Raw genomic sequence first — 115,343 nt, 5'->3', positions numbered from 1 at the left:
TATCAACCTGCTATAAAAGATCTCGTTTTATTCCATGGGATGAAGGATGTTTTAGATGAATTACATAAAAAAGGCTACGGGATTGCGGTTATATCTTCGAACTCAGAAGAGCATATTAGGGCATTTTTACATAATAATGGCATAGAAAATATTCAAGAAGTGTATTGTTCTAAAAATTTGTTTGGTAAAGATAAAATGATAAAAAGATTTTTAAAGTCGAAAAAGCTCACAGAACAAGATATGTTGTATGTCGGTGATGAACAACGTGATATTGCAGCTTGTAAAAAAGCTGGTGTGAATGTGATTTGGGTTTCGTGGGGGTATGACGTAATTGAGACGGTAAAGGGAGACGCGCCAGATTATATGGTTAATACGCCAGGGAAATTGTGCAAGTAGTACAGGCGGCACATTCTTAATATAAATAAACTTCGAGCAGGTATTCTTCATATTGTATTAGAAGACCATAAAAATTTTGAATTATCAAAGCCAACCTGGTTTGATAGTGAAATGATGCATAGAAAATAAGGATAGCAAGCAGGTGGGAAATCTCACACCTGCTATTTGTAAATAACTCATGAGATAATCTCTTTACATACTATATAGGTAGTTTTTTTATCCCTTTCGGCAAGAAGACTCCATCTGATTTGTGTTACGGGTGAAACCCAACAATTCAGGTGGAGATGAATTGCCGTCAGAAGGTAGGCTGAACTCTTTTGTTTCGTTCATAACAATTTTTTTGAGAGCGAATATTTGTTTCTTTTTGTCTTACGATATAATCTGCCCTTAGATAAGGAGGGAATATATCGTAAGACAACGAAATTGGATAATAATCATCATTCGGTTACTTGCGCTAAAAGGAATTACGATGAAGAGCATGTTCACATTTTGTTCCGTTTCGTTCCAAATATTGATTTGTCAAAAGTAATGAACTCTCTAAGAAAGGTGGTGAAAGCAATGGCTAGAAAGAAAGCAGTGAAAGTATTACGTAAACAAAAGAAAAGAGAAACCATACAACGATTCACTCAAAAACAGAATATCGGACGAGCTTGTCTTACTGCAAAAGAATTCCGCTTACTGCAACGCATGTCACATAGTTCAAAAGCGTTGCGAAATGTTGGATTGTACACGATTAAACAAAGTTACTTGAACCATAATAAAATGGCTACTGTAAAAGAAGTGGACACTGCCATGCAAGCTGATATGAACTACTCGGGCGTTCAATCAAACTCTGTTCAAGCCATTCGTAGAGCCTTATTTACAGAAGTAAAAAGCTTTTTTAAAGCATGGGAACAGTGGAAGAAAAAACCTGAAACCTTCACAGGGCGTCCTAAGTTTCCGAATTATTCTAATCCAACTGACAAACGAATTATTGAAATCTATCAAGTTCCAAAAGTGGATGATAACGGGTATTGGATGATTCCAATGAATGTGGCATTCAGAAAAAAATTCGGTTCCATTAAAATACGTATGCCTAAAAATGTAAGAAATAAAAAAATCTCCTACATTGAGATTGTACCGAAGCAAAAAGGTCGGTTCTTTGAGGTGCATTACACATATGAGATGCACGTTTCTCAAATGAAGCAACAATCCACGACTACAAGTAAGGCTTTGAGTTGCGATTTAGGTGTAGATAGATTATTAAGTTGCGTAACAAATACAGGTGATACATTTTTAATTGATGGGAAAAAATTAAAATCCATTAACCAGTACTTCAACAAAATGATACGTAATCTCCAACAGAAAAATATTGAAAATGGACTTTCAAAACGTGTTGTAACGAATCAAATGGCTTCACTTTGGCATAAACGGGAAAGACAAATAAATGGTTACATTTCACAAACTGTAGGCTTGTTGTTCAAAAAAGTGAAAGCATGCAACATAGATACGGTTGTCGTAGGGTATAACACTGGTTGGAAACAAAAATCTGATATGGGGAAAAAGAATAATCAAACATTTGTTCAAATCCCATTTCATAAACTGATTGCATCGATTGAGAATAAATGTGTAAAAGAAGGCATCGGATTTTTAAAACAAGAAGAAAGCTATACTTCAAAAGCTAGTTTTCTTGATAAAGATCCGATTCCAGTTTGGTCTAAGGATGATAGGACGCATTATCGCTTTAGTGGCAAACGAATCACTCGTGGTCTGTACCAAAGTAAAGCAGGAACATGTATCCATGCTGATATTAATGGTGCATTGAATACATTGCAAAAATCAAGAGTTGTACAATTGGATGACAATCTCAAAGTGAAAACGCCGATTCTATTAGAAGTGCAAAAACGTAAGGCTGTTGCTTCGTGCATAGCTTAGTGGGTGCTTCAACCATCCATGTGTACTCGACTTGTCGGGGCTTGTAGCACACGCCGGAGTCATCTGAGTGGTGGCTTCTTCCATAAGGAAGAACTGCTCTTTTTCGAAAGGGTGGTGCAAGTGGGAAAACAATAGTTCGTTGCCAGTACCAACCAAAAACATACTTGGGGTATTACCGTAAGGTGGCATGAATTCTAGAGCGTCAAACTGTCTAGCGATAGACGAAAAGACCTAGCGTTCTAACTCAAGCCCCCACTGAAACGCTGGGGGTAGTTGACAATATAAAAAGGGGGTGGACTATTGAAAATCAGGCAAGGAAAATATGAAGAAATAAAATTACGCGATAGAATTCCAGGAATGGTTGAATATATAGAGGACACAATGTTACCTACTGGTTTTCACTATTATATTCCTCCTCACTGGCATAGAAGTATTGAAATTAGCCTAGTCGTATATGGAGAGGTTTTCTTGTATGTGAATGGGAAAAAAAAGAAAGTATCCGCTGGCGAATTTATTTTTGTGAATAGTGGCGATGTTCATGAATTCGAAAAAGTTAAAAATACAAGTTGTGCAGTAATGATGTTGATTATTTCTTATGAATTTCTTAAAGAGGTAAATGGAGATTTTGATAAATATAGATTTAATATAAAAGAATCAGTTGTTCAGAAAACTAACCTCCAGCAAATATTTTATGAATTAAAGGAGTTAGTCGCAAATTCTGATGATTTAAGTTACATAAAAATTAATAGTCTAATTTATGAAATTGTTTATATTCTATTGCGATATTGCAAAGGTGGAGAGAATATAGACAATAATTATCAACTTGGAAATAAACAGAAAGAAATGATTACGTATATTTATAAACATTATGATGAAGAACTTAAACTGAAAGATGTGGCTAAACATTTTTTTGTAAGTGAAGAACATTTTTCACGTATGTTCAAAAAATCGTTTGGATCAAATTTCACCACTTTTTTAACGAGATACAGGCTCTATAAAGCGTATGAAGATATTATTAGAAGTGAAAATTCTATACAAGATATAGCAGTAAAACACGGATTTCCAAATGTAAAATCATTTATTTCACAGTTTAAAGAGAAATATGGATATACACCATTACAGTATAGAAAAAATATCATATCAAAAAATGCCTATAATTGTATCAAATATAAACAACAATAAAAAAACGTTCCATGTTACATTTTGTACATGGAACGTTTTTTTATTTAGTAATAGTAAATGAAGTGAGATTCAATAGAGATTTATCTAATCCGAAGAAATGAAAGCGTTTAAAAAAGGGAGGATGAATACTAGATGACTAGAAAATATGACTTAAACCTGTTAGAAAAAATGCAAGAAAAACAAGAAACCATCAATGTACAGGGGGCGAAAGTCTTAGTAAAAAACATACCAGATTGTGATGAAAAAGGAGCGATGGATCCACGTCTTTATAAGGACACGAAAGTTCAAATAAATGTAATGAGGTTTATGCCTAAAAATATGATGAAAATGGACGCTTCTGAAAAATCGGTAAGGAATATGCGAAAACAATTTAATGGAATTAAAAGTGTTCCAATTGTCACTAAAGACATTAATATTACGCATAAAACAGTGAAAGCGGAAGATGGATATGATATTCCGATAAGAATTTATAACAGTGTTTCTAAACAGGAGAATGCGCCAGTTTTATATTTTATTCACGGTGGTGGATTCATGGCAGGATCACCAGATGTAGTAGAAGAACTTGTGAAATTGATAGTAGAAAAAACAGATATACTAGCCGTTTCTGTGGATTATCGATTAGCTCCGGAAAATCCTTTTCCAACTGGGCATACAGATTGCTACACTACTTTAAAGTGGATTTATGAAAATGCTGATACATTAGGCGGGGATAAGAATAATATCTTTGTGGCAGGTGATAGTGCAGGAGGGAACTTAACACAGTATTGTACAACTAAAGATATGGAAGATGGTAGGAAGTACGTGAAGGGACAGTTGCTTCTGTATCCTACAATTAATATGTGTGATTATAAAGATGAATTTTATTCTTGGAGTATAGATAAATATGAAATTGCTCCTAAGTATAAAAAAGGATTAGAAAAAATGCTTAATATAATGCATTCAATGGTTGGAGGTATGTCAGAAGTACTTGGTACGAAAGAAATTCATTCGAAGTATTTAAGTCCCTATGTTGATGTATCCTCAGATTATCCAAGTACATTTATTACGGTAGGAGAGCATGATTTTTTAATGATAGAATGTTTAGCGTATGCAGCTAAATTGACTAAAAAAGGAGTTGATACTGAAACAGTCCTTTATCGTGGTTTAGGGCACGCTTATGGAGATAACGTAGGTGTCTATCCTCAAAGTGAAGATTTAGCAATTGAGATGGGGAATTTTATATTAAAACATAGTGGGAAGTAGGGGGAATGATGAAAAATAGAAAAGTGATATTAATTTCAAGTTTCGCTATTTTATTATGTATATTTGCATTTAAAGACTTACAAATATCCCATAGTCTATATGAACCAACTAATAAGATCGCTCTTTTTTTACAAGCTATAGGAGAAATTCCAGCGATGCTTATTGCCTTGTTTTCTAGTATGTATTTATTTAAAACTAGAAAGAATAAAGGTTCAAGAGGGTATTATCTATCTGGAATTGGTTATGGAGTAATCATTCTTTTATTCGCTTTTATAGCTTCATTTATGCTAGTACATTATTTAACTATTTCAAAAATATTGATTCCAATTTTTATGCTTTGCTTTATTGTAGCTTGCTATATGATTTCTAAATCATGGAGTAAATACGATGATGCAAAATTGAGAGACATTGCATTAATTGGATTATTAAGTGTAGTTATTGTGTTAATTACATTTAATCTAATAAAACTAGGATGGGGTAGAGAACGGTATCGTCATATGATTTCTATTGGATCATTTGAAGGATTTTCAAAATGGTTTATACCTCAAGGAATTGCTAAAAGTGATGAGTTTATGTCATTCCCTTCAGGCCACAGTGCTAATGCAGCGTTAGTCATTTGGTTTAGTTTATTACCAGAATATTTTGCTTCACTAAAAAGAAAAAAAATAGGTGTTTGGATTCTCATTCTTTTATGGATGATACTAGTACCAATGAGTCGTATTATGGTAGGAGCTCATTTTGCTTCAGATGTTACAGTTGGAGTCGCTATTTCAGTTACTGTTTTTATGTGTTTGAAAAAATTTATATGGAGAGATAAGAAAAATAAACGCACCAATAATAATGATGTTCTTCCACATTCATTGAATCGGTGATAAGAAAGTCTTGTCCTTTGAGGGAATATATAATAATTAATGTATGGCTTGTTCATTAAGCTGTTTTGATAAATAAAATTAGTATTTGGGTTATCCTTATCTTATTTATTAAATTCAATAATAGGATTATAGGTTGCAGGATGAATTTCTAATTCCGAAATAATAGAGGGAAGAGTAATCTTCCCTCTATTTCATTTGTTATTTAATTTTCGTAAATGTAAGAGGCTGAGTACTTAAAGTTGCAGGTACGTGTAATTGAAGAGCCGGGAATTCGCCATTTACATTCATATCATAAGCGAATAAAAGCCCCATTTTCATTTGGAACAAACTAATTGATGCTGAGAAGATGTCGTAATGATGGTGCTGTAGTTTAATTTCCGTATCCATGAATTGTACATGTAAGGAATCATCTTGTTTGTATATTTTCAGTGTTCCATAAGCAGGGTGCTCAAAAGTTCCAGTGTACTCATCTAATGTATGAGAAGGGATAGTCCCATTTATTGCTTCAGGAAGTGATTCAGTTGTCTCTTTCCTCATTTCTTTCATTTTTTCACTATCTTCTACAGCACGTTCATGCCAGTCGATATATTCTAGTCCGAGAAGTTCGTCGTAAATATGCTGTGTAATATAAGTAGGAAGTAAAGTTTGCCCGGAATTTGTTAGTACGATAATACCAATATTTTCGTTTGGCATAAATGACGCAAGTGCAGAAAACCCATCAATATTACCGCCGTGATGAATCATTTTATAACCGCGGTAAGCGCTAATAAACCAACCGAGTCCGTAGCTATTTAATGGTGATTCACTCGTTGATAACATTGGCTGATCTGGAATTGGAGTGTGTGGTGTATACATTTCTTGGAGTAGTTCAGTAGAAATCAAATCATGATTTTCTGTTTTTCCTTCGTTTAAATGAAGGAGTACCCAATTTGCCATATCTTCAATGGTAGAGTTAATACATCCAGCCGCTCCAACTGTATCGATATTTCGGAATGGAATTTCTTTCATTTCACCATTATCTTCAGTGTAAGGTAATGCGTAATCATCTGTATTTTGTGAGTCTGTAACAGAGAAGTTTGTATGTCTCATATTTAAAGGTTCTAAAATATGTTCTGTAACGTATTGCTCCCATGTTTGATTCGTAATCTTCTCAACCATGTAGCTAATTGTCGCATACATTAAGTTGTTATATAGAAATGCTGTGCGGAACGGTGCATCAAGTGATAAATGTTTTATTTTTTCAACAAGATTTTTTCGAGTTAAGGAAGAACTGTACCAAAGAGCATCGTGACGACTTACCCCAGTACGATGAGAAGCTAAATCTCGTCCTGTAACTTGCGAGTTAGAGAGCATATCGGATAAAGAGAAGTTAGGTACGTAAGTTTGGACAGGAGTATCCCAATTAAACTTTTTTTGCTGTGCTAATAAGCTTAAAGAAAGTGTACCGAATGCTTTCGTTGCGGAACCGATTGCGAATCGTGTCTGCGGAGTAACAGCCTCTTTTTTCTCTATGTTACGATAGCCGAAACCTTCAGAAATAATGACCTCACCATCTTTTATAACGGCTATAGCGGCGCCAGGAACGTGTAAAGCTTTCATCATCTCTTCAACCTTATGTTGTAACGTACTTAAAACAGGAGTTTTGATTTTAGACATGCTTCCAACCTCCAAATATAAATTTTATGTTCCGCACTATACTTTCTGTAATAGAAAAGTGAAAACCTTTTTAAATATTGAAAGTTAATAATTTTGTAAGAAATATTGAAAGAATTTTTATTAATTTGGATTATTAAATTCGCTGTTTTTCATGTTATGATAAATCTTATATAAGATTGAAAGAAGGTTTTCCTACATATGAAACATGCTGAATATGAATACTTAAATTTATGCCGTCATGTAATGGAGCACGGTACGAAGAAAGAAGATCGTACAGGGACAGGTACTGTATCTGTATTTGGATATCAAATGCGTTTCGATCTAAGTAAAGGATTTCCTTTATTAACGACAAAGAGAGTCCCATTTCGCCTTGTAGCAAGTGAACTGCTTTGGTTTATGAAAGGTGATACAAATATTCGTTATTTATTGCAACATAATAATAATATTTGGAATGAATGGGCGTTTAAGAGCTGGGTAGAAGGTGACGAGTATAATGGTCCTGATATGACAGATTTCGGTCTTCGCTCTCAACAAGATGAGGAATTTAAGAAGCAATACGATGAGCAAATGGACCTATTTAAAAAGAATGTTTTAGAAGATGATGATTTTTCGAATAAATATGGTTATTTAGGAGACGTATACGGAAAGCAGTGGCGTGCTTGGAAAACGACAGCTGGTGAAACACTAGATCAACTAAAAGATGTAATTGAAATGATTAAGAAAACACCAGATTCACGCCGCCTAATTGTTTCTGCTTGGAATCCTGAAGATGTACCAAGTATGGCATTACCGCCTTGTCATACGCTATTCCAATTTTATGTAGCAGATGGAAAGCTTTCTTGTCAGTTATATCAAAGAAGCGGTGATATTTTCCTTGGCATTCCATTTAACATTGCAAGCTATTCACTTTTAACACATTTAATTGCACATGAATGTGGTCTTGAAGTAGGAGAATTTGTTCATACAATTGGTGATGCACATATTTATACAAATCATTTTGAACAAGTAGAAAAGCAGTTGGCACGTGAACCACGTCCGTTCCCTAAACTTACATTAAATCCAGATGTGAAATCTGTGTTTGATTTTGAAATGGACGATTTAACTATTGAAGGATATGATCCACATCCAGCAATTAAAGCACCAGTTGCAGTGTAATTGTAGAGGAGATGCAAAGATGATTATTTCATTTATGGTCGCAATGGACGAAAATAGAGTAATTGGTAAAGATAATAAATTACCTTGGCATTTGCCAAGTGAATTACAGTATGTGAAGAAAACGACAATGGGTCACCCGCTTATTATGGGAAGAAAGAACTATGAAGCGATTGGTAGACCACTGCCAGGAAGACGTAATATTATCGTAACTCGCAATGGAGAGTATCATGTTGAAGGTTGTGAAGTTGCTCATTCTGCGGAAGAAGTGTTTGAGCTATGCAAAGATGAAGAAGAAATCTTTATTTTTGGAGGAGCGCAAATTTATGATTTATTCTTACCGTATGTGGAGAAATTGTATATAACAAAGATTCATCATGCGTTTGATGGAGATACATTCTTCCCGGAAATAGATATGACTGATTGGAAAGAAGTTTTTGTGGAGAAAGGCTTAACGGATGAAAAAAATCCGTACACGTACTATTATCATATTTATGAAAAGCAACAATAAAAAAAGATTGATGTGAGCATTCACATCAATCTTTTTATTTATATTATTAAATGTATCTTTATAGAGAGGATTCGATAGTGCTATAATGAGAGTTAGCATGTATAGAATGCTATAAATCTTTAGAAGTACGCTATGTAATAAAAGGAGGAGAATCGGTTGAGAAAAATATGGGGGATTCTTTTTCTTTGCTTTGCATTAATGCTAGTCGGATGCGGCAAAGAAGAAAAACCACAAGAAGCGTTTGATACATATGTAAAAGCATGGAATAAACAAAAATTTGCAGATATGTATGATCAATTATCAGAAAATGCAAAAAAAGATATTTCACAGAAAGAGTTTACTGAGAAATATGAAAAGATTTATTCTGGTATTGAAGTGAAAGACTTAAAGGTAGAAACAGGGGAAGTAAAAGAAGATAAAAAAGATGAAGGCCCTGTTCCTTTTAAAGTAAGCATGGATACAGTTGGTGGTAAAATCACTTTTGGCCATGAAGCAAAAATGGTGAAAGAAAAAGATGGGGATAAAGAGTCTTGGAAAATAGATTGGACTCCTGATTTCATTTTCCCTGGCATGACAAAAGATAGTAAAGTGCGTATGCAGACAACACAACCAAAACGTGGTGAAGTTTACGATCGTAATGGAAAAGGTCTTGCGACGAATGGTAAAGCTTCTGAAATCGGAATGATTCCTGAAAAGTTAGGGGATGCTGCTCCGCAAACGAAAGAAACGGTAGCGAAGTTGTTAAATATGTCTGTAGAAGAAATTGATCAAAAACTAGCTGCTAAATGGGTAAAACCAGGGTATCTCGTACCAATTGGAATTTTGCCTGAGGGAGCAACGCAAAATACCTACATTGATTTACCAGGTGTTGCAACAAAACCTGTAAATGTTCGTACATATCCATTAGGGGAAGCAGCAGCGCATCTTACTGGTTATATCGGAAAAGTAAATGCTGAAGATTTAAAAACGCTTCAAAAGAAAGGTTATCAAGCAGATGATCCAGTTGGTAAGGCTGGATTAGAGCAAGTATTGGAAGAACAGCTACGCGGGAAAAAAGGTGGCCGTGTCTTCATGGAAGATGCGCAAGGAAAAGAAATTAAAAATTTAGTGAAAACAGATGCTGTTGATGGAGAAAATGTAACTTTAACTATCGATAGTGTTGTTCAAGAAAAAACGTATAATGAAATGAAAGGAGAGGCTGGATCAAGTGCTGCAATTAACCCGAAAAGCGGGGAAACGATTGCACTTGTAAGTAGTCCAGCATACGATCCTAATCTTATTGCGAGAGGGACATCAAAAGCTCAACGTGAAGCTTGGAATAATGACCCGAAAAAACCGATGACGAATCGATTTACACAATTATCGGTTCCGGGTTCTGTATTTAAGCCAATTACAGGTGCAATTGGACTTGAAACGAAAACAATCGATCCGAAAGAAGAATTGAAAATTGAAGGACTGAAATGGACGAAAGATTCTTCTTGGGGCAATTATTACGTAACACGTGTAAAAGATGCAAATCCGATTGATTTTGATAAGGCAATGAAATACTCGGATAATATTTACTTTGCACAAGAAGCTTTGAAAATTGGAAAAGATAAATTTATGGCTGAGGCGAAAAAATTCGGATTTGATGAGAAATTACCAATTGAATACGGATTCCCAGTTTCTAAAATCGCAAGTGATGGCATAAAAAATGATATTCAAATGGCAGATACAGGATATGGACAAGGACAAGTCTTAATGACCCCTCTTCATTTAGCTTTAACGTATGCACCGATTGTAAATGATGGAACGATTCCGTCGCCATATCTTATTAAAACAGATAAACAACCAAAGGCCTGGAAAGAAAATGTGATTTCTAAAGGAACTCAAGATATATTGAAAACGGCTTTAACGAAAGTAATTAACGATCCAGATGGTACAGGGAAAATTGCAAAAATTGATGGTATGACTCTTGCTGGTAAAACAGGAACAGCAGAATTAAAAGTATCAAAAGAGGCAGAAGGAAAAGAACTAGGTTGGTTCGCTGCGTTTGATTTAAATTCACCTGATATGGTCATTACAATGATGATTGAAGATGTAAAAGGTAGAGGTGGAAGTAATATTCCGGCTGAAAAAGTGAAACATGTTTTTCAAAAGTAGTAATTGATGAAGACTATCTCCATGAAATATGGAGGTAGTTTTTTTATTTGATTAAAACCTTAATATTTATATACAAAACTAACTGAAATAATATAACTTATTAACTTACGAAAAAAAAGCAGCTATTTTTTATTGACAGCCATTAAAACTTTTTGTATTATACTTACATAAGGTAAGTTATTTACTATAAAAAAATAAATCTCAAAGTAAAGATAAATTTGAAAAAGGGAGATAATATAATGACAAAAGTACTATTTATTACAGCAAATCCAAATTCAGCAGAAGGTTCTTTCGGTATGGCAGTAGGGGAAGCTTTCATCGAAACATATAAAAACGAACATCCACAAGACGAAGTTGTAACAATTGATTTATTCAATACAACTGTACCAGCAATCGATGCAGACGTATTCGCTGCTTGGGGTAAATTTGCAGCAGGCGAAGGATTCGAAAATTTAAGTGAAACTCAGCAACAAAAAGTTGCAGCAATGAACAATAACTTAGAAACATTTATGCATGCAGATCGTTATGTATTCGTGACTCCAATGTGGAACTTCAGCTACCCAGCAGTAGTGAAAGCATACTTAGATAACTTATCAATCGCAGGTAAAACATTCAAATATACTGAAAATGGTCCAGTTGGCTTACTAGAAGGCAAAAAAGCACTTCATATTCAAGCTACAGGCGGCATTTACTCTGAAGGAGCATACGCATCTATGGACTTCGGTCGCAATCACTTAAATGCAGTATTAGGATTCATGGGTGTATCAGACACTGAATATATTGCAGTTGAAGGAATGAATGCAAATCCTGAAAAAGCACAAGACATTAAAGAAGCAGCAATTGTAAATGCACGCGAATTAGCAAAACGTTTCTAATATAGAAAACTTCAAAATGTCCAAACACTTGTTGTTTGGACATTTTTTCTTCTTTTTCCTTCGTTTGTCTAGTATAATGAAGGTCGGAATGATAATAGGTGGGGGTTCTGTATGATTCAAACGTTTTTTAAAATCTTTTATTTAATTTTAATCGTAATTGCGATTACACCAAGGTTGTGGCGTATAAAAAGAAAAGCAAATGCGATGTCACCGCAAGAAAAAGATAGTGTTGTGTATAAAACAACAAACTGGTTTGGTAAGAAAATGGTGCGTGTAACTGGATCGACTGTAGAAGTAAAGGGACTTGAAAATGTTCCGAAAGACAAGCCGGTGCTAGTTGTAAGTAATCATCAAAGTAATATGGATATTCCTGTTTTACTAGGTTACTTAAATAAGCCAATTGGATTCGTTTCAAAAGCGGAAATTAAAAAGTTTCCGGTTGTACCAACATGGATGGAACTAATGAATTGTGTGTTCATGGACCGCAGCGATCGCCGTCAATCTCTTAAGGCAATTAAAGATGGAATTGAACTGTTAAAGAACGGACATTCTATCGTAATTTTTCCAGAGGGAACGAGAAGTAAGGGCGGCGAAATCGGTGAGTTTAAAGCAGGGAGTTTTCACCTTGCAGTAAAATCTGGCGTATCTATATTACCAGTAACTTTAGATGGTACATATAAGATGTTTGAGGCTAATGGAAATCGTATGAAACCAGCTCATGCAACATTAACAATTTCTAAGCCAATTACACCTGAAGAATATGCAAGTATGGATGCTAAAGAGTTAACCCAGCATACAAAAGATATTATTGCATCTCAATTACATAAGTAATAAAAAAAAGTTTCAGCTTATACAAGCTGAAACTTTTTTTATGCTGCGGGTAAGACATAAAACAGTACGCAGAAAAACATCATTGTACTACCACCTAGTACGAATAGATGCCAAATGGCATGATTGAATGGAAGCTTTTCCCAAAGGAAGAATATAGCTCCGACAGAATACAAAATGCCGCCTATTAATAGTAGTGAGAAGCCGTGACCGGTTAAATTTTCATAAAGGGGTTTAATGGCAACGATCATGAGCCAACCCATAATGATATAACACAATGTTGATGTTTTAATAAAGCGACGAACAAAGAAGATTTTGAAAATAATTCCACCAATTGCAAGGGTCCAAATAATTGCGAGTAAAGTCCAACCGATCGGGCCACGCAGTGTAATGAGTAGAAATGGTGTATACGTGCCGGCAATTAATAAATATATGGCGGAGTGATCTAAAATGGTAAATAACTTTTCTACTTTTGGATGATGGATACTATGTAGCAGTGTAGAAAATAAGTATAGAAGGAACATGCTTACGCCATAAACGGTAAAGCCAACAACAGCAGATGCTGTGCCATGTTTGGAAGCATGAATAATTAATATGATTAAGGCAGGGATGCTTAAAATGGCACCGATACCATGGGTAATTGCATTCGCAATTTCTTCTTTTACAAATTGGGTCATTCTTGTAATTTTTTGGGTCATAATGTTAGTCCCTTTCACTGTATTGAGATAAGTTATATTTTCCTTAACCATATCATATACAAAAGGAATAGAAAATGATATTTGTATAATTGATTTTATTTTTGAATTTTTTTGATAAAAGACAACGGATACATTGACGTTTACGAAATTTTTTGACAAAATGAACTTATGGAATAGTAGGACAAGGAATCTACTTATGAAGGGGATGGGGAAATGTTTTCAAATATTGGCTTTCCAGGGTTAATTTTAATTTTAGTAGCAGTGTTAATTTTATTCGGCCCCAAAAAGTTACCGGAAATTGGGAAAGCTTTAGGGGAAACGTTAAAAGAATTTAAAAAATCAACAAAAGAATTGACTGATGAGGCATTTCAAGAGAAAGAAAAAAATAAATAAAAGAATCTGATGAAGTTTTTCTAGGAATGGATAAATAAAGTGTGGTGAACGAGATGGAAGATCGGGAAATGAGCGTAGTAGAACATATTGTTGAGCTTCGCAAACGAGTAATATATACAGTATTATCCTTTGTATTATTTTTAATTATTGGATTTACTTTTACGAAGGATATTTATTTTTGGCTTGTAAAAGATTTACCAATGAAATTAACTGTTCTCGGTCCAAGTGATGTGTTGTGGATTTTTTTCTTGATTGCTACAGTATTTGCTATCGTTTGTACAATTCCTTTTGCTGCGATACAAATTTGGTTATTTGTAAAACCAGGTTTACATCCCAATGAACAAAAAATGACATTAATGTATATACCGGTATTGTCTATATTATTTATAGCAGGCCTATCTTTCGGTTATTTTATCGTCATGCCATTTTTATTTCATTTCCTAACTACAATTGGTAATGAGATGTTTAATACAATGTTTACAACGGAAAAATATTTTCATTTCGTATTAAATTTAACAGTTCCGTTTGCTGTTATATTTGAATTACCTGTAGTTGTTATGTTTTTAACGAGTATAGGTCTTCTAACCGCAGAATTTCTGCAGAAAATAAGAAGATATGCTTATGTCGTGTTGATTATAATTGCATCGTGTATATCGCCGCCAGATTTTTTATCACATAGTTTAGTAGCGGTACCGCTTATTTGTATTTATGAAATTAGTATCGCTTTATCAAAGATAGTTAGTAAACGAAAACAGAAAAGAGAAGAAGAAACACAGTCGAAAAGTGCCTCGTTATAAAGGCACTTTTTAATTTATTTGTTATACTCTAGCTATAATTGTATACAATATATAGAAGAAAAAAATTATAGAATCTCCAAAATTTAGACAAACTTTTCATTTTTATAAGGTTATACTGAAGTTATCAAGCTATATATGGGTAATAAGACTCCCGTCTCAAAGTATATATAGGACAGGGTTCGAATTAGGTGGATATAAATGAAGTATTAACTTCTAAACGGGGGCAGCTTAAGGATATTTTAGTATTCATAGGAAACCTACACTAAAAAACGTGTTAAAGAATAAAGTGGAGGAAGTTCAAAAATCCAACGAAAAAGAGGATTGATATTGTGATTACGAAAAGTTTTTATTTCACTCATGCAACAGGGAATTGTATTAAAATATTTGAAATCCCTGTCCTACAAACACAGCATCCATTAGCGTTTCTAATTCAGTCTCGTCTTCAATTGTTTATTGCAAAAATTCAAAAACATAAAAACCCAAGAGTCTCGTACTCTTTCCGTGAATATTTACAAAGTTGTTTGAAGTGGAATGATTATTCAAATGTATATAAAACAAATACTCTTGAAAAGAATGCATAATATACAGCAGGGACAGAGTTAGGTAGGCTCTGTCTTTTTCATTTTAGGTATAAAAATATAATTAATTTGGTGAAATTTATTCGAAATTGTTGAAAGCATCAGGAATGCTAGTATAATAACAGGGAGAGCGTATTCGAAAGGGAAGAATATAATATGCAAAAAATTAAAATTGTAACAGATTCAACGGCAGATTTAACTCAAGAAGTGATTGAGAAGTATGATATTCATGTTTTACCATTATCTATTTCTGTAAATGGACAAACATACTTAGATCGCGTTGATTTACAGCCAGATGAATTTATTGAAGAAATGATTAAATCAGAAGAATTACCAAAAACATCACAACCAGCTATGGGTACATTTGTAGAAATGTATGACAAGCTAGGCGAAGATGGAAGTGAAGTACTTTCCATTCATATGACAGGTGGAATGAGCGGTACTGTCGCAACAGCGAATAGCGCTGCATCAATGACAGATACAAAAGTAACAGTTGTTGATTCTCAATTTATTACACATGCTTTAGCATATCAAGTAATTGAAGCTGCAAAAATGGCAAAAGAAGAATGCTCACTAGAAGATATTTTAAAACGTATTGATGAAGTAAGAAAGAATACTCGTTTATATGTTGTCGTAGATACATTAGAGAACTTAGTGAAGGGTGGACGTATCGGTAAAGGGAAAGCTTTTATCGGTTCATTACTTAATATTAAACCTATTGCAAGCCTTGAAGGTGGCGTATATAATCCGGTAACGAAAGTACGTAGCCAAGGGCAGATTGTAAAAACATTGGCTAAAATATTCGAGGAAGATACTGCTGGAAAAGTGGTGAAAGCTGTTGCGATTCCACATGCTAAAGCAATTCCTTTAGCAGAAAGTGTAAAAGCTGCTGTTGAAAAAGTGAATGGATTCACTCAATCAGAGATTTTCTATACAACACCAGTTATCAGTACTCATACAGGACCAGGAGCAATTGGTTTTATGTATTTAGCAGAGTAATAAAAAAGCTACTTGAAATGAATTTTCAAGTAGCTTTTTTATGTGTATATGAAGTAAGAAATGAGAAGGGCAATACAGGCGCTTCCGCTAATGATATAGCGAGTCTGTAAATAATCTTTCATGGAAAACACCCTTTTCGATTTTTTAAAGTATATGATAAATTATTCGGAAAAATTAGTTCTATTATACAGGAGAGGTTTCTGTAATTTTTACTGGTTCTTTATCTGAGACAATAGGGCTATAAGTGAAAGTTTGGCCTAAAAAGAGAACATGTAGTTGTTCCCACGGTAGCATTCGTAAATTCCAGTTATTTCGTAGTCGAGTTACTGCTTCCCTTGGTGATTCATCTGCTAAAGCAAAAGTACCGTAGTGCATTGGAATGAAATGTGTAGCTTTTATATCTAGATAGGCTTGCACAGCTTCTTCTGGTGAAACGTGAGACACTTTCATAAACCATTCTGGTTCATAGGCACCAATTGGCATAAGTGCAATATCGATTGAAAAACGTTTGCCGATGTCTTTAAATCCTTGGAAATACCCACTATCACCACAAAAATAAATGGTTTCTGAAGAAGTCATATTATCAATGATCCATCCTCCCCAGTGAGAGGTGTTCATATCAAATAATGTTCTTCTCGTCCAGTGTTGGGCAGGTACGAAGTGAAAAGAGACTTCATCAATTGTTGTACTTTCCCACCAATTGTATTCTTCTACATTGGTGAATTTTTTACGAGTAAATAATTGTTTTAGCCCAATAGGAACAAGGTATAAAACATCATCGTTTAGCTGACGAAGAGATGCAAAGTCTACATGATCGTAATGACCGTGTGAAATAAGGACGATATCGATTTTAGGTAGTTCTTTTATAGTGAGCCCTGGCTCAGTAAGTCGTGGAACTAACTTTAATTTATTAGCCCATACTGGATCTGTTAAAATATTTAAGCCGTTCGTTTGAATGAGAAAAGTTGAATGACCAATCCATGTGACAGTCGTTTTTTCAAAGTTATTTAGCAGAAATTTACTTTGTTTAACAGGTGATTGTTCTACTAGGAAAGAAAAGTCTTTTTTGTTTTGCTTTCTCTCTTTACGCCAGCGTAAGAAGGAGCGAATTGATTTTTTTGTACTTACATTATCCATATTTTCATAGCGCTTTGCCATGAACATCACCTCATTTAAAATCGTTGTAGTTGTATTGTACCGAAATGTTGTTAAGGAATACAGTGTTTAATATGGATTAATGTTTAAGTGATTGTAAAAAAATAGGGAGATTTATTTACAAATTTAACAATTAACTTTGTTTCGCAAATAATAGTTAGAGAAATAATAGTAGTAAAATATATTTTGTCTAGTAATTAGCTTGAAATAAAGAAGTAACATACGTAAATTCGTACGATTTCGTGAACAAATGAAGTAAACAATTTTCTCATAGTATTTACTTTTGTTATGATGTACATAACTTACATAAATTAAGGAAAGAGAAAAGAGGTTTAATAATGAAGCATTATCAAAAGTTAATTGGTCTTATGGTTGTATTTTGTCTCTTTGTACTTGCAGGTTGTAGCAGTTCAGGTTCAAAATTACGTAAACCGTTAAACTGGGATTTAGAAACTTTCCAATTTACAAATCAAGAAGGAAAGCCGTTTGGTACAAAAGATTTAAAAGGGAAAGTTTGGGTAGCTGATTTCATGTTTACAAACTGTCAAACGGTTTGTCCGCCAATGACTGCTAATATGGCTAAATTACAAAAAATGGCTAAGGAAGAGAAATTGGATGTTCAGTTTGTTTCGTTTAGTGTAGATCCTGAACTTGATAAACCAGAAAATTTGAAAGCTTTCATTCAAAAGTTTACAGAAGATACAAGTAACTGGAACTTGTTAACCGGTTATTCACTGGAGGATATTACAAAGTTTTCAAAAGATAACTTCCAATCGCTTGTAGATAAACCAGAGAATGGGCAAGTAATGCACGGTACATCTTTTTATTTAATCGATCAAAATGGAAAAGTAATGAAAAAATATAGCGGTATTAGCAATACACCATATGAAGATATTATACGTGATATGAAGCGATTAGCGGATTAAAAAGAAGGGTGCTTAGCACCCTTCTTTTATTAGTATTTAGTCTATGGATAATATATCATGCTGTTGCGGAAGTTTTAGTGCGCGTATTTCTAATACACCGTTTTGATAAGAAGCTTTTGCTGTTTTTTTGTTAATTAAATACGGCAATTTAATAAGTCTTGATGCTTCTGAAATAGAGCGTTCTCGGCGATAATAATTGTGAGAAGATTCTTCTTCGGTCTCTTCAAGTATATCTTCTTTTACTGAGACTTTTAAATACTCACTTTGTATTTCAATTTGAATTTGTTCTTTTTGTATACCTGGTAGTTCAGCTGCAACGACGAGTTCGTCACCAACTTCGTATAAATCTACTGGGAATGTTAATAAACGGTTTCCTTTTTGGAAAAAATGATTTAAATCAGTGATTACGCCACGAAGAGGTGTTTGTTCGAAAAAATCATCAATCTGTTTTAAATAATTACGAACCGGTGGGCGAGAAGAATCTTTTTTTTCTTCACTCATGGTATTCCCTCCTAGAAATCAATTTGCAATATCATATGACAAAAGCGGAGAAAGGTGAGTGCCTAGTTTTCATGTTTTCATAAAAAAATGTTAAAAATGTGAAATGGAGCGAGTTTTTTTATAGTTTTTGGTCGCCATATTCAGTTGATTATGCTAGTATAAATAGGGTTGATACAGTAGTATTGAGACAGAATGAAAACTGAAAGAGGGTAAGAAGTATGTGTGGTTTTGTAGGATGTTTATGTGAAAACCCTAGAGGGTTTTCAGAAACAGAAAAACATCAATTTGAAAATATGAACACGATGATTTTCCACCGCGGTCCAGATGACGAAGGATATTTTCGTGATGAACATGTACAATTTGGCTTCCGCCGTTTAAGTATCATTGACTTAGAGGCAGGACATCAGCCGCTAACTTATGAAAATGATCGATATGTAATTATTTTTAATGGTGAAATTTACAATTATGTAGAACTACGTGAAATGTTACTTGAAAAAGGTGCAACTTTTGCTACACAATCTGATACAGAAGTTATTATTGCATTGTATGCACATATGAAAGAAAAATGTGTAGACTACCTTCGTGGTATGTTCGCATTTATGATTTGGGATCGTGAAGAAAAGAAACTTTTCGGTGCACGTGACCACTTCGGTATTAAGCCTTTATACATCGCACAACAAGGTGATACTACATTCTTCGCATCTGAGAAGAAAAGTATTATGCATGTAATGGAAGACAAAGGGGTAAACCCAAAGTCACTACAACACTACTTTACGTACCAATATGGTCCAGAGCCAGAAACATTAACAATTGATGTTAATAAAATTGAGCCTGGTCATTACTTCGTAAAAGAAATCGGTAAAGAGATGGAAATCCATCGCTACTGGAATCCTTATTTCAACGCTTCAAGCGCAACGAAAGAGGAGCATATCCAAGCAATTCGTGATGTATTATACGATTCTGTAAAAGTACATATGCGTAGTGATGTACCAGTAGGTTCTTTCTTATCTGGTGGTATCGATTCATCTATTATTGCTTCTATCGCAAGAGAAATGAATCCAAATCTATTAACATTCTCTATTGGTTTCGAACAACGCGGTTTCAGTGAAGTTGATGTTGCGAAAGAAACTGCTGAGAAATTAGGAGTTAAAAACCATAACGTATTCATTACAGCGCAAGAATTTATGGATGAGTTCCCAAAAATCATTTGGCATATGGATGATCCTTTAGCGGATCCAGCAGCTGTACCATTGTATTTCGTTGCGAAAGAAGCGCGTAAACATGTAACGGTTGTTCTTTCTGGTGAAGGTGCAGACGAGCTATTTGGTGGATATAACATTTATCGTGAGCCAAACTCTTTAAAAATGTTCTCTTACATTCCTAGCCCAGGAAAGAGTGTTCTAAAGGCATTAAGTGGTGCTCTTAAAGAAGGGTTTAAAGGAAAAAGTTTCTTAGAGCGTGGATGTACGCCAATCGAAGAGCGTTACTATGGAAATGCGAAAATCTTCCGTGAAGAAGAGAAAGCTGAATTAATGAAGTATTACGATGAAAGTGTTAACTATATGGATATCACGAAACCATTGTATAACGAAATTAAAGATTATGATGATGTAAGTAAAATGCAGTACATTGATATGTTCACATGGTTACGCGGCGATATTTTATTAAAAGCTGATAAAATGACGATGGCAAATTCATTAGAACTTCGTGTACCGTTCTTAGATAAAGAAGTATTTGACGTTGCATCTAAAATTCCGACAGAATTTAAAATTGCAAACGGAACAACGAAAGCTATATTACGTGAAGCTGCTCGTGGAATTGTTCCAGATCACGTGTTAGATCGTAAAAAGCTTGGATTCCCAGTACCAATTCGTCACTGGTTAAAAGATGAAATGCACGATTGGGCTGTAAATATTATTAAAGAAAGCAAAACTGAGCATTTAATCGAAAAACAGTATGTATTAAACTTACTGGAAGCACATTGTGCAGATAAAGGCGATTATAGCCGTAAAATTTGGACTGTACTTGCGTTTATGGTATGGCATCAAATTTATGTTGAGCATAAATACGATACGAATAAGTTCCACGAAGAAACAAAGCGTGCGTATAGCTTAGTTTAATAAAAAACCTTAAGGTCGCATTCGATCTTAAGGTTTTTTTCATAAATTGCATTTATTATTGATACAATAATAGTAAAAGGATGGACAACATATGATTACGTTTGAGAAAGTAAATATAGAAAATGAAAGCGCTGTAAAAGAAATGTTTCATTCACACAGCTTAGATGAGAAAAAGGTTCAGTATTGTGTGAAAGTTGATGATACATATATTGGTGTAATAGATTATAGCGTTCAAGAAGAGAGTGCTATTTTGTCACAGTTAATTATTCATTTTGATTATCAAGGTTATGGATACGGGACAAATACGTATTTTACATTTGAAGAAATGATGAAACAGAGAAATGTGAAAGAAATAAAAGTATTGCAAGAGATGTTTACGGAACAAGCGAAATCTTTCATAGAGGGATCTGGTTTTATTGAGGGAAATGGAATATATGTAAAGAAAATATAATGAATATTGATTAGGCGATGATATGAATATAAGGTAGGTGGACGTATGACGATAACTTCTGGTCTTGTATTAGTTGGAGGTTGTTTTATAGTAGCAGAACTATGCCAGACTTTTATTCGGAAAAGAATGTATAAGAAGAGAAGACCATATGAATTACAATATATTCCTGTATTTTTAATTTTGTTTTGTATGCTATTTGTATTGCAAAACATAACGTATTTCCCACCTCTTTTGAACATCTTTTTGAAGTTTGGGTTGCTATATAGCGGCGGTGGGATATTTCTTTTATTTCTTTTATTTTGCATACGTTACATCCATTATCAATCGTATATATTCATTTTAAATTGGCTAAAGCAAAGCGATAGAAACCGCCTTACATAAGGGGGTTTTTTTATTTGTACTTGTAACGGAACTTGTACAATTAACATAAAATAGGACGAGTAGAAATGAAGCTTATTACAATAAAGAAAGGAACGAAAAAGATATATGAAACTTGTTATAGACGCAGGGCATGGTGGATATGATTCTGGTGCTGTTGGTAATGGGTTAGTGGAAAAAGAGTTAACACTTCAAATTGCTAGACGTGTTCGGGATATTTTATCTGCAAATTATCCAATCAATATTAAAATGACACGTGATAGTGATGTATTTATCTCTTTATCAGAACGTGCTAATATTGCTAATTCATTTGGTGCAGATTATTTTATCTCATTTCACATTAATAGTGGCGGTGGCACTGGATTTGAAAGTTATATTTACAACGCGCTATCTAATAGTAGTTCCGCATATGAAAAGCAACAAAAAATGCATGCAGCAGTCAATCCTGTATTAACAAAATACGGCCTTCGTGATCGAGGGGGAAAAAAAGCAAATTATGCGGTACTAAGAGAGACTGCAATGGATGCAATATTAACAGAGACTGCCTTTATTGATACTACGTTTGATGCTAATTTATTGAAAAACCCACAATTTATTGAAGATCTAAGTCAAGCGTATGCAAACGGAATAGCAGCTATTTTTGGATTAGCCCCAAATCCGAATCCTCCAAATCCACAACCTCCAAACCCGCAGCCAACACCACAAACGAAGGGGATTGCTTATATCCTTGGAAAAAATGTAAATTTACGAAGTGGTCCATCAACGTCTTCTTCAGTTATTCGTCAACTCAACTCTCCAGAATCGTATGTCGTATATCAGGAAAGTAACGGGTGGTTAGATTTAGGAAATGGACAATGGGTGTATAATGACCCTTCGTATATTAATTTTGTAAAGACGAGTAATAGTGATGGAAGTCCAATTGGTGTCGCTTATATACAAGGAACGAATGTGAACTTAAGAAGTGGTCCATCAACATCTTCTTCAGTTATTCGTAAATTAAATAATCCGGAATCGTATTTAGTATATATTAATCAAAACGGTTGGTTGAACCTTGGTGGAAATCAGTGGGTGTATAATGATCCGTCATATATTAAATATAATCAATATTGAAAAGTATAATTGAACATGTCTCCATCTTATTGCTGAGATGGAGACATGTTTTTGTATTACATATGTTATTTGTTGACTGGAATAATAATTACTTTCTTATGGTCATTGATTTTTCAAATGTTTCGAATGAAAAAATGAGGGTTAAAGGCGGATATATATGTATTTCGAATGGGGAAGAGTGTTTAAATTATATGTATTTCAAAAGTTTTCTGATATATGTATTGACAATATGTAAGATATGCATTATTCTTTTGAATGTTATTGATAATCAATTTCAACTAGGGGGATATATGACACGAACTAAAAATATGCTTATACTTTGCATTATGTTACTAATGGTTATAATTGCAGGGTGTGGTAAAGAAGAGCAGAAAGCAAAAGATACATCAGTAAAGGCAAAAGATTCATATAGTATAAAGCATGCAATGGGTGAAACGACAGTAAATGGGACACCGAAAAAAGTTGTTGTTTTAACAAATGAGGGTGCGGAGGCTCTTTTAGCTGTCGGAGTAACGCCAGTTGGAACTACAAAACCACGTGCTGGTGATGAATGGTATCCTCATTTAGCGAAAGAGTTAAAAGATACGAAAGTTGTAGGAACTGAGCGTGATATTAATTTAGAGGCAGTTATGAAGCTTAAACCAGATTTAATAATCGGGAATAAAATGCGCCATGAAAAAATATATGAGCAATTGAACGAAATAGCGCCAACTGTATATGCTGAAACATTGCGCGGGGATTGGAAGGAAAACTTTACACTCTATACAAAAGCTGTAAATAAAGAAAAAGAAGGGCAAAAGGCTCTTGAAGATTATAAAAAACGTATTGAAGGAATGAAAGAGAAGTTAGGAGATAAATTGAATTCTAAAGTTTCTATTATTCGCTTTGTACCAGGTGACGTTCGTATTTATCAGAAAAACTCATTTTCAGGTGTTGTTTTAAATGATATTGGATTTAAGCGACCACCACTACAAGATAAAGATGAGTTTGTGATAAAAGGAATTACAAAAGAGCAAATTCCGAATATGGATGGGGACTACATATTCTACTTCACATCTGATAAAGATGCAGATAAGAATAACGAAGGAACCACGTTAGCAAAAGAATGGACAGAAGACCCACTCTTTAAGCAGCTACAGGCTTCTAAAGACAATAAAGTATTCCAAGTGGATGAAGTAATTTGGAATACAGCAGGCGGTATTAAAGCTGCAAACTTAATGCTAGATGATATTGAAAAATATTTTTTGAAATAAATGAATGGTTGAGTGCATCACTTTAAATAGGTGATGTACTTTTTTTGCGTATTTAAATACAGAAAATTCCTTCTTTTAAGTGTGGATAAGTTGTACAATAAAACCAATCATGGAATAAAGGAGTGGGAAGGAATGAAAGCTACTCATAAAGATTGGATTTTGTTTAACGGAAGAATTGTAAACACGAAAGAAGAACAGCCGATGGTTGCGTTAGAAGAGAGAGGACTCCAATTTGGTGATGGCATATATGAGGTATTTAGGCTATACGATGGAAAGCCTCATTTATTAGACTTACATTTGGAACGCTTTTTTAAATCTATGAAGGAAATAAATATTGTTCCGCCGTTTACAAAGGAAGATCTAGTCGAGGAACTTCATCAAATGATTGAAAAAAATTACTTTCAAGAGGATGGGAATGTGTATCTTCAAATATCACGTGGAGCTCAAGCTCGAAATCATGTGTATGAAAAAGATTTACAGCCAACATATTTTGCGAATATTGTTTCGTTTCCAAGACCTACCGCTACTATGGAACAAGGAATAAAGGTTACTATAGAAGAGGATATACGCTGGAAGTTCTGTCATATAAAATCTTTAAACCTTCTACCTAATATCATGATTAAAAATAAAATAAACGAGCAAGGGTATCAAGAAGCGATATTAGTACGAGATGGAATTGTAACAGAAGGGTGTCATTCGAATTTCTTTATGGTGAAAAATAATCAATTAATTACACATCCGGCCGATAATTTCATTCTACACGGCATTACTCGCCACTACGTTATTACATTAGCGAAAGCTTTACATATTGAAGTAGAAGAGCGTGAATTCTCATTGCAAGAAGTATACGAGGCTGACGAATGTTTCTTTACAGCGACACCACTTGAAATATTCCCTGTTGTTCAAATTGGTGATGAGAAGTTTGGAAGCGGCGAAAGAGGACCAATTACGAAAAAACTACAAGCTGCATATGAAGAAAGTATTAGTTTGTTTAAAGTGACAAATTAATAATGAGGGAAAAAGCTGGTATTCCCCCAGCTTTTTTTCATGATATAATTCAACCATAGGACAAATTTTGAAAACGCTGTAAAAAAGGGGATTTAATGTATGAATTATGAAGATTTTAAAGAAGTAATTCACGGTAGACGAAGTGTTAGAAAGTTTACAGAACAAGAAGTATCCACTAGTGATATAAAAGAAATTATTGATTGTGCTCGTTATGCACCGAGTGATACGAACTCACAAACGTGGGAGTTCTTGGTCATTATGAATCGAGAGAAAATTAAAGAAATTGAACAAATGACATGGGATGCATTACATAAACTTGCGGCAAAGGCAGCAGAAAATGGAGAAGAGAAAGCAGGGAAATTACTTACACGTTCTTTCGGTCCGTATGCGACAGCTTTCTCTGAGGCGCCAGTATTAATCGTATGTTTGGCAACACCATATGAATCAAAGTTTCGTGAAAAGATATTTGATCCAATTGCCTTTGTTCCTGATTCAGTGTGGGAAGAGGAAGGAATTAAGAGTAGCTGTCTAGCAGCACAAAACTTAATGTTGGCTGCACATGCGAAAGGACTTGGCACTTGTCCAATGACAGGACCTGTATTGTTAGCTCAAGATGAACTGCGACAATATTTACAAATTGAGCCTCAAAAACAAATTAATATGGTAATTTCACTCGGGTTTCCGAAAGATAAGCCGAAGAAACTTTCGCGAAAAGAAGTTGATGAGATTACAACATTTATTTTCTAAATGTTATGTAGAAAAGACATTGAAATGACAATGTCTTTTTATTTTGAATGGATATTTCTTTAGTGAATTGGGCTAAAATGATGAATAGAGTGGAATTACTATTTATTTCTTTAAAAAAATTAATGTTCTTAAAATGAAAGTATGGTACAGTAATCGTGAGTAAGCTAATATTTGTTCATGAAAGTGTTAAAGACTAGTTTTAAAATTAAGAAGTTATTTTTGTATAATAAATTATAATGAAATAACAGGGGGGATGAATTTTGAAGAAATTCATAATCACTGGATTGTCTGTATTGTTATTAGTAGGCTGTGGTGCTCCAAAGGAAAAAGAAGATGCACAGTCAAACCAGGAAGAACAAGTTGTAAATGCAAGTGATGAGAATATGGTCGTATTTCCTGAAGGAGCAGTGCCAATCGGAGAAGGGAAAGTAAAAGTAACTACTCCAGATGGTACTTCTGAAAATGGCAATATACCAACTGTATTCATAAAAAAGGATACTTTAATTCAGCAAGTTGAATTAGAACTTTCCAATTTTCAAAATGATAAAGAAACATTTGTATTTGTAGATCAAATATTTGCAGATAAACATCAAGTAACTAGTACAACACAGACAACAGTACAATTAAAAGAAAAGACGCTTGAGACAGGTAGTCATACGATTACCGCAGCTCAGTTTGAAAACAATGACCCAAAAGGAAAAGTCATTAGATTTAATCAAGCGACGTTTGAAACGAAGCCTGCGTCTTAATTATGGATAAAAAGTACATTACTCAAAAGTAGTGTGCTTTTTAGTTTGGATTGAATTATGTCATTGAGAATAATTTGTTTCACTTTTTAGTACGAATGAATAGGAAGAACTTATTCTTTACTATCATGTAAGAGAAAGGGATTGAAAGTTTGAAACGAGTTATTCGTATTTTCGTATTTATTATAATGTTTTCGGTCATTTGGTTTACTTTACAAGAGGTGGTTGAAGTTACGCTCAATTATCAAATTCATGACTTGTTAATTGGAGCTGTATGTTTTGTCATTGTGTACCGGTTTTATCCCGCTTTAACGGGCAGTAAGAACCCCACCTCATAATTCGGCACATGCGAGAAAGTTAGGTGGGAGATCAACTTCCAGTAAAAGCTCGATTGGTGAAGGCTAATAATCGGAGGGGATGGACAAAACCCCCTCTGATTAAAGTTTCACTTTATGATAAACTCGGATTAAGGTAAGTATTGAGAGGGAAATGTAGGTATTTTATTTGTAATGTCGAATAGTACATACGATGTCGTAATAACAAATTTTCTATTGTTTACTGTGAAACAGAAGAAGGAGAGATTGTAGTTATGAAAAGAGCGATTATAAATATTGATTATACATATGATTTTGTAGCTGAAAAAGGTGCTTTAACATGCGGGAAACCAGGTCAAGAAATTGAGAAGGAACTTGTAAATGTAACGAAACAATTTATTGAAAAAGGTGATTACGTAGTATTTGCGATCGATAAACATGAAGACAATGATGTATATCATCCTGAAGCTAAGTTATTCCCACCTCATAATATAGCGGGTACAAATGGAAGAGACTTATTCGGTGAATTACAAGATGTATGCGTGAAATATAAAAATGCTGAGAATGTATATTATATGGACAAAACGCGATACAGTGCATTTGCTGGAACAGATTTAGAGATGAAGCTAAGAGAACGAGGCATAGAAGAAGTTCATCTTGTAGGTGTATGTACCGACATCTGCGTTCTTCATACGGCAGTAGATGCTTATAATAAAGGGTTTAAAATTGTCGTTTATGAAAAGGCGGTTGCATCTTTTAATGCGCAAGGACATGAATATGCACTTGGACATTTTAAATCTTGTTTAAATGCAGAAGTGAAGTGAAAAAAGAGGCCTTCAAAAAGGTCTCTTTTTCACATTTAAATAGAGACGACTTGTTGCTGAATTAGTTTTTTTATGAATGGACCAATGTTTTCTGGTAGTTCATTTAAATCAAAAAATTGTACATGTAATGATTCAACTCCATCAGCTTTTAGCAAGCCACCTTTAATGTCTTTGCAAAGGTAAGCGATTGTTATAGGATAAAATTCATCTCCGTTCGCTAATTTCACAAAAAACTCTTTACCTGAAAATACACTTACTAACTGAAGTGTACCAATTTCAATACCTGTTTCTTCAAGCACTTCTCGTCTTCCGGCTTCTTCTGTGGATTCACCAAGTTCCACAAAACCTCCAGGAACACCCCACATGCCATTTCGTCTTTGTTGTAGTAATATTTGTTCTTGATCATTTAAAACAGCTACAGCAACTCCTGCTAAATTGAGTGGCCTTGATCCAACAATCTCTCTTAGTTCTTCGATATATCCCATTAATTGTAACCTCCGTGAAAAAAGTATCAAATGAACTATTCGGTGTTATGTGAATGTATTCCTTTGAACGAGGTGAGTATTACAAAGTTGTTTATAAAAATTTCTATTGTAATCTCCCTTTAGATTATTAAAAAGGGTATATTTATAGTAAATAGAAAAGAACATCTGAAGTGGAAAGATTGATGAAAGGGTTATATTGCTGAAGATGAACAATGAATACAAATACATAGTTAAGAAAGTACAATTTAAGATCAGGATAAAAGATGTTTCGAAAACAAGTGTTGAGATGATAAATACGTATTTACAATAAAGTAGCTCTGTATGAAATTTTCATTAGTAAGGAAGTGGATGGATGAGTTTATTAACGTATACTGAAGAGTTTTTTAATTATGTAAGGGAGTTTTTACTTTTAAGGTTTTTACTATTTGCTTTAGTTCTTATCATTATTTCTTTTGTTATAAATCGCATTATTGATTGGTTTTTTAGAAAATCAAGCTTTTTTGATGAAGAGGTAGAGCAGACGATTCAAAGTGTAATTCGATCTATTTTTAGATATATCATTATCATCAGTCTGATCATATATTTAATTAGTCAATTTGTAGATATAAAAAGTATTATTGCAGGTGCAGGGATAGCGGGAGTTGTCATCGGTTTTGCTGCACAACAGATGCTAAAAGATGTCATATTAGGCTTTGCAAGATTAGCGGACAAAGAGTTTCGTGTTGGCGATTTTGTTACTTTTAACGGAACAAATTCAGGAACTATTGAGGAAATTAGTATTCGTTTTATGCAAATTCGTGAATGGTCAGGAAAACTCCTTACCATACCACACGGAGAGATTAGAACGATACAAAATTTTAATAAAGGATGGATGCGAGTTATTGAACGCATCACGGTAAGTTATCAGGAAGATCCTACAAGAGTTAAGGAATTGTTAGAAGAAGTGTGTGTTATGTGTAATGAAAAATTGGATCAAAGTCTTTATAGAGTAGAGGATGAAGCTGTTGAACCATTTAAATATGTTGGTGTTACAGACTTAAACCCTAACCTTAAATATGTTGGATATGAATTTTGTATTACAGGTTTGATTAGGCCAGAAGATTATTTTGAAACTTCAAGGCAAGTAAGATTTGAATTAATGTCTATGTTCCATAAAAATCAAGTGCAAATGCCAGCAGCGAATATGTTCGTTAACACTGAAAGTTTACAAAATATCCATGTGGGACAATCTTTATCAGACAGTTAATAAAAATTAGCTAATGTCTGTTTTGGTTTAGAATTTAGATTTGAATGCACTGTATGGGGTATCTCCTAAAAAAGAGCTGAAGGAATTCAGTTCTTTTTGTTTGTAGTATTTAGAAATTTCTTAATGTTATAATGATAGTTGGTGATGAGAATGAACATAGATGAAAAAGAGATGCATCGTTTAGAAGCATTAAAAGAAATTGCTGAGTTACTAAATGAAGCAACAAACTTACAGGAAATGTTAGGAAAAGTGTTACATACATTATTACAAGTTATGAATTTACAAACAGGATGGATATTCTTTATTGATGAAAGTGGAAAGCATCGTATGCTTGTAGACCAAAACTTACCCCCAGCTCTTACGTGGCAGGAAAAGAAGCCGATGTGTGAAGGAGATTGTTGGTGCGTAGAACGTTTTGTGAATGGAAGATTGGAAAAAGCGACAAATATTATTGAATGTAAACGAATAGAAGATGCGATTGAATGTAATTGGGGCGAGACAGAAGATGTTACACATCATGCTACAATCCCGCTAAGATCTGGATCAGAGAAATTCGGTTTATTAAATGTGGCCTCGCCTCATAAAACACACTTTTCTGAGGAGGAGTTAGCGTTATTAGAAGCGATTGCATTTCAAATTGGAACGACAGTACAACGTATTCAATTAGTTGAGAAAGAACGGAAATATGTAGTTGTAGCTGAAAGAAATCGATTGGCTCGTGATTTACATGATTCCGTTAAACAATTGTTATTTTCAATTATGCTAACAGCGAAAGGGACTCTAAATATGACGAAGGATAGAGACTTGCAAGAGATGTTAAGTTATATTGGAGAATTATCACAGGAAGCATTACAAGAGATGACACTTTTGATTTGGCAATTAAGGCCTGAAGGATTAGAGAAAGGTTTAGCAGAAGCGATTCAAAATTACGGAAAACTGTTAGGGATTCAAGTGGAAGTTCGAATTGATGGAATGGTTTTAATTGAAGATGAAATAGAAGAAGTTTTATGGCGTATAAGCCAAGAGGCATTACATAATTGTAAAAAGCATGCTTCGTGTGAAAAAGTATGTGTTTATTTAAGGATTGAAGATAATAAGCTGCACTTTTACATAGAGGATAACGGAATAGGATTTATACAGGATCAAGTAAGAGAGTCAGCACTTGGTTTGAAAAGTATGAAAGAACGAATTGAATTAATGAGGGGAATTTTCCGAATAAAAACAGAACCGGAAAAGGGGACAAAGATAGAAATTCAATTACCGGTTTGAGAGGGAGAACGTCAGTGAAAATTAAATTATTACTTGTAGAAGATCATCATATTGTTCGAAGGGGGCTCGTATTCTTTTTGAAGACGAGAGAAGAATTTGAAATTATTGGGGAAGCAGAAAATGGTGAAGAAGCATTAACATTCGTCCAAACAGAAAGGCCGGATGTAGTATTAATGGATTTAACAATGCCGAAAATGGATGGTATTGAAGCGACAAAATGTATAAAACAATACGATGAGACAATAAAAATTCTTATGCTCAGTAGTTTTTCAGAACAAGATTACGTTTTACCGGCATTAAAAGCTGGGGCAGATGGTTATCAATTAAAAGAGGTGCAGCCAGATCAACTCGTTGCGTCAATTGTTGCGGTATATCAAGGAAACGCGAATTTTCATCCAAAGGTAACACCTGCGCTATTAGGACGGTCAGCAGTCAAGAAAGAAAAAAAGAATCCTTTTTCTATGTTAACGAAAAGGGAGCAAGAAGTACTTCGTGAAATTGCGAAAGGAAGAAGTAATAAGGAAATTGCAGCGGAGCTTCATATTACAGAACAAACGGTTAAAACACATGTTTCTAACGTATTGGCTAAATTGGAAGTAGATGACCGCACACAAGCTGCCTTATACGCAGTAAAGCATGGGGAAAACTAAAAATAAGTAGGAATAATTGTGTCATATGTTACGGTAGAATACATAGGAGCAAATAAAATGTATAGTGATGCGCCAAATAGAGGTTTTTCTTCTTTCAATAATTAGGTACAATAAAGCTACTATGGAAGGGGAAGATACGCTATGCCTGGTACAAAAAGTGGGATTGGAAAGATTCAGGCTTCGTTAAATGGTTTATCACCGAAATTACGAAGTATTGCCGAACATATTTTGAAACATCCACAAGATGTTGTACATAAATCGATTACGGAATTAGCGGAAGTTACGAATAGTTCCGAAGCAACGATATTCCGCTTATGCAAACACTTAGGTTTTCAAGGGTTCCAAGACTTGAAAATTACATTAGCTCGTGAGATTGTACATACCCCGATGCAAAATATTCATGAGGAAGTATCAGTAGAAGATAATATGGTCACTGTTGCTAAAAAAGTTTTTCATTCACATATTACAGGACTGCAAGATACATTACATTTGTTAAACGATAACGCGTTGGAACAGGCAGTAAGTGCGCTGAATGAATCGAAACGAATTGAGTTTTATGGAAATGGTGGGTCGGGTATTATTGCGATGGATGCTTATCATAAGTTTATGAGAACGGGTATTTCTTGTATTGCTCATACGGATTCTCATTTTCAAATTATGGGGGCTGGCTTGTTGACAAAAGAAGCAGTGGTCATTGCAATTTCTCATTCGGGCAGTAATAAAGGATTACTTGAAGCGTTAGAAGTAGCAAAAGCAAGAGGAGCTCGCATTATTGCGATTACGAGCTATCAAAAATCGGCATTAAGCCAACTTGCTCATATAACGCTATATACTTCGACGCGTGAGACTGAATTTCGTACAGAAGCAAGTTCATCACGATTAGCGCAGCTTAGTTTATTAGATACTTTGTATGTGGGTTTGTCGTTGCAACGACAGGAGGAAACACTGCAAAATTTACAAAGCATACGTGAAACAATTTCAATGAAGCGAATATAAAAAGCTCTTCAAATGAAGAGCTTTTTAGTTTGTTGATATATCCTCAAGATCTACTTGCCCGTAGAAATAAGCAACATGTTCATCTTTAGCGTTTCAATTAGTTTTATCCCGCTATTTGCGGGCAGTAAGACTCCCGCCTCAAAATTAGGAACAAGGCGAGGAAGTTAGGTAGGAGATTAACTGCTCGTAAAAGCCCGATTGGTGATATCCCATCACAATCAAGCTAAGAAAAGTAAATACCCCAAGATGAACTACAAAAAGATTGTTTGAAACGTTTTACTTATAGTAATAATCTCCCATCTTCACAACCATTCATTTTTTCTAACCTCTATATACTTCACATTTAAAATCAAAAGAATAGCTTAATAAATTCAAATGTAGATATAATGAAATTTAAAATATTTCCTTTTAATACATAAAAAACCTTTATGTAATAATTCAAATATTGTTCAATATTTCAAAAAATGTTTGTGAAATTCCATGTTATGATGAACATGTAATGATGATTGAACACTTAAATTTGGTACAATAATTAGCCAAAATAGTGAGGACAGTAGTTGTGAGATAAACTCATTAAAACTCTAAAACACTAAAGGGGAGATCACATATGAAAGCAGTAGTAGTTAATAAAAACAGCAAAGCAAACATTGAAGTTATTGAAAAAGAATTACGTCCGTTACGCTCAGGCGAAGCGTTAGTAGATGTAGAGTATTGTGGAGTTTGCCACACTGACTTACACGTTGCGAATCATGATTTTGGTAATACAGATGGCCGCATCCTTGGTCATGAGGGTGTAGGTATTGTTACTAAAATTGCTGATGATGTTACTTCACTTAAGCTTGGTGACCGTGTAAGTATTGCATGGATGTTCCAATCTTGTGGACGTTGTGAATATTGCGTAACTGGTAGAGAAACATTCTGTCGTGAAGTTAAAAATGCTGGTTATACAGTAGATGGTGGTATGGCTGAACAATGTATCGTTACAGCTGATTATGCTGTGACAGTACCAGAAGGATTAGATCCTGCTCAAGCATCATCAATCACATGTGCAGGCGTAACTACATATAAAGCTATTAAAGTATCAGACATTAAACCTGGTCAACCTATCGTAATCTATGGTTGTGGTGGATTGGGTAACCTAGCAATCCAATATGCTAAAAATATATTTGGTGCAAAGGTAATTGCAGTAGATATCAATGACGACAAATTAGCCTTAGCAAAAGAAGTTGGTGCCGATATGACTATCAATCCAATTACTCAAGGTTCTGCTGATAAAATTGTTCAAGAGGAGTTTGGTGGGGCTTATGCTGCTGTAGTAACAGCAGTTTCTAAAGTAGCCTTCAACTCAGCAGTTGATGCAGTACGTGCTTGCGGTAAAGTAGTTGCGGTAGGTTTACCAGTAGAAACTATGGATTTAAACATTCCACGACTTGTATTAGACGGAATTGAAGTAGTTGGTTCTTTAGTTGGTACTCGTAAGGATCTGGAGGAGGCATTTATGTTCGGCGCAGAAGGAAAAGTAGTGCCAGTTGTTCAAACTTGTTCTCTAGATAAAGTACAAAATGTATTCGAAGAAATGGAACAAGGTAGAATTCAAGGGCGTATGGTAATCGATTTTAAACAGAATAATTGTGATTGTAAATAATTCATTTTAAATATAAAAAGCATGAGTCTAGCAAAGGACATTTAAAAAAGTTAGACGGCATAAAAAAGATGATCCCTGTATTAAATAGGGATCATTTTCTTTATATTCTACTAATATCAATGCCAATTAATACTTGATTGATGAGACATGATTAAAAGTTCACTTTATTTGCAAAAGAAAAAGAATCTTTATGTTTAACAAATTTTTTATGATCTGGAACGGTTTGAATTGCTACAGTTTGCGAATCTCGTGTATTCAGTGCATCTTGAATCCCGATTGTCATAAGCTTAATAAATAGAATCGTAATAAAGAATGAAACGAGAGTATAAAAAATAATCCACCATGAAAGATTCATTTCATAACGATTTAATCCGATAAGGCCTGCCCAATCATTAGATAGAGAAACAGGTTTGAGCGCTCCGTCATAGAGTTCCCGCATTTGTATCCCGCCAATTACGATGTTAAGCAACGCTAAATGGATAACGAGTATGAGTGTTTGGACGATATGTTCCATAAATAACACAAATAAGCGGTCAAGTAATAAGACTCGTAAGTGTTTTTTGATAATATGAAAACGGCTAGCACCCAGTAATTGTGAACTTAAAATGTAATCTTGTTTCATAAATTCATCAACCTCTGAGGATATATATAAAGATAGTGTAGGCAGAGCGACGAAAATAAGTACGAGTACTTGATAAAACGTAAATGAAATGTTTGGATCTAATCTATCAGCATTTGATATGATTACAATATTAACGGGCGTGATGAGTATAAATGCGATAAATAGAGTTGGGATATAATAAAAAACTTCTGAGCATGCCTGGAAAAATCTCTTGAATTTTGGAGCATATAAACTTAAGAGGATTCCTATACATGTTCCGCATAAAATTCGAAAGAAGCTAATTACCACGGCTAATAAAATGGTGAATTTTGCTCCTTCTACAATTTGTAAGAAAACAGAATCTCCAAAACGATCAGATCCAAAAGGCGGTATTAACGATGGCGGAAAGGGGGCCTTTCCAAGTAATTCGTTATTGTCATTGTAAAGTAACTGAGGAGGTTTTGGGATGTTATCTTTAAAGAACCAACTATAAATAAAACTAGCTGAAACAAGTATGAATAAATAAGTAAAGCCGATTAAGAATCGTTTTGATTTCCAAATAGATTTCATAATGCTGCTCCTTTCAATTGCTTTTGCCATCTATTCATCATGAATGAGATTATTTGAAAAATGGCATAAAACGGTAAAATAATCATAACAAGTATGATAAATGCAGCTGGAGGTGAAATAAACGCCTTCTTAAATAAAAATTGAATAATGCCTTCCATATTAAAAACAAATTCTAAAATGAATAAGTTAGAAAGTAAGAAAACAAAAATCGTTTTTAAATGGTGAAAGAAGTGGATAGATATATTTTTGAATAAATGAATGCATAGTATATAACTTGATGAAAGTCCTTTTCCATATGCAACTTCTACGTAATGTTTTCCATGTTCTTCTTTTATGTATAACACCATCATCCGAAACATTTGTAATGTAGGTAAGACTGCTAAAGATAAAATAGGGAGTAAATAAGCTCGATTTTCATTAAAAGAAATAATGGTGACAGGAGATTCTCCGAATTTCTGAAGTACCCATATGAAAAATATTTGCAAACAAATCATCATCATCATATCAGGGATAGCTTCTAATATGAATACAATTCGGTTTATCCATTTTTTTATATAATCTTTTGCTAAAAAATAAAAAAATGCCATACTAGATGATAGAAAGAGTGCAAGAAAAAAGGCTATAAATAATACAGTAAATGAATATAGGTAAGGTTCTAAAACAGTTGGAAATAATGGTGTCTTTTTGAAATGACCAAATTTCGGGTCTGATCCTATAACCACTAATGATTCAGGTGAGAAAACCTGTTTTAACATAGTAACGATCTGATTAAAAAAATGAATTGGTTGAAAAGTGAATCCCTGCTGAGTGATAAATAAATAAGGTAAATTTAGTAATAGTAAGAGTGATAAAAGAATTGATGAAAGTTTTATTGTGAATTGAGATATTTTATATAACATTAAACCCCTCCGACATCTTTTTACAACATTATACAATAAAGTTCATATTTTGTTTTGATTTTTCAGAAAAATATAAATACTATTAGATTTTATAGTATGGGACATATATTTACAAGGTAAAAAAGTGATAGTAGGGAGCCACGCCCTATGTCCATCAAGCTAAGAAAACGAGAACTTATATATTATTATCTTTAGGTGGAGGGGAAAGAATGTTTGATAAATTAAAAAGGTTATTTAAAAAAGATAAAGAGAATGATTAAGAAGATGAGAGGTACATTTTGGTTTGAAAAAAATTTTCTTTTCATAACTTGATTTATGAAAAAATATTTTATATACTAATTCATGTAAACGGTTTACTAGATCGTATTTTGCTAGAAACGAAGGGAAGGTTCGCATGGAAACAAGGGGGAGAGTAATCGGGGTTGACATCGGTACCACAAGTACGAAAACGGTTGTATTCACTGAAAAAGGAAAAGTCGTTGCTTCACATGCAATTGATTATCCAATTATTCAACCGAAGGTCGGATGGGCTGAGCAAGATCCTGATGTAATATGTGCTGCTGTATATAAAACTGTAAGCGTTGCCATTGGAAAGGGTAATGTGTCACCGGAAGATATTTCTTCTATCGGGATTAGTACAGCAATGCACGCCTTAATTGCAGTAGATGAAAACGGTGCGCCGTTAACGCGCTCTATTATTTGGGCAGATAATAGAAGCACAAAGCAATCAGAAAAACTATTACAACAAATGAATGGTCATGACATTTATAGAAGAACTGGTACACCGATTCATCCGATGTCACCACTTTCTAAATTATTGTGGATGAAAGAAGAAGAAACGGAGTTATTCAGAACTGCGTATAAATTTATTTCCATTAAAGAGTATGTCATTTATCAATTATTTTCACGCTATGTAGTTGATTATTCTATCGCATCTGCTACAGGGTTATTTAATTTAAAAACATTAAACTGGGATGAAGATGTTTTAACTATGTTAAATATGTCACCAGAACAATTATCAACACCTGTACCAACTACATATATTTTATCGGGAATGAAGCCGGAATTAGCACAAAAGATGGGTATTAGTGAGGATACTCCAGTTGTTATTGGTGCAAGTGATGGTGTTCTTGCAAATGTAGGTGTCGGTGCAATATCACCTGGCTCAGCTGCAATTACGATTGGAACAAGTGGTGCAGTTCGAACAATTTCATCAAATGTCAATACAGATGAAAAGGGAAGAACGTTTTGTTACGCATTAACAGATGAGCACTGGGTTATCGGTGGGCCAACGAATAACGGCGGAATATTACTGAGATGGTTACGTGATGAATTTGGTAGCCCAGAGCAAGAAGTTGCAAAGAAGCTTGGGATTGATCCTTATGATTTATTAATTAAGTATGCAGAAAGTGTACCAGCTGGAGCAGATGGATTGCTATTTTTACCGTTTCTATCTGGAGAACGTGCACCCTACTGGAATGCAAATGCTCGAGGTACATTCTTCGGGATAAACCTTCAGCATAAACGTGAACATTTCATACGAGCAGTTATGGAAGGTGTTTGTATGAGTGTGTATTCAGTAGCACTTGCCATTCGAGATTGTACAGGGCCACTTACTGAAATACGTGTTTCAGGAGGCTTTGCGAAATCTGCATTTTGGAGACAAATGTTATCTGACATGATGGGGAAAGAATTGCTTGTTCCAGAAAGTCATGAAGCATCTGCGCTTGGGGCAGCAGCACTTGCTTTGTATGCAATTGGGAAAATTGATTCTCTTGAAGAGGTGAAGGATTGGATTGATATTGTCCATCACCATGTACCGAATAAAGAAAATACGGCTTTATATTTAGAGATGTTTTATATGTATGAACGACTTTACAATCGTTTGAAAGAAGAATTTGATTGTATAGCTGCTTTCCAACGTAAACAATAGGGGGATTGGGAGAGATGGTAGTTGGGATCGTACTAGCGGCTGTTGTTATATTACTTTTACTAATTACGGTAGTAAAATGGCATCCATTTGTCGCGTTAATTTTAACAGCAATCGGAGTTGGGCTAGCAATGGGGATGCCCTTAATTGGAACTTCACCACAACATCCGGGGATTATCGATTCTATTAAATTAGGTCTTGGTAATACGTTAGGGTTTTTGGCGATTGTTTTAGCTTTAGGAACAATGCTTGGAAAAATGATGGCTGAGTCTGGCGGTGCTGAACGAATTGCAAACACATTAATTGGACGTTTTGGGAAAAAGCGTGTTCACTGGGCAATGATGTTCGTTGCATTTTTAGTAGGGATTCCGGTGTTTTTCCAAGTTGGATTTGTACTATTAATTCCGTTAGTATTTACAATTGCGTTAGAAACAGGGGTATCACTTATTACAATCGGAATTCCGCTAGTAGCAGGTCTTTCGGTTGTACACGGACTTGTTCCACCGCATCCAGCAGCAATGGCAGCGGTAGGTATATTTAAAGCAGATGTAGGGAAGACAATTTTATATGCATTAATTGTCGGACTTCCAACTGCAATAATTTCAGGTCCGCTTTATGGGAAATGGATCGGTGCTCGTATACATAAAGAAGTACCGTTAGATATAGCGGAGCAATTTATTGAAAGAGATAAGAAGAAGGAACTTCCTAGCTTCGGAAATACATTGTTTACTATTTTACTTCCAGTATTTCTTATGCTAGGTGCATCGATAGCGGAAGTAGCGTTAAGCAAAACGAGTCAACTTGCACAAGTATTGCACTTTATTGGAGATCCAATAGTCGCATTATTAATTGCAACGATATATTCTTTCTTTAGTCTTGGCTATGCAAAAGGATTTTCTAAAGACAAAGTCTTACAATTTACAAACGATTGCTTAGGGCCGATTGCAAACATACTGTTAGTTATTGGTGCAGGGGGCGCATTTAATAAAGTGTTATTAGATTCTGGGATCGGAACTACAATTGCGGAGATGGCGAAAGAATCGCATATTTCACCGATATTATTAGGTTGGGGAATTGCTGCACTTATCCGAGTTGCAACGGGATCGGCTACTGTTTCTATGATGACAGCAGCTGGAATTGTAGCACCGATTGCAGCAAGTACACCAGGAGTAAATGTAGAGTTACTGGCACTTGCAACAGGAGCAGGGTCATTAATTTTATCGCATGTAAATGATTCAGGATTTTGGATGATTAAAGAGTATTTCGGAATGACTGTGAAAGAAACATTATTAACATGGACTGCAATGGAGACAATATTATCTGTTGTAGCACTTGGGCTAATTTCGTTATTAAATATATTTGTATAGAATGGGAGATTGATTAATATGAAACTAGGTTTAATTGGATTAGGAAAAATGGGATTCCCATTAGCTGAACACTTACATGAAGACAAGCATGAAGTAGTTGTATACGATGTAAATAATGAGCTTGTTGAAAAGGCAGGAAAATTAGGGATTACTGCCCGTCATACGTTAAAAGAAATGATTGCTGAACTAGAAGCACCTCGTACAATTTGGGTAATGGTACCTGCAGGAGAAGTTGTCGAGTCAGTACTAAAAGATGTATATCCATTATTAGAGGAAGGCGATATCGTTATTGAAGGCGGAAATTCATTCTATAAAGATACGTTACGCCGTGCTGAAGAAGCGAAAAGCTTTGGTTTACATTATGTAGATATCGGTACATCAGGCGGTGTGGAAGGAGCTAGATACGGTGCTTGCTTAATGGTTGGTGGAGAAAAAGAAATTTATGATCAACTAGAACCTTTATTTAAAGATTTAGCAGTAGAAAATGGTTATTCATATGCAGGCCGCGTCGGTAGTGGGCATTTCTTAAAAATGGTTCATAACGGTATTGAATACGGAATGATGCAAGCAATCGCTGAAGGATTTGAAGTACTAGATAAAAGTGATTTTGATTTCAATTATGAAGATGTTGCAAAAGTATGGGCGAACGGATCAGTTATCCGTGGTTGGTTAATGGACTTAACTGAAAAAGCATTTGCAGATGATCCAAAACTTGATGGCATTAAAGGTGTAATGAACTCTTCAGGAGAAGGGAAATGGACTGTTGAAACTGCGCTTGAATTACAAGCAGCGGCACCAGTTATCGCTATGTCATTATTTATGCGCTACCGTTCACAAGAAGATGATACATTCCACGGAAAAGTGGTTTCTGCACTTCGTAATCAATTCGGTGGACATGAGGTTGTGAAAAAATAGGAAATATTAGTTTTGTGAAACTCATACGAAAGTATGAGTTTTTTTTATTTCTCATACTATTTAATGAAAGTTTTTCCCTCTTTTTACTGTGTTTTGTATAGAAATTTCTGATAATATATAAATATAACTTGAAAACAAAGGGGAGAAATAATTATGAAACTAGTCGTTATTAACGGTACACCAAGAAAATTCGGTAGAACTCGCGTTGTGGCAAAATATATTGCAGAGCAATTTGAAGGGGAGTTATACGATTTAGCAGTAGCGGAATTGCCTTTATATAATGGAGAAGAATCACAACGTGAATTAGAGGCAGTAAAAAAATTAAAAGCTTTAGTGAAAGCTGCGGATGGAGTAGTACTATGTACACCAGAATATCATAACGCGATGAGCGGAGCGCTGAAAAATTCGTTAGATTACTTAAGTAGCAGTGAATTCATCCATAAGCCTGTCGCATTACTAGCAGTTGCTGGAGGAGGTAAAGGGGGAATAAACGCATTAAATAGTATGCGTACTGTCGCTAGAGGCGTTTACGCAAATGCAATCCCAAAACAAGTAGTACTTGATGGATTACATGTACAAGATGGTGAACTTGGAGAAGATGCAAAACCATTAATTCATGATTTAGTTAAAGAATTAAAAGCATATATGAGCGTATATAAAGAGGTGAAAAAACAATTAGGAGTTGAGTGATATGTCCTCTCTTTATCATGATTCTCGCTTGTATTACATTCTAGGAGCCAATAGTTTATCTGCTATTGGTTCCGGGATTGTTATGATAACGATTCCGTGGCTATTGATTAAGGAAAGTGGAGGAGAGACGACATTTGGTTATGTTTCTATCGTTGCAACTCTCATAATGTTTTTATTAACGCCATTTATTGGGCAAAGTATAGATCGTTTTTCAAGAAAATATTTGTTGTTATGTAACGAAGGTATCGGGATAGCCATTATAGGAATGATGGCTATTTGGGGATTTGCTGGGCAATCATACAATTCTATTCATTATATCATTATTTATATAGCAGGTTCTTTCTATTACCTATTATTCTATCCTACAATTTTTGCATTCAACCAAGAAATGTTTCAATCTGAACATTATAAAAGTTTAAGCGGCACGATGGAAATACAAGGACAATTAACGCAAGTTATTTCAGGAGCGGCTGCTAGCTTTCTAATTGAGATCGTTTCTTTGAAATGGATTTTGTTAGTAGATATGTTAACTTTTGCAGGAGCATTTTTTCTTTTCTTATGTATACCGTATGTAAAGAAAAAAGAAGTGAAACGGAAAGCAACATTTAAGAAGCAATTGTTCGAAGGAATTCACTTTATGAAAAAGCGTCCTAGGCTCTTTTGGTTTTTATTTTCCACTTATATGCCGTTTATCGGTGTTATGATGGCAAATTATTTAATCCCAGTTTATATTTCAGATATACTCAAAGCTAGTGCCTCTGTATACGCGATAGAAGGTATGATGTATGGTGTTGGGGCTGTTATTGCGGGAATAAGTATTCCAATCATGATGAAATATGTCAAAATAGAAGTTTCAATCGTTATGACGATGGTTATTTATGTAATTTCAATTACCGCAATGATTATTGAGCCTTCCATTATGTTATTATATGGACTTGCGATTTTTCATGCGATTGGAAATGCTGGAACACGAGTGGCGAGAAATGTATTGATGATGGAAGAAATCCCAAACGAAGTAATGGGACGTGTGGACAGCTTATTTCGATTAATTGGCACAGGAATTCGAATTGTATTATTAATGTTGTTTACGGCAGGCGTATCTAAAGCAGGGGTAATGATTCCGTTTTATGTACTGAGCTTTATATTGATCCTATCATTAGGGATTGCTTTTTATTATGTAATTTCAAAACGTAAAATGAAAGCGAATGTGTCTAATAAATCAATTGTTTAAAAAATACTTCTGCCTCCTTTTCTTTTTCTATATAATAAAAAGAAAGGGAGTGTTAACTTATTTATGAACAAATGGATATTGCTTATAATCTTATTACTACCTCCGCTATACATCATTTATATGACGTTTCGAATGAATAAAGTTGCTCGTGAAAAATTGAGTAATCACTCTCCATACGTTCTTATATTAGGTGCAAAGTTATTTGGAGATAGACCGTCTTTATCTCTTCAAAATCGTTTGGATGTGGCGTTGGAATATTTATATTCTCACCCTGAGGTGAAAGTAATCGTTTCAGGTGGTCAAGGGGAAGATGAAGATATACCGGAAGCTCACAGTATGAGAAACTATTTAATGGTACACGGTATAGATGAGAATCGTATTTTAATTGAAGACCAATCTACAAATACGTATGAAAATTTAAAGTTTAGTATGGATTTATATGATGTAAAGCATGCGGTAGTTGTAAGTAATACGTATCATTTATATCGAACGAAAATAATTGCAAAGCGGTTAGGAATAAAGATGGAGGCATTAGCTGCTGAAACACCGAGTCGTTCTAAGAAAAAAGCGTATGTGCGTGAATATGCTGCAATTATGAAAACAATATTGTTCGACCGTTAGAGCTCAAATGTGAGCTCTTTTTTTATAGAATAATGCGTATCATTTGAAATGAACTCCACATTCCATCAAAATAAAGGAAACAATAATAAAGGAGTTGTGTTTGTGATTCAGTTTAATCATGTGTCAAAATCTTATGAAGATGGCACAAAAGCAGTGGATTCATTGCATTTAGAGATTAAAAAAGGAGAATTTTTTGTTCTCATTGGTCCGAGTGGTTGCGGGAAAACAACGACAATGAAGATGATTAATCGTTTAATTGAAACGACGGAAGGATCAATTTTAATCGATGGAAAAGACATTCAACAATATAATATAAACGAACTGCGTTGGAATATAGGGTACGTGTTGCAGCAGATTGCGCTGTTTCCACATATGACAATTGCTGAAAATATTGCAGTTGTCCCTGAAATGAGAAAGTGGAGTAAGGAGAAAATAAAAACGCGTGTTGATGAACTGTTACATATGGTTGGATTAGAACCAGATGTATATCGTGATCGTATGCCAGATGAATTGTCGGGAGGACAGAAGCAGCGCGTTGGTGTCGTTAGGGCATTAGCTGCAAACCCGAAAATCGTTCTTATGGATGAACCATTTAGTGCGTTAGATCCATTAAGCAGGGAACAACTTCAGCAGGATATAGTGCAATTGCAAAAAAAGATTCAAAAAACGATAGTATTTGTAACGCATGATATGCAAGAGGCTTTATCACTTGGTGATCGCATTTGTGTAATGAAAGAAGGGAAAGTTGTTCAATTAGATACACCAGAAGGTATTATACATAATCCGAAAAATGAGTTTGTAGAGGAGTTCATTGGAAATCGTGGACGACCTTGGTATGAGGGGAAGAGTATAGAAGAGGTATTGCCGCTAGACAATCGTATACGAGTAGAAGGGAATGCTTTATCTTTACATTCGTCATTACAAGAAGCACTAGTCCGCTTACAAACTGAAGAGTCAGTGCCGGTTGAAGAGCATGGTCAATATGTTGGAGCGTTAACAAGTCGTCATATTGTCAATTACATTGTTGAACAAATGAAGGAAAGAGGCTAAACAGTGACTGATTTTATTCAAACGTTCCAAGAACGAAAAGTAGAATTGCTAAGTGCATTAAGTGAGCATTTACAAATATCGCTTATTTCACTATTTTTTGCAGTAATTATTGCAGTGCCGCTCGGCATTATATTAACGAGAAAAGAACGAATGGCTGAATTTATTATAGGGACTTCTGCTGTTATGCAGACTGTGCCATCACTTGCATTACTTGGACTTTTAATTCCATTAGTAGGAATCGGAAAACTTCCAGCCATTATCGCATTAGTTGTGTATGCACTATTACCTATTTTGCGAAATACGTATACAGGAATACGGGAATTAGATGAATCACTTATAGAAGCGGCGAGAGCTATGGGAATGAATAGCTGGAGAAGATTATGGAAGGTAGAGCTTCCTCTCGCATTGCCAATTATTATGGCTGGTATTCGTACAGCGATGGTATTAATTGTTGGAACGGCTACATTAGCTGCTTTAATAGGCGCTGGTGGACTCGGTAAGCTCATACTACTCGGTATCGATCGGAATGATCATGCGCTTATCATTTTAGGGGCCGTACCAGCTGCGTTACTCGCTTTATTCTTTGATATAGTACTTCGCATGCTTGAGAGGCCAAAACGCTCATACAAGCGCGTTATATTAACGATATGTATAGTTGTCGTAATGATCGCTTCGCCATTTCTTTGGAATACACAAAAGAAAGACATAGTTATTGCTGGCAAACTTGGATCTGAACCAGAAATTTTAATTCAAATGTACAAGCAACTTATTGAACAGGATACAGATTTACAAGTAGAATTAAAGCCGGGCCTTGGGAAAACAGCATTTGTATTTGAAGCGTTAAAATCAGGTGAAGTAGATATATACCCAGAATTTTCAGGAACAGCTTTATCTACTTTCGTGAAAGAAGAACCGAAAAGTACAAATCGTGATGAAGTATATGAGCAAGCTCGTATGGGAATGGAAAAGAAATATAATATGGTTATGTTAAAGCCAATGGAGTATAACAATACATACGCACTAGCTATGCCAAAAAAAATAGCAGATCAAAATAATATAAATACAATTTCTGATTTAGGAAATATTGCACAGGAAGCTAAGGTAGGATTTACATTAGAATTTGCTGATCGTGAAGATGGTTATAAAGGTATGCAAAAATTATATAACTATAAGTTTTTAAATGTTAAAACGATGGAACCGAAACTACGCTATAGCGCAATTCAATCGGGGGATGTTAACGTAATCGATGCATATTCAACAGATAGTGAACTTGAGCAATATGGACTTAAAGTGCTAAAAGATGATAAAGGACTATTCCCTCCTTATCAAGGAGCGCCATTATTAAGAAAAGAGACGTTACAGAAATATCCTGAGCTTGAAAAAACATTGAATAAATTATCTGGAAAGATTACAGATGAAGAAATGCGGAAAATGAATTACGAAGTAAATGTGAATGGGAAAAGTAGTGAAGAAGTAGCAAAACAATTTTTACAAAAAGAGAAGTTACTTCGTTAATTTTACAAGAAATATACAACTTTATATGTTTGAAATAACCGTTCATTACAAAATGAACGGTTATTTTGTGCATACTTATACATTTTTTCAAAAAAGTATTCCATTTTTCTTCATTTTATTTTAGAATAAGTAATGTTTTCCTGAAAAAATATAAGAGAAACGTCTATTAGAGAAAAGGTGACTTTAATAGTTGAACGAACATAACACCTAGAATGACAGATGGGGTGGTACAAATAGAAAAGAAGTTAGGGTTTTTTCCGTTAATCGCATTAGTAGTTGGAACAATGGTTGGTGGCGGTGTTTTTAGTTTACCGCATGATTTAGCAGTAGGAGCAAATAGTGGTGCAACAATAATTGGTTGGTGTATTACAGCGATGGGAATGATTCCGCTTGCGCTCGTATATCAAACGTTAGCAAGACAAAAACCGGAGCTTGAGGGCGGAATTTATAGTTATGCACGAGCTGGTTTCGGTGAATATATTGGTTTTAACAGTGCGTGGGGGTACTGGCTGGCAGGAATTTTAGGAAATGTCGCAACAATTATGTTGTTGTTTAGCACATTAGGTTATTTCTTCCCGATTTTTAAAGGAGGAAATAATATTGCGTCTATCGTTGGTGCCTCTCTTTTATTATGGACACTTCATTTTCTTATTTTATTTGGAATTCGTGAAGCTTCCATTATGAATGTTATCGCAACAATTGGGAAATTAGTTCCGATCTTATTATTTATTGTCGTGATGGTAACGGCGTTTCGCTGGGATACATTTACACATGACTTTTGGGGCGAAGGAACAATCTCAGTTTCCTCTGTACTAGGTCAAGTGAAAAATACAATGCTTGTAACTCTCTGGGTGTTCATTGGGGTTGAAGGAGCAGTTGTATTATCAGGAAGAGCTAAAAATAGCAGAGACGTTGGAAAAGCGACAGTACTTGGGTTAATTTTAGTTATGTCTATTTATATTTTAATTTCAGTTCTGTCAATGGGAGCTATGACGAGAAATGAACTTTCGGTTTTAGAAACTCCTTCAATGGGACATGTATTAGAACATGTTGTTGGACCATGGGGGGCAGTTGCGATTAACATCGGTTTAGTTGCTTCACTAATAGGTACGTTAATTGGCTGGTTTTTACTTGTTTCTGAAATCTCTCATGTAGCAGGAAAAGATGGAGTATTTCCGAAAGTCTTTACGAAAACAAATAAGAAGCAAACGCCGCATATGGCATTATGGATTTCAAATATCGTTGCCCAAATTATATTTATAATCGTTCTGTTTTCAGAATCGACATATCAAATTATGTATTTTATTGCGTCAACATCAATTTTATTACCGTATTTATTATCAGCGCTATTTCAATTGAAATTAGTCATCACGAAAGAGCTAAAAGTTGCGAGAGTAAAAAATGGATTGTTAGCATTAATTGCTTCCCTATACTCTGTATGGTTAATTTATGCAGCTGGTTTAAAGAATTTATTACTTGTTTCAATTGTATATGGAATCGGGATTATCGTGTACGTGTTTGCAAGAAAAGAAAAAGGGAATCGTTGTTTTGTAGGTATAGAAAGATATGTGATGTGTGCAATTGTTATTGCAGCTATCACATCACTTTATATGTTATTGACAGGAACTATAAAAATGTAAAAGTCCTTTTAATTTAAAGGGCTTTTTTCCTTGCCTAGAGAATATTTAATACATAAGATATTCAGGAGGGATGAAAATGGAAGAAAAAGAACAGTTGTCTAGAATTATGGATTTAGCTAGTGATTTAAGGAAAGTATTAGTACAAGAATCTTTTTTTAATCATCATCCTGAACTTCGAGGCGTGATTGAAAATTTAGCGAGTTCTGTAGAGAATTTGGCGAGTTTGCAGCAAAATAAAGATGAAAATGCCGAAGATCGATTGCGGTACGTACTTGCTAAAATGAAAATCGCTCATAATGCCATTTTACAAGAAAAAAAAGCATTTCCTTCTCATTAATATACGTTTTAATTTTGAACCTGACGGATGACGTCAGGTTTTTTATTTCTAGTTTTAGATTGTAGTTCATACACTAAGAATAGTATGAAAAAAAAGAAGGTGACGACGTTGAAATTACATAAAGCTCTTCATCCAAGTTTTATAAAGCGAATGTATTATATGAGGTTTATTGGGAGGTTTGCAAAAGCTGAAGGAGAGAAGAATGGAGAAAATTTCTTTGTACAATGTCTTTCTCCAATACCTTTAACTTTACAAGAGTTATTTCCGACTGGAAAATATTTGTTTGAAGGATTATGCAGTAATAAAAAGAATGAAAAAATCTTTACTGATTTAAAGAAGCGTAAATTAGAAAAGCAACTGGTTATGTTTCGTCTTTATTATGATCGTGGAAATTTATTACTGGAATTAATATGCACAGAAGAGCCTCGGGAAATAGCATCTTCATATAAAGTGATTCCTTCACCAAAGGTCTCAAATCATAAAAAGAGAGCGTCTTTGGAACGGAAGTTAAGCAACGGTTACTTATCATTTCTTATGCCTAAATTACCAAAAGACTTTGAGCCTCCAGAATTATTGTGGCATGAAGGAAGACTATATGGAAATTTATCGTTAAAACCATCAATAAGTTCAATTTCATATTTTGAGCAAAGAAAAGAATGCAAATATATTGAAATAAACGATTGGATGAAACATGTAGAAATAGCAGTAGATGATCATTTATATTTTGTAAGTGAAAATGTGTATGACCAACTAAATAAACGAATTGCTGAAGAAGGTAAGTTAGTTGAAGTAGAAGATATTAAAATGCAAAAGGAGGACTGGGAATGGGATGAGCGTGAATCCTCTTTTTTGCAGTATGTACAAAGTATGGTTCGTAATAAAGGGCTATATTTGGATGATACAGATATATATAATTTTCACATTAGTATTAAAACCAATATGTTAACAATTGTTGGTGGTATACCAGGTGTTGGGAAATCACGCTTTGTGCAAGCTTATGCAGAAGCACTTGGGTTACGTTATGGTGAAGAATTAATTTGGATTCCGATTTCACCATCGTATCAAGAACCACATGATATTCTCGGTTACCTTCATCCGAATGGTAATTTTATTGAAAGTGAAACGAAGTTAGTTCGGACATTGTTAAAGGCTAAAGAAAACCCAAATCAATTGTATATAATTGTATTCGATGAAATGAACATGTCACATATTGAGCATTGGTTTACTCCGTTTCTATCTGTTCTTCAACTTGAAAAGAAAAATCGTATTTTGAGTTTGTATGAGAAAGTACAAGAAATAGAAAATCAAATTCCACCTTCAGTGGAAATTGGTGAGAATATTATTTTCGTAGGCACTGTAAATTTTGATGAAACGACGAAAGAGCTTTCCGATCGATTATTAGATCGAACAAATTTGATTACATTACAAAAAATTCCGTTTTGCGAGATGAGTATAGAACATGAGAAAGTTGTTCAGCAACCCCCGCTGAAAGTAACAACGGGAGAATTTCGACTCAATTGGTTTAGGAATAAAGAGATGATCGAAGTGTTTACTGAAGAGGAATTAGAGTTATTGGATAAGTTACATGATGTATTATCATCACACGATATATCAAAAGGAATTTCTTTCCGATGTGCAAGCGCAATCGCTACGTATTTGCAAAATATACCGTTCCAAAATAATCAATCCTATATGATTAGCAGGGAAGAAGGTTTTGATTTGCAAATAAAGCAACGTGTATTAACGAAATTAAGGGGGACAGAAATGACAGTGGGCTTTCTACTTTCTGAAGAAGCAAAAAGGGGAGCGATATTGATACCACTTTTACAGTCTCCGCTTGCAAATCGTGTATCTACATTTGAACATTCTTTAGCTTATATAAGACAAAAGCGTAGAGAACTGGAGCTGTATGGCTATGCAAAATGAGGAGCGTTATGAAACAGCAATCGTCGATACGAAAGAAACGCTCCCGTTTGTATTGAAGCTAATTATTGGTACTGAGGGGAAAGGCGATTTTATCCTTTTAAACCGGCTTTGTACGTCTACTACAGCACTAGTTCAATGTATTTATAAAGTACAGGAATTAAAACCACTGAAATTGCATTTCCATTATCAAAATCCAATGGATATTACATTCATATGGAATAAAGTATATGAGGGACAAAAGAATATAAAAGAGTCACAATATGAATTAAATGAAAAAAAACAAAGAGTATTAGTGTATGAACATGGAAAAACTGAATTTTTTTATCCGTGGCGCTGTGGCTTATACCATTTTGAAGTGCGTATAGAAGATAAAACTTATTATGGTGCGTTTCAAGTTGTTCCTAAAAACTTTTTTGATGACCAATTTGAAATGATTCAAGATTATGTGAAGTCAATTTTAAACGAGTTAATTTTAGATAGAGGTTATTACAAGAAAACTTTCTCAGCACTTAGCGATATTGAAGATTCTTCTTATTTGGTATTGTTAAGAAAGTTGCCACAAAAAATGAAAAGAATAAAACGAATTTTTAAGAAAGTAGAATCGAATGCGGAATTTGTACACGAATATGAATGGGAAACGAAAGAGCGGAAGACAACGAGAAAAACGGCCATTATGACAGAAAGAAAGCTTTATGCGAAATATTACAACCGTAAATTTAAGGAGAAAAAAAATAGTATTGAAAATGCATTTCTTAAATTTAAAACGATGCAATTCTATTATTATTTACTTGAAGCAGAAAGTTTTGTACGCAAAACTATTGAAATACTAGAAGGAGAAAAGAAGAAAAAGTCAGATGAATTTCAGGCTGTTAAAACAATTATGAAAACGATTGAACGAAATGGATCCGTGACGGATAGGGAAAAACAAAAATATAGAAATTTACATTTACTGAAAGAAGCAGATTTACGGAAAAGTTCTGTGAAAATACAAGAATATAAAATATTAGCTCATATCGTATATGAAAGCGTGCAATACTTTCGAAATTTATTGTATTCTCCATTTTGGAGGGAAGTTTCTGAAACAGCTACCATTAATTCGAACACTTTATCTATACCGCATCAACAATTAATCCACCATTTAGAATTGTTACCGCAACATACAGAGCAACCGCCATCTTTATTATTCGTATATAAACCAACGTTTTTAGTGTATGAGTATTACGCTTTTTTTATCGTTATTTCTATATTAGAACAAATCGGATTTGAAGATAAGAATCCTATCCGTGAACAAATACAAGAACATTTTTATTTAGACGGATTACAAGATGGAACGACAGTGATATTACATCGAGATGATATAAAAGTGCATGTCGCGTTTAATGATTTAATTGAAACACACCCTCTTATCGCACTAAGCAAAGGAAGTAATTTTTATAACGGAGAGGACACAAAGAAGCCGGATATTCGTTTAGATTGTTATGTAAAGGAAGAAGAAAAGTATGTATATAAATCTTCTATTATTATCGAAGTGAAATACAGCCCTATGTACAATATTTTTCAGCCTGTCGGTAATACGAAAGCAACTGAGCAAATGTATAAATACTGGTCCATTAAGTATGTAGAAGAGCAGAATGGTAAACGAATTTTTAAGCGAAGAGCGATTTATGAAGTGATTTGTGTATATCCAGGTAGCCATATGCATAGTAAAAAAATTGAATCTGGTTGTGGAGTGTTTTTACAACTATATCCATATAAAACGAAACAAGGAGAAGAGAAGTTGGCTGGGAAGCATGGGATGATTCAAATTTTTGAGAAATGGTTAAAAAATAATAAAATGTAAAAGAAATCCTTTTTAATGAAGGATTTCTTTAGGTTAAGAAGAATTATATGCCATAAGGAAAGAAGCATAACGTGGGTCGAACTTGAAAGGATAAACATTTTTCATTAGAGCAATTAACTTTCTTTGTATGTATGATTGTATAAGAACGTAAGAAATGGTACATGCGGGGGAAAAGAGTGTGAAATAGGAATTTAATTCGATTTACAGAATATAATAAGACATAAATATTTTTAGTTGCATGCGAAGATTTGTTCTTATATGATAGTAAGTGAAAGCGTTATCAAAAGCAGAACGGCGATGGGAAAGGCGGGTAAATATGTTCCAGCGTGTTCAAACAAAGGAAGAACATTTTTGGTTCGAGCAACTGTGGGGAGATTTTTGTGAAGAAAGAAATTTAATGTTTGTAGAACGTAGTTTAAATCCATCACGATTTTTATTAATAGAAGATGAACATCATATTGGTACAGTAGAATGTATTAAGTTTACAGTACCTGAACAATCAAATTCTGAGTTTTTCTATCCGTTTTCTAAAAATGATTTAGTGAAAGATTTGAAAAATGTGTATGAAATAGGAAAGTTAAGTATTGCGAAAACGTCTCGGGGGAGAGGACATTTCAAAAGGCTGGCAGCTATTTTATTTATGCATGCGTTAGAGACGAAAGCGGAATGGTATATTGCAGCAATTACAAAAAGAATGTATATGTATTTACTTACACTTGGTTTTCCAATTGAACCGATAGATAGTCCATTCCAGTTTCATGATACTTTACAAGGTGTACCAGTGCGGATTCATGCTCGAAAAGGGGCTACACATCTGTATTCTTTGAAAGAATTCCGTGATATTATTCAAGGGAATGCTCATGCGCAGGTACTTATTGCAGAATACAGTAAAAATATTATGTTAACAAAATGAAAATATATGAATATGTATAGTATGAAGAAGGGTGTCATATTACAGTCATCTTTCTTCATACGAAAAAGTAGACCCTTATTTTTGTAATAAGGGTCTAAAAGGTTATAGTCCAAATATACTAAAAATCATTTTACGACGCTTCGGTTTCTTTTCTCTTTCATATGTTGGTTTTGCATCAGGAGTAATGTATATGGGTTCTTCTTTTTTTAGGGCAGCTTCTAGTTTTTGAATTCGTTCTAACATTTCCTCCATTTCGCGGCGATGTTGTAAAAGTTGGTATGTAACGACATCATTTGCTTTATCTTGTATTTGTTCTTCCATTCGATCTAGTCTTCTTGTAATTGTGGTTAATTGAGCTGTTAATTGTTTAAAATCATTCGATGATGTATTTTGAACAATTGTGTTTACTTGAGTTTTTAATTTTTCTACATCATTTGAAGATGTTTTTTGAGTAGTTTGAGAGTTTTGAGGCTGGTCCATTTGAGAACGATGGTATTCTAACATTAGATCTAAATCACCTTGTGTAAAAATAAAATGACCATATTTATTTTTTTTTATCGTAAGATTTAATTGTTGTGCAATCCGGACAACAGCCTTTGGGCTAACACCTAATTTTTTTGCGATAAATGGTGTTTTATATTCCAAAATAATCCCTCCTATATATATCCTGTTGAATGATTTCTAGTTATGTAGCAAGTTCCCTTCAGGTGTGACAAAAGAAGTGTGGAATCGGCAAAGAAAGTGTTTTTTCACGAAGTTCAGCTGTTTAGCGCATACGATTTATATAAATCATTTTCAGTTATCGGAAAATTGGGATTATTATAGTTTGACGATAATAAACTAATTAGATTATCATAATTATAAATATCTTTTTTATGTATGCATATAATATATAAAAAGGTGGTTACTAATGTAGAATTTTATTAGAGTATAAGAATGCTTACTTCACTTGAATAAATTTAAGTAGGAGGTGGCTTCCTTGCTTACACTGTAAGTAAGGAAAAGTATTTGGACATATATAGTATAAGTATAGTGATTGTTTTAATTGCCTTAACGGCATTTTTCGTGGCAGCAGAATTTGCAATTGTTAAAGTGAGGAGTTCACGAATTGACTATTTAATTGCAGAAGGAAATAATCGTGCACTATCTGTCAAAACAATCATTACAAACTTAGACGAATATTTATCGGCTTGTCAATTAGGAATAACTGTTACAGCTCTTGGGATTGGGTGGTCTGGTAAACCTGCGCTAAAGCACATGTTTGATGTGTTGTTTGCAAATTGGAACGTCCCTACTCAACTCGCAGACATTTTCGCTATAATTTTGGTATTTTTGTTTATCACATTTTTCCATGTGGTAGTAGGAGAGTTAGCTCCAAAAACATTTGCGATTCAAAAAGCAGAACAAGTGAGTTTCTTTGTTGCTAAGCCACTCATTTTGTTTTATCGTATTGCATTCCCATTCATTTGGATTTTAAATGGATCAGCTCGGTTAATTACAAAGTTTTTTGGGTTGAAACCACCAAAAGGGCATGATGAAGTGCATTCAGAAGAAGAATTGCGGTTGTTAGTTTCAGAAAGTTATAAAAATGGTGAGATTAATCAATCTGAATATAAGTATGTGAATAAAATATTTGAATTTGATGATCGTATTGCGAAAGAAATAATGGTACCACGAACAGAGATGAATATTTTAAATAAAGAAATGCCTGCTGAAGAGGCTTTACAAAAAATGTCTCATGAAAAATATACGAGGTATCCGGTTGTTGATGGTGATAAGGACCATGTAATAGGCTTTGTGAATTTTAAAGATATATTTACAGATTTTGTGAAGCATCGAGTTGTTAGTGAAAAGACAGTGGAGCAATATATTAGGCCAATTATTTTAGTTATTGAATCTATCCCAATTCATGATCTATTTTTAAAAATGCAAAGAGAAAGGACACATATCGCTATATTAATTGATGAATATGGTGGTACATCAGGTCTTGTAACCGTTGAAGATATTTTAGAAGAAATTGTAGGGGATATTCAAGATGAGTTCGATACTGATGAACAACCGGAGATCCAACAAGTTAGTGAGACGAAAACGATTTTAGAGGGAAAAGTACTTGTTAGTGAAGTGAACGCATTATTAGGTTTGACTATTGATGACGATGATGTCGATACGATTGGCGGTTGGATTCTAACAAAAAATATTGAGATTTCCGAAGGCGATACCATTGAAATTGAAAATTATAAATTTTGCGTGAAAAAATTAGATGGACACTATATTAAGAGGTTAGAAGTAACGAAACCTTCAGAATCGATTGTTATTGTAGGAGATGAAAAAAAGATTTCGCTCCAAGAACAAATTAGTTCGTAAACTCTGCTTTGTAGCAGAGTTTTTTTGAGCAAAATGTTTTTTGATGTATTAGGGCTATGATACAATTACATAAGTCAGACCTTTCACCAGGTGAAATAAATACAACGTATTATTGTATACATATATTCGGAAGGAGAACCACTATGAAAAAGCATTTATATATAAATGGGGTATGGAAATCAGTAGGGACGTATAAACCATTGTATGCACCATATTCTGAAGAAACATTAGCGGAGATTGCGCAAGGTACAGAAGATGACGTTAAGGAAGCAGTAGTTGCGGCTAAAAATGCAATGAAAGAAATGAAAAAATTATCTGCATACGACCGTGCAACTATTTTAGAAAAGGTTGCACGAAAAATGGATGAGAGAAGAGAAGAGTTTGCAGAGATTATCGCAAAAGAAGCTGCAAAACCAATTCGTGCTGCACGGGGAGAAGTAGATCGCACTGTTCAAACATATAAGTTTGCAGCTGAAGAAGCGAAGCGAATATATGGTGAGACGTTACCATTAGATGCGGCGCCAGGAGCAGAGGGCCGTATAGCGTATACAATTCGACAACCAATAGGGGTTATTGGTGCTATTACACCGTTTAATTTTCCACTTAATTTAGTAGCACATAAAGTGGGTCCAGCAATTGCGGCTGGAAATACTATTGTGCTAAAGCCAGCAGACCAAACGCCACTTTCGTCGTATGCATTGGTAGAATTATTTGAAGAAGCTGGTTTACCAAAGGGAGCTTTCAATATAATTTCTGGACCTGGATCTGTTGTAGGTGAGGCATTAGTAAAAGATGAGAACGTTGCTAGTATTACTTTTACAGGAAGTCCGAAAATAGGTATTGGAATTAAGGAAAAAGCTGGATTGAAACGAGTGACGTTAGAATTAGGATCGAACGCTGCTGTAATTATTAATGAAGATGTTGAATTGACAGACGAAATAATTGAACGTGTAAAATGGGGCGCGTTTGTGAATAATGGACAAGTTTGTATTTCAATACAACGTGTTTTTGTGCATGAATGCAAAATGGAGGAGTTTATTACAAAATTAACGAAAGCAATGGAAAGCGTTGTAGTAGGAGACCCGCTTCATGAAGAAACAGATGTATCGGCACTTATTTCAAAAAACGATGTAGAACGTATAAATTCATGGGTGGAAGAGGCAGTTAAGGAAGGAGCAAATGTTGTATACGGTGGTAACAAACGTGATGCAAGGATTTTTGAACCCACTGTATTAACAAATGTTCCAGAGGATGTATCTGTTCAGTGCCAAGAAGTATTCGGTCCACTTATGACTGTAAATACATTTAAAGAATTTGATGAGGCTTTAGAACAAGTAAATAATTCACGTTATGGATTACAAGCAGGTGTATTTACAAACAATCTATGTAAAGCAATGCGTGCAATTGATGAATTAGAAGTCGGTGGTGTCATGATTAATGACATTCCAACGTTCAGGGTAGATCATATGCCTTATGGTGGTGTAAAAGAGAGTGGCACAGGCCGTGAAGGGATTAAATATGCAATAGAAGAAATGACAGAAATGAAATTAATATGTATTAAAAAATAAAAAGTACACTTTTTTAATCAAGTGTACTTTTTATTTTACTTCATTTCTTGTTTGAAAATATCATCTTCGGCATAAATGTGTTCTTTATCTACAGCAGTGCTATGAGATAGTACTAAACCGATTGGTGTTTCTGTGCCTTTATTTTGAACAATTGTAAAAGGAACATTTTTTTCATTTGCTAATTTAATGTATTTTGATAAATGTGGGTAAGCAATGCTACCATTTAGGAATAGTTGTAATGATTGAGAAGAACGCATGCTACCTGTTACTTCTGTATACACATTACTTTGCATTACTTGACCGATGGTTAAAGCGATTTCTACACGCTCACGTAATGTAGTTAAGTACATATTACGTTCTTCTGGTTTGTTTTGCTTTTGGCCATATATGCCTTCTTGGAGATAGTCTTCCACATTTTTATTTACCATATTTTTCACACCTTTCACTTCTTATTGTACGCAAGAATTAAAAAGGATGCAAAAAAAGTAGTTTTGAACAGGAAAATAATTTAAAAAATGAGAAGGGAAAAGGGATATATGAATACAACTTATTTAAATAAGAAAGGAAAAATAAATTTTATCAACAGAAATTAACAAAATGTGACAAAAATCTATTAACGAAATGTATTTTTTGTGTTAATATTCAAAATATAAAGGGTATTCGTCGTATGGAAATGGAGGGAATGGAGGTTTTTCCAATCGATAAGGATATTAAAGAAGTATTTTGTTCGCACTTGAAAAACAACAGGCACCAATTCGTAGAGAACTGGAAAAACAAAATGATAATTTCCGAAAAAGATCCATTTAAACAAGAAGTTGTTCAAAATGGAGAAAATTTATTAGAGTTAATTATCGAACTTATTATGGAAGATAAAGACATTAATTATCTTCAGCCATTATGTGAGAAAATGGCTATTGAACGTGCAGGTGCAGATGCGAATATTGGAGATTTTGTTTACAATGCAAATGTGGGAAGAAATGAACTTTTTGAAGCAATGTGCGAATTGGATGTAAGCGCCCGTGAACTGAAACCGATTATGGCCAAAATACATACTTGTTTTGACAAATTAATTTATTATACCGTTTTAAAATACTCAGAAATTATATCGAGGAATTTAGAAGAAAAACAGCAATATATAAATGAAACACATAAAGAAAGGCTTACGATTCTAGGGCAAATGTCGGCTAGTTTTGTGCATGAATTTCGTAATCCGCTAACTTCGATTATGGGATTTGTCAAGCTATTGAAGACAGACCATCCTAATCTATCGTATTTAGATATTATTTCACATGAATTAGATCAATTGAATTTTAGGATTTCGCAATTTTTACTTGTATCGAAAAAAGAAATGTGGAATGAATCGGAACGTTTTTGGCTAAATGACTTATTTCAAGATACTATACAATTCTTATATCCAAGTTTAGTTAATGCAAATGTTTTGATTGAAAAGAATTTGCCGTATCCTATTCCACTCGTTGGTTACCGGAGTGAAGTGAGGCAAGTAGTTTTAAATATTTTAATGAATTCGATTGATGCTCTTGAATCGGTGAAAGAAGAGCGGAAAATTATCATTGATGTATTTGAAGAGGATCAGGCTGTGCGCATTGTTATAAAAAATAATGGACCTATGATTCCAGCAGAAAATGTAGAGACTATTTTTGAGCCATTTGTAACTACTAAAAAGCTAGGAACTGGTATCGGATTATTTGTATGTAAACAAATTGTAGAAAAACATAATGGATCCATATTGTGTCGTTCGAATAACGATTGGACAGAATTTCAAATTACGTTTCACAAGTAAACAGTCTACACCATACGAATGGTGTAGACTGTTTTAATTTGTAAGTATAACGGTCTCTAATTTTGGATCCTCAGTTGAATAACCTACCATTGAAATTGTGTAAATTGTATTTGGTTTAACGTTGAATTTCGGAATGGTTAATAGTACTTTTTTTGTATCCGCAAGTGAAACTTCAACATCTGCTGTACCAGGGCTAACTTGTAAAAAATCTGTTATTTGTTTAAAGAGTACATTTTCAAATAAATGATCCCCATCTTTTAAATTTACATTTACTACTGGAGTGTCTGGTGAAAAATGTGCAAACCGTATTTTTGCTTGACCAGATGGTAAATGAGTATTATCAAGAATAGGTTGTAATTGGAGATGATTATCGCTATTGACCGCTGCAAGGGTATAAGCGTGATTCCCCATTATTGGTACTAATGCTGAGAATATTGGAGTTTCGCTTCCGACAGGGACAATATCAATACGGTATTTACCTTGTACTAATGATAAATAAGGACTGAATTGTTTAAAGGAAATATTTTTAATAACCTTTTGCCCGTTTATTATAATATCAACTGCTGGTGTATGGGGAGCTGTGTGAAAAATTCTCATATGTGACGGTAAAGTTGCTTCTTGTGAATCTCTCTTTTCATATGCTTGTACAAGTTTTGTAATTGCATCATGGTATTTCATATAGAGTTCTACATATCTTTTAGGATTGCTATATTGATAGTAACGAGCGAGCTGTTCGTAACGTGCAGCTTCTTGTCCATATTTTTCAATTTCGGATTGAGTCATGAATATTCCTCCTTTATCATCATTACAAATATATGCGAAGCTAGAAAGAGGTTATGCAAAAAACTTGCCTTTCTAGAAGGAAAAGTTAAAATGGGGATTTTTTTATTTATAGGCAAACACACATACAAATCGATAATTGTCCTACATAAATTATAAAGGAAAGGTAGTTTGACTTTGATGGAAGGAGTGGAACCATTGGGATGGGGATATCCCAATAGTTATTGGGAATGAAGTTATGGAGGATTTGGTGCAATAGGCTGTGGGACGAATTATGGATTTGCATTATGAGTATTTCTATTAATTTTAGTGATGCGTTGGATAAGGTAATACCGATAAAAGAGCGTCGTGCCGAACTGATTAATATGGTTAATCGGTTCTTTTTTTATTGTTCTAAACAGGTGATACTATTTGTTAAGTAATAATTACGATAAATATGGCGAAGTAAAATGTCGAATTTTGTTTGAAAATATGCAATGTAAAGTAGGATAATAGGAAGGAGAATAACGGGAGTTCCGTCGAAGTTTACACAATGTCAGCAATTTAGGGAAGCTGATATTATGTTAAAAAAACATTCGATTTATTGTTATCTTAAATTAGGAAGGGGTATTTAAGCGTAGAGATAAGGGTTGGTCTTCGTGTTTGATTCTGAATTTTCTGTTTTATAATTAATATTTAGCACTCATTTGTATATTTTATAATAGTTTTTTGATAAATTCACTGCTTTCGCAGAGGATTCTTTTTTATGAAAGAAACGTCAATTTTCTTCATATACATATACAAATTGGAGAAATGGGGGAGCGCTATGCGCGATTACTTAATTAAACCACTTGTTGGTCAGCCGTATCCGATGATTTCACATGGAAAAGGTGTTTATTTATATGATCAAAACGGAAATAAATATTTTGATGGTTCGTCTGGAGCGATTACGGCAGGTATTGGACATGGCGTAGCAGAGATTGCGGAAGTTATTAAAAAACAGGCAGAGGAGATTGCTTTCGTTTATAGATCACAGTTTACGAGTGAACCAGCTGAAAAATTAGCGAAGAAGTTAAGTGATTTATGTGTAGGAGATTTGAACTGGAGCTTTTTTGTGAATAGTGGTACAGAAGCAAATGAAACAGCTATGAAAATCGCAATTCAGCATTTTCAGGAGCGTGGCATTCAAGGGAAACATAAAATTTTGTCACGGTGGATGAGCTATCACGGGATTACAATGGGAGCTTTATCTATGTCTGGGCATCCACTGCGCAGACAACGTTTCGTTTCTATTTTGGAAGATTATCCGACTATTCCAGCGCCATATTGTTTCAGATGTCCTGTACAAAAGGTATATCCAACATGTCAACTTTCTTGTGCGACTGAACTAGAAAGAGCGATTGATCGAATTGGTGCAGAGCATATTGCAGCTTTTATTGCTGAACCGATTATCGGAGCTGCTGGAGGCGCGGTTGTCCCCCCGAAAGAATACTATAAAGTAATTAAAGATATTTGTAGTCATTACGATATATTATTTATTGCGGATGAAGTAATGACTGGACTTGGTCGTACTGGTGCATGGTTTGCTATGGAGCACTGGGGTGTAGAACCGGATATTATGACGCTTGGTAAGGGGCTAGGAGCGGGTTATACACCAATGGCAGCGACAATTGTAAGTGACCGTGTTATGGAGCCGATTTTACATGGATCACGTTCTGTAATGAGCGGGCATACGCTTAGTGCAAATCCATTGTCTGCAGCAACGGCTTTAGCTGTTATTGAATATATGGAGAAACATAATTTACCTGAAAAAACAGCAGAAAAGGGAGAGTATTTATTAAAAGGTTTGCAGAAAATTCAACAACAATCGACAATCATTGCCGATGTGCGTGGAAAAGGGTTGCTAATTGGAATAGAATTGCAACCGTTTACAAAGGCATCAGAGCTTATTTCAGTTGCTGCTAAAAATGGACTGCTCTTATACCAAGCTGTTTCAGGGCAAGCAGGAAAAGAGGATAGTGCACTGCTTGTTGCACCACCAATGACAACTACATATTCCGAGTTAGATGAATTACTTTCAATTTTTGTACAGAGCGTGGAAGAGATGATGCAAAAAGGAGGGCATAGTATCGCATGACAACCATTACAAATACATTCGGTAAATTAAAAGAAATAGAGGAAGTAATTTCTTTGTTCCATGATGATATGACATTAATGTTTGGGGGATTTGGAGGAATCGGATCCCCTCCATCTTTAATTCAAGCTGTTTTAGATAAAGGCATTACAAATTTAAATTTAATAGGAAATGATACTGGATTTCCTGATGTAGGAATCGGTCGTCTTGTTACGAATGAAAGGGTTAAATCTTTAGTTACTTCTCATATTGGGTCAAATCCAAATGCGGGAAGACAATTAAATGAAGGAAGATTGCAAATTGAATTCTCTCCGCAAGGAACACTCGCAGAGCGTATTCGCGCTGGCGGTGTAGGGCTTGGTGGTATTTTAGTTGATGTTGGTGTTGATACGATTGTAGAAGAAGGAAAACGAACAGTTGAAATGAATGGAAAGACATATTTAGTTGAAACAGCTTTAACGGCTGAAGTCGCAATTGTATATGCGAAAAAAGCGGATCCGTTTGGCAATCTTGTATTTGATAAAAGCGCTCGTAATATGAATCCACACGTAGCTATGGCTGGTGACATAACGATTGTAGAAGCAGAAGAAATTGTTCCACTTGGAAGTTTAGATCCAGAAGAAATTGTCGTCCCAGGTGTATTTGTAAATTATATCGTGCCATCGGAAGGAGTGAATTGGAAATGGGTATGGGCGTAGAAGTAAGAGATAAGATTGCAAGACGTGCAGCGAAAGAAATTCAAAATGGTATGCTTGTAAATTTAGGTATTGGGATTCCATCGCTTGTACCGAATCATTTGCCAGAAGATATGAATGTTATGTTTCATGCGGAAAACGGTATTGTGGGTATGGGACCAACGCCAAGTAAAGGGCATGAAGATGAGAATTTATGTAACGCAGCTGGTTTACCAACATCTCTTATTACAGGAGCAAGTTATTTCGATAGCTGCATGGCGTTTGGCATGATTCGAAAAGGATTACTTGATGTTACGATACTTGGTTCGTTACAAGTAAGTGAAAATGGTGATTTAGCGAACTGGATTGTACCAGGAAAACGCGTTCCAGGTATTGGAGGAGCGATGGATTTAGCACAAAAAGCGAAGCGGGTCGTTGTTGTGATGAATCATGTTGATAAATACGGAAATGCAAAGATTGTTTCGGAATGTACATTGCCATTAACTTCGAAAAAATGTGTAGATTTAATTATTACAGACATGGCTGTCATGGAAGTGACTCCAAGAGGACTTGTCTTACAAGAATTAATGAGTCCGTACACTGTAGAAGATGTAAAACAACATACGACAGCTGATTTTTATATAAGCTCAAATTTACTAGTAATTGAATGAGGGGAGTTGTAATATATGGAGCAATTAAAAAAACAAGTTTGTGATTATATTGAGAGTCATGAAGAAGAGAGCGTAAAATTTTTAACACGATTAATTCAAGAAAAGAGCGTATCTGGTGATGAAAGTGGTGCGCAGGCAATTGTTATTGAAAAGTTGCGTGAGTTAGGTCTAGACCTTGATATTTGGGAGCCTGCTTTTAATGAAATGAAAGATCACCCTTATTTCGTATCACCTCGTACAAGTTTTACAGATAGCCCGAACATTGTAGCGACTTTAAAAGGAAGTGGCGAAGGGAAATCTATGATTTTAAATGGGCATATTGACGTCGTGCCAGAAGGGGATGTAAATCAGTGGGACCATCATCCGTATAGTGGAGAGAAAATAGGAAACCGCATATATGGGCGTGGAACAACAGATATGAAAGGCGGCAATGTCTCACTTATGCTTGCGATGGAAGCAATTATTGAATCTGGTATTGAACTAAAAGGTGATATACATTTTCAAAGTGTAATAGAAGAAGAGAGCGGTGGGGCAGGAACATTAGCTGCTATTTTACGAGGATATAAGGCAGATGGCGTTATTATTCCTGAGCCGACGAATATGAAGTTTTTTCCGAAACAACAAGGGTCAATGTGGTTTCGTCTACATATAAAAGGAAAAGCAGCACACGGTGGTACACGGTATGAAGGAGTAAGTGCAATTGAAAAAAGTATGTTTGTTGTAGATCATTTGAGAAAATTAGAAGAGAAGAGAAACGGTCGAATTACAGATCCGTTATTTAAGGGAATTCCGATTCCGATTCCAATTAACGTTGGGAAAATTGAAGGAGGAAGCTGGCCAAGTTCTGTTCCCGATTCATTAATTTTAGAAGGAAGATGTGGTATTGCGCCGAATGAGACTATAGAGGCAGCAAAAGAAGAGTTTGAAGGCTGGATTGGTGAATTAAAAGAAGTGGATAGTTGGTTTGTAAAAAATCCTGTAGAAGTAGAATGGTTTGGAGCGAGATGGGTTCCTGGTGAACTAGAAGAAAATCATCCACTTATTACAACGCTTCAACATAATTTTGTTGAAATCGAAGGGAACGAACCGATTATAGAAGCTTCGCCATGGGGAACAGATGGAGGTTTGTTCACACAAATCGCTAACGTACCAACGATAGTATTTGGTCCAGGAGAGACGAAAGTAGCACACTATCCAAACGAATATATAGAAGTTGATAAAATGATTGCTGCCGCAAAAATAATTGCATGTACATTACTAGATTGGTGTGAGGTGAAGAAATGAAATACTATGAATCTTTTAGTGAACAGACAAAGCATTACACAGTAGAAGGGGTTTTAGATTATTTTAATAAACGTGTTAGAGTTGATCACTATACAGGAAATGTTGAAAGTATTATACAAACAATCGATGAATTAGCAGAGAAACATTCTTTCACTAAATGTATTATTAAAGGAAAGGGAGAGCATGTTTCAACATGGCTCTCTTTCGGTTTCTTACTGGAAGCAACGATACCTCATTATTTTCAAGGACACGATGCGCACTTCTTCGTGAAATATCATAATGATGAAAGACGAAATAGTATTCATTGGACTGAGGAAGATACCATTTTAAGTGGTGTAAAAGCAAAAGAAGTGAAAGAAAAAATAGTCCCAGAGGAATTTGTGCTAAGAAAAGCGACAGAAGAGGATGCGGAAGAATTAGCAATTGTCTTTGGAAAAGTATTTGAAGTTTATCCGACACCTTTAAATGATGCGAGTTATGTAAAGCAGACGATGAAGGAAGACGATACAATTTACTATGTTTATGAATTCGAGGGGAAAATTATTAGTACAGCATCTGCTGAAATGAACGTGAAAGAAGGTAATGCAGAATTAACGAATTGTGCTACATTACCTGAATATCGAAAACATGGTTTCATGAAAAGTCTGTTAATTAAATTGGAGGAAGAGCTCCAAGAAAAATCTATTTTTTGTTCTTATACAATTGCTCGCTCGCTATCTTTCGGTATGAATGCAGCCTTTCATCAATTAGGCTATACATATACGGGAAGGCTTGCGAATAATTGCTACATTTTTGATAAGTTGGAAGATATGAATATATGGGTGAAAGATTTATCCAGCTATTCGAAAGCAGTAAGACTCCCGCCTCAAAATTCGGCTGTAAAGCAAAGAAGTTAGGTGGAAGTCGGGTTAATAATCAGTGGGGATGAATAAAGCCCTACTGATTAAAGTTTCACTTAACCATAAATAAGCAATAGAAATATATATAAATTTCATCAAAATCATAGAACGGAATCGTCATGCTTATAATCGCACAGAGGGATGCCGAAAATCCGGCATGCATTTGCCAGATTTTCGGCAAGAGGGGGGATGACATTGCTAGCAGTTTCGACACAAGAAGTCATTGAAGCGATTTTGGGCAGTATTGATGAGGCTATACATGCAGTGGATGAAAATGGTATTACAATTTTTTATAATACAGTTGCTGCAAAACATGATGGATCGAAAATTGAGAATGTGCTAGGAAAACATTTATTAGAAGCATTCCCTTCATTATCTAGGGAAACGAGTACACTAATGAAAGTGTTACATACGAAAAAACCGATTGTACATCAAGTTCAGCACTATCAAAATTTAAATGGGGAAGACGTTTGTACGGTAAATACGACGCTACCTATTTTTATAGATGGAAACATTGCCGGTGCTGTTGAAATTGCGAAAGATTATTCTACAATTCAAACGCTTACTGAGACAATCGTAGATTTACAATCGAAAATAAAACGGTCGAATAGCAAAAAAATGGTAAAAAAGCATGTTGCATTCGACACAATTGTAACAAATGATTCCCGTTTTAAACAGACGAAAGAGTTAGCTCAAAAAGTAGCCCCAACTGATGCAAATGTTTTAATATATGGTGAAACAGGAACAGGGAAAGAGCTATTTGTGCAAGCAATTCATGAAGCTTCTAAACGGAAAAACAAGCCATTTATTGCACAAAACTGCGCAGCTTTGCCAGAGTCGCTATTAGAAGGTTTATTGTTTGGAACTACAAAAGGAAGCTATACAGGGGCAATTGAACGAGCAGGATTATTTGAACTTGTAGATGGAGGAACATTGTTTTTAGATGAACTTAATTCAATGCCACTCGATTTACAAGCGAAGATGCTACGTGTATTAGAAGATGGAGTTATTCGTCGCATTGGTGATAATAAGACGAGAAAAGTAGATGTTCGCGTTATTACTGCAATGAATCAGCCTCCAGAAGTATGTTTAAGAGAAAATAAAATTCGCACTGATTTATACTATCGATTAAATGTGTTTTCATTATATATTCCGCCGCTTCGCGAAAGAACTGAGGATGTACTGTTATTAGCGTCTTACTTTTTGAAAGAATATAATAAAAGTTATAAAAAAGGTGTACTTCAAATTGATAAGGAAGCGACAGAAAGATTACAAGCTTATCAATGGCCTGGAAATGTTCGTGAGTTAAAACATACGATTGAACATGCTGTCATTATTGCGGAAGGTAATTCATTAACAGCTAATTGTTTACCGCGTACATTTCGGAAAGAGAAAATTCCGGAGAAGAAAAGTATACTACCACTTAGGGAAGCTCTACATCAAACGGAAAAAGAATTAATAGATCAAGCGTTAATTGAAACGGAAGGTAATATTTTGCAAGCAGCAAAAATGTTAGGTATTCCGCGTCAAACGCTTCAATATAAACTGAGCAAGTACGACAAAACCGCCGAATAATCGGCGGTTTTTGTGTGTTTGCACCAATAAAAGAGCGTTTACATATATAACAAGTAATGAATATGATAGTAAATATCGTTTTAGTACAGCACTTAAAAATATTTATTCTCTTATATAATAGGGTATTTCTCGCATTTACTTATCAAATATATGAAGTTGGCATAATTATTGCTTATATAAAGGATGAGCGTATAAAAAGGGGGAATAGCAATGTTACATGATGTATACAAACCAAATCGTCACTGGAAGGATATTGAATTATGGAAAGATGTTACAGAAGAACAATGGAATGATTGGGTTTGGCAATTAACGAATACGATCAAAACTTTAGATGATTTAAAGAAAATAATTAACTTAACACCTGAAGAAGAAGAAGGTGTTAAAATTTCAACGAAAACGATCCCGTTAAACATTACACCGTACTATGCTTGGCTAATGAATCCTGATGACCCACGCTGTCCGATTCGGATGCAATCAGTACCGATTTCGGAAGAGTTATATAAAACAAAATATGATTTAGAAGATCCTCTTCATGAAGATGAAGATTCACCAGTTCCAGGATTAACGCATCGCTATCCAGACCGCGTACTATTTTTAGTAACGAATCAATGTTCTATGTATTGTCGTTACTGTACACGTCGTCGTTTTAGTGGACAAATTGGAATGGGCGTACCGAAAAAGCAATTAGATGATGCGATTGCTTATATTAGTGAAACACCACAAGTACGTGACGTTTTAATTTCTGGCGGTGATGGACTTCTAATTAATGATAAAATTTTAGAATATGTATTAAAGAATTTACGAGCAATCCCGCATGTCGAGATTATTCGTATCGGAACGAGAGCACCAGTAGTATTCCCGCAGCGTATTACAGAAAACCTGTGTAACATTATTAAAAAATACCATCCAGTATGGTTAAATACGCATTTTAACACTTCTATTGAGATTACAGAAGAATCGAAACTAGCATGTGAAATGCTTGCAAATGCAGGTGTTCCAATTGGAAACCAAGCTGTAATTTTAGCTGGAATTAATGACAGCGTTCCAATTATGAAAAAACTTATGCATGATTTAGTGAAAATTCGTGTTCGTCCATATTACATTTATCAATGTGATTTATCAGAAGGTATCGGTCATTTCCGTGCACCAGTTTCGAAAGGTCTTGAAATTATTGAAGGCTTACGTGGACATACATCTGGTTATGCAGTGCCAACTTTCGTTGTTGATGCACCGGGCGGAGGCGGGAAAATTGCGCTTCAGCCAAACTATTTAATTTCACAAAGTGCGGATAAAGTTGTTCTTCGTAACTTTGAAGGGGTTATTACAACGTATCCAGAACCAGAAAACTATATCCCAGGAAGAGCAGAAGGCTACTTTAAAGAAATTTATCCGACTTATGAAGAGAAACGTTCTGATATCGGTGTTGCAGGATTGATGAGTGATAAGAAATTTAATCTTGTTCCAGATGATTTACAACGTATGAATCGCCGCAAAGATTATGAAGTCAATGAAACGCATGCTTCTTTAAAAGATAAACGTGATAAGCGTGATCAATTAAAAGATAAAAAATATCAAGCACAAATAGCAAAGTTAGATGATGACAAAAAAAATGAGGGTGACGTAGTATGAATTGTATGTGGTGTGACAGTACAGAAGCGAAAGAAAGCTTGAATACTGTATATTGGGAATTACCAGATGGTACGAAAGCCATTGAAATCCAAGAGACACCATGTATTACTTGTTCCTCATGTGGAATGGACTATCAAGCAGACCATACTGTAAAAGAAATTGAAGATCAGTTGTTTTTAATTTATACGAAAGATTTGCCAAAACAACTAACATACGAAGAGTTGATGGGAAGACCACGTTTATTAAAAAGGAATTATTTCGACTTCTAACCAGCTTTTATGCTGGTTTTTTTCTTTTTTGCCTTGTATAATGTACCCAAGTTAGAAAGGTAGGGAATATTTTTGAAAAAGACATTTTACCATTATATGATGAAGCACCGTGCAGCTTTATTTAAAAATGAAATATCAGATTTAGCAGAGGCGATGTATGATGATTTAAGTTTTCCGAAGCAATCTGAAGACTATGATGTAATTAGTTCATACTTAGAGTTAAGTGGAATGCTAGAAAGTATGTCTATATTTGATGATGCATGGGATTTATATATACAAGAGAGATAAAAAGTATAAAAAAACATACAGAATACTTCACTTTAAAAAAGTAATGTATTCTGTATGTTTTTTTATACGAAATTTCTTGATTTGAAGCTAGTCTATTTACTAGCTTTTTTTGCGTTTCACATAAATTTTATGTAGTGATATTTTTTTATTGAAAAAATTTATGAATATAAGCTTCTGTGATAAGCGTTTTTATGTAGGTTGCATATACTGTTATCAAAATCACGACGTCAAAAAGAGGAGAGATAGAGATGGCAAGAAAAAAACAACCTAAATACAACGTAGGGGACATAGTCGTGATTACGCTATATGGAACCGTTGGAAAAATCACAAATATGAAGATTTTAGATGGAGTTTACGTATACGAAGTAAATAATCACGATGGGTTTTACGTTGAGCAAACTTTACAGCATGTTACAGAGCAGGAAATGAAAAAGGGCGACACAGAGTGGATTGAATTAAATTATAACTTTACGTTTGGTGATCTCGTGCAAGTAACTGGATATGATAAAGATGTTTTTCGTATTGTTGGTTTTCGTACAGAAGTATGGAGATATAAAAATGATGCATGGGAAGATACAATATATGAATTGTCACGAATTACTGATGGTGAATGGTTAGAAGCTGATGAATCAGATTTAACATTACTTGCCAATGCACAAACGGCAAATGCAATTTTGAAGAAAATGAAACAAGATAAAGCTGGTATGAATAAATTGGATTTAGGAAAATTGAAGTCGATTAACAATTCGAAAAAAGTAAGTGTAAAGACGAATCGCCAAGAAATTATTGATGGGTTATTAGATATTTATAATGATTATCATTTATTATTCGATACATTTAAAGATGAAGAATATAAAATTGTTATGGATGTTGTTCAAAATTATTTAGTTAAATTGACAGAGAAAAAATAGTTAACTAGAAAGAGAGAATAAATTGAACAACAACATATGCAGTATAAGGTATGCCTACAATTATTAAAAAAATAAAAAGCCATTTAATAAGAGAGTCTGCCCATTGATCTTCATGCATGAACTCTTCTTTTGTTTGCTCTACTTCGTATTGGTATTCCATTATTATTTCCCCCTTTGGATAGCTTGTACTAACATCGTATGCCCTTTGCCTACATGATATGACTTATAAAAAAAGAAAAACTATTTTTCTAATCTCATATACATAATTTTGAGATTTTTTCATAAAACAGAAATAAAGGAGTGATGCTCATGAAGGAAATTGAAGTCGTAATTGACACGGAAGAGATTGCGGAGTTTTTTTATGAGCGACTAATTGAAAGAGGGTACGTTCCAAAAAGAGAAGAAATTGAGGACCTGGCAGATATTACATTTGAGTATTTATTAGAGAAATGCATGATTGATGAAGTTTTTGATGAAGAGGAAGATTGAAAGTAACGGCGGGCTTAACTCGTCGTTTTTTACTCTTTACAAACTTGTCACAAATATAGACAAGAATTGTTGGTATAATTAAGAGAAAATTTTATACAAGAGGTGAAGGGATGTTCAAAAAAATTATTGATTCTTTATTAGGAAAGAAAAAACATCGTTCGTATTCAAGTAGTGATTATCGTCATAGAGGGCGCTCGTATTCAAGTAGCGATAATAAGCGACGTTCATCTGGTTATGGGCATCAGCATTATAAAAGAAAACGTAAAAGCCGTAGCTTATTTTCAAGTAGCTGATGAAATGGCGTCGTATACTAGCTTTATTTGATAGACCACTGCGAAAAAATACAATCGTTGCAGAGCGTTATAAGATTGAATCAGTAATTGGAATGGGCAGTTATGGGGTTACATATGTCGTTAATGATTTACAAATAAATAAATATAAAGTCTTAAAACAATTAAGACAAAGTAAACAAAGATATGAGTCTGGTAGAAAATCATTTGAGCAAGAGAAAGTGATTTTACAAACATTAAATCATGCGTCAATTCCTAAGCTACATGACCATTTCATATGGGAGAAAAAGAACTTTTTTGTGATGGAGTATATGCCCGGGGAAAATTTCGAAGATTATATTTTCTTGGATGGGCAAGTATATGAAGAACGTGAAGTTTTTGAAATTTTATATGAAGTACTAGGAATAGTTTCGTATTTTCATAGTAAAGGCATCATTCACCGAGATTTACGTATTCCAAACATATTAATGAAAGAAAATCAGATTAGTATTATTGATTTTGGATTGGCTAAATTGAAAGGTGAAGGTGATGAGCGAGCTATAACTTATGAAGGTGAACAAGCTTTGATGCGAGAAGTTCACTTTCGTAGCGATTTTTATGCGCTCGGTCATTTCGTATTATTTTTATTGTATGCTAGTTATGAATCGACTGAAAAAAAGGAAAAACCTTGGTATGAAGAGTTAGTGCTGGAAGAATATAATCGCGACATTCTAATGCGAATGTTACAAATGAAAGCGCCATACTATGAAAATGTACAAGATTTGAAAAAAGATGTAGCTTACGCTTTAGAAAGGATGGAGACTCCATGTTTCAAAAGTTTTTAGCAAGCGTCGGTATTGGTAGTGCAAAAGTAGATACTGTTCTTGAAAAAGATGAGTATATAGTTGGAGAAGAGATAGTAGGGAAGGTTCATATAACTGGAGGTTCAGTTAGCCAACAAATTGAAAGCATTTACTTAACGTTGTCGACGTCATATGTAAGAGAAGTGGATGATAAAAAAGTAACGGCAACGTATGATTTAGAGCGAGTTCGTTTAACAGATCCATTTTCTGTAGGGCCAAATGAAAAAGTGGAAATTCCATTTTCGTTTTTAATGCCAATTGAAGCACCATTAACACTTGGAATGAAAACGGTTTGGGTTCATACAGGTCTTGATATTAAACGTAGTATTGATCCAAGTGACCGTGATTATATTCAAGTGCTGCCGAATACGCTATTGAACAGTGTATTAAATAGTGTAAATCAATTAGGTTTTAAAGCGCGTCATATAGAATGCGAAGAATTACCGTATCGATTACGTAAGCAAGTTCCATTCGCGCAAGAATTTGAGTTTATTCCAGTTTCCGGAGAGTATTATGGGAAATTAGATGAATTAGAATTATTAATTTTGCCAAGTGCCCACGACCGATTAGAAATTATTATGGAAGTAGATAGAAAATCACGTGGATTGGCTGGTTTATTCGCAGAAGCGCTTGATCTTGATGAGAAGGTTATTCGCTTTACAGTAACAAGCGAAGATATTCCAACGATGCAGCAAAAAATTAACAATTATATTTTTTAATAAACTATGCATAAAAAAGAAATGGAGAGGAAAACTAAAACAACCGCTCCATTTTTTTGCATAGTGAGGTTATGTATGTGAAACGATATCGACATTTATACTTGTTAAGTTGTACACTACTCATTTGTTTTGTCGCACTATCACTTTCGTATCATACCGCTTGTATTGAAAAATTTGATAATGTAGTCGCACACTTTATTCAAAGTTTCCGAAACGATTATTTGACAACCTATTTTACTTGGGTATCCTTTATCGGTTCAAAAAGAATATATTTCCCGTTACTCATTATACTTGTAATGTATTTTCTTCTTAGAAAAAAAATATTAAGTGCATTACTTCTAACAATTAATTATTACGGATCACGTTATTTGAACAGTATGCTCAAACTATGGTACGAACGAGCACGACCTGATGTGACGCAGCTTGTTACAGCAACTGGATATAGTTTTCCGAGCGGTCATACGATGAATGCTACTGCTTTTTTAGGATTTATTGCATACGTCACAATTACAGAAGATCGTATTTCATTGCATAAAAAGTTGCTGATTATTTTTATAGCAAGCTTCGTTGTATTATCTATTTCAGTTAGCCGAATTTATCTTGGCGTGCACTATCCATCTGACATATTAGCCGGATGGGCAGCGGGCGGTAGCTGGCTCGTTTTATGTGTTATATTTCATAAGGCGTTCATTAAAAAAGAACCTATGTCAAAATAGGTTCTTTTTGCATGGGCTCCACATGAATATGAGCATGGTAAATTCCGAATTTCTTTCGAAGCATATCTTCAATATTGTCAGTAATACAATGGCTTTCGCTAACATCCATTCGAGCATCTACTTCAATTGTAATATCTACATACGTTTGATTCCCATACATACGAGCGCGAATATCTACAATATGTTCCACACCTGAAATATGCTCGATAGCATCAGCATATTCATCCATTTTCTCAGGATCGATTCCATCCGTTAGCATATGAGAAGCTTCTACGAAAATTTCCCATGCAGTCTTACAAATAATAAGACCGACAATTAAAGCAGCAATAGGGTCTAAAATAGGCATTTTGAACTGTGCTCCGACAATACCTATTACTGTACCAATACTTACGAGAGCATCTGATAAATTATCTTTTGCAGCGGCTTCTAACGACTTACTCTTTGTTTGAATCGCAATCTTTTTCGTATATTTATATACGAAATACATTACGACGGCAGAAAATAAAGCAACCCACGCAGCGAGTACATTAGGCGCAGCTTGTTTCGGACTTAAAAACGATTGAATTGCACTAATCACAACTTCTAATCCGACCGTTGCCATAATAAAGGAAGCAACAAGTGATGCGATTTGTTCTGCACGCGAATGCCCATATGGGTGATCTGGGTCACGAGGCTTACGAGAAATTTTTAGGCCAATTAATATTGCTAAAGAAGCACCAATATCCGTTAAGTTATTCAAACCATCAGCACGTAATGCGCTAGAGAGGGTAATATAACTGATGATGATTTTCAAAGAGGATAAAAATATGTAGGCTATAATGCTGACAATAGCACCTTTATCAGCTTCTTTATGAGAAAGAGAATCCATTTTAATCACTCGCCTTTCTACAGGGAATTTCTTTCTATACATAGAGTATCAAACGAAACTCGTGTGGGTCTATACAAACATTGTTGACTTTTTATAGCTTTTTAAGAAGGGGATAACAAAGTTTCGTTAAGGAAAAATATGTTGAAAAGTACAAAATGGAAATTTATTAAACAATTAATGATGATTATGGCAAATGGAAAGAGGGCGAGAATAATGATTCTCAAAATTTTTTTCTTATATATTTTTCACAAAATGACTCTTTGTAATTCCTCGTGTGAGTAATATATAAGAAATGATAACAAAATTCTTCAATAAGAAGAGGAGAAAGCATTATAATGTTCACTTTCCAGAGAGAGACAAAGGCAAAGAACAATTTGAAAACGAAAAAAACCTCTGATGATTTTTCAGAGGTTTTTCGTTTCTTAGTATGCTTCTAAAAACTCAGTAACTTGCTCTTCCGTTTTTGCATTTGCACTATGTAAGTGACCTAACTTTTCGCCATTTTGATATACAAGTAGGCTTGGAATACCCATTACTTGATACTCTTCAGCAATACTTGGTAACTCATCTTTATTAATAGAATACCATTCAAACTTATTGAACTCTTCCATTACATCTCCGATAAAGTTGTCCATACGTACACAATCTGGGCACCATGTAGTAAAGAACTTAACAACTACTGGCTCCTCGCTTGCGATGATGTCTTTGAATTCCTTGTCAGACTTGATTTCTCTCATGTTTTGTTGCTCCTTTTTCACTTATAATATTTGGGGTTATTTAGGCGGTGTTTTTGCCTAGAAACGAAAACTTCTACAAATTTTTTTCTTTCCGAATAATTCGTTTGCAAATTGATCCACCGCAGCTTCCTGAAGTCCCGGTAAGCGATGTGAGTAGGTGTCCAATGTGATGCCTACTCTTCTATGCCCTAATCGTTCACGCACAATCTTCGGATGTATACTTTGTTTTAACATAATTGTTACACGAGTATGCCTCAGATCATGGAACCTCACTTTTCTTTATAAGCTTTTTCCAGAGCTGTGTCAAACTTCTGAAACGGCAGACCAAATCGTAGTCATTATAGCCTTCACCATATCGCTCTTTTTCCTCAGATATTTTTTGTAGATGGTCATTTAGTGCCATTAAAGTAATGTCAGGCAAAATCAGCAATCTCTTTCCTGAAGAGGTTTTTAGTTCATGGAATCCCTTTGTAATGTGAGAGAGGTAACGGTTAACAGATAACGTTCGTCTCTCAAAATCAATGTCTTTCCATTGTAGACCTAAGATTTCACCTTTACGCATTCCACATGTAATAGCAAGAAGATAAGCGATATAATAACGGCTTTCTTTTGCATGTTTTAAAAAACGAAGAACTTCTTCCTCGGTTAAAAAGCCAGGGTGTTAACGCTGATTTAGTGGAAAGAGCTCATTATATCACTCTTTCGGAGGAGGTGAGTTTGGATGCGGAAATGGTTAAAGAAACTATTTTCGAAAAAACGCCCACCCTGCATTGTTCGTGAGGAACAAGAAGGTGAGCTTCAATTAAACGAAACTGATAGGATCTGTGAAAATTGTGCCCAAATTATGCATGGAAAAGGTATTGAAAGAGATGAATAGTACTCTTTACATCTTATTCCATATATAACAAAGCTGGTTAGCTTCTGATTCAAGCGCTATTAAATGATCATTATTAATAGAGTTATTCGTATACATTCTGTTCTTTTGGATGTTAAGAACCGTATAATTCACATCGTTATGTTCATTTGAAAATGTCGATTCGTTTAATAATGTCAGCGTTGAGTTGATGTTGTATTTATCAATTCGCTCTTTTTTTCCTTTGAAAAACAGTTTGATAAGATGCGGCTCATCATTAATGAGCAAACCGAGTTCAGGTGATGAGCGGACGATTAAATCATCTGATATCCAATGTGATTTACCTGGATCGAACCAAGAGACGTCTTTGTTTTTAATAAATTTTTTGTACTGTTTTATGACATCAATGTAGTTTTGCTTTTTCTTCTGATCAACCGTTTGCACTAATGTTTCGAAACATTCAAAAGGTAGTTCGTTTTGATGAAATTTAATAACAGTGTCTCGTAATTGTTTCCAGTAATCAAAAGCTGGTTGGTATTCCGGTTGAGATTTTAGATTTTTTACAAAGTTTGTTTTAGCTGCACTACTTTTCAGTGTGAAGTCTAGAAATTGTGTAAGTCCTACTTTAATTTCTGCCATATTACACCCCCTTTTCAAACATTACTAATTCGATAATGGAAAGGAAAATCCTGCATTTTTTAAGGAGGTGAGCTAGATGCTAGAAAATCTGATGTCCATGCACAATGGCTACGGCAAAGCTGATCCGCAAGAACAAGAGGGAATTATTACAACTTCTATCGATATCGAAAAGTTACAAGATGTTATAAGTCGAGCGGTAGTGATTTTGCAGGATTGTCCAGAAGATGCTGAACTTGATGATTTAAATGGGAGCATTAATGAAGCGTTGGAATTGTTACAAAAGTATTTGGGGCAATAAAAAAGGACGAGCAGTCGTACCTGCTGTCCTTTATAGGAGGAAAATTATTCTGGACTAGAACTACGAATAACCAGAAAACGCGCTTTTAACCAGTGTTGTCAAAGATGTAATAATCTGTGCAACATAAAAGCTTAGTCGGAATTCAAAACACCAAAATGGCTTGCGTTGGTAAACAGGCTCAAAAGTAGTATATGCAAAATGAAAAATTCCATACAAAAAGCAGACAACAATTTTGGTTGTCTGCCTGTGAGTTGAATGAGTTAGCTAATTGTGATAAATTGCTTTCCCATTACAAGAAGAGTGAAGCTGCTAGTTCAAACAGCTTGTAGGTAGTATTTTCGATATCTAAAAAAATATACAGAGAAAGCAGATAGGTGAAGAACCTGCCTGCTTACTACTGTAACAAAAGAAAGAAGTACTAGCCGTGGATACGACGGCTTGAAAATAGTATGTATTTTTATTTAAAAAATATTCAAGGGGTGAAGAAACATGGAGTGTTTGATAAATGGTGTCTATGAAATAGATAATGATTTTTTTGGTCCGATAAACTTTGCTAATGTTGTAGCTGTTTCATCAATACTTCAATTGATTGCAGGGGATTTAGTCGAGATTTTTGCACAAAGTAGCGTAGCTGGAGTTATTAGTAATGTAGAAGATAGTACGCATTTTGAAGCTGCAAGATTCCCGTCTCCAAAAGTATAAGTGGTATGAAACTTTGTAAGTAATGTAATATCAGGACATTCCAAAATTTATACTCGCCCTGTACAAGAACGGATAATTTATTTGTAGTGCATGAAGTATTTTAACGGTGTACAAGCTGTTTTGAAAGCGCTGGATAAATGAACGATGCACTGTTAAATAGTGTCTGATGATTGTAAACGAAACAGTCGAAGAAGAGCAGCGGTGTATGCAAAAAGAAATCATGATGTTTAGGTAAAGAAAGGTTACTGGTAAGGGAATCTACCGATTTAGTTTAGGAAAGAGTAACTCTTACCTTACTCCTTGTCCATAGAATACACAAAAATCTTACGTTTGTACAGGTAAATAATTTACAATAATTCTAGAGGGTAGAAAAATATTTGGAATGAGGGGATTGTTGATTTTAAAGGAGATAAAAGAGATTGTTATCATCTTACCGGTAATAAAGGGATATTGAAATAATAAAATATAAAATATTACATATCTTACTGAACAATATAATCTATTTAATAATAATAAAATCGCACGGAGGAGTTTTTTTCTGAAAATCCGAGTTGATGAAACTAGATAATTTGTATTACTGATATAACCGGAATATTACATGAGTGCTTTGTTTTTAAAAGTTATACTTTCTCTTCGCTCTGCCTTATGGTGGAGCATTTTTATTTTTTGTAATAGCAACAACTTGTCCAAACTTTTCAAGTTTAGCATACATAGTATGCAGTAATAGAGTAGAAAGGAGCACTATATATGTCTTGTTATTACTACTGTAAGAATTGTGAGAGTTACCAAAAGAAAAATCATGATTGCTGTAAAAAAAGAAGTGATTATTATAATAAGTGCGGTAAAAGATGTGATGACTGTTCTTGCGATCATAAGGAGAATAACCTTGTAAGAGCATCTGCTTTTAGAGCTGTAAATACAGTTGGTCAAAACCTTCCGGCAAATACTTTTGTTAAAGTATTATTTCAAAATGAACAATTTGATTTAGCGAACGAATATAACCCAGCAACATCAGATTTTACTCCGAAGACTAGAGGAGTTTATTCCGTAATTGGGACGATTGGTTTCTTTCCGAACGATACAAATTTAAATTATAGAGCACGTGTAGAGATTCGAGTGAATGGAAATGCGGCAATTGCTATAGATAACGACTTTTTTGGTCCGATAAATTTCGGTAATGTTGTAAGTGTTTCAACAATACTTCAATTACATGCGGGTGATATTGTCGAGATTTTTGCGCAAAGTAGTATAGATGGGGTTATTAGTAGTACAGAAGATGGTGCTCATTTTGAGGCTGCAAGATTCCCATCTCCAATAAAATAAAAGAAATGTTTAACTAATTATGGACTCTCTTTTTTTGTAAGGCTCTACCTTCTGGTAGGGCCTTTTAGTTAAAGTTGTTTAGACGATAATATATTAAAATAAGTTCATAAATACTTGATATGCAATACCTAGAGTTAATACGATAGCTAACAGTTTTGCTACCCATCTCGGTGCATTTAAATTTAGTAAAAGGGAATGACATATACTAAATGTAATGCAGAGTGTTAAAAGAATTGCGATAAGATATAAAATTAATAGGAAGAAAGGTTGCTCTATGGAGCCGAAGTCAATTTTGGATGGATTCATGTAATATGTACCTCGTTTTTTATTAATATATTAATATAATAATGAAAAATACAAGGAATTGGAAGAGTAATGTAATAAATACTATAAAAGTAAATTTGAAGTTATGGATGGAGTAGATAAAATAATCTTTGAAAGACTATTCAAAGCCAACATTTGTTTAAGTTTAATATACAAGAACGAATGTTCTTGGTATACTGGAAAATAAAAAAGGTGCGTTTACATGACAAATTTTAGTAATATAATTGAAAAACTAGATGAGATGATTTACAAACCGAATAATCTATTAATTACTAAACGAAAAGAAGAAAAGCAAAATTCAGAATATGCAGGAGGGGTATTCCAGCTAAATAATAGAAGCATCCGATTTAGGGTATCAAAAATTACGCCTAATAAGATTGGACAATTTGTTTCTTTCTGGGAGAAGAATGCCTCCATGAGCAATCAGGCATTTTCTTATGATTCAGCTCCTAACCTTTTAGTTATCACTTGTATAGCGGATAATAAACTAGGACAATTTATTTTTCCAAAAGAGATTCTTCTAAAAGAAAAAATATTAAAAACTCAAAATCAAAAAGGGAAAATGGCTATGAGGGTTTACCCGATTTGGGATAAACCTATTAGTAATCAAGCTAAAAAGAGTCAATTGTGGCAACTTCATTATTTTGTCGATTTAAGTGATACTGAAAATGTAGCTACAGATAAATTATTAAACTTATATTCATAGCGTATAAAATATTTGTTCAGGTGGATATTCGGAAATATTAACAGGATAAGCCGTTAAGTAAAGAATAAAAAAGGAGTATACAAATAAAGTATGCTCAAAAAAAGATAGGTTTTATGAGTGGAGAATCTCCATACGATAATATATGCGCATTTCATTAATATGTGTGAAATATCAACAAAATATCAACAGAATATCAATTAATAAGTTATTTTAGTTTTTAATGAAGTCATGTTTTTGTGAAATGAAAAAGAGCCGTTTCTTTTGAAAGATGCGGCTCTTTTTACTATTTTGTTATCGTACTGTTCGAAATGATAAATCATAAAATTATACGCTTAACAATTTGATAATGATCGGACTTCAGTTATATATTTCTTGAAGTCTGGATATTGAGATATAGTTTGGCAGGTAGGCGTGAGTAGTTGATTAATTAAAGATACATTTGTAATTACTTCGTTACAAGGACCATAGAATGTAACTTTTAGCTTTGAATTCGGGGGAACTTTGAATACGATAGGGATTTTTTTCATTAAATAAACTCCTTACATAACAGAGGTTATATGTTTATTTCCTTTTAATTAGGAAGACATATTAATATAATATGTAATTTTTATTGTAGTTGATTATTACATATACTGTATGAGTTGATGTAATTTCTATTACGTATCCAAATAGTGTTGTGAAAAAATATATATCATGTTTATAAAAAGCTTAAAAACAGACGAATATGAGGGAATAAGCGGTAATTAACTTGTCTCTATATAATAAATTGTAAAAAGGCAGCTTTTTTAGCTGCCTTTTTACAGGGAGATTGAAAAATCTTGGAGGTCATTCATGAGTATAAGCAAAAATTGCTTATATATAGTATGCACATTATTTATAGTTTTATCCCGATATTTATAGTAAGAAAGTTAAAGTTATCTTTTTAATATAAAGAAAAATATTCTAGATTGGCTATATATTTTGAAAAAACGATGAGATTATATTTATTTATCTAATAGAGAGTTTGTATTAGGCGTATGGGTCTAGCAATAAAACAAGCTTTGAATAAGATAATAAAAAGGAGTTGATTAGTAATGGGCTATATTGTAGATATTTCAAAATGGAATGGAAATATTAATTGGGATATTGCAGCGTCTCAGCTAGATTTAGTTATTGCTAGAGTTCAAGATGGTTCGAATACGGTCGATTTTATGTATCAAGGTTATGTGAAAGAAATGAAGAAACGTAGTATCCCATTTGGGAATTATGCATTTTGCCGTTTTATATCTATTTCAGATGCAAAAAAAGAAGCGCAAGATTTTTGGAATCGTGGCGATAAAAACGCTAAATTTTGGGTGGCAGATGTAGAAGTTCAAACAATGGTAGATATGCAAGGCGGGACTCAAGCATTTATTGATGAATTACGCCGATTAGGTGCAAAAAAAATTGGTTTATATGTAGGACATCACACGTATGTATCATTTGGAGCTCGCAATATTGATGCTGATTTTATTTGGATTCCTCGTTACGGAGGGAATAAACCAGCATATCCTTGTGATATTTGGCAATATACTGATTCAGGAAATGTTCCTGGCATTGGAAAATGTGATTTAAATCAATTAATTGGGAATAAAAATCTTTCTTGGTTTATAGGTTCAAATCAAACAAATCAATCTAGTATTGGAGATAGTAAGCAACCAAATGGAATTGGCATTGCAGTTTCAAAATATGATGATGGATACGGTATTAATTTATATGAAAATCCTGCGAATCCACAGTTTACGGGAAGACTTACGAAAAAAATCCCATATTTAATCTATAAAGGTTATTGGGGAGGTGGCGAAAAAGATATGATTTGTTTAGGTGGTGAACAACAGTGGGCCAAGTTAGAACATTTTAATGTACAATGGTTTTATGCATATTCAAAATACACACCTGGATATGAAATTAGAACGTACGATGGACCAAACGGGAATGATACAGGTGCGGTCGATGGGAAGGTCCCTTATCGTATTTGGAATCATCAAGATGGATATATAGATATAGGTGGGAACAAATGGATCAAAGAAGAACATGTGCAGATTAAATGATGTTAAAAAGTCGGCTTTATGCCGACTTTTTTATTTAATAAAGCTTGTCTCTGGCATGAAGAGAAATACTTGCGGAAAACACATTAATTTCACAATAGCGCTGTATAGTTCCTAATATACATTTATCAAAGTGAGGTATTTGAATTGAAAAAGAAAAAGCTATTTATGGGAACTATTATTACATGTGTGGCGCTAACATTGTCTGCGTGTGGTTCCTCAGAAAATGTTGCAACATCAAAAGTAGGAAACGTGACAGAGAAAGAGTTTAGTAAAGAATTAAGGCAAACATATGGAAAAAGTACTTTATCTCAAATGATGTTAAATAAGGCATTGCTAGATAAATATGAAGTTTCAGATGAAGAAGCTAAAAAACAAGTAGAAGCAGCGAAGGAACAAATGGGTGACAAGTTTAAAGTTGCTTTAGAGCAAGTAGGATTAAAAAATGAAGATGAATTAAAAGAGAAAATGAAGCCGGAAATTGCACTTGAGAAAGCGATTAGAGCGACTGTCACAGATAAAGATGTGAAAGATAACCATAAACCAGAAATGAAGGTAAGTCACATTTTAGTGAAAGATGAAAAAACTGCGAAAGAAGTAAAAGAGAAAATAAATAATGGTGAAGATTTTACTGCTTTAGCGAAACAATATTCGGAAGATACTGGTTCAAAGGAACAGGGCGGAGAAATAGCTGGTTTTGCTCCTGGTCAAACCGTGAAAGAATTTGAGGAAGCTGCGTATAAATTAGATGCAGGACAAGTAAGTGAGCCAATAAAAACATCTTATGGTTATCATATAATAAAAGTGACGGATAAAAAAGAATTGAAACCATTTGATGAAGTGAAAGATTCGATTCGAAAAGATTTAGAACAACAAAGACTACAAGATGCGACAGGTAAATGGAAACAACAAGTAATCAATGATCTATTGAAAGAAGCGGATATTAAAGTGACAGATAATGAATTTAAAGATACATTTAAATTTTCAGATGAGAAGTAAAGTTTAGAAGAAAAACAGAGATTTAGCATAGTGCTATATTTCTGTTTTTTAATTTTAAATAGAAAAGGGAACTCATATAGAGTTCCCTTTTCTCGTTAGTGTGTGAGTTATAAATAGATAGTAAGACAATACAATATTACATTTAAATATTAAGAATTACAATAGAAAATTTTGGTGTAAATAAAAAGGAATAAGTAATTACTTCGCAAAATGTTGAAATGATAATGTTTTAGTTAATTAATTTTGTTAAATATAAACTAAATATATTTTCTTAGAAATTGAATAGAGGACATAATTTAAAGATATGAATAAATTTCATAGATTAAAGTTGCATTTTGTTTGAAAAATTTACACGTTGCACTTCCGAAAGAACGTTCGTTCGTGTATAATTAGAACAAACGTTCCTTCAGGGTCGGGATTTCTACAAATTCATAAATAGTTTTGAATTGGAAAGCTACGATACATATAAATAAGAGATGGATAAAGTGTATTTAGAAGTGAAATTTCTGAATGGATAGATATAGAAAATTGAGGAGTAAAGAAAATGAATTATGTAAAGATACAGGAAAAAGGAAGAGAGTGGGTTCCATTTACAGTAATGTCGGAACAATTATTAAGTATGAGAAAAATTATTGGAGAGAAATTAAAAGTCCAAAGGCCGCTAATAACGAATGAAGCGAAAGAAAGCATTTCAGACAAATTATTAACTTCATTATTGTCTGAAAAAGAGATGTTAGTGACCTATTTTGAAGAAGGATATATACTTACGAGTTATATGACAGTGGTTCATATAAATCCAATGCAACAAATTGTAAAATGTACAGATGCATTTTATAAAACATATATATTTGCTGCAAGGGACATAATTGATGTAACTTAAAAGAAGCTGAATTTTGAAGTTTAGCTTCTGTAATTTATCCAGCTATTTGCGGGCAGTTAGATTTACACCTCAAAATTCGGCTGTGAGTCAGGCTGCCTGTAAAAGCCTAGTTTTTTTGAAGAGGGGAAGAACTAAATGAAAAAGCAGCTAGATGCAAGCTAGCTGCTTAGTCCCAGGGAAAGGGAGAAAAAGATTGGCACTCAAAAAATCGACGATAGCTGTGTATCAGCCTGAGTATAGTATAGACAAATTTTAAAATGTTATACAAAGATGATTACAGATCTGGTTAGGCCGTACCAACTTGGTTTTGATCTGCTAGATCAGAATCAAATGTATTAGTCGCGCTAACCCCACTAAAAGTGTTCACTACGAAACCAACGTTAGATGCGCCAGATCCGTTATAAGCTTTCGTATTCTCTTTTGGAGAAACGTTGTAGAAATCACCTAAGTTGAAAGATCCGTTACTATTTTGTACAACTAAATTCCCTACAACTGAGGGCATAATTTTCACCTACTTTATAAGTAATTGTTTGCATTACTATATGAAGGTATAGTCTAATTGGTTCATTTGACAAATATTCCGGAATAGAAAAATGTTTGAAGCTTTGTTTAATCAATCGAGCAAAAAGTATGTTAAAATTAACGAAGAGTTGAATTTTAAAAAGAATAAATTTGTATAATTAATATATACGGAATTAAAGGAGGCGAAATGTAATGGATGATGTTATAAAAACAGTGGATTTAACAGATGCAGAATCAAGTAAACTTGTTGCTTTTATTTATAGTAATGATGTTACATTGATCGAAAAAGCATTTTGTCCTAATGAAATCAAATTAAAGTTTAATGAAATAGCAATTTTATCGGCAATTAAAACCGCATATATTACGAAAGTATCTATAAGGAAAGAACTTGAAGCGATTTTTCACGATACAGGCGTTTTATTAGTGAAGCAAAATGTTGAAAGGAATAGTATTCAATCTATAACAATGCATTTTGAGCAATTTAAAAAGTTGCAAAATGAGATTGAGAATTTAAATAAAAGTATGCTATAAGACTAGGTGGAAATTTATTGATAGAGGTGGGCTCTGTTAAGTTGAAAAGTATTTGGATAAATCAAACCGTAAACATAAATATACTTTCATTAAGATGTAGCCTGTATTTATCGATGTGAGAAATGTAGGAAAAAGAAGATACAATTTAAAAATAATAAAGATACAAACAAAAAGAGTAACTATTATGGTTACTCTTTTTGCTTGTTAATATGTAATATTAAAAATACTTCTAAAGTATGAAATGAATTGATACTTAAGTGAGAAGTTGAATAAGAATAAAAAGAGTAATATTAATTGAAAGGAGGAGATGCAGTTGGAGCGAAACGACATTGGGAAACTTGTAATTATTACTGGAGTAACGCAAGGATTAGGACGTGCAATGGCTGATAGGTTTCATGAATTGGGATGGAAAATAGCAGGGTGTGGACGCTCAAAAAATAAAATTGAAGAGCTTAATAAATATTACGGTGCTTCACATGATTTTCAAATAATTGATGTTTCAAATCATCACCAAGTTAGTAAATGGGCAAGTCGGATTCTTAATAGGTATAGGGCTCCCGATATGTTAATAAATAATGCATCGATTGTTAATCAAAATGCACCGCTATGGAAAGTTACCGCTCAAGAATTTGAAAGTGTAATGAATGTAAATGTGAACGGGGTAGTAAATGTTATTAGGGCGTTCGTCCCGGCGATGATAGCTAGGAAAGAAGGAATTATTATTAATATGAGCTCTAGTTGGGGAAGAGAAGGCGAGGCTGAACTTGCGCCATATTGTGCTTCGAAGTTTGCTATTGAAGGTATCACACAATCTATGGCAATGGAACTGCCAAATGGCATGGCCGTAGTTGCTTTAGATCCAGGTGGAAGTATTAGCACTCCAATGCTTCATTTATGTGCACCTCAATATGTAAAAGAATCTCCTACACCTGAAATTTGGTCACATAAAGCAATTCATTATATATTAAATATATCAATAGATAAAAACGGAGATTCATTGACATGCCCGGTATGCACTTAATGTTCAGATAAGTATTAAATGTTATATTCACAGTTTTGAAGGACAAGTATATATTGAATTATGTAGGAAGCATTTGCAAATTATACATTCATCGAGAAACTCCTTGTCAAAAAGAGCGCCTGAAAGGTGCTCTTTTTTATTATTAGTACATTATGTGATGCACAAAATTACATATGAAAAATAAAATAATGAATTAAAGGTGATATTTGTTTATTTCGAATGTACTAGAAAATTTAAATATAGGTGATGGGAAATGAACCTACGCGATTTAGAATTGACAGGGGCATGGTTTCAAGTAGGAGGAAATCTTATAGCAGCTATTGGAACAACTAGAGGGTTTGCAGGAGAAGAAAAGATTGAGTCGGATCTTGTTATTGTAGGGAGTTCATTACAAGCCCTCGGATATATATTACAAATTATAGCAACTATTGATGTGAAAGATGAAGATAAATGTGAGAAGCAAGATGTGACTATAGATAATAAAAATAAAGCGCTAGCGAAAACGGGGATTGAGTTATTAGCTTTAGGTAATATTTCTAATGTAATAGGAACGTATTTTAATCTAAATGAACAAATAAAAGGAAATGATTTCCTTATAATTACTGGAAATAGTTTGCAATCAATTGGAGCCTTTTTAGGAGTAGAAGTAGCATTGAATGAGATAAGTGGAATACAGTGGATTATTGTATTAGGGAATTCAATGCAAAGTTTAGGTGCAGGATTACAAGCATATGAAGGTATTCACAATATATCAAAAGAAGAAAAGGGAAATGAAGACAGTAATATAGATAAAGAAAATCAACGTATAATAGGGCTAATAGGTATTTGGATACAGGCAATAGGTACTGTAATTTCAGCAATTGGATTAACTGAAATAGTAGAGGAACAACGATTGGAGGAATATAAGAAAAGGCAATGAAATACTCATTTAAATGAAGTTTGGAGTATTTCAATTTTAGAAATAGGACAAGATTGATGTGATAATTCTTTTTGTAGGCTGTTTCATATAGGTGTAGAATATACATATAAACGAACAGGTGAAAATACCTTGTTAACGTTAGTGAGAGGCTCCTCATTTAGTTATACTATTATATGTGATTTTTGTAATGATGAGTTCTTACATACGCTTTTAGAAATAACATGATTTCATAGGTTTGATAGTGTAGGAGATGGATGGGTAAGAATTGAAAAATAAACAGTAAGGAGTTTTTCAGACATGATGTACTTATTAGCAATTCTACTTCCGCCGGTAGCTGTTTTATTTTGCGGAAAGCCGTTTCAAGCGATTATTAATTTCATTTTAACCTTAATCTTTTGGGTTCCAGGAGCGATACACGCAGTTCTTGTCGTACATGATAAAAAAGCCGACAGGCGACTTAAAAGACAAGTTCAGGCGTACGATGAAATTAATAAAAGAAATAGAAGGTAAATTACGATTGGAAACATACAAAAAAGAAAGGGGATTTGATTCGCCTTTCTTTTTTGTATGCCAATCAAGTTTAAATTTTAGTATAGCGGTAAGAATTTTTAATATAAGTATTATGATAATAACTTTTAGAGTGTGCGTTTAATAAACCGGTGTAAATGCTTTCTGGCACGTTAAAGAAATCATACATACCATTCTTTAGTTGAATACGTAAAATCATAGAAAAAGGATTATAGCCAACAGCAACTATATTTTTTGAGATAACGGGAGATAGCTTCATCATTACGCAACTCCTTACTTATTATTTTAGATGTTTTTTTGTTGATAAGGGGATTGTCGTGTTGAAATCCTAATAATTAAAGAGGTATTATATTTATATGCGATATATCAAATGTTCTTTATACGTAATTATAAGGAAGTTCACACGAAGTACATATCGTTGTGCTATTTTTATTTCACCTTTGATTTATAAATAAGAAAATATTGACCATTTGAAAAAAAGGTATATTATTTATACGAGGTATTAAAAATTCACTTCTTACATTCTATGCTTTAAGGGGCAGCATTATTAGAAAAAAATAGAAGTGAAAATAGCTTGTATAAAAAGTATTTTAAAATTTATAATCTGTGAATTGGGAAAATATTGAATGCTCCAGGTCAATACACTTTCTTGACTAAATTCAATTGTGAAAGTGACCTCAATATTTTTAAGTAAATCAACGGGAGAATTGAAAGGCAGGAGAAAGTAACATGTCAGAAAATTATCGTTCTCGAGAGGAGCGAAGACAAGTTCAAAAGAAAAAACAGCCAGCTTCTAAAAAACAAAAACCAAAAGGTAAAACATCATTTTTTCGTAAGTTTTTAATTAGTTGTTTACTACTTGGTATTGTAGGTTTAGTGGCAGGAGTGGCTACCTTTTTCGTTATGATAAAGGACGCGCCGAAACTTGAGAAAACAAAACTTGTTAATCCGTTATCCTCAAAAATTTATGATAAAGACGGGAATTTGGTATATGAATATGGGAAAGAAAAACGGACGAATGTTACGTATGATCAAATCCCTAAATTAGTAGAAAATGCATTTTTAGCGACAGAAGATGCACGTTTTTATGAGCATAGCGGAGTAGACTTTAAAGGTACTGCTCGTGCAGTTTTAGTTAGTCTTAAGGGAGATTATGGCTCTCAAGGTGGTAGTACGATAACGCAGCAAGTTATTAAAAACTACTTCTTATCGATGGAAAAAACGTCAAAACGTAAAGTTCAGGAAATATATTTAGCCTATAAGCTAGAACAACAGTATTCAAAACATGAAATTTTAGAGATGTATTTAAATAAAATTAATTTAGGTAATCGTTCATATGGAATCGCAACAGCAGCACAAAACTACTATGGTAAGGAATTAAAAGATTTAACTTTACCAGAAGTTGCGATGCTTGCCGGTTTACCGAAAGCACCGAATAACTATGACCCAACGAAAAAAGAAAATGTTCAAAGGGCAACAGAAAGAAGAAATACTGTACTAAACTTAATGAATCGACATGGTTATATTACAAAACAAGAAATGGAAGAAGCATCGAAAGTTGACGTAGAAAAGGGACTTAAGACTGCAACTGAACTACAAGCAATGCCATATCCAGCATTTATGGATGCGGTTGTGAAAGAAGTAGAAAAAGAACTACCAGATGCTAATATTGGTTCTGACGGTTTAGAGATTTATACAACATTGGATCCAAAAGCACAGAAATTAGCTGATAATATTTTAAATACAAATATTATTGATTACCCAAATGATAAATTCCAAGGTGCTTTCACATTTATGGATACAAAAACAGGAGAAGTTCGCGCTATAGGTAGTGGGCGCGGTGAAAATAAAGCAGTATTTAAAGGGCATAATATGGCGATTGAATTAGATCGTGCAGCTGGTTCGACAATGAAGCCAATCTTTGATTACGGTCCTGCTATTGAATACTTAAAATGGTCTACTTATCATCAAATTGATGACTCTCCATTTAAGTATTCAACTGGACAAGAAGTGCGAAATGCAGACAGAAGTCATTTAGGCCCAATTACAATGCGTGAAGCATTAAAAATGTCGCGAAATGTTCCGGCAATTAAAACTGCAAAAGAAGTCGGAAGTAGTAAATCAAAAGACTTCTCCGAGAAGTTAGGTATTACATTAAAGCAAACGCCGGATGAATCTACAGCTATTGGTACAAATGAAGTATCACCAACTGAAATAGCTGGTGCTTATGCGGCATTTGGTAATGATGGTAAGTATACGAAACCACATTTTGTTAAGAAAGTAGTTTATCCAGACGGCAAGTCACAAAGTTTTGGACAAAAACCAAAACCAGTTATGGCGGATTCTACAGCATATATGATTACTGATATGCTTCGTTCAGTAGTGACATCAGGTACTGGTACAGCGGCAAATGTGGGCTCTTTAGATGTAGCTGGTAAAACAGGTACAACAAACTATGATTCAAAACAAATAGCGAAATATAAAATTCCAGAAAGTGCAACTCGTGATAGTTGGTTTGCAGGATATACACCGCAATATACGATGGCAGTATGGACTGGATATATGAAAGATGGTAAAGACGAGTATATTAGTAGTAAAAATACGAAAATTGCACAGTTGATTTTTAAAGAAATGATGAGCGAGATGGCTACAGATAAATCACGCTTTAAAATGCCAAGTAGTGTTATTCAAGAAGGTAGTGAGTTACGTATAAAGGGTGAAAAACGTGATTCATCTCCAAATACGAGCGTACCGGATACAACGGAACAACCAAAACAAAACCAACAGCAAAAAACTGAAGAAGAGAAAAAGCAAGAAGAATTAAAGAAACAGGAAGAACTTAAGAAACAAGAAGAGCAAAAGAAACAAGATGAACTTAAGCAACAAGAAGAGCTTAAGAAGCAAGAAGAGCAAAAGAAACAAGATGAATTAAATAAGCAAAATGAACAAAACAATGGAAATGGCCAAGGAAATACAATCCCACCGAACAATGGTGGAGGCCAAGGAAATACAACTCCGCCGAACAACGGTGGAGGTCAAGGAAATACAACCCCACCGAACAACGGTGGAGGTCAGGGGAATACAACCCCACCGAATAACGGTGGAGATGGCCAAGGGAATACAACTCCAACGCCACCAGCAACAACGCCACCAACTACTGGCGGGAACACAGGAGAAGTCCCTGCCAATAATGGACAATAAATAATGTATTTGAAAAGCACGTAAGGAATCGTAAAAAGCGGTTCCTTACGTGCTTTTTGTATTTAAAAAGGTCGTGATTTCTTACAATTTTTTTAAATATTAAAAGTACCATAGAAATTTTGAAAGTAAATTGATGGGAAATGATAAAAAATTTGAGTCGGAGGTATTGGATAGCTAGGGCTATAAAAAGTAGTACTACTAGGATGTGTGCCATGGTGCCAATATGAAGGGGTGACTTGGCCGGGCAATTGATATTGTTGCCATGCAGCAGGAAGTTCGATACCAACATCAGAACTAGCTGTATGGACGGCAGGAACATGTATTGAGGGAACTGACGGGACAACGGCAGTTATTCTTGTTGATACCCACATGAAAACGATCACTCCTAAGTTTCAATGATAAAGTAGTATATTCTTTTAATACTTATAAAGGTACACATAGATAGGACTTTCGGTTAAAACATACGTACAAAGTCGTAAGACCAATATGAATTGATGGTGGACCATTTATTATGAAAAGATACGTCTATTAGCGGAGGGAAAAGGAACATGAAAAATATACAATTGATGTGTTGATTGCAATATTTTACGTGTTTATGGAGGAATTTTAATGGAACGATTATGGACGAAATCATTTATTCAAATGACTATCGCGATGTTATTTTTATTTACAGGGTTTTATTTACTTGTTCCAACGCTACCGCTCTTTATTAAAGAGATTGGTGGAAATGAATCACAAGTTGGACTGATGATGGGAATGTTTACAATAGCGGCAGTTGTAATACGACCGATTATTGGAGGAATGTTAGATCAATATGGTAGAAGATCTTTTATTATTTTCGGACTCATATTTTTTGGGATAACGATGTATTCGTATAATTTAGCATCGACTATTGTCCTTTTAGCTGTTTTACGCGTTATTCACGGAGTGACGTGGGCTGTTTCTACAACAGCAGTTGGAACAGCGATAACTGATATTATTCCAGATTCACGTCGTGGTGAAGGAATGGGCTGGTATGGCATGGCGATGACAATCGCGATGGCAATTGGCCCGATGATTGGATTATGGGTTGTACAAAATTATTCATTTCATGGCCTATTCTTATTAGCAACTCTATTATCCTTTATGGCAGTAGTATTATCGTTAATAACGAAAATGCCATTCACGCCACAAAAAGAAAAAGGGAAAATTCAGCTGTTTGAAAAATCCGTTTTATCAATAACGATTGTTGTTTTCTTTTTATCGTTTGCATACGGAGGAATAACAACGTTTTTACCGTTATTCGCGTCGTCAATTGATGTGAATCCTGGGACATTCTTTCTTGTATATGCAATTGCTTTAACAATTGTAAGACCTATTTCAGGAAAAGTATTAGATAAATATGGAGAAGTTTTTATCATACTTCCGGCACTATGTATTACTATTTTAGCGATAGTTGTACTAACGATTTCAAATGGTTTGACAGGTGTAATGATTGCGGCGGCATTATATGGTGTTGGATTCGGTTCAGCACAGCCCGCTTTGCAAGCAGCGATGCTGACAATTGTTGATCCTAGTAAAAGAGGAGTTGCTAACGCTTCATTCTTTACCGCATTTGATTTAGGGATTGGATTAGGTGCGATTTTACTTGGAGTTGTTTCACAAATGTTTGGTTACCGTATTTTATTTGTTGGTAGTGCAATTTCTGGATTAATAGCTTTAATTCTTTTCGTCGTTTTTGTAAAACAACGATTAGGCAAAAAGGATTTTGCGTAAACAGGAAGAGCGAAGGTGAAAATTTCAATTGAACATGATGCTCTACGATGGTTTAAGGAAGAATTGCGTATAAAGTATGATGAATCGATTTGATTTATCCCGCTATTTGTGGGCAGTAAGACTCCCATCTCAAAATTCGGCGGGAGCCCTGCTGCCCGTAAACGCCGAATTGGTGTGGGCTAATAATCAGTGGGGGATGCCCCCCCACACTGATTAAAGTTTCACTTTATTGTAAGGTACGGAGGAAATAGCGCAATTCATCCAGGATATTCTTTAGGAATTGTTTCTGAGAAACCATTTCGGGAAATAGTGTCAGTTGAGAAAGACGTTATTTTATTTTTATAGATTTTGATAATCTTTGGTACTTTCAAAACTATGATTTAGTTGTCAGCTATCGTAAAGGAACGAAAAAAATTCAATTTAATTATGTAAAATAATAATTTTATTAAAAATAAATAAATTTTATATAAGAATTATATTTATGGGAATATGAAATAAATAATATAAAAAACGAGCTGTGCATGAATGCAGCTCGTTTTTTTATATTTGTTAAAGAAAAAGAGATTAAAGGTGTATTTAGTGGGATTATATGGATAATTGTTATATTTCGTTTTAGAAAATTGGAAAAGGATGTCTGTCCTTTCTTTATAAAAGATGAAAGTTATTTTTGAAAAATTGTATTATTACATCGGTAAAAGTATAGGAGACTTATCATTATAAAATAAATTGAAATCTTCTAAAAACTCTGATACATTGAAATAGAAATGTAGTTTCACAGTATTGTAAAGGCTTACAGTTATGTGCACGAAGATCTATTAGGATTGGAGGAAATAATGATGAAAGCTGAAGAAAAATTTTCCCCGGGATTAGATGGTGTAGTAGCAGCGGAGACGAAAATTTCGTTTCTTGACACAGTAAAAGGTGAAATTGTAATTCAAGGGTATGATTTAATCGAACTCTCAAAAACAAAAGAGTATTTAGACATTGTGCATCTTTTATTAGAAGAACAGCTACCGAATGAGGATGAAAAAGCAACAATTGAAAAGAAATTAAAAGAAGAATATGCAGTGCCAGAAGGTGTATTTAATGTGCTAAAGGCATTGCCTAAAGAAACGCATCCTATGGATGGGTTACGTACAGGTGTGTCAGCATTAGCTGGTTACGATAGTGATATCGAAAACCGCTCGTTAGAAGTGAATAAAAGTCGGGGGTACAAGCTTTTAAGTAAAGTGCCAAATATCGTAGCGAATAGCTATCATATTTTAAATAATGAGGAGCCAATTCAGCCCCTTGAGGAATTGTCATATAGTGCGAATTTCTTCTATATGTTAACTGGTAAAAAACCAACTGAACTTGAGGAAAAGATCTTTGATCGTTCCCTTGTTTTATATAGTGAACATGAAATGCCAAACTCTACATTTACAGCTCGCGTAATTGCATCAACACAATCGGATTTATACGGTGCTCTTACAGGTGCAGTTGCATCTTTAAAAGGAAGCTTACATGGTGGTGCAAATGAAGCGGTTATGTACATGCTTTTAGAAGCTGGCAATGTTGAGAAATTTGAAGAACTATTACAGAAGAAACTTTATAATAAAGAAAAAATTATGGGCTTTGGACATCGCGTATATATGAAGAAGATAGATCCAAGAGCACTTATGATGAAGGAAGCTTTAAAACAGCTTTGTGATGTAAAAGGCGATTATACACTATATGAAATGTGTGAAGCTGGAGAGAAGATTATGGAGAAGGAAAAAGGTATTTATCCGAATCTTGATTACTATGCTGCTCCAGTATATTGGATGCTTGGTATTCCAATCCAACTTTATACACCAATCTTCTTTAGTTCTAGAACAGTAGGGTTATGTGCACACGTAATTGAGCAACATGCGAACAATCGTTTGTTCCGTCCACGTGTAAATTATATTGGCGAGCGACATGCATTTAGTAAATAAAAACAACTGGGGAGTTGTTAGCGCCGCCCGCCAGATGGGTGTTTGACCGACACCCATCATTAATAATAACGAATTTTCGACAGAAAGGGAAGAATAGCATGATTAAAACAAATGAAATTAAACAAAAAGATGCATTATTAGAAGAAATTACGGATTATGTATTAAATAAAGAGGTTACAAGTGCAGAAGCATTCAGCACTGCTCGCTACGTATTACTTGATACACTTGGATGCGGAATTTTAGCGTTACAATATCCAGAGTGTACAAAATTATTAGGACCAGTTGTACCAGGAACAATCGTGCCAAATGGTACACGCGTACCAGGTACGTCATATGTACTTGATCCAGTAAAAGGCGCATTTAATATCGGATGTATGATCCGTTGGTTAGACTATAACGATACTTGGCTTGCAGCAGAATGGGGACATCCATCTGATAACTTAGGCGGAATTTTAGCAGTAGCAGATTATATTAGCCGCGTTCGTATTTCAGAAGGAAAAGAACCATTAAAAGTACGTGAAGTACTAGAAATGATGATTAAAGCACATGAAATTCAAGGTGTACTTGCTTTAGAAAACAGCTTAAACCGTGTTGGTCTTGACCATGTATTATACGTAAAAGTAGCAACAACTGCAGTAGTTGCGAAAATGCTTGGCGGAACGCGTGAAGAAATCTTTAATGCATTATCACATGCGTGGATTGATAATTCTAGTCTTCGTACATATCGTCATGCTCCAAATACTGGTTCACGTAAATCATGGGCAGCAGGAGATGCGACGAGCCGCGGTGTTCATCTTGCAATGACTGCTCTAAAAGGTGAAATGGGTTACCCAACAGCATTATCTGCGCCAGGATGGGGATTCCAAGATGTATTATTTAATAAACAGGAATTAAAATTAGCAAGACCGCTAGAATCTTATGTAATGGAAAATGTATTATTCAAAGTGTCATTCCCAGCAGAATTCCATGCACAAACAGCTGCAGAATGTGCAGTGAAATTACATCCGGAACTTAAAGAAAGATTAGATGAAATTGATCGTATTACAATTACAACTCATGAATCAGCAATTCGTATTATCGATAAAGAAGGTCCATTAAATAACCCAGCTGATCGTGATCATTGTTTACAATACATTACGGCAATTGGTTTATTAAAAGGAGATATCGTAGCGGACGATTATGAGGATGTAGTAGCAAATGATTCACGTGTAGATGAATTACGTAATAAGATGGTTGTTGTTGAAAACAAACAGTACAGTTTAGATTATCTTGACCCGAACAAGCGCTCAATCGCCAACGCTGTTCAAGTTCATTTTAAAGATGGTACTGTAACAGAAAATGTGGAATGTGAATACCCACTTGGTCACCGTTTCCGTAGAGACGAAGCGATTCCAAAAGTTGTTCGAAAATTCACTGCAAATATGGCAGGTCATTATTCTAGTAAGCAACAAGAACAAATTCATGAAGTTTGTTTAAATGAAGAAAAACTAGAAAATATGAATGTAAACGAATTTGTAGATCTATTCTTAATTTAATAATAGGGGGAATTTAGAATGGCTTGGGTTGTGAATAAACAGTCAACGCAAGAGGAGCTTGCAAATGGCTTCCGATCTTTAGTAGAAGCAAATGAAATTTTACAAATTCCAGGTGCTCATGATGCAATGGCGGCTCTTGTTGCGAAAAATACAGGTTTTTCAGCTCTTTATTTATCGGGAGCTGCTTATACTGCAAGTAAAGGGCTACCAGATTTAGGAATCGTGACGTCTACTGAAGTAGCAGAGAGAGCAAGAGATCTAGTAAGAGCTACAGATTTACCAGTCCTTGTTGACATTGATACAGGATTTGGCGGAGTACTAAACGTAGCGAGAACAGCTGTAGAAATGGTAGAAGCGAAAGTAGCGGCTGTTCAAATTGAAGATCAGCAATTACCAAAGAAATGTGGACATTTAAATGGTAAGAAACTTGTTACTACAGAAGAATTAGTTCAAAAAATTAAAGCGATTAAAGAAGTTGCGCCAAGCTTATACATTGTAGCACGCACAGATGCTCGCGGCGTGGAAGGATTAGATGCAGCGATTGAAAGAGCGAACGCATATGTTAAAGCAGGTGCAGACGCAATTTTCCCAGAAGCGCTTCAATCGGAGGAAGAATTCCGTTTATTTACTAGCAAAGTGAATGCACCTTTACTAGCAAATATGACTGAGTTCGGGAAAACACCATATTATAGTGCAGAGGAATTTGCGAATATGGGCTTCCAAATGGTAATTTATCCTGTAACTTCACTTCGTGTTGCTGCAAAAGCATATGAGAATGTGTTTACGCTAATTAAAGAGACAGGTTCTCAAAAAGATGCACTTTCTAATATGCAAACGAGAAGTGAGTTGTATGAAACAATTTCATATCATGACTTTGAAGACTTAGATACTGGAATTGCAAAAACAGTACTATCTGAAGATCAATAGGTTGAAGGACTTAGGCGATGAGAATACATCTTTGGCAAAACGAACTGCTTGATGTGAAAAATCATCGCCTTCTGTTTTCAATAGTAAGATATTCCACTCATCGTAGACGAGCATATACAAAAAGCAATGAAGGCCGAAATGATAGGGGGATTCAGATGGAGAAAACAAAGTTACCATGGGATGAATTTTTTTCACTCAATAAAGATGTGAACAATACTTTCTTTACACCTGAAGATTTTTCAGGGGATGAAGATTTAATTGCAAAAACGACAGAACAATTCGTTAAGCAAGAAATTGTTCCACAAATTGAGAACATTGAACAACATAACTATAAAGCTTCTCGTCAATTATTTGAGAAAGCTGGGGAACTTGGATTATTAGGCATTGAGGTACCAGAAGAGTATGGCGGGTTCGAGTTAGGAAAGGCTGTCTCAGGTCTTGTAGCAGAAAAAATGGGATACGCTGGTGCATTTAGCGTTTCTTTTAATATACACGCAGGTGTCGGTACATTGCCTTACATATATTACGGAACGAAAGAACAAAAAGAAAAGTATTTGCCGAAAATCGCATCAGGAGAATGGATTGGTGCTTATGCTTTAACTGAGCCAAATGCCGGTTCTGATGCATTAAGTGCAAAAACGAGCGCAATATTAAATGAAGATGGTACAGCTTGGAAGTTGAATGGTGAGAAGCAGTGGATTACAAATGCTCATATGGCAGATGTATACGTTGTTTTTGCGAAGACAAATAAAGGAATGACAGCGTTTATTGTCGAAAGAACATGTGAAGGTGTATCAATAGGATTAGAAGAAAAGAAGATGGGGATTAAAGGTTCTTCAACGGCGACGCTTATTTTAGAAGATGTTGTTATCCCTGCTGAAAATATTTTAGGGGAAGTTGGGAAAGGGCATCACGTAGCTCTTAATATTCTTAACTTCGCTAGACTAAAACTTGCTTTTGGAAATATTGGAACAGCAAAACAAGCAATCGGTTTGTCGGTTCAATATGGAAAGGAACGAAAGCAGTTCCAAACAGAATTAGTAGATTTTACGATGATTCAAGAGAAAATTGCCAATATGATTATTTCTACATATGGAGCAGAAAGTGCAGCTTACCGTACAGCGGGTGTAATTGATGAAGCAATTCATGAGAGTGATGAAGATCTTATGAAAAAAATGTCCCAATTTGCAATTGAATGTGCACTGAATAAAGTAAATGCTTCTGAAACACTTAGCAATATTGTAGATGAGGCTGTACAAATTCATGGTGGATACGGTTATATGCAAGAATACGAAGTAGAACGTTTATATCGTGATGCTAGAATTAGCCGTATTTTTGAAGGAACGAACGAAATTAATAGATTAACAGTTGCTAAAATGTTAATGAAACAATTTGAGCAACTTGAAGATCATGTAGTAGAAAGTGATATATCCAATGTAGAAAGAAACCATCGTTACATTTTATTATCGAAAAAATTGTTGAAACAATCTTTGAAAACGCTATCTAAAACTCCGGACTTAAAAATTGATCAGGAGCAAGAATATTCACGTGTATTATCAAATATGTTGACGGACGTGTACGTCATGGAATCAGCATTTTTACGTACGAGGAAAGCAGTTAGTAAAAATGGTGAGGAAAAAGAGCGTACGAAGCAAATGATAACAGATGTTATTTGTGAAGAAGGATATCGTAAAGTAGAAGAAGCAGCGATTTCCATTCTTTCAGCAGCTGTCACAGAAGAACAAAATAGACAAGAAATATTAGCTGAAATCCGTCAATTATTAGTGCCTTTATACTCGAACTTATTTACGAAAAAGAGAGACATTGCGAAAGTTATTATAAATCGCGGGAAATATATTGTGTAAATAGGAGGAAAGCGATATGAAAAAGATTGGTTTTATCGGTTTAGGTAACATGGGTCTTCCAATGTCTAAAAATTTAGTTAAATCGGGCTACACAGTATATGGAGTGGACTTGAATAAAGAGGCGGAAGCTTCCTTTGAAAAAGAAGGAGGAATTATCGGCCTATCAATCTCAAAACTAGCAGAGACATGCGATGTGATTTTTACAAGTTTGCCTTCACCTCGTGCTGTGGAAGCGGTATATTTTGGGGAAGAAGGATTATTTGAAAATAGCCACTCGAATGTAGCTTTAATTGATACAAGTACAGTATCTCCACAATTAAACAAACAATTAGAGGAATCGGCGAAGGAAAAGAACGTAGACTTTTTAGCAGCACCTGTTAGCGGTGGGGTAATTGGTGCAGAAAACCGTACATTAACGTTTATGGTTGGTGGATCGAAAGAAGTATATGAGAAAACTGAATCTGTCATGGAAGTACTTGGAGCGAATGTTTTCCATGTTAGTGAGCAGATTGATAGCGGTACAACTGTTAAATTAATTAACAATCTATTAATTGGTTTTTATACAGCTGGTGTGAGTGAAGCTTTAACATTAGCGAAAAAGAACAATATGGATTTAGATAAAATGTTTGATATTTTAAATGTAAGTTACGGTCAAAGTAGAATTTATGAGCGTAATTATAAAAGTTTCATTGCATCAGAAAATTATGAGCCTGGCTTTACTGTAAATTTATTAAAGAAAGATTTAGGATTTGCGGTAGAGTTAGCTAAAGAAAGTGAACTTCACTTACCAGTAAGTGAGATGCTATTAAACGTATATGAAGAAGCGAGTGAGGCAGGATATGGTGAAAACGATATGGCTGCTTTATATAAGAAAGTTAGCGAACAATTAATTTCTAATCAAAAATAGTGCACATATAAAAACCATGATAAAAAAGGAGAGAATATAATGATTACAACTGAAATTAAACGAGTGAAAAATCATATTAATGGCGAATGGGTAGAATCTACTGGTACGGAAGTAGAAGCGGTTCCGAATCCGGCAACTGGAAAAATCATCGCTTACGTTCCACTTTCTCCAAAAGAAGATGTTGAAAAAGCTGTTGAAGCGGCAAAAGCGGCATATAAAACATGGTCTACAGTGCCAGTTCCAAATCGTTCAAGACAACTATACAAATATCTACAACTGTTACAAGAAAATAAAGATGAGCTTGCAAAAATCATTACGCTAGAAAACGGTAAAACGCTAACGGATGCAACTGGTGAAGTACAGCGTGGTATTGAAGCGGTAGAACTTGCAACATCAGCACCAAATTTAATGATGGGACAAGCCCTTCCGAATATTGCTAACGGAATTGATGGGTCGATTTGGCGCTACCCAATCGGAGTTGTTGCTGGTATTACGCCGTTTAACTTCCCGATGATGATTCCATTATGGATGTTCCCACTTGCAATTGCTTGCGGTAATACATTCGTATTAAAAACATCTGAAAGAACGCCACTTTTAGCTGAGCGACTTGTAGAGTTATTCTATGAAGCTGGTTTTCCAAAAGGGGTATTAAATTTAGTACAAGGCGGAAAAGATGTTGTAAATAGTATTTTAGAAAATAAAGATATTCAAGCAGTTTCGTTTGTTGGCTCTGAGCCAGTGGCACGCTACGTATATGAAACTGGTACAAAAAATGGTAAACGCGTACAAGCGTTAGCAGGTGCGAAAAACCATGCGGTTGTTATGCCAGATTGCAACCTTGAGAAAACGGTACAAGGTGTAATTGGGTCTGCGTTCGCAAGTAGTGGGGAGCGCTGCATGGCATGTTCAGTAGTAGCAGTAGTTGATGAAATTGCTGATGAATTCATTGATGTATTAGTAGCAGAAACGAAGAAGTTAAAAGTAGGTGACGGTTTCAACGAAGATAATTATGTTGGACCATTAATCCGTGAATCTCATAAAGAACGTGTTTTAGGCTATATTAATAGTGGTGTAGCAGATGGAGCGACTTTACTAGTAGATGGCCGTAAAATCAATGAAGAAGTTGGAGAAGGTTACTTTGTTGGTGCAACAATCTTTGATGGTGTAAATCAAGAGATGAAAATTTGGCAAGATGAAATTTTCGCTCCGGTATTAAGTATTGTAAGAGTAAAAGATTTAGAAGAAGGTATTAAGCTGACAAATCAATCGAAATTTGCGAATGGTGCTGTTATTTATACATCAAATGGAAAACATGCACAAACATTCCGAGACAATATTGATGCTGGTATGATTGGTGTAAACGTTAATGTTCCAGCACCAATGGCATTCTTCGCATTTGCAGGAAATAAAGCTTCATTCTTTGGAGATCTTGGTACAAATGGTACGGATGGCGTTCAATTTTATACACGTAAAAAAGTTGTAACTGAGCGCTGGTTTTAATAAAGTGAAATGATAATGAGTGGGGTGCATTCCCACTCATTATAAAAATAATACAAATGAAAATACACTACTCATAATGGAGTAGTGTATTTTCGTTTGTATTATGTTAACTATTTCTTTCAAAGGCCAATTTAATACCAAATCCAATTAAGACGATTCCTGTAATCCCTTGAATATAACGCTGTGTCTTCGGCTTTTTCATAAAAGCGCTAATTTTATCAATTAAAAATATATAAAAAGCAAACCAAATGACTGTTAAAATGAGATAAGTAAGTCCCATAACGAGAAGTTGTATAAATGTATTATGATTTGGATTTAAAAACTGCGGTAAAAAAGTTAAAAAGAAGACTGCAATCTTAGGGTTTAGTAAATTTGTAAGAAAACCTTGGCGAAAGCAAGAAGTATGTTTATTGTCATTATTTATTGGAACGTCATTTGTATTTAAGTCTTCTGTGTTTCTTACTGCTAAAAGGGCTTTAATACCAATATAGACTAAATATACAGCACCAACATATTTAAAAATAGAAAATAAAAGAGCAGACTTTACAATAAGTGCTGAAAGACCAATTACAGCAGCTAAAGTGTGAATTAAAAGCGCAACACAAGTACCAAAAACAGTTTTTACGCCGCCGATTTTGCCAGCAACCAATGTGTTTTTCGTAGCCATTGCTGTATCAGGACCGGGTAGAATAATAAGACATATAGACATAATAATAAACAGAAAAAAATTTTCCATAATGTTATCCGCCTTCCTTTGTTGTTTTTAGAAAATTCGATTAACGTTAGTTTAACATACATTTTAGTTAAATAAAATTAAATTATATTTAAAATTATTTAACTGAAAAGAAGAGACCATATAGAGTAGCTGAGAGTGGGCTACAATATATGGTCTCTTTGTTTAGGCGTTAAGTAAGTTAAAGAATCGATTTACATCTTCTTCTGAAACATCACTTAATTGTTTATATTTATAATTTGGATTTTGGTCTTTATCAACTACAACGGAGCGTACTCCTTCAAAGAAATCTTCATGTCGCATGAAGTTTTTAGCGAGTATAAGATCTGTCGCAAAACATTCTTCAACTGACTTTTCTTGGCCATCGATAAACTGTTTTAATGTTACTTTTAATGAAACAGGGGATTTTGATACTAACTTTTCTTTCGTTGTTTGGGCAAATGGACTTTGATCTTTCTCTAACGATTGAATGATTCCCTCAATTGTATCGAATGCAAAATGCGAATTAATTTCTTCTAATGAAGAGGGAAGATTGCCATCTAAGTTTGGAGCAGTTACAAATGTACGAATAACTTCTTTTAAATGAGTATGTACATCTTCTTTTTTCCAATTTACATTTTCAAGTTCGGTAAGGAAATTTGGTAATGAATCTGATGTCATAAAGTAATCAGCAGCGTTAATATATAATACATCAGGAGCTTTTAAAATGGATGCTGTTAAAGCAACATATCGGCCAGTATATCCAGGCGCTTTATTTAAGAAATAAGCAGCACCGACATCAGGGAAGAAACCGATGTTCATTTCAGGCATTGCCCACTTCGTACGCTCTGTTACAATTCGATACGTAGCTCCATTTGTCAGACCGACACCACCGCCCATTACGATTCCATCTAAACAAGCGATAATTGGTTTTTTGTATTGATAAATAAATGTATCAATTTCATATTCTTCTTCAAAAAACTGCTCTGCATGTTGTAATGCAACTTCGTTAGAACGTGCTTCGTATAGCGTTTTAATATCACCACCTGCACAAAAACCTTTCGTCCCAGCTCCTTTTAAAACGATGAGTTCAATACGCTCATCTTGCTCCCATTCTTTAAGTTTTTTCCCAATTGGTTGTAACATGTCATAGGATAAAGAATTAAGTGCTTTTGGACGGTTTAAAGTAATAGATGCAACGCCGTTTTCGCTAACAGAAAATAAAACGTGTTCAGTCATTATAAATCCTCCCTTACTTATCTTTCTATTCTTATTTCTTGATACATGCTGAAATGTCCTCTATAATTTTTGTCTAAATTAGGTGCTTAGTGTTAGTATTTATCGCATATTTTGACGAGTTATATTTGCAGGATTTCAGAGAATGAAGAGGAATATTACAACATTACTGTAAGTGCTATTATTTGAAAACGTCGTGTTGAAGGCGCTATTATATGTATAACTTAAATTGAGTTAGTATACGTGGCGTAACAATACATTAAAGAGTGGATGTAGAAAAGATTAAGAGGCTGAATTATCTAACTTTTAAAGAGCGTGGGGTTTGTATATAATTAGAAATAGAGAAAGGAGAGATCGGAATGCCAGGACCTTTACTATTGTCGGTTATTATTTTGTCATCTCTTATGGTAGGAATTACACAGTATTTTCATCATACAGATACGACAGAAGAAGTGAAGGATAAGGTACGTCTCGTGTTTCCGATTTTTATAATATCTATTTCCATATGTTTTTTACTAAATAAAGATGGGTATGTTGTGGTCGTATTCGCGTTTTTTGTAGCGATTGTGTTAATAACTGTATTGTACTATGTTATGAAAGAGTACTTACAAAAATAAGGATGCCTGAATGGCATTTTTATTTTTGTAGATTGATAATTTCACATACCGTATTTTATGTAAAAAAACATAAAATACTTATAATTAAAAAAGTATGTACATCGCAGTGTATTTACTTGTCAATCTTGCATGACCACTATACTATTAAAGTGTAGAGATTAGAAAAAAAGGGGTTGTATCTAGCATGAAATTTGAGATGCACACAAAAATTATTTCAAATGAAAAAGAAGTAAGAGTACATATAGAAGATAATTTATTCCAATTAATTTTAGATGGTTATCATTTATTTACTGTTCAAGAAATATTACCTTTATATAAATCAAACGAAGAAAGAATCGGTAGTGCAATTGTCCAAAAGTTAGAATGGGAGAACGGAAAAACTACACTAAACTATCAACTTGTTTCACTACAATCAGTAAATTAAAAGGAGAAGGGTAATATGAAGTTTTTTCATACAGCGGATTGGCATTTAGGTAAGCTTGTTCATGGTGTATATATGACTGAAGATCAAAAAAATGTGTTAGATCAGTTTGTACAAGCTGTGGAAGAAGAAAAACCGGATGCTGTAATTATTGCAGGAGATTTATATGACCGAGCAATTCCACCTACAGAAGCAGTAGACTTATTAAATGATGTATTACAAAAGATAGTTATTGATTTACAAACACCAATAATCGCAGTTGCAGGAAACCACGATAGTCCGGACCGCATACATTTTGGTAGTAATTTAATGAAAAAACAAGGATTACATATTGTTGGACAATTTCAATTTCCATACAATCCTGTTGTTTTAAATGATGAATACGGAGAGGTCCATTTCCATCTCGTTCCGTATGCAGATCCAAGTATTGTTAGACATATATTGAAAAATGAAGATGTTCGTTCTCATGATGACGCGATGCGTATTTTTATGAACGAACTCTCTGAAACGATGGATAAAGAAGCGAGACACATATTTGTAGGACATGCATTTGTAACTTCTTCAGGAGAGGCAGAGGAAAATACGAGTGATGCGGAACGACCACTTTCAATTGGTGGTGCTGAATATGTAAATAGTCATTATTTTGATAAGTTTCATTACACGGCGCTTGGCCATTTACATCAAGCGCATTTTGTACGTAATGAGACAATTCGTTATTCAGGTTCACCACTTGCATATTCTATTTCTGAAGAAAAGCATAAAAAAGGATATTATATTGTGGAACTGGATGAAAAAGGTGAAACAACAATTGAAAAACGTTTACTTACACCACGTCGTAAAATGCGTACAGTAGAAGCGAAAATAGACGATTTATTGCTTCATCCAGTGAGTGAAGATTATGTATTTGTGAAATTATTAGATGAAAATCCTGTCTTGCAGCCAATGGAAAAAATACGTTCTGTATACCCAAATGCAATGCATGTTGAAAGATCTATTCAAAGACGAGAGTTCACAGATGAAAATGAAGTAACTGTTTCAAGACATAAAACGGATGATTTATCTCTTTTAAAAGCATTTTATAAAGAAATGAAAGGGCTAGATTTATCAGAAGAGAAAGAACGTCTATTTTTAGATGTTTTGCAAACAGTGCAAGAACGGGAAGGTGAACGAGGATGAGACCGATTCAGCTTATAATGACCGCATTTGGTCCATATAAACAGAAAGAAGTAATCGATTTTAAAGATCTTGGTGAGCATCGTATTTTCGCTATTTCTGGAAATACAGGAGCTGGAAAGACAACGATTTTTGATGCGATTTGTTATGTGTTGTATGGAGAGGCTAGTGGAGAAGAGCGCAGTGATACAAACATGCTTCGTAGCCAATTTGCTGATGATGATGTTTATACAAGTGTGGAATTAACTTTTCAATTAAAAGGAAAAAGTTATGAAATTAAACGACAACTGGGCCATAAAAAACAAGGAAATAAAACAATTACAGGACATGCAGTCGAATTATATGAAGTAATTGATGAGGAAAAAGTTCCATGTGTCGATCGTTTTCATGTAACGGATGTAAATAAAAAAGTTGAAGATTTAATTGGATTAAGTAAACATCAATTTAGCCAAATTGTCATGTTACCGCAAGGAGAGTTCCGAAAATTATTAACATCTGAAACGGAAAATAAAGAAGAAATACTACGCCGCATTTTTAAAACAGATCGTTATAAATTAATGCGTGAGATATTAGATCAAAAGCGTAAACAATGGAAAGACGTCTTACAAGAAAAACAAAAAGAACGTGAGCTATATTTCCGTAATGTATTTAAATTACCAATACGTGATGGGGCATTATTAGAGACATTAGTGGAGCAAGAGCATGTAAATACACATCAAGTAGTAGAGGCATTAGAACAAGAAACAATTTGGTACAATGCAGAGGTTGAGCAATTACACTTAGAACAAAATGACAAAACGAAACAATTAAAAGAAGCAGAGGCACGTTTTCATGCAGCAAAAGCTGTAAATGAGAAATTCAAGGATTTAGAACAAAAGAATGAGAAGTACAGTACTTTACAAGAAAACCGTGCCGTAATCGAAATGAAAGAAAAATCTTTTAAACATGCGGAACAGGCGAAGCGATTATTACCATTTGAGCAATGGTATGAGGAAGCGATGCAATATGAACAGCAGTCTGAAAGTTTGTTAAAACAGATAATCGCAAAAAAAGAACATATAATGAACAGTTTTGAACTTGCTCAGGAGAAATTTGAAGCATTAAAGAATAAGGCATCTGAGCGAGAAAATGCTAAAAAACAAGTTCAAAGACTAGAAGAGTTACAACCAATTATTGCATCATTAGCTGAGAAAAAGTTGAATTTGCAAAATGCTGAAATTCAAATAGGGAAATTAAAAGAAGGTATGCAAAAGTTAGATGAACAACTAGAAGCGCATACAAATGAAAAACAAAGAATGTCTGGCGAATTACAGCAATTAGAAGTAGCGCTTGAACAATATGTAGCTAAAGTAGAAGAACTAACGAATATGCGAGAAGATGCAAAAGTATTAAAGCAGGCATATGATGTATGGCAAGAAAAACAAAAATACGAGCAAGAAAAAGAAATTGCGTTTCATAAGATGCAACTTGCAGTTAGTGCGTATGAAACTATGGAACGCCGCTGGTTAGGTGAGCAAGCTGGTATATTAGCTCTTCATTTACATGATGGTGAATCTTGTCCAGTATGTGGTAGTATGGATCACCCGAAAAAAGCTACAGAGCAAAGTAATGCAATTGATGAAAAAGAGTTAAATGGGCTAAGAGAAAAGAAAACCGTTGCGGAAAAATCACATGTTCAATTAGAAGAAAAGTGGAATTTCTATCGAGTTCAATATGAACAAGTGATAGAAGAAGTCCTAAAGCGAGGGTATCGCTCAGAAGAATTAGTAGAAACATATAGGGCGCTCGTTCAAAAAGGAAAGCAATTAGTAGCAGATGTTAATGCGTTAAAAGCAAGTGAAGAAACGCGTAAGCAAATTGCTGTGAATATAAAAAGCGTAGAAGAAAAAGTAGAAGAACTCCAGAAACAAAAGCGTGAAGTAGAAACAATACAGCACCGTACTGAAATGGAGTGTATGCAGCTTCGTATGTCATATGAACATGATAAGCAAAATATTCCGGAAAGCTTGCAAACGGTACAAGCTTGGAAAGTACAGTTTGACCAAGCTCTACAAGAACTCAGGTTAATGGAAGATGAATGGGAGAAAGTACAAGAAGCGTATCAACATTGGCAAAATGAAAATATACGTATTCAAGCAGAACATGATAGTACTTCTAATCAATTTAATAGTGCAAAAGAGAAGAAAGAAGAGACTTTCACACGCTTTATGAAAGAGCTAGAACAAAGTGGATTTACAGATCAATTAACATATACAACAGCTAAATTAAATGATGCCGAGATGGATAAGTTACAACAAGAAATCCAAAGTTATTACTCATCTCTAGAAGTACTTACAAAACAAATTGAAGAATTAAAGGCAGGATTAAAAGATAAAGAGTACATGGATATTTCTTCATTAGATGAGCAAGTGAAAGAATTGGAAATTAACCTTGATATTATTAAAGAAAAACGACAACGTGCTCAAAATGCCGCAGCATATATTACGGATTTACATGAAAATATTAAACGAATTGATGAACAAATTCATGAGGAAGAGAAAGCATTCCAAGAACTTGTTGATTTATATGAAGTAATGAAAGGGGATAACGATAGTCGTATATCCTTTGAACGTTACATCTTAATTGAGTATTTAGAACAAATTGTTCAAATTGCGAACGAACGACTACGTAAATTATCAAATGGACAATTTTATTTAAAGCGAAGCGAACGAGTTGAAAAGAGAAATCGACAAAGTGGATTAGGCTTAGATGTATACGATGCATATACAGGTCAAACCCGAGATGTAAAAACATTATCTGGCGGTGAGAAATTTAACGCATCACTTTGCCTAGCGCTTGGAATGGCAGATGTAATTCAAGCGTATGAGGGTGGAATTTCCATCGAAACGATGTTTATCGATGAAGGGTTCGGCTCATTAGATGAAGAGTCATTAACGAAAGCAGTTGACGCCCTAATCGACTTGCAAAAATCAGGCCGCTTTATCGGCGTAATTTCACACGTTCAAGAACTGAAAAACGCAATGCCAGCTGTATTAGAGGTAACGAAGCAGAAGGATGGGTGTAGTCAGACGAGGTTCGTAGTGAAATAGGTAGATTTGTTTCGATTTTTATTACTAGTCACGCTTTTGGAATACCTCGTCGAGCTTTTCTGAAATTGTTCTTTAATATTAAATACTTTAGGAAGGGGAGAGATTATATGTTCCCTTCCTAATTTTTTTTCGTTTTTCTTCAAAGTTTGTGAAACGCGTTTTGTGCGACCTCTAACTTTACTGGAAATCTTACAAAAGAGAAGTAGATAAATTCTGCTAGTGGATTAAATGTGGACATTATGACAAACAAAAGGCAGTTTCACGTTGAGACTGCCTTTTGCTATATATCTATGAGTTGTCTGAAGAAGGTGGCGTATTTGCCAAACGGTTATAACTTTTAAAGGCTGAAATTGCCGATATAACACCACCTGTTAAAAATAAAGCTGATCCACCAACTAAAATAATACGACTGACATACGTTTCACGAGCTTCTTCAACTTGTTCTTGTGACGGTGTAGGCATATAAAATCCCCAATAGTATATACAAACGCCTACCATGTGTTAAAAATGAAGAAGTTGTATGTATAAGCATCTAAGTGAATTTAATATTTAGCAAGTGTTAGGATTAAGTTCAACGTTTCTGCACAACTTCTGCACAAGTTTCAGTAGTTTATATGTCACGATATATCCGTAAAGTTAAATATTTAATAATAATGAATGAAACATTCGTTCATTATTAAGTGTGCGTTTCTTACGCACTCCCCAAAACAAGTGTCTTTATTGTTATTCTTTTGCATCAAAGCCCTCATCACACTACGAAGTATAACAAGAAGGGGATACGAACATGAATAATCGAATTTTAAAACACCTACTAAATATGAAGATGAACAAGAAAAGCCTGGGAGCCGTTGCATTAACGGCTGGAATCATAGGCACGACTCTCATTCCTCAAAATGCATATGCACACGGTTTTGTTGAAAAACCTGGAAGTCGTTCTGCTTTATGTAGCCCAACTTACGGCGCACTGAACATGAACTGCGGAAGTGTTATGTATGAACCACAAAGTTTAGAAGCTCCAAAAGGATTTCCACAAGGTGGCCCAGTTGATGGACAAATAGCTTCTGCAGGTGGTAAATTTGGTGGTATTCTAGATCAACAAACAGCAGATCGTTGGTTTAAAAATACGATAACTGGTGGAGAGAATACGTTTACATGGAAATATACAGCTCCTCACTTAACTAGCCAATGGCATTACTACATTACGAAAAAGAATTGGAATCCAAATAAACCGCTAACAAGAGCTGACTTTGAGCCAATTGGAACTGTACAACATGATGGTTCTGCAGCTTCAAACAATTTAAATCACAAAATTAACGTACCTACTGATCGTAGTGGATACCATGTTATTTTAGCGGTATGGGATGTAGCTGATACAGCAAATGCATTCTATAATGTAATTGATGTAAATCTAGTCAATAATGAAAAACCAGACACAGAAGCACCAAGTAATCCAAATGGGCTTGAGGCAACAAAAGTTACAGCAAATAGTGTAGAACTAGCATGGAACGCTTCTACGGATAATGTAGGGGTAAAAGGTTATCAGGTCCTACGCAATGGAGAGATTATTGACACAGTACCAGGCACTCATTTTATTGATAAACAATTACAACCAAGTACTGAATACTCTTATACTGTAAAAGCGATTGACGCAGCTGGAAATGTATCGAAAGAAAGTACGGCAGTTAAAGTGAAAACATCAGTAGCGACTCTTGATACAGAAGCACCTACACAGCCAAAAGGATTACACAGCATGGGAACGACAGCATCAAGTGTTGATCTGATGTGGAGTCCGTCTGACGATAATGACGGTGTAGACCATTACGATATTTACAGAGAAATATCAGGCGTAATGAAAAAAATTGGAACATCCAACACTACTTCTCATATGGACAAAAATTTGCTTGCTAATACTACATATAAATATGCGGTGAAAGCTGTTGATGTAGCTGGTAATGAATCAATACAAAGCGATGTATTCACAGTTACCACAAAAACTGAAAGCGCTTCATACGAAGCGTGGAATTCAAAAAAGGCATATAAAAAGGGAGATAGAGTCGTACACGAAGGGAAAGTGTATGAAGCTGTCCAAAATTACCAAGGAAATGGGGATCCAAACTGGATTTATGCTTTATCATTATGGAAAACAGTGTAAGCTTTTACTGGTTTTGAACTAAGGAATGACTGACGGGCTTTGGTGCAAAAAAGTAATAATGAGAGTTCACTTTAAAGTTGAAACAAAAAAGACGACATATAAAATGTCGTCTTTTTTGTACGGATTTATTTTCCCTCCTGGTTTTCTACCTTTTCCGTTTTAGAAGCAAATCCGCGTTTAAACCCATCGATAAAATTACAACCACTTAATGAAAATACAAATACACATATAAGACCAACTAAAATACCCTTTTTGTAATTCACTTTAAAACAGCCTCCTAATTATCAATTAAAAAACTATATATTAATATATTAAAATGGTTAATATACATTGAAATTACCTTAAAAATGAATTGTTAAATTATATAGTTGTAGGACATGACGTCATCTTATGAATATTTTTATACAGTAGATATATTTATTACTCATATAGTATTACTTCGAAAAGCAATTGTATTACAAAGATGTATATCTATACCTCTCCACCATACCACTAGACTGTAAAAATACATAATGTGTGTATCTTTTTGGATAGGTGAAGATATGTAAAAATATGAGGGTGAGAGTGAATGTGATTTTTAACGATTTTAGCTCACGGAAGGCTACGAGGTAAAAATAACTGAAGGAATACTAAAAAAATAATAACCGACGGATTTTCGTTTGAATACTAATGACTTTTACGGATTCATGAACTTGGCTCTTCAGGAAGAGCATTTTTGATAGCTTAATATAGGAGGTAAATAAATTATGAATGTTAACTACGGTAGACATACTATTATTGAAGTTGATTTAAATGCACTGCAACGTAATTTCCAACAGTACAAACAAGCTATTCCATTTGGTACAGCGATTATGACAGTTGTAAAAGCGAATGCCTATGGACACGGGGCAGTTCCGATTGCGAAGGCGGTAATAGAGGCAGGCACAAGTCACTTGGCAGTTGCGTTTGTAGATGAAGGAATTGAACTTAGAGAAGCTGGTATAACTGTACCAATATTAATCTTTGGATACACACCGTATGAAGCGATAGTGGATGCAATTACGTATGATTTAAGCATGACAGTATATACAATTGAGGATTTGCATGCTATAGAAGAGGTTGCTTCACAAATGGAAAAGAATGCGTACATCCATATTAAAATTGACACTGGAATGAGCCGACTCGGTTTACAACTTAATGAAGTCACATTGTTTTTACAAACATTAAAGTGTACAAAATATATTCAGGTTGAAGGAATGTACACGCACTTCGCTTGTGCAGATGAAAGGGATAAAATGTATACTCTCATGCAACAAGAGGTATTTCAAAAAGCAGTAAGCAAAGCAGAAGAGTTACAAATTGTTATTCCATGGATTCATGCCAATAATAGTGCTGCTACAATTGATATGAGAGAAACAAAAGGAAATATGGTCCGCCTTGGAATCGCGTTATACGGTCTCTATCCATCTGCAGATGTCAATCAAGAAGCTATTTCGTTACAGCCTATCCTGACATTTAAATCAAAAGTTGCGCATATCAAAAAAGTAAAAAAAGGAAATGGGGTTGGCTATGGAGCAACATATACAGCGACAGGAGAAGAATGGATTGCGACGATACCGATTGGATATGCGGATGGTGTCAGCAGGCAACTCTCGAATAAAGGGTTTGTATTAATAAAGGGTATGAAAGTTCCTATTATAGGACGTATTTGTATGGACCAGTTAATGTTGGACGTAACAAAAATCATGCCAATACATGTTGGGGGTGAAGTGGTCTTTTATGGTAATCAAGGCGAGGAATCAATAAGTGTAGATTGCGTTGCAGATATATTAAGTACAATTAATTATGAGATTACTTGTATGTTAAGTAGAAGGATACCTCGCATCTATATAAAAGACAATAAGCCAATCGAAATAATAAATGAACTACGAAGAAGTCCTATCAGTTTATGTATAAATGAATGAAGAATCTTCACCATAAATTTATGCTAACTTCACATGCAGCACATATTAAAATTGTATTATGTATATGTACCAAATAAATAAAATAAATAGTATTGCTGTTTTTAAATAATTAAAATCCTATTATTTCTATATAAGGGTCTTAATTGTATGTTAGAGATTACATTTTATGTAGAAGCAAATTTTAATAAAAAGGAATTCAAATAAAAGGGGAATGTCTTATGACAACATATACGAGCGAGATAAAAAAAAGTTTAGTTACTGAAGAAGATGTGGACATTTTAAAAATAATGGCGCATCCAATACGATTACAAATTGTAAATGAATTAAGTGTGCGCAAAACTTGTAATGTAACGCAATTAACAGAAATATTAAATATTCCTCAATCGACTGTTTCGCAGCATTTATCAAAAATGAAAGGTAAGGTGCTAAGAGCTGAAAGAAGAGGATTGGAAATTTATTATTACATTAATAATTTAAAAGCAAGCAAGATTGTTAATGTTTTAGGATATGTAAATTAATGAAGTGTTATTATACAAAATAGCCTCCGCTGTTAAGCGGGGGCTATTTTGTATTGTTTTATTTATTTGCATTTAAAATTTTATAGTTTTTATGATTTACAATTGTTCGGTCAAATTCAAAAGTACCACCGCTTACATCTGTAACTTCAACTAAGACCGATTCAGTGTATAGTTTTAGTACAGATGCTGTGATCTTTAAGTTATTTCGTTGAAATAGTATAGTATCCCCTACGTTTGCTTTCATAGTACCTCCTCATAAAAGTCAGAAATGTTTGTTTATTATATATATTAAACCACGTATAGATATATTAGTGAATGTTTAGTTTTTATTTATCAATAAAATATTTGTTGTTTAATAAAAATTAAAGTGCAACATTATGTAAATGAATTATATATTTTCTATTTTTATGTAGAAAATTGTAAAAAAACGTTGTAATTCTGTATGTTTCGTTAGGAAAACAAGATATACGGAAGTGGAAACGTATAAATGATGGAATTTTTGATTACAAGCATTGTAATGAGAAGCCAGATTACAAGACTATTAAATGATTTGTATCAAGAAATACAGACGCAACATGTTATAAAGCTGGAGAGTTAAAAAGAATATGGTGTTTTTTTGTTTGTATAGGATAATCAAAATTTTGAAGTCCAGCCATGGTGTAACAGGGCGCATAACTTTGTATAAAAGAGGATATGAAAACACACATAAGTCGTATTGATGTAAAACATTATAAAAACTACTACGTATTTAACAAGTAGTTTTTTGCATTTCACCCTTCGTTTTCTGTAACTGATTCCATATATTTGACGCTCCGTCTTGTAAGTGCTTACATGACGGGTAATACCCTATACAATGAAGTTGTTAAATCAAATGAGGTGGCGAAAATGAAAATGAAAAAAGCATATTTAGCGAATAGCATTGAAATAGAAAGAGGAGGAGAGATGGTATGAAGAAATCATCGGTTAATCCATGGCTTGTTGTCCTTGGCACAGTCATAGTACAAATGGGGCTTGGAACGATATATACATGGAGTTTATTCAATCAGCCCTTAGTGAGTAAATACGGTTGGAGTCTTAACGCTGTTGCTATAACTTTCTCAATTACTAGCCTTTCTTTAGCGTTTTCAACTTTGTTTGCGAGTAAATTGCAAGAAAAATGGGGACTTCGTAAACTTATTATGATAGCTGGACTAGCATTAGGAATTGGATTAATACTTAGTTCACAAGCTTCCTCATTATTAATGCTTTATGTACTAGCAGGAGTTGTTGTAGGTTACGCAGATGGTACAGCATATATCACTTCGCTATCCAATTTAATAAAGTGGTTTCCAGAGCGTAAAGGTTTAATCGCCGGTATATCTGTCTCTGCATATGGTACAGGTAGCCTAATATTTAAATACATAAACGCAATGTTGATTGATTCAGTTGGTGTATCGCAAGCGTTTATATACTGGGGTTTAATTGTTACAGCTATGATAGTAATTGGTGCTTGTTTGATCCATCAAGCTTCTGAACAAGGTACAGTTCATGCAACAAAAACTCAGGAATATACAACAAAAGAAATGCTAGGCACAAAAGAAGTATACTTGTTATTTATTATGTTATTTACATCATGTATGAGTGGCTTATACTTAATTGGTATGGTAAAAGACATCGGTGTTCAACTTGTAGGGCTTAGTGCAGCAACAGCAGCTAATGCTGTCGCTATGGTTGCAATTTTCAATACATTAGGTCGTATTATTCTAGGACCTTTATCAGATAAAATCGGCCGCTTAAAAATCGTTACTGGTACTTTTGTTGCTATGGCGACTTCAGTCTTGGTTCTAAGTTTCGTAGATTTAAATTATGGTATCTACTTCGTCTGTGTAGCAAGTGTAGCGTTTTGCTTTGGTGGAAATATCACTATTTTTCCAGCTATTGTTGGTGATTTCTTCGGTATGAAAAATCATAGTAAAAACTACGGAATTGTGTATCAAGGCTTTGGATTTGGAGCGCTTGCAGGTTCCTTTATCGGTGCAGTTTTAGGTGGGTTCAAACCAACTTTCATGGTGATCGGCGTATTATGTGTCGTGTCATTTATTATCGCACTTTTAATCCAAGTGCCTAAGCAGAAAAAAGAAAAAGAAGAAGAATATAGCAGCGTAGCATAAGTGTTTAAATCTTCTATTACACTACTGTAACTAAAAAGTACCCTATTAAATAGGGTGCTTTTTTCTTTATGAACTAATTTTAATAGTTTTTCTCTAACCAGTCTTTATTATTTACGGGAATTTACTGATAAAAGAGTCATTAAAACACCGAATTGGATTATATTGGAATATTATTGAGTCACGCATAATATATGAAAATCTTAGATTATATATAGGATATTTATTGAGAAATGAAAGATGTAAAATAAAATATTTTCAGAAAAATATTGAGAAAAGAAAAACTTGAATTTTTGATAAAGTATTGTAGGTGAAGAAATCTACAGGTTCTCTTTTTCAATTACAAAAAAGATGATAAGGAATTATGGATTAAATTTTTATTTAAAGTACGTTTTAATGCTTATAGATGCAGTCTGGCATAGAAACATAAAAATATTTTATCTGAAAAATAAAAAAAGATTGACAAGTATATTGAGAAACATTATCATTTCGATGTAGGTAGAGAAAATGAAAATCATTATCAATTAGTTTCGTTTTGATGAAAAGTACACTTGACCAATTAGTTTAGTAAGTGTATTATTTTAACAACGTTAGTGATAATGAAAATCGTTATCACTAACGTTGTTAAACTTGATTAATTTTTATATGAAAGGATAGAGGAAATGAGCCTAGGGGAATTTGATGGGAAAACAGTTTTAGTAACAGGTGCAGCGCAAGGTATAGGTAGTGTTGTAGCAGAAATGTTTTTAGAAAGAGGAGCTACAGTTATTGCGGTTGATCAAAATGAAGAAGGTCTAAATATGATATTAAATCATTATGCATCATATGAAACACGTATTAAGACATTTCATTTAGATGTGAGTGATAGCACCGCTGTTGAAGATGTAGTAAAACGAATTGAAAATGAAATAGCACCAATAGATATATTAATAAATGTTGCAGGGGTTTTACGTATGGGAGCGATTCACTCTTTAAGTGACGAAGAGTGGAATAAAACATTCTCTGTAAATACTACAGGCGTTTTCTATATGTCTCGAGCAGTAAGTAAACATATGATGTTAAGGAAGTCAGGGGCAATTGTTACAGTTGGTTCAAATGCGGCAAATACTCCGAGAATGGAGATGGCTGCGTATGCTGCATCAAAAGCTGCAACGACGATGTTCATGAAGTGTTTAGGATTAGAGCTCGCAGCATACAATATTCGTTGTAACTTAGTTTCTCCAGGTTCTACTGAAACTGAAATGCAAAGATTACTATGGGCTGATGGGAATGGAGCTGAAAATATAGTTGCTGGTTCTCAAAATACATATAGACTCGGTATACCGTTACAAAAGATTGCACAACCTTCAGAAATTGCTGAAGCAGTATTGTTTTTAGCTTCAGATAAAGCGAGTCATATTACAATGCACAATTTATGTGTCGATGGCGGAGCTACATTAGGAGTTTAATAAAAAATTCAGGAGGTTTTAGTACTATGAATGAACTTACAGCCGTAAAGGAACTGTCAGAAAAATCATTAGAAGATTATAAGACTGAATCTTCGTTCTTTTTTGCTTCACCAACTCGAACAATATTGACAGAAGGAGAGTTTACTACAGTAAAACATCGTGAAATTGAAAGTTTTCCAGAACTTGTACAAGCGGTATTAAGTAATGCAAAACAAGCCGGAAATCCGAATCCTATCGTTGTTGGTGCTTTGCCATTTGATCGTAGAAAAGAAGTTCAACTTATCGTACCAGAACATAGTAGAATTACTGAGCGTTTACAGTTAGAGACAACAGATGAGAT

At 34.4% G+C, this 115,343-nt stretch carries 111 protein-coding genes and 6 pseudogenes (2 of these 117 only partly in view); 91 read left to right on the top strand and 26 right to left on the bottom strand.

What is annotated here, in order from left to right; genetic code table 11:
* The 5 genes and pseudogenes from ACE38F_RS17330 to ACE38F_RS17310 all read left to right on the top strand — a co-directional run.
* Positions 1 to 416: pseudogene (locus tag ACE38F_RS17330) on the top strand (HAD family hydrolase) (it extends 219 nt beyond the left edge of the window).
* A gap of 469 nt (positions 417 to 885) precedes the next feature.
* On the top strand, positions 886 to 2,310 hold the full coding sequence (locus ACE38F_RS17325; RefSeq protein ID WP_375369356.1) for an RNA-guided endonuclease TnpB family protein: 1,425 nt from the start codon (positions 886 to 888) through the stop codon (positions 2,308 to 2,310).
* Positions 2,311 to 2,610: 300 nt separating this feature from the next.
* Positions 2,611 to 3,492, top strand: a complete 882-nt coding sequence (locus tag ACE38F_RS17320) for an AraC family transcriptional regulator (protein ID WP_375369309.1) — start codon at positions 2,611 to 2,613, stop codon at positions 3,490 to 3,492.
* 132 nt (positions 3,493 to 3,624) lie between these two features.
* Complete coding sequence (locus ACE38F_RS17315; RefSeq protein ID WP_375369308.1) at positions 3,625 to 4,734, top strand: alpha/beta hydrolase; 1,110 nt, start codon at positions 3,625 to 3,627, stop codon at positions 4,732 to 4,734.
* 8 nt (positions 4,735 to 4,742) lie between these two features.
* Complete coding sequence (locus tag ACE38F_RS17310; RefSeq protein ID WP_375369307.1) at positions 4,743 to 5,606, top strand: phosphatase PAP2 family protein; 864 nt, start codon at positions 4,743 to 4,745, stop codon at positions 5,604 to 5,606.
* Positions 5,607 to 5,804: 198 nt separating this feature from the next.
* Here the strand turns inward: ACE38F_RS17310 and ACE38F_RS17305 are convergent, their stop codons facing one another.
* Positions 5,805 to 7,262, bottom strand: a complete 1,458-nt coding sequence (locus tag ACE38F_RS17305; RefSeq protein ID WP_375369306.1) for a serine hydrolase — start codon at positions 7,260 to 7,262, stop codon at positions 5,805 to 5,807.
* A gap of 198 nt (positions 7,263 to 7,460) precedes the next feature.
* Here ACE38F_RS17305 and ACE38F_RS17300 point away from each other — a divergent pair, with 198 nt between their 5' ends.
* The 5 genes from ACE38F_RS17300 (at position 7,461) to ACE38F_RS17280 (ending at position 12,773) form a co-directional block, all read left to right on the top strand.
* On the top strand, positions 7,461 to 8,417 hold the full coding sequence (locus ACE38F_RS17300; protein WP_215556211.1) for a thymidylate synthase: 957 nt from the start codon (positions 7,461 to 7,463) through the stop codon (positions 8,415 to 8,417).
* A 19-nt stretch (positions 8,418 to 8,436) separates the two neighbouring features.
* Positions 8,437 to 8,925 (top strand): dihydrofolate reductase, encoded by a 489-nt coding sequence (locus tag ACE38F_RS17295; protein WP_002158016.1) that lies wholly within the window; start codon positions 8,437 to 8,439, stop codon positions 8,923 to 8,925.
* Between the two features lie 156 nt (positions 8,926 to 9,081).
* Entirely contained in the window at positions 9,082 to 11,067 is a 1,986-nt protein-coding gene (pbpC, locus tag ACE38F_RS17290) for a penicillin-binding protein 3 (RefSeq protein ID WP_375369304.1), read from the top strand.
* 239 nt (positions 11,068 to 11,306) lie between these two features.
* A complete protein-coding gene (locus ACE38F_RS17285; protein ID WP_215556213.1) occupies positions 11,307 to 11,942 on the top strand; it encodes an FMN-dependent NADH-azoreductase in 636 nt (211 codons plus the stop codon).
* Positions 11,943 to 12,053: 111 nt separating this feature from the next.
* Positions 12,054 to 12,773, top strand: a complete 720-nt coding sequence (locus ACE38F_RS17280) for a lysophospholipid acyltransferase family protein (RefSeq protein WP_215556214.1) — start codon at positions 12,054 to 12,056, stop codon at positions 12,771 to 12,773.
* 38 nt (positions 12,774 to 12,811) lie between these two features.
* On the opposite strand, the gene trhA is transcribed toward ACE38F_RS17280, so the two are convergent.
* Positions 12,812 to 13,468, bottom strand: coding sequence for a PAQR family membrane homeostasis protein TrhA (gene trhA, locus ACE38F_RS17275; RefSeq protein WP_341306865.1), 657 nt, complete (start codon positions 13,466 to 13,468; stop codon positions 12,812 to 12,814).
* Between the two features lie 213 nt (positions 13,469 to 13,681).
* On the opposite strand from trhA, the gene ACE38F_RS17270 reads away from it, so the two are divergent.
* From ACE38F_RS17270 to ACE38F_RS17255, 4 genes are all read left to right on the top strand, one after another.
* Entirely contained in the window at positions 13,682 to 13,861 is a 180-nt protein-coding gene (locus ACE38F_RS17270) for a twin-arginine translocase TatA/TatE family subunit (RefSeq protein ID WP_002012719.1), read from the top strand.
* Positions 13,862 to 13,914: 53 nt separating this feature from the next.
* The gene (tatC, locus tag ACE38F_RS17265; RefSeq protein ID WP_033714706.1) at positions 13,915 to 14,658 is read left to right on the top strand and encodes a twin-arginine translocase subunit TatC; all 744 of its coding nucleotides are present in this window, start codon (positions 13,915 to 13,917) and stop codon (positions 14,656 to 14,658) included.
* Positions 14,659 to 14,987: 329 nt separating this feature from the next.
* Complete coding sequence (locus ACE38F_RS17260) at positions 14,988 to 15,239, top strand: DUF2535 family protein (RefSeq protein WP_002158010.1); 252 nt, start codon at positions 14,988 to 14,990, stop codon at positions 15,237 to 15,239.
* Between the two features lie 153 nt (positions 15,240 to 15,392).
* Positions 15,393 to 16,235 (top strand): DegV family protein, encoded by an 843-nt coding sequence (locus tag ACE38F_RS17255; RefSeq protein WP_375369302.1) that lies wholly within the window; start codon positions 15,393 to 15,395, stop codon positions 16,233 to 16,235.
* A gap of 183 nt (positions 16,236 to 16,418) precedes the next feature.
* On the opposite strand, the gene ACE38F_RS17250 is transcribed toward ACE38F_RS17255, so the two are convergent.
* On the bottom strand, positions 16,419 to 17,393 hold the full coding sequence (locus tag ACE38F_RS17250) for an MBL fold metallo-hydrolase (protein WP_375369301.1): 975 nt from the start codon (positions 17,391 to 17,393) through the stop codon (positions 16,419 to 16,421).
* A gap of 335 nt (positions 17,394 to 17,728) precedes the next feature.
* On the opposite strand from ACE38F_RS17250, the gene ACE38F_RS17245 reads away from it, so the two are divergent.
* The gene (locus ACE38F_RS17245) at positions 17,729 to 18,316 is read left to right on the top strand and encodes an SCO family protein (protein ID WP_215556216.1); all 588 of its coding nucleotides are present in this window, start codon (positions 17,729 to 17,731) and stop codon (positions 18,314 to 18,316) included.
* Between the two features lie 36 nt (positions 18,317 to 18,352).
* Here the strand turns inward: ACE38F_RS17245 and ACE38F_RS17240 are convergent, their stop codons facing one another.
* The gene (locus ACE38F_RS17240) at positions 18,353 to 18,817 is read right to left on the bottom strand and encodes an Hsp20/alpha crystallin family protein (protein WP_375369299.1); all 465 of its coding nucleotides are present in this window, start codon (positions 18,815 to 18,817) and stop codon (positions 18,353 to 18,355) included.
* A gap of 218 nt (positions 18,818 to 19,035) precedes the next feature.
* Between ACE38F_RS17240 and asnB the strand changes: the two genes are divergently transcribed.
* The 9 genes from asnB to ACE38F_RS17195 all read left to right on the top strand — a co-directional run bounded on the left by asnB (position 19,036) and on the right by ACE38F_RS17195 (position 27,768).
* Positions 19,036 to 20,937: an asparagine synthase (glutamine-hydrolyzing) gene (gene asnB, locus ACE38F_RS17235; protein WP_002148240.1), complete on the top strand. Its 1,902-nt coding sequence runs from the start codon at positions 19,036 to 19,038 to the stop codon at positions 20,935 to 20,937.
* A gap of 91 nt (positions 20,938 to 21,028) precedes the next feature.
* Entirely contained in the window at positions 21,029 to 21,388 is a 360-nt protein-coding gene (locus ACE38F_RS17230; RefSeq protein WP_215556218.1) for a GNAT family N-acetyltransferase, read from the top strand.
* Between the two features lie 45 nt (positions 21,389 to 21,433).
* Positions 21,434 to 21,769: a hypothetical protein gene (locus ACE38F_RS17225; RefSeq protein ID WP_012260872.1), complete on the top strand. Its 336-nt coding sequence runs from the start codon at positions 21,434 to 21,436 to the stop codon at positions 21,767 to 21,769.
* Between the two features lie 105 nt (positions 21,770 to 21,874).
* A complete protein-coding gene (locus ACE38F_RS17220) occupies positions 21,875 to 22,876 on the top strand; it encodes an N-acetylmuramoyl-L-alanine amidase (protein ID WP_375369298.1) in 1,002 nt (333 codons plus the stop codon).
* A gap of 290 nt (positions 22,877 to 23,166) precedes the next feature.
* Positions 23,167 to 24,129, top strand: a complete 963-nt coding sequence (locus ACE38F_RS17215) for an ABC transporter substrate-binding protein (protein ID WP_215556220.1) — start codon at positions 23,167 to 23,169, stop codon at positions 24,127 to 24,129.
* Positions 24,130 to 24,261: 132 nt separating this feature from the next.
* Entirely contained in the window at positions 24,262 to 25,137 is an 876-nt protein-coding gene (gene dat, locus ACE38F_RS17210; RefSeq protein WP_215556221.1) for a D-amino-acid transaminase, read from the top strand.
* Positions 25,138 to 25,236: 99 nt separating this feature from the next.
* Entirely contained in the window at positions 25,237 to 25,884 is a 648-nt protein-coding gene (locus ACE38F_RS17205; protein WP_215556222.1) for a nitroreductase family protein, read from the top strand.
* Positions 25,885 to 26,144: 260 nt separating this feature from the next.
* Positions 26,145 to 26,633 carry a putative periplasmic lipoprotein gene (locus tag ACE38F_RS17200; protein ID WP_215556223.1) on the top strand — a complete coding sequence of 163 codons (489 nt, stop codon included), beginning with the start codon at positions 26,145 to 26,147 and terminating at the stop codon, positions 26,631 to 26,633.
* Between the two features lie 586 nt (positions 26,634 to 27,219).
* Positions 27,220 to 27,768: a cysteine hydrolase family protein gene (locus tag ACE38F_RS17195; RefSeq protein WP_375369296.1), complete on the top strand. Its 549-nt coding sequence runs from the start codon at positions 27,220 to 27,222 to the stop codon at positions 27,766 to 27,768.
* Positions 27,769 to 27,803: 35 nt separating this feature from the next.
* Here the strand turns inward: ACE38F_RS17195 and ACE38F_RS17190 are convergent, their stop codons facing one another.
* Positions 27,804 to 28,253 carry an NUDIX hydrolase gene (locus ACE38F_RS17190; protein WP_375369295.1) on the bottom strand — a complete coding sequence of 150 codons (450 nt, stop codon included), beginning with the start codon at positions 28,251 to 28,253 and terminating at the stop codon, positions 27,804 to 27,806.
* 352 nt (positions 28,254 to 28,605) lie between these two features.
* Between ACE38F_RS17190 and ACE38F_RS17185 the strand changes: the two genes are divergently transcribed.
* The 5 genes from ACE38F_RS17185 (at position 28,606) to adhP (ending at position 34,059) form a co-directional block, all read left to right on the top strand.
* Positions 28,606 to 29,499 carry a mechanosensitive ion channel family protein gene (locus ACE38F_RS17185; RefSeq protein WP_375369293.1) on the top strand — a complete coding sequence of 298 codons (894 nt, stop codon included), beginning with the start codon at positions 28,606 to 28,608 and terminating at the stop codon, positions 29,497 to 29,499.
* 150 nt (positions 29,500 to 29,649) lie between these two features.
* Entirely contained in the window at positions 29,650 to 30,768 is a 1,119-nt protein-coding gene (locus ACE38F_RS17180; protein WP_462782387.1) for a GAF domain-containing sensor histidine kinase, read from the top strand.
* A gap of 14 nt (positions 30,769 to 30,782) precedes the next feature.
* Positions 30,783 to 31,418, top strand: coding sequence for a response regulator (locus ACE38F_RS17175; protein ID WP_215556227.1), 636 nt, complete (start codon positions 30,783 to 30,785; stop codon positions 31,416 to 31,418).
* Positions 31,419 to 31,559: 141 nt separating this feature from the next.
* Positions 31,560 to 32,414: a MurR/RpiR family transcriptional regulator gene (locus ACE38F_RS17170; protein WP_215556228.1), complete on the top strand. Its 855-nt coding sequence runs from the start codon at positions 31,560 to 31,562 to the stop codon at positions 32,412 to 32,414.
* A gap of 607 nt (positions 32,415 to 33,021) precedes the next feature.
* The gene (gene adhP / locus ACE38F_RS17165) at positions 33,022 to 34,059 is read left to right on the top strand and encodes an alcohol dehydrogenase AdhP (RefSeq protein WP_375369291.1); all 1,038 of its coding nucleotides are present in this window, start codon (positions 33,022 to 33,024) and stop codon (positions 34,057 to 34,059) included.
* A gap of 151 nt (positions 34,060 to 34,210) precedes the next feature.
* Here the strand turns inward: adhP and ACE38F_RS17160 are convergent, their stop codons facing one another.
* Both ACE38F_RS17160 and ACE38F_RS17155 read right to left on the bottom strand, forming a co-directional pair.
* Positions 34,211 to 35,230 (bottom strand): ABC transporter permease, encoded by a 1,020-nt coding sequence (locus ACE38F_RS17160; RefSeq protein ID WP_375369290.1) that lies wholly within the window; start codon positions 35,228 to 35,230, stop codon positions 34,211 to 34,213.
* Positions 35,227 to 36,129, bottom strand: coding sequence for an ABC transporter permease subunit (locus ACE38F_RS17155; protein WP_375369288.1), 903 nt, complete (start codon positions 36,127 to 36,129; stop codon positions 35,227 to 35,229). The genes ACE38F_RS17160 and ACE38F_RS17155 overlap by 4 nt, the downstream gene beginning before the upstream one ends.
* A 394-nt stretch (positions 36,130 to 36,523) precedes the next feature.
* On the opposite strand from ACE38F_RS17155, the gene gntK reads away from it, so the two are divergent.
* The 13 genes from gntK (at position 36,524) to ACE38F_RS17090 (ending at position 52,104) form a co-directional block, all read left to right on the top strand.
* Positions 36,524 to 38,062: a gluconokinase gene (gntK, locus tag ACE38F_RS17150; protein ID WP_375369286.1), complete on the top strand. Its 1,539-nt coding sequence runs from the start codon at positions 36,524 to 36,526 to the stop codon at positions 38,060 to 38,062.
* Between the two features lie 14 nt (positions 38,063 to 38,076).
* Positions 38,077 to 39,426: a GntP family permease gene (locus ACE38F_RS17145; RefSeq protein ID WP_078178581.1), complete on the top strand. Its 1,350-nt coding sequence runs from the start codon at positions 38,077 to 38,079 to the stop codon at positions 39,424 to 39,426.
* 18 nt (positions 39,427 to 39,444) lie between these two features.
* Complete coding sequence (gene gnd, locus ACE38F_RS17140) at positions 39,445 to 40,341, top strand: phosphogluconate dehydrogenase (NAD(+)-dependent, decarboxylating) (protein ID WP_375369285.1); 897 nt, start codon at positions 39,445 to 39,447, stop codon at positions 40,339 to 40,341.
* A 153-nt stretch (positions 40,342 to 40,494) separates the two neighbouring features.
* A complete protein-coding gene (locus tag ACE38F_RS17135) occupies positions 40,495 to 41,031 on the top strand; it encodes an NADPH-dependent FMN reductase (RefSeq protein WP_071745885.1) in 537 nt (178 codons plus the stop codon).
* A 1-nt stretch (position 41,032) separates the two neighbouring features.
* The gene (locus tag ACE38F_RS17130; RefSeq protein WP_215556234.1) at positions 41,033 to 42,262 is read left to right on the top strand and encodes an MFS transporter; all 1,230 of its coding nucleotides are present in this window, start codon (positions 41,033 to 41,035) and stop codon (positions 42,260 to 42,262) included.
* Positions 42,263 to 42,325: 63 nt separating this feature from the next.
* On the top strand, positions 42,326 to 42,883 hold the full coding sequence (locus ACE38F_RS17125) for a YdcF family protein (RefSeq protein WP_199674369.1): 558 nt from the start codon (positions 42,326 to 42,328) through the stop codon (positions 42,881 to 42,883).
* Positions 42,884 to 42,985: 102 nt separating this feature from the next.
* Complete coding sequence (locus ACE38F_RS17120; protein WP_375369282.1) at positions 42,986 to 43,933, top strand: ABC transporter ATP-binding protein; 948 nt, start codon at positions 42,986 to 42,988, stop codon at positions 43,931 to 43,933.
* 3 nt (positions 43,934 to 43,936) lie between these two features.
* Positions 43,937 to 45,448 (top strand): ABC transporter permease/substrate-binding protein, encoded by a 1,512-nt coding sequence (locus ACE38F_RS17115; RefSeq protein WP_375369281.1) that lies wholly within the window; start codon positions 43,937 to 43,939, stop codon positions 45,446 to 45,448.
* 212 nt (positions 45,449 to 45,660) lie between these two features.
* Complete coding sequence (locus ACE38F_RS17110; protein ID WP_215556237.1) at positions 45,661 to 47,088, top strand: basic amino acid/polyamine antiporter; 1,428 nt, start codon at positions 45,661 to 45,663, stop codon at positions 47,086 to 47,088.
* A gap of 76 nt (positions 47,089 to 47,164) precedes the next feature.
* On the top strand, positions 47,165 to 47,425 hold the full coding sequence (locus ACE38F_RS17105) for a hypothetical protein (protein ID WP_002085825.1): 261 nt from the start codon (positions 47,165 to 47,167) through the stop codon (positions 47,423 to 47,425).
* A 108-nt stretch (positions 47,426 to 47,533) separates the two neighbouring features.
* Positions 47,534 to 49,351 carry an AAA family ATPase gene (locus ACE38F_RS17100; protein WP_375369280.1) on the top strand — a complete coding sequence of 606 codons (1,818 nt, stop codon included), beginning with the start codon at positions 47,534 to 47,536 and terminating at the stop codon, positions 49,349 to 49,351.
* Positions 49,341 to 51,191 carry a hypothetical protein gene (locus ACE38F_RS17095; protein WP_375369279.1) on the top strand — a complete coding sequence of 617 codons (1,851 nt, stop codon included), beginning with the start codon at positions 49,341 to 49,343 and terminating at the stop codon, positions 51,189 to 51,191. Before ACE38F_RS17100 ends, ACE38F_RS17095 begins: the two co-directional genes overlap by 11 nt.
* Positions 51,192 to 51,507: 316 nt before the next feature.
* Positions 51,508 to 52,104, top strand: coding sequence for a hypothetical protein (locus ACE38F_RS17090; protein ID WP_215556240.1), 597 nt, complete (start codon positions 51,508 to 51,510; stop codon positions 52,102 to 52,104).
* Between the two features lie 102 nt (positions 52,105 to 52,206).
* On the opposite strand, the gene racA is transcribed toward ACE38F_RS17090, so the two are convergent.
* Positions 52,207 to 52,749: a chromosome-anchoring protein RacA gene (gene racA, locus ACE38F_RS17085; RefSeq protein WP_215556241.1), complete on the bottom strand. Its 543-nt coding sequence runs from the start codon at positions 52,747 to 52,749 to the stop codon at positions 52,207 to 52,209.
* A 363-nt stretch (positions 52,750 to 53,112) separates the two neighbouring features.
* Between racA and ACE38F_RS17080 the strand changes: the two genes are divergently transcribed.
* Both ACE38F_RS17080 and ACE38F_RS17075 read left to right on the top strand, forming a co-directional pair.
* Entirely contained in the window at positions 53,113 to 54,468 is a 1,356-nt protein-coding gene (locus tag ACE38F_RS17080) for a hemolysin family protein (RefSeq protein WP_215556242.1), read from the top strand.
* Between the two features lie 143 nt (positions 54,469 to 54,611).
* Entirely contained in the window at positions 54,612 to 56,036 is a 1,425-nt protein-coding gene (locus tag ACE38F_RS17075; protein ID WP_375369278.1) for an aldehyde dehydrogenase family protein, read from the top strand.
* Positions 56,037 to 56,071: 35 nt separating this feature from the next.
* On the opposite strand, the gene ACE38F_RS17070 is transcribed toward ACE38F_RS17075, so the two are convergent.
* On the bottom strand, positions 56,072 to 56,464 hold the full coding sequence (locus ACE38F_RS17070; protein WP_002157973.1) for a YueI family protein: 393 nt from the start codon (positions 56,462 to 56,464) through the stop codon (positions 56,072 to 56,074).
* Between the two features lie 239 nt (positions 56,465 to 56,703).
* Between ACE38F_RS17070 and ACE38F_RS17065 the strand changes: the two genes are divergently transcribed.
* Entirely contained in the window at positions 56,704 to 57,837 is a 1,134-nt protein-coding gene (locus ACE38F_RS17065; RefSeq protein WP_087947236.1) for a BA2291 family sporulation histidine kinase, read from the top strand.
* Between the two features lie 33 nt (positions 57,838 to 57,870).
* On the opposite strand, the gene ACE38F_RS17060 is transcribed toward ACE38F_RS17065, so the two are convergent.
* Positions 57,871 to 58,620, bottom strand: coding sequence for a DUF4397 domain-containing protein (locus ACE38F_RS17060; RefSeq protein ID WP_375369276.1), 750 nt, complete (start codon positions 58,618 to 58,620; stop codon positions 57,871 to 57,873).
* An 802-nt stretch (positions 58,621 to 59,422) separates the two neighbouring features.
* Here ACE38F_RS17060 and ACE38F_RS17055 point away from each other — a divergent pair.
* The 10 genes from ACE38F_RS17055 to ACE38F_RS17010 all read left to right on the top strand — a co-directional run bounded on the left by ACE38F_RS17055 (position 59,423) and on the right by ACE38F_RS17010 (position 68,930).
* Complete coding sequence (locus ACE38F_RS17055) at positions 59,423 to 60,733, top strand: aspartate aminotransferase family protein (RefSeq protein ID WP_375369274.1); 1,311 nt, start codon at positions 59,423 to 59,425, stop codon at positions 60,731 to 60,733.
* On the top strand, positions 60,730 to 61,428 hold the full coding sequence (gene atoD, locus ACE38F_RS17050) for an acetate CoA-transferase subunit alpha (RefSeq protein WP_002085805.1): 699 nt from the start codon (positions 60,730 to 60,732) through the stop codon (positions 61,426 to 61,428). Before ACE38F_RS17055 ends, atoD begins: the two co-directional genes overlap by 4 nt.
* Positions 61,413 to 62,075: a CoA transferase subunit B gene (locus tag ACE38F_RS17045; protein WP_375369273.1), complete on the top strand. Its 663-nt coding sequence runs from the start codon at positions 61,413 to 61,415 to the stop codon at positions 62,073 to 62,075. The genes atoD and ACE38F_RS17045 overlap by 16 nt, the downstream gene beginning before the upstream one ends.
* Before the next feature lie 15 nt (positions 62,076 to 62,090).
* Positions 62,091 to 63,359 carry a peptidase gene (locus tag ACE38F_RS17040; protein ID WP_375369271.1) on the top strand — a complete coding sequence of 423 codons (1,269 nt, stop codon included), beginning with the start codon at positions 62,091 to 62,093 and terminating at the stop codon, positions 63,357 to 63,359.
* Positions 63,356 to 64,255: a putative beta-lysine N-acetyltransferase gene (gene ablB / locus ACE38F_RS17035; protein WP_002200607.1), complete on the top strand. Its 900-nt coding sequence runs from the start codon at positions 63,356 to 63,358 to the stop codon at positions 64,253 to 64,255. The genes ACE38F_RS17040 and ablB overlap by 4 nt, the downstream gene beginning before the upstream one ends.
* 192 nt (positions 64,256 to 64,447) lie before the next feature.
* Complete coding sequence (gene rocR / locus ACE38F_RS17030; protein WP_375369270.1) at positions 64,448 to 65,833, top strand: arginine utilization transcriptional regulator RocR; 1,386 nt, start codon at positions 64,448 to 64,450, stop codon at positions 65,831 to 65,833.
* A gap of 210 nt (positions 65,834 to 66,043) precedes the next feature.
* Entirely contained in the window at positions 66,044 to 67,462 is a 1,419-nt protein-coding gene (gene kamA / locus ACE38F_RS17025; protein WP_002157965.1) for a lysine 2,3-aminomutase, read from the top strand.
* Positions 67,459 to 67,731: a YokU family protein gene (locus tag ACE38F_RS17020; RefSeq protein WP_002085797.1), complete on the top strand. Its 273-nt coding sequence runs from the start codon at positions 67,459 to 67,461 to the stop codon at positions 67,729 to 67,731. The genes kamA and ACE38F_RS17020 overlap by 4 nt, the downstream gene beginning before the upstream one ends.
* A gap of 72 nt (positions 67,732 to 67,803) precedes the next feature.
* Positions 67,804 to 68,019: a YozE family protein gene (locus ACE38F_RS17015; protein WP_002085796.1), complete on the top strand. Its 216-nt coding sequence runs from the start codon at positions 67,804 to 67,806 to the stop codon at positions 68,017 to 68,019.
* Positions 68,020 to 68,267: 248 nt separating this feature from the next.
* Entirely contained in the window at positions 68,268 to 68,930 is a 663-nt protein-coding gene (locus tag ACE38F_RS17010; RefSeq protein ID WP_002119090.1) for a hypothetical protein, read from the top strand.
* 4 nt (positions 68,931 to 68,934) lie between these two features.
* Here the strand turns inward: ACE38F_RS17010 and ACE38F_RS17005 are convergent, their stop codons facing one another.
* The gene (locus ACE38F_RS17005; protein ID WP_002018281.1) at positions 68,935 to 69,090 is read right to left on the bottom strand and encodes a DUF3930 family protein; all 156 of its coding nucleotides are present in this window, start codon (positions 69,088 to 69,090) and stop codon (positions 68,935 to 68,937) included.
* 149 nt (positions 69,091 to 69,239) lie between these two features.
* On the opposite strand from ACE38F_RS17005, the gene ACE38F_RS17000 reads away from it, so the two are divergent.
* From ACE38F_RS17000 to ACE38F_RS16980, 5 genes are all read left to right on the top strand, one after another.
* Positions 69,240 to 69,419 (top strand): YozD family protein, encoded by a 180-nt coding sequence (locus tag ACE38F_RS17000; protein WP_002012644.1) that lies wholly within the window; start codon positions 69,240 to 69,242, stop codon positions 69,417 to 69,419.
* Between the two features lie 110 nt (positions 69,420 to 69,529).
* Positions 69,530 to 69,712, top strand: a complete 183-nt coding sequence (locus ACE38F_RS16995) for a hypothetical protein (protein ID WP_215556247.1) — start codon at positions 69,530 to 69,532, stop codon at positions 69,710 to 69,712.
* Positions 69,712 to 70,533 carry a serine/threonine protein kinase gene (locus ACE38F_RS16990; protein WP_215556248.1) on the top strand — a complete coding sequence of 274 codons (822 nt, stop codon included), beginning with the start codon at positions 69,712 to 69,714 and terminating at the stop codon, positions 70,531 to 70,533. Before ACE38F_RS16995 ends, ACE38F_RS16990 begins: the two co-directional genes overlap by 1 nt.
* On the top strand, positions 70,515 to 71,270 hold the full coding sequence (locus ACE38F_RS16985; RefSeq protein WP_215556249.1) for a sporulation protein: 756 nt from the start codon (positions 70,515 to 70,517) through the stop codon (positions 71,268 to 71,270). Before ACE38F_RS16990 ends, ACE38F_RS16985 begins: the two co-directional genes overlap by 19 nt.
* 77 nt (positions 71,271 to 71,347) lie before the next feature.
* Positions 71,348 to 71,986, top strand: a complete 639-nt coding sequence (locus ACE38F_RS16980) for a phosphatase PAP2 family protein (RefSeq protein WP_002119104.1) — start codon at positions 71,348 to 71,350, stop codon at positions 71,984 to 71,986.
* Here the strand turns inward: ACE38F_RS16980 and ACE38F_RS16975 are convergent.
* From ACE38F_RS16975 to ACE38F_RS16960, 4 genes and pseudogenes are all read right to left on the bottom strand, one after another.
* Entirely contained in the window at positions 71,973 to 72,854 is an 882-nt protein-coding gene (locus ACE38F_RS16975) for a cation diffusion facilitator family transporter (protein WP_375369267.1), read from the bottom strand. The two genes, ACE38F_RS16980 and ACE38F_RS16975, sit on opposite strands and share 14 nt — an antisense overlap.
* 422 nt (positions 72,855 to 73,276) lie before the next feature.
* Positions 73,277 to 73,591 (bottom strand): thioredoxin family protein, encoded by a 315-nt coding sequence (locus ACE38F_RS16970; protein ID WP_025150916.1) that lies wholly within the window; start codon positions 73,589 to 73,591, stop codon positions 73,277 to 73,279.
* Between the two features lie 57 nt (positions 73,592 to 73,648).
* Positions 73,649 to 74,021, bottom strand: a pseudogene (locus ACE38F_RS16965) (site-specific integrase).
* A 9-nt stretch (positions 74,022 to 74,030) separates the two neighbouring features.
* Positions 74,031 to 74,183: pseudogene (locus ACE38F_RS16960) on the bottom strand (tyrosine-type recombinase/integrase); the annotation flags it as partial.
* A 129-nt stretch (positions 74,184 to 74,312) separates the two neighbouring features.
* Between ACE38F_RS16960 and ACE38F_RS16955 the strand changes: the two are divergent.
* Positions 74,313 to 74,468, top strand: a complete 156-nt coding sequence (locus ACE38F_RS16955; RefSeq protein WP_002065248.1) for a hypothetical protein — start codon at positions 74,313 to 74,315, stop codon at positions 74,466 to 74,468.
* Positions 74,469 to 74,474: 6 nt separating this feature from the next.
* Here the strand turns inward: ACE38F_RS16955 and ACE38F_RS16950 are convergent, their stop codons facing one another.
* A complete protein-coding gene (locus ACE38F_RS16950; RefSeq protein WP_002012636.1) occupies positions 74,475 to 75,083 on the bottom strand; it encodes a hypothetical protein in 609 nt (202 codons plus the stop codon).
* A 76-nt stretch (positions 75,084 to 75,159) separates the two neighbouring features.
* Here ACE38F_RS16950 and ACE38F_RS16945 point away from each other — a divergent pair, with 76 nt between their 5' ends.
* From ACE38F_RS16945 to ACE38F_RS16935, 3 genes and pseudogenes are all read left to right on the top strand, one after another.
* A complete protein-coding gene (locus tag ACE38F_RS16945; protein ID WP_193647140.1) occupies positions 75,160 to 75,381 on the top strand; it encodes a hypothetical protein in 222 nt (73 codons plus the stop codon).
* Between the two features lie 516 nt (positions 75,382 to 75,897).
* Positions 75,898 to 76,083: pseudogene (locus ACE38F_RS16940) on the top strand (hypothetical protein); the annotation flags it as partial.
* 747 nt (positions 76,084 to 76,830) lie between these two features.
* Complete coding sequence (locus tag ACE38F_RS16935) at positions 76,831 to 77,406, top strand: C1q-like domain-containing protein (RefSeq protein WP_375369265.1); 576 nt, start codon at positions 76,831 to 76,833, stop codon at positions 77,404 to 77,406.
* Positions 77,407 to 77,499: 93 nt separating this feature from the next.
* On the opposite strand, the gene ACE38F_RS16930 is transcribed toward ACE38F_RS16935, so the two are convergent.
* Positions 77,500 to 77,712 carry a hypothetical protein gene (locus ACE38F_RS16930; RefSeq protein ID WP_375369264.1) on the bottom strand — a complete coding sequence of 71 codons (213 nt, stop codon included), beginning with the start codon at positions 77,710 to 77,712 and terminating at the stop codon, positions 77,500 to 77,502.
* A gap of 220 nt (positions 77,713 to 77,932) precedes the next feature.
* Here ACE38F_RS16930 and ACE38F_RS16925 point away from each other — a divergent pair, with 220 nt between their 5' ends.
* Entirely contained in the window at positions 77,933 to 78,436 is a 504-nt protein-coding gene (locus ACE38F_RS16925; RefSeq protein ID WP_002012628.1) for a MepB family protein, read from the top strand.
* 332 nt (positions 78,437 to 78,768) lie between these two features.
* Here the strand turns inward: ACE38F_RS16925 and ACE38F_RS16920 are convergent, their stop codons facing one another.
* Complete coding sequence (locus ACE38F_RS16920) at positions 78,769 to 78,963, bottom strand: hypothetical protein (RefSeq protein WP_215556256.1); 195 nt, start codon at positions 78,961 to 78,963, stop codon at positions 78,769 to 78,771.
* 546 nt (positions 78,964 to 79,509) lie between these two features.
* Here ACE38F_RS16920 and ACE38F_RS16915 point away from each other — a divergent pair.
* From ACE38F_RS16915 to ACE38F_RS16905, 3 genes and pseudogenes are all read left to right on the top strand, one after another.
* Positions 79,510 to 80,359 (top strand): annotated as a pseudogene (locus ACE38F_RS16915) (glycoside hydrolase family 25 protein); the annotation flags it as partial.
* Between the two features lie 290 nt (positions 80,360 to 80,649).
* The gene (locus tag ACE38F_RS16910) at positions 80,650 to 81,501 is read left to right on the top strand and encodes a peptidylprolyl isomerase PrsA (protein WP_375369262.1); all 852 of its coding nucleotides are present in this window, start codon (positions 80,650 to 80,652) and stop codon (positions 81,499 to 81,501) included.
* 544 nt (positions 81,502 to 82,045) lie between these two features.
* Entirely contained in the window at positions 82,046 to 82,381 is a 336-nt protein-coding gene (locus tag ACE38F_RS16905; protein WP_215556259.1) for a YolD-like family protein, read from the top strand.
* A gap of 286 nt (positions 82,382 to 82,667) precedes the next feature.
* Here the strand turns inward: ACE38F_RS16905 and gerPF are convergent, their stop codons facing one another.
* A complete protein-coding gene (gene gerPF / locus ACE38F_RS16900) occupies positions 82,668 to 82,883 on the bottom strand; it encodes a spore germination protein GerPF (protein WP_001141569.1) in 216 nt (71 codons plus the stop codon).
* A 212-nt stretch (positions 82,884 to 83,095) separates the two neighbouring features.
* Between gerPF and ACE38F_RS16895 the strand changes: the two genes are divergently transcribed.
* The 4 genes from ACE38F_RS16895 (at position 83,096) to ACE38F_RS16880 (ending at position 85,884) form a co-directional block, all read left to right on the top strand.
* Complete coding sequence (locus ACE38F_RS16895) at positions 83,096 to 83,434, top strand: hypothetical protein (protein WP_375369260.1); 339 nt, start codon at positions 83,096 to 83,098, stop codon at positions 83,432 to 83,434.
* Positions 83,435 to 83,747: 313 nt separating this feature from the next.
* Positions 83,748 to 84,455 carry an SDR family oxidoreductase gene (locus ACE38F_RS16890; protein WP_375369259.1) on the top strand — a complete coding sequence of 236 codons (708 nt, stop codon included), beginning with the start codon at positions 83,748 to 83,750 and terminating at the stop codon, positions 84,453 to 84,455.
* Between the two features lie 253 nt (positions 84,456 to 84,708).
* The gene (locus ACE38F_RS16885) at positions 84,709 to 85,374 is read left to right on the top strand and encodes a DUF6944 family repetitive protein (protein ID WP_375369258.1); all 666 of its coding nucleotides are present in this window, start codon (positions 84,709 to 84,711) and stop codon (positions 85,372 to 85,374) included.
* 297 nt (positions 85,375 to 85,671) lie between these two features.
* Complete coding sequence (locus tag ACE38F_RS16880; protein WP_002065263.1) at positions 85,672 to 85,884, top strand: YqaE/Pmp3 family membrane protein; 213 nt, start codon at positions 85,672 to 85,674, stop codon at positions 85,882 to 85,884.
* A 70-nt stretch (positions 85,885 to 85,954) separates the two neighbouring features.
* Here the strand turns inward: ACE38F_RS16880 and ACE38F_RS16875 are convergent, their stop codons facing one another.
* Positions 85,955 to 86,164, bottom strand: coding sequence for a KTSC domain-containing protein (locus ACE38F_RS16875; protein ID WP_033714709.1), 210 nt, complete (start codon positions 86,162 to 86,164; stop codon positions 85,955 to 85,957).
* A gap of 467 nt (positions 86,165 to 86,631) precedes the next feature.
* On the opposite strand from ACE38F_RS16875, the gene ACE38F_RS16870 reads away from it, so the two are divergent.
* On the top strand, positions 86,632 to 89,103 hold the full coding sequence (locus ACE38F_RS16870; RefSeq protein ID WP_375369255.1) for a transglycosylase domain-containing protein: 2,472 nt from the start codon (positions 86,632 to 86,634) through the stop codon (positions 89,101 to 89,103).
* A 92-nt stretch (positions 89,104 to 89,195) separates the two neighbouring features.
* Here the strand turns inward: ACE38F_RS16870 and ACE38F_RS16865 are convergent, their stop codons facing one another.
* Entirely contained in the window at positions 89,196 to 89,474 is a 279-nt protein-coding gene (locus tag ACE38F_RS16865; protein WP_375369254.1) for a hypothetical protein, read from the bottom strand.
* 238 nt (positions 89,475 to 89,712) lie between these two features.
* Between ACE38F_RS16865 and ACE38F_RS16860 the strand changes: the two genes are divergently transcribed.
* From ACE38F_RS16860 to ACE38F_RS16825, 8 genes and pseudogenes are all read left to right on the top strand, one after another.
* Positions 89,713 to 90,858, top strand: coding sequence for an MFS transporter (locus ACE38F_RS16860; RefSeq protein ID WP_375369252.1), 1,146 nt, complete (start codon positions 89,713 to 89,715; stop codon positions 90,856 to 90,858).
* A gap of 225 nt (positions 90,859 to 91,083) precedes the next feature.
* Positions 91,084 to 91,295 (top strand): annotated as a pseudogene (locus ACE38F_RS16855) (HesB/YadR/YfhF family protein); the annotation flags it as partial.
* Positions 91,296 to 91,691: 396 nt separating this feature from the next.
* Positions 91,692 to 92,813, top strand: a complete 1,122-nt coding sequence (gene mmgD / locus ACE38F_RS16850) for a citrate synthase (protein ID WP_078174214.1) — start codon at positions 91,692 to 91,694, stop codon at positions 92,811 to 92,813.
* Positions 92,814 to 92,911: 98 nt separating this feature from the next.
* Entirely contained in the window at positions 92,912 to 94,348 is a 1,437-nt protein-coding gene (gene prpD / locus ACE38F_RS16845) for a 2-methylcitrate dehydratase (RefSeq protein ID WP_215556266.1), read from the top strand.
* An 18-nt stretch (positions 94,349 to 94,366) separates the two neighbouring features.
* Positions 94,367 to 95,275, top strand: a complete 909-nt coding sequence (gene prpB / locus ACE38F_RS16840; RefSeq protein ID WP_215556267.1) for a methylisocitrate lyase — start codon at positions 94,367 to 94,369, stop codon at positions 95,273 to 95,275.
* A gap of 155 nt (positions 95,276 to 95,430) precedes the next feature.
* Positions 95,431 to 97,140: an acyl-CoA dehydrogenase family protein gene (locus ACE38F_RS16835; RefSeq protein WP_375369250.1), complete on the top strand. Its 1,710-nt coding sequence runs from the start codon at positions 95,431 to 95,433 to the stop codon at positions 97,138 to 97,140.
* A gap of 16 nt (positions 97,141 to 97,156) precedes the next feature.
* Positions 97,157 to 98,047: an NAD(P)-dependent oxidoreductase gene (locus ACE38F_RS16830; protein ID WP_375369249.1), complete on the top strand. Its 891-nt coding sequence runs from the start codon at positions 97,157 to 97,159 to the stop codon at positions 98,045 to 98,047.
* Positions 98,048 to 98,086: 39 nt separating this feature from the next.
* Positions 98,087 to 99,547 (top strand): CoA-acylating methylmalonate-semialdehyde dehydrogenase, encoded by a 1,461-nt coding sequence (locus ACE38F_RS16825; RefSeq protein ID WP_375369248.1) that lies wholly within the window; start codon positions 98,087 to 98,089, stop codon positions 99,545 to 99,547.
* A gap of 106 nt (positions 99,548 to 99,653) precedes the next feature.
* On the opposite strand, the gene ACE38F_RS16820 is transcribed toward ACE38F_RS16825, so the two are convergent.
* Positions 99,654 to 100,286 (bottom strand): LysE family translocator, encoded by a 633-nt coding sequence (locus tag ACE38F_RS16820; protein WP_087946739.1) that lies wholly within the window; start codon positions 100,284 to 100,286, stop codon positions 99,654 to 99,656.
* Between the two features lie 159 nt (positions 100,287 to 100,445).
* Positions 100,446 to 101,498, bottom strand: coding sequence for an enoyl-CoA hydratase/isomerase family protein (locus ACE38F_RS16815; RefSeq protein WP_375369247.1), 1,053 nt, complete (start codon positions 101,496 to 101,498; stop codon positions 100,446 to 100,448).
* A 356-nt stretch (positions 101,499 to 101,854) separates the two neighbouring features.
* Between ACE38F_RS16815 and ACE38F_RS16810 the strand changes: the two genes are divergently transcribed.
* From ACE38F_RS16810 to ACE38F_RS16795, 4 genes are all read left to right on the top strand, one after another.
* Complete coding sequence (locus ACE38F_RS16810) at positions 101,855 to 102,112, top strand: hypothetical protein (protein ID WP_212936975.1); 258 nt, start codon at positions 101,855 to 101,857, stop codon at positions 102,110 to 102,112.
* Between the two features lie 184 nt (positions 102,113 to 102,296).
* On the top strand, positions 102,297 to 102,536 hold the full coding sequence (locus ACE38F_RS16805) for a DUF2584 family protein (protein WP_070142530.1): 240 nt from the start codon (positions 102,297 to 102,299) through the stop codon (positions 102,534 to 102,536).
* A gap of 15 nt (positions 102,537 to 102,551) precedes the next feature.
* Entirely contained in the window at positions 102,552 to 103,709 is a 1,158-nt protein-coding gene (locus tag ACE38F_RS16800) for an exonuclease SbcCD subunit D (RefSeq protein ID WP_063226407.1), read from the top strand.
* Positions 103,706 to 106,795 (top strand): AAA family ATPase, encoded by a 3,090-nt coding sequence (locus ACE38F_RS16795; RefSeq protein WP_375369245.1) that lies wholly within the window; start codon positions 103,706 to 103,708, stop codon positions 106,793 to 106,795. The genes ACE38F_RS16800 and ACE38F_RS16795 overlap by 4 nt, the downstream gene beginning before the upstream one ends.
* A gap of 288 nt (positions 106,796 to 107,083) precedes the next feature.
* Here the strand turns inward: ACE38F_RS16795 and ACE38F_RS16790 are convergent, their stop codons facing one another.
* The gene (locus ACE38F_RS16790) at positions 107,084 to 107,257 is read right to left on the bottom strand and encodes a hypothetical protein (RefSeq protein ID WP_001143088.1); all 174 of its coding nucleotides are present in this window, start codon (positions 107,255 to 107,257) and stop codon (positions 107,084 to 107,086) included.
* Positions 107,258 to 107,579: 322 nt separating this feature from the next.
* Here ACE38F_RS16790 and ACE38F_RS16785 point away from each other — a divergent pair, with 322 nt between their 5' ends.
* A complete protein-coding gene (locus ACE38F_RS16785) occupies positions 107,580 to 108,947 on the top strand; it encodes a lytic polysaccharide monooxygenase (RefSeq protein WP_375369243.1) in 1,368 nt (455 codons plus the stop codon).
* A gap of 125 nt (positions 108,948 to 109,072) precedes the next feature.
* Here ACE38F_RS16785 and ACE38F_RS16780 read toward each other — a convergent pair whose 3' ends face one another.
* On the bottom strand, positions 109,073 to 109,210 hold the full coding sequence (locus tag ACE38F_RS16780) for a hypothetical protein (RefSeq protein ID WP_375369241.1): 138 nt from the start codon (positions 109,208 to 109,210) through the stop codon (positions 109,073 to 109,075).
* 483 nt (positions 109,211 to 109,693) lie between these two features.
* On the opposite strand from ACE38F_RS16780, the gene alr reads away from it, so the two are divergent.
* Together alr and ACE38F_RS16770 are read left to right on the top strand one after the other, a co-directional pair.
* Positions 109,694 to 110,890 (top strand): alanine racemase, encoded by a 1,197-nt coding sequence (alr, locus tag ACE38F_RS16775; protein ID WP_375369239.1) that lies wholly within the window; start codon positions 109,694 to 109,696, stop codon positions 110,888 to 110,890.
* 218 nt (positions 110,891 to 111,108) lie between these two features.
* On the top strand, positions 111,109 to 111,408 hold the full coding sequence (locus ACE38F_RS16770; RefSeq protein WP_215556276.1) for an ArsR/SmtB family transcription factor: 300 nt from the start codon (positions 111,109 to 111,111) through the stop codon (positions 111,406 to 111,408).
* Positions 111,409 to 111,466: 58 nt separating this feature from the next.
* Here the strand turns inward: ACE38F_RS16770 and ACE38F_RS16765 are convergent, their stop codons facing one another.
* Complete coding sequence (locus tag ACE38F_RS16765; RefSeq protein WP_002012762.1) at positions 111,467 to 111,652, bottom strand: YkvS family protein; 186 nt, start codon at positions 111,650 to 111,652, stop codon at positions 111,467 to 111,469.
* Between the two features lie 703 nt (positions 111,653 to 112,355).
* Here ACE38F_RS16765 and ACE38F_RS16760 point away from each other — a divergent pair.
* The 3 genes from ACE38F_RS16760 to dhbC form a co-directional block, all read left to right on the top strand.
* Complete coding sequence (locus ACE38F_RS16760; protein ID WP_215556277.1) at positions 112,356 to 113,558, top strand: L-lactate MFS transporter; 1,203 nt, start codon at positions 112,356 to 112,358, stop codon at positions 113,556 to 113,558.
* A gap of 659 nt (positions 113,559 to 114,217) precedes the next feature.
* Positions 114,218 to 115,003, top strand: a complete 786-nt coding sequence (gene dhbA, locus ACE38F_RS16755; RefSeq protein WP_375369238.1) for a 2,3-dihydro-2,3-dihydroxybenzoate dehydrogenase — start codon at positions 114,218 to 114,220, stop codon at positions 115,001 to 115,003.
* Between the two features lie 26 nt (positions 115,004 to 115,029).
* Positions 115,030 to 115,343, top strand: the 5' end (the start) of a protein-coding gene (gene dhbC, locus ACE38F_RS16750; RefSeq protein WP_215556279.1) for an isochorismate synthase DhbC. Its footprint extends 886 nt past the window's final position; only the first 314 of its 1,200 coding nucleotides appear in the window; its start codon is at positions 115,030 to 115,032; its stop codon lies off the right edge, out of view.

The sequence above is a fragment of the Bacillus altaicus genome (assembly GCF_042136375.2).
GTDB lineage: Bacteria > Bacillota > Bacilli > Bacillales > Bacillaceae_G > Bacillus_A > Bacillus_A cereus_U.
The sequence above is the reverse complement of the archived record's forward strand: the minus strand, read 5'-3'. Positions and strand labels throughout refer to the sequence as shown.

Excerpts from the sequence above, each read along its gene's own strand:
- ACE38F_RS17010 (WP_002119090.1), top strand. The coding sequence starts at position 68,268 with ATGGCAAGAAAAAAACAACCTAAATACAACGTAGGGGACATAGTCGTG.
- ACE38F_RS17270 (WP_002012719.1), top strand. The coding sequence starts at position 13,682 with ATGTTTTCAAATATTGGCTTTCCAGGGTTAATTTTAATTTTAGTAGCA.
- ACE38F_RS16905 (WP_215556259.1), top strand. The coding sequence starts at position 82,046 with ATGAATTATGTAAAGATACAGGAAAAAGGAAGAGAGTGGGTTCCATTT.
- ACE38F_RS17310 (WP_375369307.1), top strand. The coding sequence starts at position 4,743 with ATGAAAAATAGAAAAGTGATATTAATTTCAAGTTTCGCTATTTTATTA.
- ACE38F_RS16945 (WP_193647140.1), top strand. The coding sequence starts at position 75,160 with ATGCTAGAAAATCTGATGTCCATGCACAATGGCTACGGCAAAGCTGAT.
- tatC (WP_033714706.1), top strand. The coding sequence starts at position 13,915 with ATGGAAGATCGGGAAATGAGCGTAGTAGAACATATTGTTGAGCTTCGC.
- ACE38F_RS17280 (WP_215556214.1), top strand. The coding sequence starts at position 12,054 with ATGATTCAAACGTTTTTTAAAATCTTTTATTTAATTTTAATCGTAATT.
- ACE38F_RS16860 (WP_375369252.1), top strand. The coding sequence starts at position 89,713 with ATGGAACGATTATGGACGAAATCATTTATTCAAATGACTATCGCGATG.
- prpD (WP_215556266.1), top strand. The coding sequence starts at position 92,912 with ATGATTAAAACAAATGAAATTAAACAAAAAGATGCATTATTAGAAGAA.
- ACE38F_RS16760 (WP_215556277.1), top strand. The coding sequence starts at position 112,356 with ATGAAGAAATCATCGGTTAATCCATGGCTTGTTGTCCTTGGCACAGTC.
- ACE38F_RS16785 (WP_375369243.1), top strand. The coding sequence starts at position 107,580 with ATGAATAATCGAATTTTAAAACACCTACTAAATATGAAGATGAACAAG.
- ACE38F_RS16765 (WP_002012762.1), bottom strand. The coding sequence starts at position 111,652 with ATGAAAGCAAACGTAGGGGATACTATACTATTTCAACGAAATAACTTA.
- ACE38F_RS16835 (WP_375369250.1), top strand. The coding sequence starts at position 95,431 with ATGGAGAAAACAAAGTTACCATGGGATGAATTTTTTTCACTCAATAAA.
- ACE38F_RS17250 (WP_375369301.1), bottom strand. The coding sequence starts at position 17,393 with ATGGCAAAGCGCTATGAAAATATGGATAATGTAAGTACAAAAAAATCA.
- asnB (WP_002148240.1), top strand. The coding sequence starts at position 19,036 with ATGTGTGGTTTTGTAGGATGTTTATGTGAAAACCCTAGAGGGTTTTCA.
- dhbA (WP_375369238.1), top strand. The coding sequence starts at position 114,218 with ATGAGCCTAGGGGAATTTGATGGGAAAACAGTTTTAGTAACAGGTGCA.
- ACE38F_RS16990 (WP_215556248.1), top strand. The coding sequence starts at position 69,712 with ATGAAATGGCGTCGTATACTAGCTTTATTTGATAGACCACTGCGAAAA.
- ACE38F_RS16795 (WP_375369245.1), top strand. The coding sequence starts at position 103,706 with ATGAGACCGATTCAGCTTATAATGACCGCATTTGGTCCATATAAACAG.
- ACE38F_RS16770 (WP_215556276.1), top strand. The coding sequence starts at position 111,109 with ATGACAACATATACGAGCGAGATAAAAAAAAGTTTAGTTACTGAAGAA.
- ACE38F_RS17070 (WP_002157973.1), bottom strand. The coding sequence starts at position 56,464 with ATGGTAAATAAAAATGTGGAAGACTATCTCCAAGAAGGCATATATGGC.
- ACE38F_RS17005 (WP_002018281.1), bottom strand. The coding sequence starts at position 69,090 with ATGGAATACCAATACGAAGTAGAGCAAACAAAAGAAGAGTTCATGCAT.
- ACE38F_RS16880 (WP_002065263.1), top strand. The coding sequence starts at position 85,672 with ATGATGTACTTATTAGCAATTCTACTTCCGCCGGTAGCTGTTTTATTT.
- ACE38F_RS17095 (WP_375369279.1), top strand. The coding sequence starts at position 49,341 with ATGCAAAATGAGGAGCGTTATGAAACAGCAATCGTCGATACGAAAGAA.
- ACE38F_RS16805 (WP_070142530.1), top strand. The coding sequence starts at position 102,297 with ATGAAATTTGAGATGCACACAAAAATTATTTCAAATGAAAAAGAAGTA.
- ACE38F_RS17215 (WP_215556220.1), top strand. The coding sequence starts at position 23,167 with ATGACACGAACTAAAAATATGCTTATACTTTGCATTATGTTACTAATG.
- mmgD (WP_078174214.1), top strand. The coding sequence starts at position 91,692 with ATGATGAAAGCTGAAGAAAAATTTTCCCCGGGATTAGATGGTGTAGTA.
- gnd (WP_375369285.1), top strand. The coding sequence starts at position 39,445 with ATGAAACTAGGTTTAATTGGATTAGGAAAAATGGGATTCCCATTAGCT.
- atoD (WP_002085805.1), top strand. The coding sequence starts at position 60,730 with ATGACAACCATTACAAATACATTCGGTAAATTAAAAGAAATAGAGGAA.
- ACE38F_RS16790 (WP_001143088.1), bottom strand. The coding sequence starts at position 107,257 with ATGCCTACACCGTCACAAGAACAAGTTGAAGAAGCTCGTGAAACGTAT.
- ACE38F_RS17225 (WP_012260872.1), top strand. The coding sequence starts at position 21,434 with ATGACGATAACTTCTGGTCTTGTATTAGTTGGAGGTTGTTTTATAGTA.
- ACE38F_RS17040 (WP_375369271.1), top strand. The coding sequence starts at position 62,091 with ATGGAGCAATTAAAAAAACAAGTTTGTGATTATATTGAGAGTCATGAA.
- ACE38F_RS16925 (WP_002012628.1), top strand. The coding sequence starts at position 77,933 with ATGACAAATTTTAGTAATATAATTGAAAAACTAGATGAGATGATTTAC.
- ACE38F_RS17240 (WP_375369299.1), bottom strand. The coding sequence starts at position 18,817 with ATGAGTGAAGAAAAAAAAGATTCTTCTCGCCCACCGGTTCGTAATTAT.
- ACE38F_RS16870 (WP_375369255.1), top strand. The coding sequence starts at position 86,632 with ATGTCAGAAAATTATCGTTCTCGAGAGGAGCGAAGACAAGTTCAAAAG.
- ACE38F_RS17130 (WP_215556234.1), top strand. The coding sequence starts at position 41,033 with ATGTCCTCTCTTTATCATGATTCTCGCTTGTATTACATTCTAGGAGCC.
- ACE38F_RS16975 (WP_375369267.1), bottom strand. The coding sequence starts at position 72,854 with ATGGATTCTCTTTCTCATAAAGAAGCTGATAAAGGTGCTATTGTCAGC.
- ACE38F_RS16985 (WP_215556249.1), top strand. The coding sequence starts at position 70,515 with ATGTTTCAAAAGTTTTTAGCAAGCGTCGGTATTGGTAGTGCAAAAGTA.
- ACE38F_RS17220 (WP_375369298.1), top strand. The coding sequence starts at position 21,875 with ATGAAACTTGTTATAGACGCAGGGCATGGTGGATATGATTCTGGTGCT.
- ACE38F_RS16895 (WP_375369260.1), top strand. The coding sequence starts at position 83,096 with ATGGATGATGTTATAAAAACAGTGGATTTAACAGATGCAGAATCAAGT.
- ACE38F_RS17160 (WP_375369290.1), bottom strand. The coding sequence starts at position 35,230 with ATGAAATCTATTTGGAAATCAAAACGATTCTTAATCGGCTTTACTTAT.
- ACE38F_RS16955 (WP_002065248.1), top strand. The coding sequence starts at position 74,313 with ATGCGGAAATGGTTAAAGAAACTATTTTCGAAAAAACGCCCACCCTGC.
- ACE38F_RS17020 (WP_002085797.1), top strand. The coding sequence starts at position 67,459 with ATGAATTGTATGTGGTGTGACAGTACAGAAGCGAAAGAAAGCTTGAAT.
- ACE38F_RS17255 (WP_375369302.1), top strand. The coding sequence starts at position 15,393 with ATGCAAAAAATTAAAATTGTAACAGATTCAACGGCAGATTTAACTCAA.
- prpB (WP_215556267.1), top strand. The coding sequence starts at position 94,367 with ATGGCTTGGGTTGTGAATAAACAGTCAACGCAAGAGGAGCTTGCAAAT.
- ACE38F_RS16810 (WP_212936975.1), top strand. The coding sequence starts at position 101,855 with ATGCCAGGACCTTTACTATTGTCGGTTATTATTTTGTCATCTCTTATG.
- ablB (WP_002200607.1), top strand. The coding sequence starts at position 63,356 with ATGAAATACTATGAATCTTTTAGTGAACAGACAAAGCATTACACAGTA.
- ACE38F_RS16875 (WP_033714709.1), bottom strand. The coding sequence starts at position 86,164 with ATGATGAAGCTATCTCCCGTTATCTCAAAAAATATAGTTGCTGTTGGC.
- ACE38F_RS16950 (WP_002012636.1), bottom strand. The coding sequence starts at position 75,083 with ATGGCAGAAATTAAAGTAGGACTTACACAATTTCTAGACTTCACACTG.
- ACE38F_RS16825 (WP_375369248.1), top strand. The coding sequence starts at position 98,087 with ATGATTACAACTGAAATTAAACGAGTGAAAAATCATATTAATGGCGAA.
- ACE38F_RS17110 (WP_215556237.1), top strand. The coding sequence starts at position 45,661 with ATGACAGATGGGGTGGTACAAATAGAAAAGAAGTTAGGGTTTTTTCCG.
- ACE38F_RS16935 (WP_375369265.1), top strand. The coding sequence starts at position 76,831 with ATGTCTTGTTATTACTACTGTAAGAATTGTGAGAGTTACCAAAAGAAA.
- trhA (WP_341306865.1), bottom strand. The coding sequence starts at position 13,468 with ATGACCCAAAAAATTACAAGAATGACCCAATTTGTAAAAGAAGAAATT.
- ACE38F_RS17195 (WP_375369296.1), top strand. The coding sequence starts at position 27,220 with ATGAAAAGAGCGATTATAAATATTGATTATACATATGATTTTGTAGCT.
- ACE38F_RS16865 (WP_375369254.1), bottom strand. The coding sequence starts at position 89,474 with ATGTGGGTATCAACAAGAATAACTGCCGTTGTCCCGTCAGTTCCCTCA.
- adhP (WP_375369291.1), top strand. The coding sequence starts at position 33,022 with ATGAAAGCAGTAGTAGTTAATAAAAACAGCAAAGCAAACATTGAAGTT.
- ACE38F_RS17075 (WP_375369278.1), top strand. The coding sequence starts at position 54,612 with ATGAAAAAGCATTTATATATAAATGGGGTATGGAAATCAGTAGGGACG.
- ACE38F_RS17185 (WP_375369293.1), top strand. The coding sequence starts at position 28,606 with ATGAGTTTATTAACGTATACTGAAGAGTTTTTTAATTATGTAAGGGAG.
- ACE38F_RS16885 (WP_375369258.1), top strand. The coding sequence starts at position 84,709 with ATGAACCTACGCGATTTAGAATTGACAGGGGCATGGTTTCAAGTAGGA.
- ACE38F_RS17055 (WP_375369274.1), top strand. The coding sequence starts at position 59,423 with ATGCGCGATTACTTAATTAAACCACTTGTTGGTCAGCCGTATCCGATG.
- ACE38F_RS17065 (WP_087947236.1), top strand. The coding sequence starts at position 56,704 with ATGGAAATGGAGGGAATGGAGGTTTTTCCAATCGATAAGGATATTAAA.
- ACE38F_RS17105 (WP_002085825.1), top strand. The coding sequence starts at position 47,165 with ATGGAAGAAAAAGAACAGTTGTCTAGAATTATGGATTTAGCTAGTGAT.
- dat (WP_215556221.1), top strand. The coding sequence starts at position 24,262 with ATGAAAGCTACTCATAAAGATTGGATTTTGTTTAACGGAAGAATTGTA.
- alr (WP_375369239.1), top strand. The coding sequence starts at position 109,694 with ATGAATGTTAACTACGGTAGACATACTATTATTGAAGTTGATTTAAAT.
- ACE38F_RS17045 (WP_375369273.1), top strand. The coding sequence starts at position 61,413 with ATGGGTATGGGCGTAGAAGTAAGAGATAAGATTGCAAGACGTGCAGCG.
- ACE38F_RS17190 (WP_375369295.1), bottom strand. The coding sequence starts at position 28,253 with ATGGGATATATCGAAGAACTAAGAGAGATTGTTGGATCAAGGCCACTC.
- ACE38F_RS16970 (WP_025150916.1), bottom strand. The coding sequence starts at position 73,591 with ATGAGAGAAATCAAGTCTGACAAGGAATTCAAAGACATCATCGCAAGC.
- ACE38F_RS17090 (WP_215556240.1), top strand. The coding sequence starts at position 51,508 with ATGTTCCAGCGTGTTCAAACAAAGGAAGAACATTTTTGGTTCGAGCAA.
- ACE38F_RS17155 (WP_375369288.1), bottom strand. The coding sequence starts at position 36,129 with ATGTTATATAAAATATCTCAATTCACAATAAAACTTTCATCAATTCTT.
- kamA (WP_002157965.1), top strand. The coding sequence starts at position 66,044 with ATGTTACATGATGTATACAAACCAAATCGTCACTGGAAGGATATTGAA.
- ACE38F_RS16815 (WP_375369247.1), bottom strand. The coding sequence starts at position 101,498 with ATGACTGAACACGTTTTATTTTCTGTTAGCGAAAACGGCGTTGCATCT.
- ACE38F_RS16920 (WP_215556256.1), bottom strand. The coding sequence starts at position 78,963 with ATGAAAAAAATCCCTATCGTATTCAAAGTTCCCCCGAATTCAAAGCTA.
- ACE38F_RS16830 (WP_375369249.1), top strand. The coding sequence starts at position 97,157 with ATGAAAAAGATTGGTTTTATCGGTTTAGGTAACATGGGTCTTCCAATG.
- ACE38F_RS17180 (WP_462782387.1), top strand. The coding sequence starts at position 29,650 with ATGAACATAGATGAAAAAGAGATGCATCGTTTAGAAGCATTAAAAGAA.
- gntK (WP_375369286.1), top strand. The coding sequence starts at position 36,524 with ATGGAAACAAGGGGGAGAGTAATCGGGGTTGACATCGGTACCACAAGT.
- ACE38F_RS17125 (WP_199674369.1), top strand. The coding sequence starts at position 42,326 with ATGAACAAATGGATATTGCTTATAATCTTATTACTACCTCCGCTATAC.
- ACE38F_RS17315 (WP_375369308.1), top strand. The coding sequence starts at position 3,625 with ATGACTAGAAAATATGACTTAAACCTGTTAGAAAAAATGCAAGAAAAA.
- rocR (WP_375369270.1), top strand. The coding sequence starts at position 64,448 with ATGACATTGCTAGCAGTTTCGACACAAGAAGTCATTGAAGCGATTTTG.
- ACE38F_RS17300 (WP_215556211.1), top strand. The coding sequence starts at position 7,461 with ATGAAACATGCTGAATATGAATACTTAAATTTATGCCGTCATGTAATG.
- ACE38F_RS17060 (WP_375369276.1), bottom strand. The coding sequence starts at position 58,620 with ATGACTCAATCCGAAATTGAAAAATATGGACAAGAAGCTGCACGTTAC.
- ACE38F_RS17245 (WP_215556216.1), top strand. The coding sequence starts at position 17,729 with ATGAAGCATTATCAAAAGTTAATTGGTCTTATGGTTGTATTTTGTCTC.
- ACE38F_RS16930 (WP_375369264.1), bottom strand. The coding sequence starts at position 77,712 with ATGAATCCATCCAAAATTGACTTCGGCTCCATAGAGCAACCTTTCTTC.
- ACE38F_RS17230 (WP_215556218.1), top strand. The coding sequence starts at position 21,029 with ATGATTACGTTTGAGAAAGTAAATATAGAAAATGAAAGCGCTGTAAAA.
- ACE38F_RS17285 (WP_215556213.1), top strand. The coding sequence starts at position 11,307 with ATGACAAAAGTACTATTTATTACAGCAAATCCAAATTCAGCAGAAGGT.
- ACE38F_RS16995 (WP_215556247.1), top strand. The coding sequence starts at position 69,530 with ATGTTCAAAAAAATTATTGATTCTTTATTAGGAAAGAAAAAACATCGT.
- ACE38F_RS17170 (WP_215556228.1), top strand. The coding sequence starts at position 31,560 with ATGCCTGGTACAAAAAGTGGGATTGGAAAGATTCAGGCTTCGTTAAAT.
- ACE38F_RS17305 (WP_375369306.1), bottom strand. The coding sequence starts at position 7,262 with ATGTCTAAAATCAAAACTCCTGTTTTAAGTACGTTACAACATAAGGTT.
- ACE38F_RS17205 (WP_215556222.1), top strand. The coding sequence starts at position 25,237 with ATGAATTATGAAGATTTTAAAGAAGTAATTCACGGTAGACGAAGTGTT.
- ACE38F_RS17000 (WP_002012644.1), top strand. The coding sequence starts at position 69,240 with ATGAAGGAAATTGAAGTCGTAATTGACACGGAAGAGATTGCGGAGTTT.
- ACE38F_RS17145 (WP_078178581.1), top strand. The coding sequence starts at position 38,077 with ATGGTAGTTGGGATCGTACTAGCGGCTGTTGTTATATTACTTTTACTA.
- ACE38F_RS17295 (WP_002158016.1), top strand. The coding sequence starts at position 8,437 with ATGATTATTTCATTTATGGTCGCAATGGACGAAAATAGAGTAATTGGT.
- ACE38F_RS17135 (WP_071745885.1), top strand. The coding sequence starts at position 40,495 with ATGAAACTAGTCGTTATTAACGGTACACCAAGAAAATTCGGTAGAACT.
- ACE38F_RS16800 (WP_063226407.1), top strand. The coding sequence starts at position 102,552 with ATGAAGTTTTTTCATACAGCGGATTGGCATTTAGGTAAGCTTGTTCAT.
- gerPF (WP_001141569.1), bottom strand. The coding sequence starts at position 82,883 with ATGCCCTCAGTTGTAGGGAATTTAGTTGTACAAAATAGTAACGGATCT.